Origin of the sequence: Priestia filamentosa, assembly GCF_900177535.1 — a bacterium.
GTDB lineage: Bacteria > Bacillota > Bacilli > Bacillales > Bacillaceae_H > Bacillus_I > Bacillus_I filamentosa.
The window spans coordinates 115,344-230,450 of sequence record NZ_FXAJ01000003.1; the positions used below are offsets into that span (position 1 = coordinate 115,344).

121 protein-coding genes and 3 riboswitches (2 of these 124 running past the window's edge) are annotated in these 115,107 nt (G+C 37.2%); of the genes, 88 read left to right on the plus strand and 33 right to left on the minus strand.

Annotated features, from left to right (window positions below; all coding sequences use genetic code 11):
- Positions 1-3,079, minus strand: the 5' portion of a protein-coding gene (gene metH, locus B9N79_RS14100) for a methionine synthase (RefSeq protein ID WP_046216759.1). 365 nt of this gene lie to the left of the window's left edge; the window shows 3,079 of its 3,444 coding nt (coding positions 1-3,079); it begins with the start codon at positions 3,077-3,079; its stop codon lies off the left edge, out of view.
- Positions 3,080-4,918, minus strand: coding sequence for a bifunctional homocysteine S-methyltransferase/methylenetetrahydrofolate reductase (locus tag B9N79_RS14105; RefSeq protein WP_019392945.1), 1,839 nt, complete (start codon positions 4,916-4,918; stop codon positions 3,080-3,082).
- A 78-nt stretch (positions 4,919-4,996) separates the two neighbouring features.
- Positions 4,997-5,103: riboswitch (SAM riboswitch) on the minus strand.
- A gap of 309 nt (positions 5,104-5,412) precedes the next feature.
- Positions 5,413-5,563, plus strand: a riboswitch (FMN riboswitch).
- A 180-nt stretch (positions 5,564-5,743) separates the two neighbouring features.
- On the opposite strand from B9N79_RS14105, the gene ribD reads away from it, so the two are divergent.
- The 9 genes from ribD to ptsP all read left to right on the plus strand — a co-directional run bounded on the left by ribD (position 5,744) and on the right by ptsP (position 15,379).
- Positions 5,744-6,826, plus strand: a complete 1,083-nt coding sequence (gene ribD / locus B9N79_RS14110) for a bifunctional diaminohydroxyphosphoribosylaminopyrimidine deaminase/5-amino-6-(5-phosphoribosylamino)uracil reductase RibD (protein ID WP_046216760.1) — start codon at positions 5,744-5,746, stop codon at positions 6,824-6,826.
- Position 6,827: 1 nt separating this feature from the next.
- A complete protein-coding gene (gene ribE / locus B9N79_RS14115) occupies positions 6,828-7,472 on the plus strand; it encodes a riboflavin synthase (protein WP_026009602.1) in 645 nt (214 codons plus the stop codon).
- A gap of 15 nt (positions 7,473-7,487) precedes the next feature.
- Positions 7,488-8,681, plus strand: coding sequence for a bifunctional 3,4-dihydroxy-2-butanone-4-phosphate synthase/GTP cyclohydrolase II (locus tag B9N79_RS14120; RefSeq protein ID WP_019392948.1), 1,194 nt, complete (start codon positions 7,488-7,490; stop codon positions 8,679-8,681).
- A 20-nt stretch (positions 8,682-8,701) separates the two neighbouring features.
- Positions 8,702-9,169, plus strand: coding sequence for a 6,7-dimethyl-8-ribityllumazine synthase (gene ribH / locus B9N79_RS14125; RefSeq protein WP_019392949.1), 468 nt, complete (start codon positions 8,702-8,704; stop codon positions 9,167-9,169).
- Between the two features lie 107 nt (positions 9,170-9,276).
- Positions 9,277-10,107 (plus strand): hypothetical protein, encoded by an 831-nt coding sequence (locus tag B9N79_RS14130; protein ID WP_040058283.1) that lies wholly within the window; start codon positions 9,277-9,279, stop codon positions 10,105-10,107.
- A gap of 130 nt (positions 10,108-10,237) precedes the next feature.
- Entirely contained in the window at positions 10,238-11,080 is an 843-nt protein-coding gene (gene glcT / locus B9N79_RS14135) for a glucose PTS transporter transcription antiterminator GlcT (RefSeq protein ID WP_019392951.1), read from the plus strand.
- Positions 11,081-11,303: 223 nt separating this feature from the next.
- Entirely contained in the window at positions 11,304-13,364 is a 2,061-nt protein-coding gene (gene ptsG / locus B9N79_RS14140; protein ID WP_040058282.1) for a glucose-specific PTS transporter subunit IIBC, read from the plus strand.
- Positions 13,365-13,388: 24 nt separating this feature from the next.
- Positions 13,389-13,655 (plus strand): phosphocarrier protein HPr, encoded by a 267-nt coding sequence (locus B9N79_RS14145; RefSeq protein WP_019392953.1) that lies wholly within the window; start codon positions 13,389-13,391, stop codon positions 13,653-13,655.
- The gene (ptsP, locus tag B9N79_RS14150; protein ID WP_019392954.1) at positions 13,655-15,379 is read left to right on the plus strand and encodes a phosphoenolpyruvate--protein phosphotransferase; all 1,725 of its coding nucleotides are present in this window, start codon (positions 13,655-13,657) and stop codon (positions 15,377-15,379) included. The genes B9N79_RS14145 and ptsP overlap by 1 nt, the downstream gene beginning before the upstream one ends.
- A 32-nt stretch (positions 15,380-15,411) precedes the next feature.
- Here the strand turns inward: ptsP and B9N79_RS14155 are convergent, their stop codons facing one another.
- From B9N79_RS14155 to B9N79_RS14165, 3 genes are all read right to left on the minus strand, one after another.
- Positions 15,412-16,098 (minus strand): LrgB family protein, encoded by a 687-nt coding sequence (locus tag B9N79_RS14155; protein ID WP_040058281.1) that lies wholly within the window; start codon positions 16,096-16,098, stop codon positions 15,412-15,414.
- Positions 16,095-16,460 (minus strand): CidA/LrgA family protein, encoded by a 366-nt coding sequence (locus tag B9N79_RS14160; protein ID WP_019392956.1) that lies wholly within the window; start codon positions 16,458-16,460, stop codon positions 16,095-16,097. The genes B9N79_RS14155 and B9N79_RS14160 overlap by 4 nt, the downstream gene beginning before the upstream one ends.
- Before the next feature lie 240 nt (positions 16,461-16,700).
- Positions 16,701-17,591 (minus strand): LysR family transcriptional regulator, encoded by an 891-nt coding sequence (locus tag B9N79_RS14165; protein WP_019392957.1) that lies wholly within the window; start codon positions 17,589-17,591, stop codon positions 16,701-16,703.
- Positions 17,592-17,884: 293 nt separating this feature from the next.
- Between B9N79_RS14165 and B9N79_RS14170 the strand changes: the two genes are divergently transcribed.
- Complete coding sequence (locus tag B9N79_RS14170) at positions 17,885-18,655, plus strand: hypothetical protein (RefSeq protein ID WP_019392958.1); 771 nt, start codon at positions 17,885-17,887, stop codon at positions 18,653-18,655.
- On the opposite strand, the gene B9N79_RS14175 is transcribed toward B9N79_RS14170, so the two are convergent.
- Positions 18,652-19,347: a GNAT family N-acetyltransferase gene (locus B9N79_RS14175; protein ID WP_019392959.1), complete on the minus strand. Its 696-nt coding sequence runs from the start codon at positions 19,345-19,347 to the stop codon at positions 18,652-18,654. The genes B9N79_RS14170 and B9N79_RS14175 overlap by 4 nt on opposite strands.
- 108 nt (positions 19,348-19,455) lie before the next feature.
- On the opposite strand from B9N79_RS14175, the gene B9N79_RS14180 reads away from it, so the two are divergent.
- Positions 19,456-20,241: an SDR family oxidoreductase gene (locus tag B9N79_RS14180; RefSeq protein ID WP_019392960.1), complete on the plus strand. Its 786-nt coding sequence runs from the start codon at positions 19,456-19,458 to the stop codon at positions 20,239-20,241.
- Positions 20,242-20,273: 32 nt separating this feature from the next.
- On the opposite strand, the gene B9N79_RS14185 is transcribed toward B9N79_RS14180, so the two are convergent.
- Positions 20,274-20,885 carry a nitroreductase family protein gene (locus B9N79_RS14185; protein WP_046216761.1) on the minus strand — a complete coding sequence of 204 codons (612 nt, stop codon included), beginning with the start codon at positions 20,883-20,885 and terminating at the stop codon, positions 20,274-20,276.
- A 121-nt stretch (positions 20,886-21,006) separates the two neighbouring features.
- Here B9N79_RS14185 and B9N79_RS14190 point away from each other — a divergent pair, with 121 nt between their 5' ends.
- Entirely contained in the window at positions 21,007-21,873 is an 867-nt protein-coding gene (locus B9N79_RS14190) for an NAD(P)-dependent oxidoreductase (protein WP_040058278.1), read from the plus strand.
- Between the two features lie 56 nt (positions 21,874-21,929).
- On the plus strand, positions 21,930-22,112 hold the full coding sequence (locus tag B9N79_RS14195; RefSeq protein ID WP_019392963.1) for a hypothetical protein: 183 nt from the start codon (positions 21,930-21,932) through the stop codon (positions 22,110-22,112).
- 35 nt (positions 22,113-22,147) lie between these two features.
- Here the strand turns inward: B9N79_RS14195 and B9N79_RS14200 are convergent, their stop codons facing one another.
- Positions 22,148-23,296 (minus strand): aminotransferase A, encoded by a 1,149-nt coding sequence (locus B9N79_RS14200; protein ID WP_085118648.1) that lies wholly within the window; start codon positions 23,294-23,296, stop codon positions 22,148-22,150.
- Between the two features lie 139 nt (positions 23,297-23,435).
- Here B9N79_RS14200 and corA point away from each other — a divergent pair, with 139 nt between their 5' ends.
- A complete protein-coding gene (corA, locus tag B9N79_RS14205) occupies positions 23,436-24,383 on the plus strand; it encodes a magnesium/cobalt transporter CorA (RefSeq protein WP_019392965.1) in 948 nt (315 codons plus the stop codon).
- 38 nt (positions 24,384-24,421) lie between these two features.
- On the opposite strand, the gene B9N79_RS14210 is transcribed toward corA, so the two are convergent.
- Together B9N79_RS14210 and B9N79_RS14215 are read right to left on the minus strand one after the other, a co-directional pair.
- The gene (locus B9N79_RS14210; RefSeq protein ID WP_019392966.1) at positions 24,422-24,616 is read right to left on the minus strand and encodes a hypothetical protein; all 195 of its coding nucleotides are present in this window, start codon (positions 24,614-24,616) and stop codon (positions 24,422-24,424) included.
- Between the two features lie 614 nt (positions 24,617-25,230).
- Positions 25,231-25,683, minus strand: coding sequence for a YkyB family protein (locus B9N79_RS14215; protein WP_019392968.1), 453 nt, complete (start codon positions 25,681-25,683; stop codon positions 25,231-25,233).
- A gap of 142 nt (positions 25,684-25,825) precedes the next feature.
- Between B9N79_RS14215 and B9N79_RS14220 the strand changes: the two genes are divergently transcribed.
- From B9N79_RS14220 to B9N79_RS14235, 4 genes are all read left to right on the plus strand, one after another.
- Positions 25,826-26,686 (plus strand): GRP family sugar transporter, encoded by an 861-nt coding sequence (locus B9N79_RS14220; RefSeq protein WP_019392969.1) that lies wholly within the window; start codon positions 25,826-25,828, stop codon positions 26,684-26,686.
- A gap of 15 nt (positions 26,687-26,701) precedes the next feature.
- Complete coding sequence (locus B9N79_RS14225) at positions 26,702-27,487, plus strand: glucose-1-dehydrogenase (protein ID WP_040058276.1); 786 nt, start codon at positions 26,702-26,704, stop codon at positions 27,485-27,487.
- Between the two features lie 116 nt (positions 27,488-27,603).
- Complete coding sequence (locus B9N79_RS14230; RefSeq protein ID WP_040058275.1) at positions 27,604-29,166, plus strand: Ppx/GppA family phosphatase; 1,563 nt, start codon at positions 27,604-27,606, stop codon at positions 29,164-29,166.
- Positions 29,167-29,448: 282 nt separating this feature from the next.
- Positions 29,449-31,578 carry an RNA degradosome polyphosphate kinase gene (locus tag B9N79_RS14235; protein ID WP_085118651.1) on the plus strand — a complete coding sequence of 710 codons (2,130 nt, stop codon included), beginning with the start codon at positions 29,449-29,451 and terminating at the stop codon, positions 31,576-31,578.
- A gap of 58 nt (positions 31,579-31,636) precedes the next feature.
- Here B9N79_RS14235 and B9N79_RS14240 read toward each other — a convergent pair whose 3' ends face one another.
- Both B9N79_RS14240 and B9N79_RS14245 read right to left on the minus strand, forming a co-directional pair.
- Positions 31,637-31,864 carry a hypothetical protein gene (locus tag B9N79_RS14240; protein WP_019392973.1) on the minus strand — a complete coding sequence of 76 codons (228 nt, stop codon included), beginning with the start codon at positions 31,862-31,864 and terminating at the stop codon, positions 31,637-31,639.
- A gap of 71 nt (positions 31,865-31,935) precedes the next feature.
- Complete coding sequence (locus tag B9N79_RS14245; protein ID WP_040058273.1) at positions 31,936-32,799, minus strand: metallophosphoesterase; 864 nt, start codon at positions 32,797-32,799, stop codon at positions 31,936-31,938.
- Between the two features lie 187 nt (positions 32,800-32,986).
- Here B9N79_RS14245 and B9N79_RS14250 point away from each other — a divergent pair, with 187 nt between their 5' ends.
- A complete protein-coding gene (locus tag B9N79_RS14250; protein WP_026009604.1) occupies positions 32,987-34,204 on the plus strand; it encodes an EAL domain-containing protein in 1,218 nt (405 codons plus the stop codon).
- Between the two features lie 76 nt (positions 34,205-34,280).
- On the opposite strand, the gene B9N79_RS14255 is transcribed toward B9N79_RS14250, so the two are convergent.
- Positions 34,281-34,511, minus strand: coding sequence for a glutaredoxin domain-containing protein (locus tag B9N79_RS14255; RefSeq protein WP_019392976.1), 231 nt, complete (start codon positions 34,509-34,511; stop codon positions 34,281-34,283).
- A gap of 145 nt (positions 34,512-34,656) precedes the next feature.
- Here B9N79_RS14255 and B9N79_RS14260 point away from each other — a divergent pair, with 145 nt between their 5' ends.
- The 8 genes from B9N79_RS14260 (at position 34,657) to B9N79_RS14295 (ending at position 40,194) form a co-directional block, all read left to right on the plus strand.
- On the plus strand, positions 34,657-34,899 hold the full coding sequence (locus B9N79_RS14260; protein ID WP_019392977.1) for a DUF1797 family protein: 243 nt from the start codon (positions 34,657-34,659) through the stop codon (positions 34,897-34,899).
- Between the two features lie 221 nt (positions 34,900-35,120).
- The gene (abbA, locus tag B9N79_RS14265; protein ID WP_019392978.1) at positions 35,121-35,309 is read left to right on the plus strand and encodes an antirepressor AbbA; all 189 of its coding nucleotides are present in this window, start codon (positions 35,121-35,123) and stop codon (positions 35,307-35,309) included.
- 137 nt (positions 35,310-35,446) lie between these two features.
- Entirely contained in the window at positions 35,447-36,319 is an 873-nt protein-coding gene (locus tag B9N79_RS14270; RefSeq protein ID WP_040058272.1) for a transcriptional regulator CcpC, read from the plus strand.
- 127 nt (positions 36,320-36,446) lie between these two features.
- Complete coding sequence (locus tag B9N79_RS14275) at positions 36,447-36,920, plus strand: flavodoxin (protein WP_040058271.1); 474 nt, start codon at positions 36,447-36,449, stop codon at positions 36,918-36,920.
- Complete coding sequence (locus tag B9N79_RS14280; RefSeq protein WP_019392981.1) at positions 36,910-37,803, plus strand: WD40/YVTN/BNR-like repeat-containing protein; 894 nt, start codon at positions 36,910-36,912, stop codon at positions 37,801-37,803. Before B9N79_RS14275 ends, B9N79_RS14280 begins: the two co-directional genes overlap by 11 nt.
- Positions 37,804-37,926: 123 nt before the next feature.
- Complete coding sequence (gene dapD, locus B9N79_RS14285) at positions 37,927-38,646, plus strand: 2,3,4,5-tetrahydropyridine-2,6-dicarboxylate N-acetyltransferase (RefSeq protein WP_019392982.1); 720 nt, start codon at positions 37,927-37,929, stop codon at positions 38,644-38,646.
- Between the two features lie 110 nt (positions 38,647-38,756).
- Positions 38,757-39,884, plus strand: a complete 1,128-nt coding sequence (locus tag B9N79_RS14290; protein WP_040058270.1) for an N-acetyldiaminopimelate deacetylase — start codon at positions 38,757-38,759, stop codon at positions 39,882-39,884.
- Between the two features lie 61 nt (positions 39,885-39,945).
- Positions 39,946-40,194, plus strand: a complete 249-nt coding sequence (locus B9N79_RS14295; protein ID WP_019392984.1) for a YkuS family protein — start codon at positions 39,946-39,948, stop codon at positions 40,192-40,194.
- A 43-nt stretch (positions 40,195-40,237) separates the two neighbouring features.
- Here the strand turns inward: B9N79_RS14295 and B9N79_RS14300 are convergent, their stop codons facing one another.
- A complete protein-coding gene (locus tag B9N79_RS14300; protein WP_019392985.1) occupies positions 40,238-41,095 on the minus strand; it encodes a mechanosensitive ion channel family protein in 858 nt (285 codons plus the stop codon).
- A 377-nt stretch (positions 41,096-41,472) separates the two neighbouring features.
- Here B9N79_RS14300 and B9N79_RS14305 point away from each other — a divergent pair, with 377 nt between their 5' ends.
- The 3 genes from B9N79_RS14305 to B9N79_RS14315 all read left to right on the plus strand — a co-directional run bounded on the left by B9N79_RS14305 (position 41,473) and on the right by B9N79_RS14315 (position 43,367).
- A complete protein-coding gene (locus B9N79_RS14305) occupies positions 41,473-42,015 on the plus strand; it encodes a peroxiredoxin (RefSeq protein ID WP_019392986.1) in 543 nt (180 codons plus the stop codon).
- A gap of 96 nt (positions 42,016-42,111) precedes the next feature.
- Positions 42,112-42,567, plus strand: coding sequence for a TlpA family protein disulfide reductase (locus B9N79_RS14310; RefSeq protein ID WP_019392987.1), 456 nt, complete (start codon positions 42,112-42,114; stop codon positions 42,565-42,567).
- Between the two features lie 134 nt (positions 42,568-42,701).
- Positions 42,702-43,367 (plus strand): potassium channel family protein, encoded by a 666-nt coding sequence (locus B9N79_RS14315; RefSeq protein ID WP_019392988.1) that lies wholly within the window; start codon positions 42,702-42,704, stop codon positions 43,365-43,367.
- Between the two features lie 33 nt (positions 43,368-43,400).
- On the opposite strand, the gene rnjA is transcribed toward B9N79_RS14315, so the two are convergent.
- Together rnjA and B9N79_RS14325 are read right to left on the minus strand one after the other, a co-directional pair.
- A complete protein-coding gene (gene rnjA / locus B9N79_RS14320; protein ID WP_019392989.1) occupies positions 43,401-45,068 on the minus strand; it encodes a ribonuclease J1 in 1,668 nt (555 codons plus the stop codon).
- Positions 45,069-45,073: 5 nt separating this feature from the next.
- Entirely contained in the window at positions 45,074-45,283 is a 210-nt protein-coding gene (locus B9N79_RS14325) for a DNA-dependent RNA polymerase subunit epsilon (RefSeq protein WP_019392990.1), read from the minus strand.
- A gap of 748 nt (positions 45,284-46,031) precedes the next feature.
- Here B9N79_RS14325 and B9N79_RS14330 point away from each other — a divergent pair.
- Entirely contained in the window at positions 46,032-46,805 is a 774-nt protein-coding gene (locus B9N79_RS14330) for a Cof-type HAD-IIB family hydrolase (protein WP_085118653.1), read from the plus strand.
- Between the two features lie 33 nt (positions 46,806-46,838).
- Here B9N79_RS14330 and def read toward each other — a convergent pair whose 3' ends face one another.
- The gene (gene def, locus B9N79_RS14335) at positions 46,839-47,390 is read right to left on the minus strand and encodes a peptide deformylase (RefSeq protein ID WP_019392992.1); all 552 of its coding nucleotides are present in this window, start codon (positions 47,388-47,390) and stop codon (positions 46,839-46,841) included.
- A gap of 135 nt (positions 47,391-47,525) precedes the next feature.
- A complete protein-coding gene (locus B9N79_RS14340; protein WP_019392993.1) occupies positions 47,526-47,666 on the minus strand; it encodes a YjcZ family sporulation protein in 141 nt (46 codons plus the stop codon).
- Between the two features lie 723 nt (positions 47,667-48,389).
- On the opposite strand from B9N79_RS14340, the gene pdhA reads away from it, so the two are divergent.
- The 5 genes from pdhA (at position 48,390) to B9N79_RS14370 (ending at position 53,929) form a co-directional block, all read left to right on the plus strand.
- A complete protein-coding gene (gene pdhA / locus B9N79_RS14345; protein ID WP_040058268.1) occupies positions 48,390-49,505 on the plus strand; it encodes a pyruvate dehydrogenase (acetyl-transferring) E1 component subunit alpha in 1,116 nt (371 codons plus the stop codon).
- Positions 49,506-49,508: 3 nt separating this feature from the next.
- Positions 49,509-50,486 (plus strand): alpha-ketoacid dehydrogenase subunit beta, encoded by a 978-nt coding sequence (locus B9N79_RS14350; RefSeq protein ID WP_019392995.1) that lies wholly within the window; start codon positions 49,509-49,511, stop codon positions 50,484-50,486.
- Positions 50,487-50,613: 127 nt separating this feature from the next.
- Positions 50,614-51,897 (plus strand): dihydrolipoamide acetyltransferase family protein, encoded by a 1,284-nt coding sequence (locus tag B9N79_RS14355; protein ID WP_019392996.1) that lies wholly within the window; start codon positions 50,614-50,616, stop codon positions 51,895-51,897.
- A gap of 4 nt (positions 51,898-51,901) precedes the next feature.
- A complete protein-coding gene (gene lpdA, locus B9N79_RS14360; RefSeq protein WP_019392997.1) occupies positions 51,902-53,311 on the plus strand; it encodes a dihydrolipoyl dehydrogenase in 1,410 nt (469 codons plus the stop codon).
- 507 nt (positions 53,312-53,818) lie between these two features.
- Complete coding sequence (locus tag B9N79_RS14370; protein WP_019392999.1) at positions 53,819-53,929, plus strand: GapA-binding peptide SR1P; 111 nt, start codon at positions 53,819-53,821, stop codon at positions 53,927-53,929.
- Between the two features lie 47 nt (positions 53,930-53,976).
- On the opposite strand, the gene B9N79_RS14375 is transcribed toward B9N79_RS14370, so the two are convergent.
- Positions 53,977-55,452, minus strand: coding sequence for an aminotransferase class I/II-fold pyridoxal phosphate-dependent enzyme (locus B9N79_RS14375; protein ID WP_019393000.1), 1,476 nt, complete (start codon positions 55,450-55,452; stop codon positions 53,977-53,979).
- Between the two features lie 204 nt (positions 55,453-55,656).
- On the opposite strand from B9N79_RS14375, the gene B9N79_RS14380 reads away from it, so the two are divergent.
- Entirely contained in the window at positions 55,657-55,929 is a 273-nt protein-coding gene (locus B9N79_RS14380) for a UPF0223 family protein (protein ID WP_019393001.1), read from the plus strand.
- 28 nt (positions 55,930-55,957) lie between these two features.
- Here B9N79_RS14380 and B9N79_RS14385 read toward each other — a convergent pair whose 3' ends face one another.
- Entirely contained in the window at positions 55,958-56,587 is a 630-nt protein-coding gene (locus tag B9N79_RS14385; RefSeq protein ID WP_040058266.1) for a YktB family protein, read from the minus strand.
- Between the two features lie 232 nt (positions 56,588-56,819).
- Here B9N79_RS14385 and B9N79_RS14390 point away from each other — a divergent pair, with 232 nt between their 5' ends.
- The 3 genes from B9N79_RS14390 (at position 56,820) to B9N79_RS14400 (ending at position 58,455) form a co-directional block, all read left to right on the plus strand.
- Positions 56,820-57,017 carry a hypothetical protein gene (locus B9N79_RS14390; protein WP_019393003.1) on the plus strand — a complete coding sequence of 66 codons (198 nt, stop codon included), beginning with the start codon at positions 56,820-56,822 and terminating at the stop codon, positions 57,015-57,017.
- A 176-nt stretch (positions 57,018-57,193) separates the two neighbouring features.
- The gene (locus B9N79_RS14395) at positions 57,194-57,994 is read left to right on the plus strand and encodes an inositol monophosphatase family protein (protein ID WP_019393004.1); all 801 of its coding nucleotides are present in this window, start codon (positions 57,194-57,196) and stop codon (positions 57,992-57,994) included.
- Positions 57,995-57,996: 2 nt separating this feature from the next.
- On the plus strand, positions 57,997-58,455 hold the full coding sequence (locus B9N79_RS14400) for a GNAT family N-acetyltransferase (RefSeq protein WP_040058265.1): 459 nt from the start codon (positions 57,997-57,999) through the stop codon (positions 58,453-58,455).
- 32 nt (positions 58,456-58,487) lie between these two features.
- Here B9N79_RS14400 and B9N79_RS14405 read toward each other — a convergent pair whose 3' ends face one another.
- Entirely contained in the window at positions 58,488-58,676 is a 189-nt protein-coding gene (locus B9N79_RS14405; protein ID WP_372450232.1) for a YlaF family protein, read from the minus strand.
- Between the two features lie 168 nt (positions 58,677-58,844).
- Here B9N79_RS14405 and typA point away from each other — a divergent pair, with 168 nt between their 5' ends.
- The 3 genes from typA to B9N79_RS14420 all read left to right on the plus strand — a co-directional run bounded on the left by typA (position 58,845) and on the right by B9N79_RS14420 (position 61,305).
- Positions 58,845-60,680, plus strand: a complete 1,836-nt coding sequence (typA, locus tag B9N79_RS14410; protein WP_040058264.1) for a translational GTPase TypA — start codon at positions 58,845-58,847, stop codon at positions 60,678-60,680.
- A 48-nt stretch (positions 60,681-60,728) separates the two neighbouring features.
- Positions 60,729-61,037, plus strand: coding sequence for a YlaH-like family protein (locus B9N79_RS14415; protein WP_026009607.1), 309 nt, complete (start codon positions 60,729-60,731; stop codon positions 61,035-61,037).
- Positions 61,038-61,104: 67 nt separating this feature from the next.
- Positions 61,105-61,305, plus strand: coding sequence for a YlaI family protein (locus B9N79_RS14420; RefSeq protein WP_019393009.1), 201 nt, complete (start codon positions 61,105-61,107; stop codon positions 61,303-61,305).
- Positions 61,306-61,571: 266 nt separating this feature from the next.
- On the opposite strand, the gene B9N79_RS14425 is transcribed toward B9N79_RS14420, so the two are convergent.
- Entirely contained in the window at positions 61,572-62,171 is a 600-nt protein-coding gene (locus B9N79_RS14425) for a YhcN/YlaJ family sporulation lipoprotein (protein WP_019393010.1), read from the minus strand.
- A 238-nt stretch (positions 62,172-62,409) separates the two neighbouring features.
- On the opposite strand from B9N79_RS14425, the gene B9N79_RS14430 reads away from it, so the two are divergent.
- A complete protein-coding gene (locus B9N79_RS14430) occupies positions 62,410-63,738 on the plus strand; it encodes a PhoH family protein (protein ID WP_019393011.1) in 1,329 nt (442 codons plus the stop codon).
- Positions 63,739-63,777: 39 nt separating this feature from the next.
- Here B9N79_RS14430 and B9N79_RS14435 read toward each other — a convergent pair whose 3' ends face one another.
- On the minus strand, positions 63,778-64,251 hold the full coding sequence (locus tag B9N79_RS14435) for a hypothetical protein (RefSeq protein ID WP_040058263.1): 474 nt from the start codon (positions 64,249-64,251) through the stop codon (positions 63,778-63,780).
- 270 nt (positions 64,252-64,521) lie between these two features.
- Here B9N79_RS14435 and B9N79_RS14440 point away from each other — a divergent pair, with 270 nt between their 5' ends.
- From B9N79_RS14440 to pyc, 3 genes are all read left to right on the plus strand, one after another.
- Entirely contained in the window at positions 64,522-64,803 is a 282-nt protein-coding gene (locus tag B9N79_RS14440) for an Fpa/YlaN family protein (protein WP_019393013.1), read from the plus strand.
- Positions 64,804-65,118: 315 nt separating this feature from the next.
- Complete coding sequence (locus B9N79_RS14445) at positions 65,119-66,309, plus strand: FtsW/RodA/SpoVE family cell cycle protein (protein ID WP_040058262.1); 1,191 nt, start codon at positions 65,119-65,121, stop codon at positions 66,307-66,309.
- Between the two features lie 183 nt (positions 66,310-66,492).
- A complete protein-coding gene (pyc, locus tag B9N79_RS14450; RefSeq protein WP_085118655.1) occupies positions 66,493-69,942 on the plus strand; it encodes a pyruvate carboxylase in 3,450 nt (1,149 codons plus the stop codon).
- 34 nt (positions 69,943-69,976) lie between these two features.
- Here the strand turns inward: pyc and B9N79_RS14455 are convergent, their stop codons facing one another.
- Entirely contained in the window at positions 69,977-70,882 is a 906-nt protein-coding gene (locus B9N79_RS14455; protein ID WP_040058260.1) for a COX15/CtaA family protein, read from the minus strand.
- 516 nt (positions 70,883-71,398) lie between these two features.
- Between B9N79_RS14455 and cyoE the strand changes: the two genes are divergently transcribed.
- From cyoE to B9N79_RS14490, 7 genes are all read left to right on the plus strand, one after another.
- Positions 71,399-72,319, plus strand: a complete 921-nt coding sequence (gene cyoE, locus B9N79_RS14460) for a heme o synthase (RefSeq protein WP_046216764.1) — start codon at positions 71,399-71,401, stop codon at positions 72,317-72,319.
- A gap of 126 nt (positions 72,320-72,445) precedes the next feature.
- Positions 72,446-73,501 carry a cytochrome c oxidase subunit II gene (coxB, locus tag B9N79_RS14465; protein WP_046216765.1) on the plus strand — a complete coding sequence of 352 codons (1,056 nt, stop codon included), beginning with the start codon at positions 72,446-72,448 and terminating at the stop codon, positions 73,499-73,501.
- 32 nt (positions 73,502-73,533) lie between these two features.
- Positions 73,534-75,396, plus strand: a complete 1,863-nt coding sequence (ctaD, locus tag B9N79_RS14470; protein ID WP_085118658.1) for a cytochrome c oxidase subunit I — start codon at positions 73,534-73,536, stop codon at positions 75,394-75,396.
- Positions 75,397-76,020, plus strand: coding sequence for a cytochrome (ubi)quinol oxidase subunit III (locus B9N79_RS14475; RefSeq protein ID WP_019393020.1), 624 nt, complete (start codon positions 75,397-75,399; stop codon positions 76,018-76,020).
- Positions 76,021-76,023: 3 nt separating this feature from the next.
- Positions 76,024-76,350 carry a cytochrome c oxidase subunit IVB gene (ctaF, locus tag B9N79_RS14480; RefSeq protein ID WP_019393021.1) on the plus strand — a complete coding sequence of 109 codons (327 nt, stop codon included), beginning with the start codon at positions 76,024-76,026 and terminating at the stop codon, positions 76,348-76,350.
- Between the two features lie 67 nt (positions 76,351-76,417).
- On the plus strand, positions 76,418-77,332 hold the full coding sequence (gene ctaG, locus B9N79_RS14485; protein ID WP_040058257.1) for a cytochrome c oxidase assembly factor CtaG: 915 nt from the start codon (positions 76,418-76,420) through the stop codon (positions 77,330-77,332).
- 64 nt (positions 77,333-77,396) lie between these two features.
- On the plus strand, positions 77,397-78,551 hold the full coding sequence (locus B9N79_RS14490) for a GNAT family N-acetyltransferase (protein ID WP_046216767.1): 1,155 nt from the start codon (positions 77,397-77,399) through the stop codon (positions 78,549-78,551).
- Positions 78,552-78,571: 20 nt separating this feature from the next.
- On the opposite strand, the gene B9N79_RS14495 is transcribed toward B9N79_RS14490, so the two are convergent.
- Positions 78,572-78,952 (minus strand): YugN family protein, encoded by a 381-nt coding sequence (locus B9N79_RS14495; protein WP_040058255.1) that lies wholly within the window; start codon positions 78,950-78,952, stop codon positions 78,572-78,574.
- 220 nt (positions 78,953-79,172) lie between these two features.
- On the opposite strand from B9N79_RS14495, the gene B9N79_RS14500 reads away from it, so the two are divergent.
- From B9N79_RS14500 to B9N79_RS14515, 4 genes are all read left to right on the plus strand, one after another.
- Positions 79,173-79,595 (plus strand): CBS domain-containing protein, encoded by a 423-nt coding sequence (locus B9N79_RS14500; RefSeq protein WP_019393025.1) that lies wholly within the window; start codon positions 79,173-79,175, stop codon positions 79,593-79,595.
- A gap of 216 nt (positions 79,596-79,811) precedes the next feature.
- Positions 79,812-80,840: a CAP domain-containing protein gene (locus B9N79_RS14505; RefSeq protein WP_094041275.1), complete on the plus strand. Its 1,029-nt coding sequence runs from the start codon at positions 79,812-79,814 to the stop codon at positions 80,838-80,840.
- 56 nt (positions 80,841-80,896) lie between these two features.
- Complete coding sequence (locus tag B9N79_RS14510; RefSeq protein WP_019393027.1) at positions 80,897-81,661, plus strand: sporulation protein YpjB; 765 nt, start codon at positions 80,897-80,899, stop codon at positions 81,659-81,661.
- Positions 81,662-81,741: 80 nt separating this feature from the next.
- The gene (locus tag B9N79_RS14515; RefSeq protein WP_019393028.1) at positions 81,742-82,422 is read left to right on the plus strand and encodes a zinc metallopeptidase; all 681 of its coding nucleotides are present in this window, start codon (positions 81,742-81,744) and stop codon (positions 82,420-82,422) included.
- A 28-nt stretch (positions 82,423-82,450) separates the two neighbouring features.
- Here B9N79_RS14515 and B9N79_RS14520 read toward each other — a convergent pair whose 3' ends face one another.
- Positions 82,451-83,323 carry a YitT family protein gene (locus B9N79_RS14520; RefSeq protein WP_019393029.1) on the minus strand — a complete coding sequence of 291 codons (873 nt, stop codon included), beginning with the start codon at positions 83,321-83,323 and terminating at the stop codon, positions 82,451-82,453.
- A 174-nt stretch (positions 83,324-83,497) separates the two neighbouring features.
- On the opposite strand from B9N79_RS14520, the gene B9N79_RS14525 reads away from it, so the two are divergent.
- The 16 genes from B9N79_RS14525 (at position 83,498) to B9N79_RS14600 (ending at position 98,929) form a co-directional block, all read left to right on the plus strand.
- Positions 83,498-83,833 (plus strand): nucleotide pyrophosphohydrolase, encoded by a 336-nt coding sequence (locus B9N79_RS14525; protein ID WP_019393030.1) that lies wholly within the window; start codon positions 83,498-83,500, stop codon positions 83,831-83,833.
- Between the two features lies 1 nt (position 83,834).
- Positions 83,835-84,635: a 4-hydroxy-tetrahydrodipicolinate reductase gene (gene dapB / locus B9N79_RS14530; RefSeq protein WP_040058254.1), complete on the plus strand. Its 801-nt coding sequence runs from the start codon at positions 83,835-83,837 to the stop codon at positions 84,633-84,635.
- A gap of 15 nt (positions 84,636-84,650) precedes the next feature.
- Positions 84,651-85,067 carry a methylglyoxal synthase gene (gene mgsA, locus B9N79_RS14535; protein ID WP_019393032.1) on the plus strand — a complete coding sequence of 139 codons (417 nt, stop codon included), beginning with the start codon at positions 84,651-84,653 and terminating at the stop codon, positions 85,065-85,067.
- Positions 85,067-86,200 (plus strand): N-acetyl-alpha-D-glucosaminyl L-malate synthase BshA, encoded by a 1,134-nt coding sequence (gene bshA / locus B9N79_RS14540; RefSeq protein ID WP_019393033.1) that lies wholly within the window; start codon positions 85,067-85,069, stop codon positions 86,198-86,200. Before mgsA ends, bshA begins: the two co-directional genes overlap by 1 nt.
- A 5-nt stretch (positions 86,201-86,205) precedes the next feature.
- The gene (locus B9N79_RS14545) at positions 86,206-87,390 is read left to right on the plus strand and encodes a CCA tRNA nucleotidyltransferase (protein WP_040058253.1); all 1,185 of its coding nucleotides are present in this window, start codon (positions 86,206-86,208) and stop codon (positions 87,388-87,390) included.
- Positions 87,360-88,349, plus strand: a complete 990-nt coding sequence (locus B9N79_RS14550; RefSeq protein WP_019393035.1) for a bifunctional biotin--[acetyl-CoA-carboxylase] synthetase/biotin operon repressor — start codon at positions 87,360-87,362, stop codon at positions 88,347-88,349. Before B9N79_RS14545 ends, B9N79_RS14550 begins: the two co-directional genes overlap by 31 nt.
- Before the next feature lie 184 nt (positions 88,350-88,533).
- Positions 88,534-89,367, plus strand: a complete 834-nt coding sequence (gene panB / locus B9N79_RS14555) for a 3-methyl-2-oxobutanoate hydroxymethyltransferase (RefSeq protein WP_040058252.1) — start codon at positions 88,534-88,536, stop codon at positions 89,365-89,367.
- Positions 89,368-89,387: 20 nt separating this feature from the next.
- Positions 89,388-90,239 (plus strand): pantoate--beta-alanine ligase, encoded by an 852-nt coding sequence (gene panC, locus B9N79_RS14560; RefSeq protein ID WP_026009609.1) that lies wholly within the window; start codon positions 89,388-89,390, stop codon positions 90,237-90,239.
- Positions 90,240-90,591: 352 nt separating this feature from the next.
- The gene (gene dinG / locus B9N79_RS14565) at positions 90,592-93,372 is read left to right on the plus strand and encodes an ATP-dependent DNA helicase DinG (protein ID WP_040058251.1); all 2,781 of its coding nucleotides are present in this window, start codon (positions 90,592-90,594) and stop codon (positions 93,370-93,372) included.
- Positions 93,373-93,559: 187 nt separating this feature from the next.
- The gene (locus B9N79_RS14570) at positions 93,560-93,730 is read left to right on the plus strand and encodes a YpmA family protein (RefSeq protein ID WP_019393039.1); all 171 of its coding nucleotides are present in this window, start codon (positions 93,560-93,562) and stop codon (positions 93,728-93,730) included.
- A gap of 10 nt (positions 93,731-93,740) precedes the next feature.
- On the plus strand, positions 93,741-94,232 hold the full coding sequence (locus B9N79_RS14575; RefSeq protein WP_040058250.1) for a cell wall elongation regulator TseB-like domain-containing protein: 492 nt from the start codon (positions 93,741-93,743) through the stop codon (positions 94,230-94,232).
- A 33-nt stretch (positions 94,233-94,265) separates the two neighbouring features.
- On the plus strand, positions 94,266-95,450 hold the full coding sequence (locus B9N79_RS14580) for a pyridoxal phosphate-dependent aminotransferase (protein WP_046216770.1): 1,185 nt from the start codon (positions 94,266-94,268) through the stop codon (positions 95,448-95,450).
- 153 nt (positions 95,451-95,603) lie between these two features.
- Entirely contained in the window at positions 95,604-96,896 is a 1,293-nt protein-coding gene (gene asnS, locus B9N79_RS14585; RefSeq protein ID WP_040058505.1) for an asparagine--tRNA ligase, read from the plus strand.
- Between the two features lie 135 nt (positions 96,897-97,031).
- Positions 97,032-97,736 (plus strand): DnaD domain-containing protein, encoded by a 705-nt coding sequence (locus B9N79_RS14590; protein ID WP_019393043.1) that lies wholly within the window; start codon positions 97,032-97,034, stop codon positions 97,734-97,736.
- 66 nt (positions 97,737-97,802) lie between these two features.
- The gene (nth, locus tag B9N79_RS14595) at positions 97,803-98,456 is read left to right on the plus strand and encodes an endonuclease III (protein ID WP_019393044.1); all 654 of its coding nucleotides are present in this window, start codon (positions 97,803-97,805) and stop codon (positions 98,454-98,456) included.
- Complete coding sequence (locus B9N79_RS14600; protein ID WP_048896718.1) at positions 98,453-98,929, plus strand: YpoC family protein; 477 nt, start codon at positions 98,453-98,455, stop codon at positions 98,927-98,929. Before nth ends, B9N79_RS14600 begins: the two co-directional genes overlap by 4 nt.
- Positions 98,930-98,957: 28 nt before the next feature.
- Here the strand turns inward: B9N79_RS14600 and B9N79_RS14605 are convergent, their stop codons facing one another.
- Together B9N79_RS14605 and recU are read right to left on the minus strand one after the other, a co-directional pair.
- Positions 98,958-101,750, minus strand: a complete 2,793-nt coding sequence (locus B9N79_RS14605; protein ID WP_040058248.1) for a transglycosylase domain-containing protein — start codon at positions 101,748-101,750, stop codon at positions 98,958-98,960.
- A 116-nt stretch (positions 101,751-101,866) separates the two neighbouring features.
- Complete coding sequence (recU, locus tag B9N79_RS14610; protein ID WP_019393047.1) at positions 101,867-102,463, minus strand: Holliday junction resolvase RecU; 597 nt, start codon at positions 102,461-102,463, stop codon at positions 101,867-101,869.
- Positions 102,464-102,588: 125 nt separating this feature from the next.
- Here recU and B9N79_RS14615 point away from each other — a divergent pair, with 125 nt between their 5' ends.
- The gene (locus B9N79_RS14615; protein WP_046216771.1) at positions 102,589-103,551 is read left to right on the plus strand and encodes a DUF2515 family protein; all 963 of its coding nucleotides are present in this window, start codon (positions 102,589-102,591) and stop codon (positions 103,549-103,551) included.
- A gap of 41 nt (positions 103,552-103,592) precedes the next feature.
- On the opposite strand, the gene B9N79_RS26160 is transcribed toward B9N79_RS14615, so the two are convergent.
- A complete protein-coding gene (locus B9N79_RS26160) occupies positions 103,593-103,751 on the minus strand; it encodes a hypothetical protein (RefSeq protein ID WP_019393049.1) in 159 nt (52 codons plus the stop codon).
- A gap of 182 nt (positions 103,752-103,933) precedes the next feature.
- Between B9N79_RS26160 and B9N79_RS14620 the strand changes: the two genes are divergently transcribed.
- Together B9N79_RS14620 and B9N79_RS14625 are read left to right on the plus strand one after the other, a co-directional pair.
- Positions 103,934-104,179 carry a hypothetical protein gene (locus tag B9N79_RS14620; RefSeq protein WP_040058246.1) on the plus strand — a complete coding sequence of 82 codons (246 nt, stop codon included), beginning with the start codon at positions 103,934-103,936 and terminating at the stop codon, positions 104,177-104,179.
- A 50-nt stretch (positions 104,180-104,229) separates the two neighbouring features.
- On the plus strand, positions 104,230-104,589 hold the full coding sequence (locus tag B9N79_RS14625; RefSeq protein WP_019393051.1) for a DUF1798 family protein: 360 nt from the start codon (positions 104,230-104,232) through the stop codon (positions 104,587-104,589).
- Positions 104,590-104,656: 67 nt separating this feature from the next.
- Here the strand turns inward: B9N79_RS14625 and yppF are convergent, their stop codons facing one another.
- Positions 104,657-104,839, minus strand: a complete 183-nt coding sequence (gene yppF / locus B9N79_RS14630; RefSeq protein WP_019393052.1) for a YppF family protein — start codon at positions 104,837-104,839, stop codon at positions 104,657-104,659.
- Between the two features lie 172 nt (positions 104,840-105,011).
- Between yppF and B9N79_RS26600 the strand changes: the two genes are divergently transcribed.
- The 5 genes from B9N79_RS26600 to B9N79_RS14655 all read left to right on the plus strand — a co-directional run bounded on the left by B9N79_RS26600 (position 105,012) and on the right by B9N79_RS14655 (position 109,557).
- Complete coding sequence (locus B9N79_RS26600) at positions 105,012-105,383, plus strand: YppG family protein (RefSeq protein ID WP_019393053.1); 372 nt, start codon at positions 105,012-105,014, stop codon at positions 105,381-105,383.
- 154 nt (positions 105,384-105,537) lie between these two features.
- Positions 105,538-105,831 (plus strand): DUF3817 domain-containing protein, encoded by a 294-nt coding sequence (locus B9N79_RS14640; protein WP_019393054.1) that lies wholly within the window; start codon positions 105,538-105,540, stop codon positions 105,829-105,831.
- Between the two features lie 118 nt (positions 105,832-105,949).
- Positions 105,950-106,585 carry an RIO1 family regulatory kinase/ATPase domain-containing protein gene (locus B9N79_RS14645; RefSeq protein ID WP_019393055.1) on the plus strand — a complete coding sequence of 212 codons (636 nt, stop codon included), beginning with the start codon at positions 105,950-105,952 and terminating at the stop codon, positions 106,583-106,585.
- Positions 106,586-107,081: 496 nt separating this feature from the next.
- Positions 107,082-107,191, plus strand: a riboswitch (SAM riboswitch).
- Between the two features lie 70 nt (positions 107,192-107,261).
- Positions 107,262-108,437 (plus strand): trans-sulfuration enzyme family protein, encoded by a 1,176-nt coding sequence (locus B9N79_RS14650; RefSeq protein WP_040058502.1) that lies wholly within the window; start codon positions 107,262-107,264, stop codon positions 108,435-108,437.
- Complete coding sequence (locus B9N79_RS14655; protein ID WP_040058245.1) at positions 108,391-109,557, plus strand: trans-sulfuration enzyme family protein; 1,167 nt, start codon at positions 108,391-108,393, stop codon at positions 109,555-109,557. The genes B9N79_RS14650 and B9N79_RS14655 overlap by 47 nt, the downstream gene beginning before the upstream one ends.
- A 33-nt stretch (positions 109,558-109,590) precedes the next feature.
- On the opposite strand, the gene B9N79_RS14660 is transcribed toward B9N79_RS14655, so the two are convergent.
- Together B9N79_RS14660 and B9N79_RS14665 are read right to left on the minus strand one after the other, a co-directional pair.
- Positions 109,591-109,851 (minus strand): hypothetical protein, encoded by a 261-nt coding sequence (locus B9N79_RS14660; RefSeq protein ID WP_040058244.1) that lies wholly within the window; start codon positions 109,849-109,851, stop codon positions 109,591-109,593.
- An 80-nt stretch (positions 109,852-109,931) separates the two neighbouring features.
- Positions 109,932-111,539 carry an APC family permease gene (locus B9N79_RS14665; protein WP_040058243.1) on the minus strand — a complete coding sequence of 536 codons (1,608 nt, stop codon included), beginning with the start codon at positions 111,537-111,539 and terminating at the stop codon, positions 109,932-109,934.
- Between the two features lie 578 nt (positions 111,540-112,117).
- On the opposite strand from B9N79_RS14665, the gene B9N79_RS14670 reads away from it, so the two are divergent.
- Positions 112,118-112,354, plus strand: a complete 237-nt coding sequence (locus B9N79_RS14670; protein WP_019393062.1) for a hypothetical protein — start codon at positions 112,118-112,120, stop codon at positions 112,352-112,354.
- A gap of 45 nt (positions 112,355-112,399) precedes the next feature.
- On the opposite strand, the gene B9N79_RS14675 is transcribed toward B9N79_RS14670, so the two are convergent.
- The gene (locus tag B9N79_RS14675) at positions 112,400-112,480 is read right to left on the minus strand and encodes a YjcZ family sporulation protein (RefSeq protein ID WP_074842781.1); all 81 of its coding nucleotides are present in this window, start codon (positions 112,478-112,480) and stop codon (positions 112,400-112,402) included.
- 198 nt (positions 112,481-112,678) lie between these two features.
- On the opposite strand from B9N79_RS14675, the gene B9N79_RS14680 reads away from it, so the two are divergent.
- The 5 genes from B9N79_RS14680 to B9N79_RS14700 form a co-directional block, all read left to right on the plus strand.
- Entirely contained in the window at positions 112,679-113,257 is a 579-nt protein-coding gene (locus tag B9N79_RS14680) for a molybdenum cofactor guanylyltransferase (RefSeq protein WP_040058242.1), read from the plus strand.
- 79 nt (positions 113,258-113,336) lie between these two features.
- Positions 113,337-113,852, plus strand: coding sequence for a molybdopterin-guanine dinucleotide biosynthesis protein B (mobB, locus tag B9N79_RS14685; protein WP_046216773.1), 516 nt, complete (start codon positions 113,337-113,339; stop codon positions 113,850-113,852).
- Positions 113,833-114,309: a molybdenum cofactor biosynthesis protein MoaE gene (locus B9N79_RS14690; RefSeq protein ID WP_040058241.1), complete on the plus strand. Its 477-nt coding sequence runs from the start codon at positions 113,833-113,835 to the stop codon at positions 114,307-114,309. The genes mobB and B9N79_RS14690 overlap by 20 nt, the downstream gene beginning before the upstream one ends.
- Positions 114,302-114,532, plus strand: coding sequence for a molybdopterin converting factor subunit 1 (gene moaD / locus B9N79_RS14695; protein ID WP_040058240.1), 231 nt, complete (start codon positions 114,302-114,304; stop codon positions 114,530-114,532). Before B9N79_RS14690 ends, moaD begins: the two co-directional genes overlap by 8 nt.
- A gap of 5 nt (positions 114,533-114,537) precedes the next feature.
- A protein-coding gene (locus tag B9N79_RS14700; protein ID WP_046216774.1) for an ABC transporter permease crosses the window boundary here: on the plus strand, positions 114,538-115,107 show its start. The gene runs 651 nt beyond the window's last position; 570 of the gene's 1,221 nt are visible here — the first part of the coding sequence; it begins with the start codon at positions 114,538-114,540; its stop codon lies beyond the right edge, outside the window.

Sequence of the window (115,107 nt, forward strand, 5' to 3'; positions counted from 1 at the left end):
CTCTTACACCTTTCCCCGCCGTTACAGCAAACATACATACATAATCCATAATGCCAGATTCTTTTGGTTTTAAGTAATCTGCTAAACAAAGGAACGGTTCTTTTTGCTGACGAGGAAACGTAAAACGCTCAATCTCTGTTTTTTCATCAGAATCATAAATAACAACATCATCTCCATCAGATTGAGCAGGAAAGAATTGATATGTGGCAGATGGTTTAATAAGGTTTTCTTGTTTAGAAAGAGTCATTAAATCATCGATCATTTCTTTCATTCCAACTACTTTTTCATCTTTTTCAGCAAGAAGACGAGAAATTTTCCCCTTTACTCCAAGGTGATGACCAAGGAGCATTTGCAAGTTAATATAAGGCTCGACCATTGCAAGGCTATAGTTTTTGATAACATGCTTTTTTAAATCATTTGGTATATAAACAGGAGCATCTGTTGAGATATTTGAGCGTTTTGGAACAACGATTTCTGTCTTAACAGCTGTAGCAGGTTTTTCTAAAAGGGCAACAGCACTCTCTTTTTGTCTACGCTCTTCAATCATTTCACCCATTTTTTCTTCATCGCGCAGTGAATTTGCAAGAGACAATCCTTCCATTGCATCTTTTGCATATAACACAAGCCCGTTATATTCCGCAGAAATCTTTTGATCCGTAAATCGACGAGAAAGGGCAGCTCCTCCAACTAAAATCGGAACCGAAATTTTAGCTTGGGTCAAGTCTTGAGCTGTGATCACCATTTGTTGAGCCGATTTCACAAGAAGTCCTGATAATCCAACGATATCTGGCTTTTCATCGTTGATTGCCTTAATTAAATCTTGCGGAGTGACTTTAATACCGAGGTCTACTACGCGAAAACCATTATTGCTTAAAATAATATCCACTAAATTTTTTCCAATATCGTGCACATCACCTTTTACAGTAGCTAAGATGACTTTTCCTTTTCCTGTATCATCTTCTTTCTTTTCCATATATGGCTCAAGATGAGCAACAGAAGCTTTCATAACTTCTGCACTTTGCAGAACTTCTGCTACAATAAGCTGATTTAAATTGAAAAGACGTCCAACTTCGCTCATGCCGTCCATAAGTGGTCCGTTAATAATATCGAGCGGATCATCAAACTTTTGTAAAGCTTGATCAAGATCTGGAATTAGTCCTTCTTTTGTTCCTTCAATAACGTAACTTGCAAGGCGCTCTTCAAGTGTTAATGTACTAGCATCAACTTTTTTCTCTTTTTTCTTGCCGCGATAAAATTCAGTAAACGTTTGAAGGGTTTCATCATTGGTTTTGAAAAGAAGATTATCTGCTAGCTTGATCTCTTCTTCTGGAATAGAGGCGAAGCGCTCTAGTTTTTCTGTATTTACAATTGCATAGTCAAGTCCTGCCTGTGTGCAGTGATAGAGAAAGACAGCATTTAGAATTTCACGTCCAACAGGAGGCAAACCAAACGAAACGTTACTAACACCAAGCATTGTAAGACAGCGTGGAAAATGCTGCTTAATGAGACGAATTCCTTCTACTGTTGCTTCTGCTGATCCAATATATTGTTCATCCCCTGTTCCAACAGGGAAGACGAGTGGATCAAAAATAATATCATCAGGTTTAATGCCATACTTTGTTGTGAGTAACTCGTAAGATCGCTTAGCAATTTCAAGCTTGCGCTGTGCTGTTACGCCCATTCCAACTTCATCAATTGTCCCGACAACAATTGCTCCTCCATATTTATGAAGAAGGGGAGTGATTGCTTCAAAGCGTTCTTCCCCATCCTCTAAATTGATGGAGTTAATAATTGCTTTACCTTGAGAATACTTTAGCGCACGTTCAATGACTGCTTCATCTGTTGAGTCAATCACAAGAGGGACTTTTACTTTCTTCACAACTTCCTGAATAAAAGTCTCCATGTCTTCCATTTCATCACGGTCAGGATCTGCCAAGCAAATGTCAATGACATGAGCGCCATTTTTAACTTGAGCACGAGCAACTTCAGAAGCTTCTTCAAATTTTCCTTCAGCAATAAGGCGTTTGAATTTGCGAGAGCCAATTACGTTTGTTCGTTCCCCAACAAAAAGAGGTCTCATCGTGTCTTCGTACACAAAAGATTCAATTCCTGACACAGCATGAGCGTGATCTTTTTCAGGGAGAGAACGAGGAGGAATCTGTTCAACAGTTTCCCGAAGAGCTTTAATATGAGCAGGAGTTGTTCCACAGCATCCTCCAACAAGGTTTAACCAACCTTTTTCAGCAAAACCGCCAATTTTTTTAGCTAAAAGTTCAGGAGATTCATGATATTGTCCTTCTTCATCAGGAAGTCCTGCATTTGGATAACAGCTTACTGCGGTTGTAGCAAGCCCTGATAGAGAGCGAATATGATCTGTCATAAACTCAGGACCTGTTGCACAGTTTAATCCAACAGAAATAGGTTTCATATGCTCAAGAGAAAGGTAGAAAGATTCAATATCCTGCCCAGCAAGCGTTGTGCCCATTGGTTCAATCGTACCTGATACCATAAGCGGCACTTCTTTATTAAAATGTTCAAAAGCTTTCTGAATGCCGAGGAACCCTGCTTTTACATTCAGCATATCTTGACATGTTTCAAGTAAAAGTAGGTCAACGCCACCTGTTAGAAGGCCTTTCGCTTGTTCAAAATAATCTTCAACAAGAGCATCAAACGTTGTTCCACCTGTTACAGAAAGAGTTTTTGTTGTAGGCCCCATTGCACCTGCCACATAGCGGGGCCAGTCAGGGGATGAATATTTATCACAAGCAGCGCGTGCAAGTTTTGCTGAAGCAACATTAAGCTCAAAAGCAAGCGAGCCAAGATCATATTCATCTAGAACAAGGGCTGTTCCCCCAAACGTATTTGTTTCAATAATATCTGCTCCAGCTTCTAAATATTGCTCATGAATAGATTGAATGAGTTCTGGTTTTGTTTTAGATAAATACTCATTACAACCTTCATATTCTTCGCCACCAAAATCATCTGCTGTTAAGTTGGCATTTTGAATCATTGTTCCCATCGCGCCATCAACAATTAGAATGCGTTTCTGTAATTGTTCTGTGATGTTTGTGAAAGCCATTTAAATCTTCCTTTCTATTGAAACAAGTTCTTTTGCTTTAATATAGTTAGCGAGCTCAACTGTCATCTCATAGCGCATAAACGGAGTGATTAAATACAAGCCGTTGAAAAGCTCATATGCTCTATCAATGAGCTCTTTTGCAAGTAGAATTCCTTCTTTAGCACTTTGTTCTTTATCGTGTTCAATTTTCTCCATACGGGTTAGAATATTTTCTGACAGTTTAATGCCAGGAACTTCATGATGTAAGAAACGAGCATTTTTAGCACCTGTAAGCGGCATAATACCGATATAGATAGGAGCTTTTAAACTTTTAGTTGCTTCATAGACATCTTCAAGCTGCTCAATTGAATAAATAGGCTGAGAGATAAAGTAATCTGCTCCACAATCAACTTTTTTCTCAAGGCGTTGCACGGCTCTGTCAAGGTGGCGGACATTAGGGTTGAAAGCTCCTGCAATTGAAAAGTTTGTTTTTTGGCCAAGAGGTTTACCTGAAAATGAAACTCCCTCATTGAACTGTTTAATAAGGCGAATCAAATCAAAAGAAGAGAGATCATATACAGATGTAGCACCAGGGAAATCTCCAATCTTTGATGGATCGCCTGTTAGAGCAAGAACCTGATTGAATCCTAGCGTATGCATGCCCATTAAGTGTGACTGAAGACCAATCAAGTTATGATCTCGACACGTTAAATGAATAAGTGGGCGCGTTTTTAGCTGATCTTTTAAAAGTGAAGCCATCGCTAGGTTACTAATACGTGGACTTGCTAGAGAGTTATCCGCAAGTGTTAATGCATCAATCCCAGCTGCTTGAAGAGCATGAGCTCCCTTTAGAAATTTATCAACTCCAAGCTTTTTAGGTGGATCAAGTTCAACAATAATAGAGTGCTTTTCTTGTACAATTTCATGAAGATGGGGTTGTGCCTGAATCTCTTGACTAAGAACCTCAATTGGTGGAGCTTCCTTTACGGTTTTTTCTGTAATCGGTACAGCATTTTTGAGCGCTTTTGCCATTGCTTCAATATGGGAAGGTGTTGTTCCGCAGCATCCGCCAAGTAATCGAACTCCTTGGTCTTTAAACGCAAGAGCTGTTTTGTAGAAATAGTCTGGATCTGTTTCATAAATAAGGCGACCATCAACATATTGAGGTAAACTAGCATTTGGATATGCTGATAGAAAACTTTTATCTAAAAGAGGAACTTCCTCTAAAATTTCAAGCATATGATAAGGACCTTGACGACAGTTTGTACCTACAACATCTGCTCCGAGTTCTTCTAATATTTTTAAAGCTTTCACAATAGGGGTGCCGTCTTGAAGAACTCCTTTTTCATGGAGAGAGACGTTTGTCACGATAGGTTTATCTGTCTCATGACGTGCGATTTCTAAAACGGTTTTCAGCTCTTCCAAGTCATAAAATGTTTCAAAAAGAAGTCCGTCAACATCCTCAGACAAAAGCCAAAAAAGCTGTTCTCTAAAGCTTCTTTTAATTTCTTCAAGAGAAATAATACTTTTTTGGAACGATCGAATTCCGCCAATTGTACCTAGAACGTATCCAGAATCTCCAACTGCTTTTTTTGCGAGACGAACTCCTTCAATGTTGATGTCCTTTACTTTTTCTTCCGCTCCATATCTTTTAAGCTTCGGGAAATTTGCTCCATATGTATTTGTTTGAATAACAGAAGCACCTGCTTTTTGATATGCTTTGTGAATGTTAAAAATATCTTCTGGCTTTGTAATGTTTAATTCTTCAAAACAGTTATCAATTCCGTGAGCATGAAGCAGTGTGCCCATTGCCCCATCCCCAATTAGAATTTTCGACTGCAAATCCTCAAGTAAACCCATCTTCATCTCCCCCTTTTAGTGAATATCACTTTCCTAATAAAAAAAGCCTTCTTTATGAAAAGAAGACTTATAGTTGTCTTCTTATCTTCTAAGCAAATATGCTTACTGGATTTAGCACCTTGTTACAAACGTAACTGGTTGCTGAAGTTTCATAGGGCCAGTCCCTCCACTTCTCGTGATAAGAAATATTTATATACATATTAATTTGGATAATTTTTAAATATACTAATAATAACTTTTACTTTTCCTTGGAAAGTGTATCTGATTTTTGAAATTATACAATAATTTCTGAACATTTTAAACCCTTTTTTTAAAATTCTCTTTTTTAAGGGCAAATATACTCTAAAAAAGCTGAAGGGATAAATTTGGATATTGAACTTTATTTTAGGAAGAATGTTCGGATTTAAAAGGGAAAGAATCAGAAAGTACAAGAAAAGAAGCAAAAAGTTATGACTTTTGTGAGAACCTCTGCTATAATAAAGTCAAATTTCATAGTTATCCTTCGGGGTCAGGTGAAAATCCTAACCGGCGGTGGTGAATAATGATTGTATTCTAAGCCCGCGACCCGCATGTCTTTACTGAGATGCGGTTGATCAAGTTTGAATCTTGAGCCGACAGTTAAAGTCTGGATGGGAGAAGGATCAGGTGCGACACTATCAGTTTGTGTTTTTTTAAACGTGCATAACGTTTTTTAAGCATACACATGATAGTCTGTTTTCGCTTATTTTCATTTTGTCAATATACTGATTCAGCATCTCTACCCCTTTAGGACGCATTCCTAAAGGGGTTTTTACGTATAAAGGGGTTCGTAATGGAGGGGGAAAAGTGAACGATCAAGCATATATGAAACTTGCTATACAAATGGCAAGTGCGACAATAGGACAAACTAAACCGAATCCAGCAGTTGGAGCTGTTGTTGTAAAAGATGGAGCAATCGTTGGAATGGGTGCACATTTAAAAGCAGGTGAACCACATGCTGAAGTTCATGCTTTAAATATGGCAGGAGACAAAGCTTATGGTGCGACAATTTATGTCACTCTTGAACCTTGTAGCCATTATGGGAAAACACCTCCATGTGCAGAGCTTATTATCCAAAAAGGCATTAAGCGCGCTGTTGTTGCATCTCTTGATTCAAATCCGCTTGTAGGTGGAAGAGGGATGGAAATGATGAAAAAGGCAGGCATCGAAGTGAAAGTCGGCGTTCTTGAAAAAGAGGCCAAAGCACTTAATCCTTTTTTTCTTCATTTTATGAGAGAAAAGCGTCCCTTTGTGACATTAAAGGCTGCCATGAGTTTGGATGGTAAAATTGCAACAAAAACTGGAGAAAGCAAGTGGATCACAGGTGAACAAGCAAGACTTGATGGTCATCGTCTTCGGCATTCTCATGATGGAATTCTAGTTGGAGCAAATACAGTGATAGCTGATAATCCATTGTTGACAACAAGAATTATGGGCCATGCGCGTCACCCAATTCGTATTGTGCTAGACACCACCCTTAAAATTTCACCTGAGGCTAAGATTTTTCAAGATGATTCTGCTGAAACGTGGATTATTACAGGAAATGTTGGAGAAGAGAAGAAAGCTCCTTTTGTTAAAGAGCATGTTTCTATTTTTTCACTCCAGCAGCCTCAAAATATAGAGCATATTTTAGAACTTTTAGCAGCAAAAGGAGTTCAGTCCCTGTTAGTTGAAGGAGGAGCAACTGTTCATGGAGCTTTTTTACAGAGCAGACTTTTTGATGAAGTAGTTTCCTACGTTGCCCCTATTTTAATAGGTGGGAAAGATGCTCCAAGTGCATTTGGTGGAGCTGGTTTTTCTACAATGGCTGAAACGCAGCATCTTGAGATTATAGAAACAAGTGTATTAGGTGAAGACCTTAAAATTGTCTCTAGAAAGAAAGGGAAATAATATGTTCACAGGGATTATAGAAGAAATAGGAGAAATTGAACGAGTTGAAAAAAAGACAGATGCCATTATTTTTTCAATTCGAGCAAAAGAAATTTTAAAAGATGTAAATCTTGGTGATAGCATTTCAGTAAATGGAGTTTGTTTAACTGTCACAAGCTTTACAAAAGATCGATTTACTGTCGATGTTATGCCAGAAACGATTAAAGCAACAAACTTAAAGGACTTCAAGCAAGGAGTGAAAGTAAATTTAGAAAGAGCAATGGCAGCGAACGGGCGATTTGGAGGACATTTTGTTTCAGGCCATATTGATGGTACAGGAGAAATTATTGAAGTAACGCCAAAAGGCAATGCAATTTATTACCGTATTCATCTTTCAGAGAATTTAACTCGTTCCCTGTTATTAAAAGGCTCTGTTGCTCTCGATGGAACAAGCTTAACTATTTTTGGGCTTGAGCGGGATGAACTAGTTGTTTCACTTATTCCGCATACAACGGATTATACGATTTTAGGAGCTAAAAAACGAGGGGACACCGTTAATATTGAGTGCGATATGATTGGAAAATATCTTCATAAGTTTGTTCATAAAGAAGAAGCAAAACCAGAGGATAAGCTAAGCTATGAGTTTCTGAAAAATCATGGATTTTAAAAAAGAGGTGTCAAAATGTTTAACAAAATTGAAGAGGCATTAGAAGATTTAAAAAAAGGAAAAGTCGTTATTGTATGTGATGACGAGGACCGGGAAAATGAAGGAGACTTTATTGTTCTAGGAGAGCATGCTACACCTGAAAATGTTAATCTAATGGCTGTGCATGGGCGTGGACTTATTTGTACGCCGCTGTCAGAAAAGCGTGCTGAGGAGCTTGAGCTTTCACCAATGGTTTCTCAAAATACAGATTCCCATGGAACAGCATTTACAGTCAGCATTGATCATAAATCAACAACAACAGGTATTAGTGCTTTTGAACGCTCTGAAACAATTCAAGCTCTCTTAGATAAAGAGGCTAAGCCAGCTGATTTTCGTCGACCTGGTCATGTTTTCCCTTTAATTGCTAAAGAGGGAGGCGTTCTTCGCAGAGCAGGTCATACTGAAGCTGCTGTTGATTTGGCAAAGCTTTGCGGATCTCAAGAAGTAGCTGTAATCTGTGAAGTAATGAAGGAAGACGGCACCATGGCGCGTGTCCCTGACTTAATAGAGCTTGCAAAAAAACTGGATGTAAAGCTTATTACAATCAAGGAACTGATTGCATACCGTCGTAAGCATGATAAACTTGTGAAACGAGAAGTGCAAATTGAACTTCCAACGTCATTTGGTCACTTTAAGGTATTTGGATATTCTAATTCTGTGGACGATCGTGAACATATCGCTCTTGTAAAAGGAGATATAAATAAAGGAGATGTCCCGCTTGTCCGTGTTCACTCTGAATGTTTGACAGGAGATGTGTTTGGTTCACATCGCTGCGATTGTGGACCACAGCTTCATGCAGCTCTTTCTCAAATTGAGAAATCAGGAAAAGGTGTTCTTCTTTATATGCGTCAAGAAGGACGTGGCATTGGACTCTTAAATAAACTAAAAGCGTACAAGCTTCAAGAAGAGGGATATGACACAGTTGAAGCAAATGAAAAACTAGGTTTCGGAGCGGACTTGCGTGAATATGGATTAGGAGCTCAAATTCTTCGTGATTTAGGAATTGAAAAGATGCAACTTTTAACAAATAACCCAAGAAAAATTGCTGGGTTAAAAGGATATGGTTTAGACGTTGTCGAGCGTGTCCCGCTTGAAATGCCTGTCTTAAAAGACAATGAACACTATCTTCATACAAAAGTTGAGAAATTAGGACATTTACTACACTTTTAAAAGGAAAGAGGAGAAAAGAAATGGCAAAAACATTTGAAGGACATTTAGTAGGAACAGGATTAAAAGTAGGAATCGTTGTAGGGCGTTTTAATGAATTTATTACAGGCAAACTTCTAGGTGGAGCAGAAGATGGATTGAAACGTCATGGAGTGGACCCTGATGATATTGATATCGCTTGGGTACCAGGCGCATTTGAAATCCCGCTTGTAGCAAAAAAACTAGCAGCATCTAAGAAATATGATGCGGTTATTACTCTTGGTACTGTAATCCGTGGATCAACACCACACTTTGATTATGTATGCAATGAAGTAGCTAAAGGTGTATCTGCTCAAAGTCTTGAAACAGGCGTTCCAGTTATATTTGGAGTTTTAACAACGGAAACAATCGAACAAGCAGTTGAGCGTGCAGGAACAAAAGCAGGAAACAAGGGATGGGACGCAGCCATTTCGGCTATTGAAATGGCAAATCTTCTAAAAGGTATTGAATAATTCATTACTTCTCCAAAGAGAGCGCTAAAGATCTTCTTTAGCGCTCTTTTTCGTATATCTTTTAGACGTTGATACATGCTAAAAAGTGTCGGAAAGGAGGGGGGAGTTTGTCGCAGTCACTGCCTTTTTTTATTCTTCTTGTTTTTAGTTTACTTTTGACTGTCTTTATATTATGGAGAAAATGGAACAAGAGGCTTTTGCTCTTATTCTTATTTATTGGCGGTTTAGCGCACTTATTAGATTTTTTTATTATGTTTATTTTAAATAGCTACGTATACAAGCCTCATTTTGTTCAGAACAACTATTATGATAATATGCTGGGCTCTCTTGTCTCCCAAACGTTTGTTTATCCAACAGCAGCTTTAATTGTTGTAGCTTACAATTGGTCTATTTTTAGGGTTTTTCTTTTGTCTTTTTTATTTATGGGAATTGAAACGCTCTTTTTATCACTCGGCATATATGAACATTTTTGGTGGAAGACATTTTATACAGGCATTTTTATGTTTATCGGTTTTCTTATTGCGAAGAAATGGTATGAGTTGATGAACAGAGGAGACGATTCGAAATGGAGAAATGTTCTCACTCTTTACTTTGCGGCTTTTGTGATCAGTGGGATAGGCCTTTCGTTAATCACGGTTTTCACATCTTTAAATACGCTAAGTACAGGCTTTTTCAGTGTGGGAGAAAGGGAGCAAAGTATCCTAGCCACCATTTATATAGGCATCGTAATTTTCCTTTATAGCATGTCTGTTGTATATGGCAAAAACTCACTATATACGTATGGTTTGCTTTGTATTATCTGTGCTGTAAGTTACAGTTTGGTTATACTCAATATTTTAGAAATAACTGCTGTATATAAACTGCTTTCTATATGCTTGTATAATGTAATTGTTTTAATTATTATTAAATCAATCCATAATCGTCTTCTCTTCTTATAAAATGAATATTGGGCCTAGAAGAAAGAGAATACAGCGTTTCCATTGATTTCATAAAACGATATGTTGACGTTGTGAAAATGGTTTCGTAATATGGAAAGATGACAGAGAAGCTATAAGGAGTGGGGAATGAGTGAAAAGCACCTTTTTAGTGAAAAAGGTACTAAACAATAATGTATTAATTGCCACCCATGATGAATATAAAGAGACCGTCATGATTGGCAAGGGTATAGGTTTTGGGAAAAAAGGCGGAGAGGAAATTACAGAAACTTCAGCTGAAAAGTTATTTATTTTACACAATGAACGGGAACAAGAACAATATAAAATGTTGCTCACTCAAGTCGATGAGAAAATTGTAGTCATTATGAATGATATTATTTCTTATATTCAACAACATGTGAAAACGCCTTTAAATGAGCATATTCATATTAGCCTAACAGACCATATTTCTTTTGCTATTAAGCGTGTGAAGCAAGGGATGGATATTAATAATCCTTTTTTGCTTGAAACAAAGGTACTTTATCCTACCGAATACGAGCTTGCAAGGCACGTTTTGGAGATGATTAAGGAACAAACGGGTATTTCCCTTCCAGAAGGAGAAATAGGGTTTGTTGCGCTTCATATTCACACAGCAATTACAGCGCGTGACTTGTCTGAGATTAACCGACATTCAGAACTTATTCAAACAATTATTAGCATGATTGAGCAAGGTTTTTCTATAACATTAGATAAAGAATCTTTAAATTATATGCGTCTTATCCGCCATCTTCACTTCGCAATTGAACGTGCAAATAAAGGGGAAGAAGTAGAAGAACCAAAAAAATTATCAGAGCTATTGAAAAAAGAGTATCCCTTGTGCTACAATCTTTCTTGGAAAGTAGTAAAAGTGATGCAACAAGCGCTTTCACGCCCTGTTGATGAGGCAGAGGCAGTTTACTTAACAATGCATTTACAGCGTTTAATGACAAAAATATAAATAACAGCATTCATTTCAATACGTGTTACTGATACGATCAGGCATGAGTGGAGAGATGAAACGACTCTAATTAAGGGACAAGTATACCCTTTTAGGAGACCGTTTCCGACCACTCATGCCTTTTTATATTTTCTAAGAAAGCGTTTTAACAAAAGATGGTTTATGCATGGATTGAAAACGTTGTTGCACACTATAAAAGGACAGAAAAAAAGGGGGCTACTTCATGTTTAAGAAGCTTTTTGGGGTTCTGCAAAAAATCGGGAAAGCTTTGATGCTTCCTGTAGCGATTTTACCTGCTGCAGGTCTTCTGCTCGCATTTGGTACAGCATTCCAAAATGAGCAAACATTAAAGTATATTCCGGCACTTGGAGCTGATTGGTTTCAGCTAGTAGCGACAGTAATGGCACAAGCAGGTGACATTGTTTTTGCTAACTTGCCATTATTGTTTGCTGTGGGAGTTGCGGTTGGTTTAGCAGGAGGAGATGGTGTTGCAGGTTTAGCTGCGATTATCGGATATTTAATCCTGAATGTTACAATGGGAACTATTTTAACTGGGACAGGACAATTAGATCCTGCAATGTTTAATGTTGGGTCAACTATAGAGAAAGACCCGGCATTTGCAAACGTCTTAGGAATTCCTACGATGCAAACAGGGGTATTTGGTGGTATCATCGTTGGGGTATTAGCTGCTTCAATGTATAATCGTTTTTACCAAATTTCGCTTCCGCAATATTTAGGCTTCTTTGCAGGAAAACGATTTGTACCAATTGCTACAGCTGTTTCATCTTTAATCTTAGGATTAATTATGATGGTAGTATGGCCACCAATTCAAAGTGGTTTAAACACATTTTCACAAACGATGTTGAATGCAAATCCAATGCTTTCAGCTTTTATTTTCGGGGTAATTGAACGTTCATTAATTCCGTTTGGTCTTCATCATATTTTCTATTCGCCGTTTTGGTATGAATTTGGAGAATATATTGATAAAGCAGGGAATTTAGTCCGTGGAGATCAGCGAATCTTTATGGCACAGTTAAAGGATAATGTTGATCAATTTACAGCAGGAACATACATGGTTGGTAAGTACGTATTCATGATGTTTGGTTTACCAGCAGCAGCGCTTGCTATCTATCATGAAGCACGTCCAGAACGTAAAAAATTCGTAGCTGGTATTATGGGTTCTGCAGCTTTAACGTCATTTTTAACAGGAATTACAGAACCGCTTGAGTTCTCATTCTTATTCGTTGCACCAATCCTTTTCGCGATACATGCTGTGTTTGCAGGTCTTTCATTTATGCTTATGGCATGGCTTGATGTTAAGATTGGAATGACGTTCTCTGGAGGATTTATTGATTTTATCTTATTTGGAGTCTTGCCTAATAAAACTGCTTGGTGGTATGTTATTATCGTCGGTCTTATTTTAGCTGTTATCTACTACTTCGGTTTCCGCTTTGCCATTCGCAAATTCAACTTGGCAACGCCTGGACGTGAGAAGGAAGATGTAGGATCTGAAATTGCGACACCAGCAGAAGAACTTCCTTACAATGTTTTACAAGCAATGGGAGGACGCGAGAATATTGCTCATCTTGATGCTTGTATCACTCGTTTACGCGTTTCGGTTAACGATATTGGGAATGTTGATAAAGAACGCTTGAAAAAACTTGGCGCTTCTGGTGTACTAGAAGTTGGTAACAATATTCAAGCTATCTTTGGACCGAAGTCTGATACATTGAAAGGACAGATGCAAGACATTATGTCTGGAAAAACACCTGTTCCTTCTAAGGAAAGCGATGAGAAGCCAGCTAGTGAACCAACTATAGCTGATTCAGCAGAAGAGATTGTTTCTCCAATTACTGGAGAAGTTGTCCCGCTTTCAGAAGTACCTGATCAAGTTTTCTCGCAGAAATTAATGGGCGATGGATTCGCCATTATTCCCGAAAAAGGGACAATAGTTGCACCAGTAGACGGAAAAGTTGTAAACTTATTTCCGACGAAACATGCGTTAGGAATTGAATCAGTAGGTGGAAGAGAAGTCCTTATTCATGTAGGAATCGACACAGTGAACCTTAAGGGTGAAGGATTTGAAGCTCTTGTTTCACAAGGTGACGACGTCAAAAAAGGTGATCCGCTTCTAAAAGTTGACTTGGAGTTTGTAAAAGAAAATGCGCCAAGCATTATTACACCCATCATTTTTACAAATTTACAAGAAGGCGAAAAAGTAATGATCAACAAAGAAGGTCATGTAGATAGCGGTGAACAGAACATTATTACCATTACTAAGTAACAGGAAAAAAGGAGAATGATTAAAATGGCAGAAAAAACATTTACAGTAACAAGTGATTCAGGAATTCATGCACGTCCAGCAACAACTCTAGTTCAAACAGCAAGCAAATTCGAGGCAGACATTAACTTAGAGTACAACGGGAAAAGCGTAAATCTTAAGTCAATCATGGGCGTTATGTCTCTTGGAATTGGACAAGGAGCAGAAATCAAAATCGTAACAAACGGTTCTGATGAAGCTGAAGCTCTTTCTGCTTTAGAAGAAACAATGAAAAAAGAAGGTTTAGCTGAATAATGGCTAAAGAAATTACAGGCATTGCCGCGTCAAGCGGCATTGCCATTGCCAAAGCTTTTCGTCTCGAAGAACCAGAGTTGAATGTTGAACAGAAGAAGATTTCAAATGTAGAAGAAGAAACGGCGCGTTTTGAGAAAGCGCTACAAATTTCTAAAGAAGAACTCGAAGGAATTAAAGAGCATGCTAGAAAAGAGCTTGGAGAAGATAAAGCAGATATCTTTGCAGCCCATCTTTTAGTTCTTAGTGATCCAGAACTTATTAATCCAATTAAAGATAAAGTAAAAAATGAAAGCGTTAATGCTGAGTTTGCGCTTACGGAAACGGCTAATATGTTCGTTAGTATGTTTGAGTCTATGGACAACGAATATATGAAAGAACGTGCAGCAGACATTCGTGACGTAACAAAGCGTGTGCTTGCTCATCTTTTAGGAGTAACAATTACAAATCCTAGTATGATTTCAGAAGAAGTTATCATCATCGGAGAAGATTTAACACCTTCAGATACAGCACAGCTAAACCGTCAATATGTACTAGGGTTTACAACAGATATTGGTGGCCGTACTTCTCACTCAGCTATCATGGCTCGTTCAATGGAGATTCCAGCTGTTGTTGGAGCTAAAACAGTAACAGCAGATATTGAAAATGATGTTGTTGTAATCGTAGATGGCTTAGATGGGAAAGTAATTGTAGATCCATCACAAGAAGTAATTGCTGAATACGAAGCAAAGAAAGCTGATTTCGAAAAGAAAAAAGCAGAATGGGCAAAGCTTGTAAATGAGCCAACTGTTTCAAAAGATGGTCATCACGTTGAGCTTGCAGCAAATATTGGAACACCTGAGGATGTAACAGGCGTTCTTGAAAACGGTGGAGAAGCTGTTGGGCTTTACCGTACAGAGTTCCTGTATATGGGACGTGACCAGCTTCCAACAGAGGAAGAACAATTTGATGCGTACAAGAAAGTTCTTGAGCGCATGAAAGGTAAATCTGTCGTTGTTCGTACGCTTGATATCGGCGGAGATAAAGAACTTCCATACTTGAGCTTACCAAAAGAAATGAATCCATTCTTAGGATTCAGAGCTATCCGTCTTTGTTTAGAAGAGCAAGATATTTTCCGCACTCAACTTCGTGCACTGCTTCGCGCAAGCATTTACGGAAACTTAAAAATTATGTTCCCGATGATTGCAACAGTAGATGAATTCCGTCAAGCTAAAGCTATTCTTCTTGAAGAGAAAGAAGCGCTTCAAGCTAAAGGAGTAGAAGTTGCTGAAGGTATTGAAATTGGAATGATGGTTGAAATTCCATCTTCAGCTGTTATGGCAGATGTATTTGCTAAAGAAGTTGATTTCTTCTCAGTTGGTACAAATGACTTAATTCAGTATACACTAGCAGCTGACCGTATGAATGAGCGCGTGTCATATCTTTACCAGCCATACAACCCAGCAATTCTTCGTCTTGTGCACATGGTAATCCTAGCGGCACATAAAGAAGGCAAATGGGTAGGAATGTGCGGGGAAATGGCAGGAGATGAAATTGCAATTCCAATCCTTTTAGGATTAGGTCTTGATGAGTTCTCAATGAGCGCCACTTCTATCTTAAAAGCACGTTCACAAATCTCAAAACTTTCTAAACAAGAATTAGAAGGTCATATGGAAACAATTCTACAAATGAGTACAACTGAAGAAGTTATCTCATATGTAACAGAAAACTTCCATATTGAGAAATAAAAAAGAACCGATCGATTTGATCGGTTCTTTTTTTATAAAACGAAAGGAAGAAGTGCAGTTGAAATAAGGAGGGTTAGAAGGGCTGTCATAATCATAGCAAGACTAGAAAACGTTCCTTCAAGAGTTCCAAACTCAAATGCACGAGCTGTTCCTGTTCCATGTGCTGATACGCCAAGTAAAAGGCCTCTCGCTACAGAAGAACGGAGTGTTAACAGCTTAATAAGTTTAGGTCCTGCATAGGCACCAACAATACCTGTAATAATGACAAAAAGGATAGTTAAGCTTGGGTCTCCCCCAAGGGTTTGTGAAACATTAACAGCAATCGGAATTGTGATTGAACGGGGGACAAGACTATTTGTTAATAAGTGATCAAAGTGGAACAAAAAGGCTAACAAAAGGGAAGAGAACATTGCAATCATCGTTCCGCTTGCAACACTTAAAATAATTTCGACGCCGTGTTTTTTTAGTAAATGAAGGTTTTTATAAATGGGTACAGCGAAAGCAACGGTTGCTGGACCAAGTAAATAGCTAATAGAATCTGCACCTTCTTTATATGAAGTATACGGAATATCACCGATAACTAGCGTTCCGATTAAAATAACTGGAGCTAGAACAATCGGTGAAAAAATAATTGTCTTAAAGCGCTTGTAGAGAAGCTTGGAAAGCATATAAGCAGCAAGCGTTCCAACAATTGCTGAAGCAATGATTAATCCACTCATATTGAGCGCTCCTTTCTTTTTGAAATATATTCCGCTACAACTCCTGTGATAAACATCACAATCAATGTGCTAATAGAAACCACAATAATAATTTTTAGGCCATAAGTTTTCATCATCTCTCCATAGTCAACAAGTCCAACAACAGCGGGAACGAAAAAAAGCAATAATTCTGCAAGCAAGAAGCTCCCCCCAAGTTCTACCCAGCTTAATTTAACAACTTTGAGCTGCAATAAAATAAAAAGTAGAACTAAACCAACAATACTACCTGGTACTGGGAGGTGGAAGAAATCAGATATAAATGTTCCAATCATATAGATGCCTGTTAATAAACCAATCTGTAAAATCATAATTATCCATTTCATCTTTAAGCACCTCCAGATTTCAAAAATTACATAAGTTACAAAAAGCTTCCAAAATAAATAAGAGAGCCGCCTATGAGGAAGACGACTCCAATTGGGAGAAGAGAAAACTTTTCATGTTTTACGTAACAGGGTTAACGCAAATTGCCGTATTATTTACGGAGTGTGAGGAATGTTACAACTTAAGTTTAGCCCGATTTTGCTTATCCGTAAAATATATAAATGTTATAGTTTGTATTCGTTTTAGTTATGACCCGTTTGAAATGCCTCAACAGTATGCTTAATAAATGTCTTAGTAGCAAAAGAAATATAACGATTTTTTCTCGTAATCACAGCAAGTTGCCAAGGAATATAATTTTTTAGTTCTTTAATTTTTAGAGAGGGTTGATAAAGTTTTCGGCAAATGGAAGTTGGAAAAAGAGCGACTCCTAAATTTGCAGCAACCATTTCAGCAATAAAATCCCATTGTGAACTTTTATATGCTACATTAGGTGCAAAGCCGTGTTTGATACATTCTTTATAAATAATGTCGTGCATAGCAAAGTCTTCATGAAAGATAATAAATGAATCATCTTTTAAATCAAGCAAGCTGAGCGATTCCTGATCTGAAAGTGGATGATCTTCATGTATAACGACTTTCATAGGCTCTCCAGCTAGTTTTGTAAGGTCAAAGATGTTTTCTTCAATTGGAAGCACTATAACTCCAACGTCAACTTCCCCAACTTCAACCATTTTCGTTACTTTAGCTCCCCCAAATTCAATCATTTCAATTACGATATCGGGATAAGAATCTCGGAATGACTTAATAATAGTTGGAAAGAAGAGTGTTCCAACAATAGGAGGAATCCCTATTTTTATTTTTCCTTTTTTTAAATTCATAAGATCATAAAGAGAATTAGATAAATCATATAATGAATGTAAAATTGTGGTTGCTTCTTTGTATACAATCATCCCCGCATCTGTAAGCTGAATTTGTTTGCCAGAGCGGTCGATTAACGTTACCCCAAGTTCATCTTCAAGTGCTTTAACCATTTTACTTAAAGATGGCTGAGACACGTGGAGTTTGTGAGCAGCCTTTGTAAAACTTTGTTGCTTAGCAACTGTTGTGAAATAATGCAAATGTCTAAAATCCATTTTTACTCCTTCCTTTACAATGTCTTCTGTAGACTGTATTTATTGTATAAACATGAGACTTTGTATGTAGGCTTATATTGTGATTAGTGCGTTAACTTATAGGTTAAGAATTTTAATTTATCATTTCTTTATTAAGAAAGAAACGATATAATAATTTACAGTATAATGAATCGTTTATCGATGTCGTTTATATAAAATAAACTAAAGTAGTAACGGTGTATCATAATAAGGAAAGTTCAATAACCACTTTTCCTCTTCAGTAATTAATATATGTAAAAGGCAGGTATCTACTATTGGCGCATCCAGATGATATAAAAGAGCTTGTTTATATCAACGGAAACGTAAACGATAAGTGTTTCTTAACGCACGGCATTGAATTTAGGGAATTCCTTGCATCCCTCCCAACAGAGCTGTCAAATCTTCTTCTGTTGAAACATAATTACGAAGATAGCGATTTCCATATGGGAACGTTTATGAATTATGTTGAAAAGGAACAGATTACAGAGCTTGTTAAAGAACCCATTAGAACATACAGTGAATTTTGCTGGATTGATATTGATGATACAAGCTTGCTTGATTCCCTAGAACCAGAAGAAAAGGCAGCATTGCTCTACTTAGGACATTATAAGAAACCATTATCGTCTCCGTTTTTCCGTAAGCTTAATAATGAATATGTTTATTTAACAGAAGAGGACGGCTGGTTAAATAAAGTTTACTGTAAGCAGGTAGCCCATATTCAGCATATGATTAGTCATATTGTACCACTAAAGACGTCAATGCTAATAAAAAAACGCCTTCCGCTTTTTCGTAAACATTTAGATTATCCACCGCTGCCGCCCGTTTTGGCACATACGATTCTAACCTTAACACATGACGGCCTGTTAATCGACTTTAAAAGTATGACAAGGTCGCGCAAGGATTTGCAAATTCCGCTTTATACTGTAGGTTCTTTTTTCAGTATAGATGAACTTCTGCAAGATTTATCTTTTTATAAGCAAGAAAGCAGTTATAAAGCGAAGCTTATTTATTCTCGAAAAGATGATATGTGGGATTTGATCTACTAAGATGACGCTTCAGATGGAGCGTCTTTTTTGTATAGTGGGTTTTTCCATTCCATCAAAAGAGCGTAATGACAAGAGTGTTCGTCTTCTAAGTAGTTAGGAACAACGGTGAGGGGAGTACGTCCACTTTTTAATAAAAAGGTTACAACGGGATCAATTATTTCTCCTTTTATGATTTTCTCAATGTATTTTTCAGGGGAATAAAGATGTTTATATTTCGAATAGTGTGGCATGCGAGCTCCACCAAGCAACCTTTTTAAATTATAATGTACAGCAACTTCATAAAGTGAATGAACGAGCCATTTGCCAAGCTGTAGCTTCCTAAAAGAAGGAGCAACACATATGTCTACAACATAAAGAGTATCACCATGCTCATTGTGATTACGGATATAGCCTTGATCGGTTACTTTATCCCACGTGTGTTCTTCTTGATGTTCATCATAGTTGATAATAAGTGAGGTGATGGAGCCGACAATTTCCCCATCAACTTCGACACATAAACATCCTGTTTTAAAATGCTTAATATGTTCTGTAAGCTGTTGTTCAGACCAAAGAAGATCAGGTGGGAAAGGTGGAGGAAAGGCACATTTTTGGACAGCTATTAAAACATTAATATCATCCTCATTATAGCTGCGAATTTTTGCTTCTACAAACTTATTATTATGAAACATAAGCAACTGTTTTTTATATTCCATTCTCTCATTCTCCTTCTAAAAAGATTGAATAATAAAAATATTTTGCTCATTTCTTTCTTCTATGGTAATTTGAAGTAGACAATGTGTAAAGAGAAAGGAAGTTGAAAAGTGGATTTACAACTTAAGGGGAAAAATGCAGTTGTTCTTGCAGGAAGCCAAGGTCTTGGAGAAGCTATTGTTGAAGGATTTGTGAAAGAGGGAACAAATGTTATTATTGCAAGTCGCTCAGAAGACAAGCTAGCTCAAATATGTAAGGAGCTAACAAAAAAAGGGGAGTCACGTGTTCTATATCAGAAAACGGATATTACGAAACCTGAAGATATTGAAGTCCTTTTAGAACGAGTAAAGGCGGAGTTTGGTTCACTAGATATTTTAATTAATAACAGCGGAGGACCGAAAGCTGGTACACTTAATGAATTAACTGATGAAGATTTTTACAATGCCTTTGAACTCAACCTTCTTAGTTATGTGAGGTCAATTAGAGCTTTCTTTCCGCTTCTAAAAGAAAAAGGAGGAAAAATCATTAACATCGCTTCTTCTTCTATTAAGGAACCAATTGAGGGGCTTCTTCTATCAAATGTTTTCCGCACGGGTGTTGTAGGATTGACAAAAACAATTGCAGGTGAATTTGCTCCGTATAACATTTTAGTAAACACGGTAGCACCAGGTAGAATTGCAACAGCTCGAGTTGAGCATCTTGATGAAGTAAGAGCTGAAAAACAGGGAAAAAGTATCGAACAAGTAGGACAGGAAGCCAAGGCTGGCATCCCGCTTGGCCGTTATGGAGAACCTAGAGAATTTGCAAATGTTGTTTTGTTTTTAAGCTCTGATGCAAATACATATATGACGGGAAGCTCATTTTTAGTCGATGGTGGGGCAGTGAAGTCCATTTAAAAACAGTTGGACTAATGTCCAACTGTTTTTCATTATAACCACGTTGTTAAACGGTCAAGGTCAAAGCGTTCGCTTTGGTGAGCTTCTTTTGCTGCTTTTCCAATTGAAATGAGCATAACAGGTAGATATCTATCGCTCACTTTAAATTCTTCCACGAAGTTTTTTGCATTGAAGCCGCCCATTGCACATGTATCATATCCTTTTGCTTTTGAGGCATGCATAAGAGTCATAGCGGCTAAAGAAGCATTTGTAAATGCTGCATCACGAGCGAAAATATCGTTTTTATAAGCACGGTTAATTTGACCTGCTAAAATGTCTTTTACTTCCGCTGTCATTGCTTCTCTATCTACAAGTGGATTATATACATCATCTACATTTTTGTTTGCTTCTAAATCACCTAAAACAGCAACAACGGCTGAAGCTTCTGTGACTTGGTTTTGATTATAAGCAATTGGTAAAAGGCGCTGTTTTGCTTCATCACTTGTAAATACCATGAAATGCCAATGCTGAAGATTCCATGCAGATGGAGATTTTGCTGTTGCAGTTAAAATGTCCTTTAGTTCTTGTTCTGATATTTTATGTGAAGCATCATAATTTCTAACTGATGTACGAGCTTCAACAACTTCAAAAAAGTTTTGTTCCATTGAGAAACCTCCAAATTATAATATTAACTAAGTTAAAGAGTGTAAAGGGGAGCAAGCAAAAAGTCAAACAGTTTGTTTTTAGTATGTGTTCGATAAAGAAAAAATACTTGAGGTGAGGAAAATGAGTCAATTATATAAGGTTGGATTTATTGGAACAGGAGTAATGGGAAAAAGCATGGCTTCCCATCTTCAGCATCAAGGTCATGAACTTTTTGTGTATACAAGAACGAAGGAAAAGGCGCAGTCATTAATTGATGAAGGAGCCGTATGGTGCTCTATAAGAGAAATAGCAGAAACGTGCGATGTTGTAATGACAATGGTTGGCTATCCAAGTGATGTAAAAGAAGTATATTTTAGTGAGCAAGGCTTATTAAACAATGCTAAAGCGGGCACTTACCTCATTGATTTTACAACTTCAACACCTTCTTTAGCACAAGAAATTTATAGAAGCGCAAGAGAAAAAGGGATTTATACGCTTGATGCTCCTGTGTCAGGAGGAGACATCGGTGCTCGAAATGCTACGTTAACAATTATGGTTGGTGGAGATGAGAAAGTTTTTGATACGTGTTCTCCAATGCTGAAAGCGCTAGGAGAAAATGTTCTTTTACAAGGACAAGCAGGTGCAGGACAGCATACTAAAATGTGCAATCAAATTGCTATCGCTTCTAATATGCTCGGTATCTGTGAGGCAGTTGCATACGCTAAAAAAGCAGGATTAGAGCAGGAAAATGTATTAAAATCGATTTCAGCAGGAGCAGCTGGAAGTTGGTCATTAAGTAACTTAGCTCCTCGAATTATAAATGGTGACTTTGAGCCAGGTTTTTTTGTGAAACATTTTATTAAAGATTTGAAAATTGCGCTTGATGAAGCGGAAAAGATGAATTTTAAAATGCCTGGAGTTGAAATGGCGAAAGAAATGTATGAAAAGTTAGCACAACAAGGGTTTGAAAATAAAGGTACTCAAGTGCTTTACAAATGGTATGAATAAACAAGGATAAAGAGCTCAGCTTTCCTCCACAATAAATGGTGAAGGAGTTGAGGACAATGGCAAAACGCACAAAGAAACATGATGCAGATCAAAAAAATAAAAAAGGTTTTGACTCATCAAAAACGGATACTGAGTTTAGCCGTGAAATGGGAAGTGCCAAAGCAAATCGTAAACATAAAGAAGATATGAAAAAGCAAAACGCTTCAAAAAATGCAGGATTATATAAAGGTGGATTATAAAAGGAAATCCTCCCCTACTAGGGGAGGATTTCTTTTTATTTTAAGTAACGTTCCATTCGATCTATTCCTTCTTTTAACTGTTCCATTGAACAAGCATAAGAAAGGCGTACATATCCTTGTCCATAATCTGAAAAGGCCGTACCTGGTGTGAGCGCAACACCAGCTTCTTTGACAAGATTTAAAGCGAACTCGTGTGAATCGTGATGAAAAGGCTTAATAGATGGAAAAATATAAAACGCTCCACTTGGTTTTGTAACGGTAAAGCCCATTTTAACAAGTCTTTCATAGGCGTATTCCATCCGTTTTTTGTATTCCCTCTTCATTGGCAGTGCATCATCTTTTCCCTCTGTTAAGGCAGCAAGTGCACCCTTTTGAGATACAGAAGAAGCGCATGAAACGCTATATTGTAGCACTTTAATCATATGTTTTGTAATCTGAGCAGGAGCAAATAAAAAGCCAATGCGCCATCCTGTCATTGAATGTGATTTCGAAACTCCATTTATGACAATCGTTTTTTCTCTCATTGAAGGAATAGAAGCGATTGAAACGTGATTACCGTAAAAAGTAAGTTCGCTATAAATTTCATCTGAAATTACAAAGATATCGTGCTTTTCTAAAAGAGTTGCAATGTCTTGTAATTCTTCAAGTGAAAGAGTCACACCTGTAGGGTTTGATGGATAAGGTAAAATAATGGCTTTTGTGTTTGGTGTAATATGCTTTTTAAGCAGCTCTGCAGTGAGCTTAAAGTCTGTTTCTGTTGTATCAATATGAACGGGCTGAGCACCACAGAGGGAGATAACAGGTTCATATCCTGGATAAACCGGAGCAGGCAAAATGACTTCATCTCCAGCACTTAAAATGGTACGGAAAGCAATATCAATAGCTTGACTTGCTCCAACTGTTACAAGTACTTCATCTTCTGCTCTGTAGTGCAGATTGTAGCGTGAATGAACAAAGCTCGCAGCCGCTTCTCGAAGTTCTATAAATCCTGCATTATGTGTATAGGATGTTACATTATCATCAATGGCTTTTTTAGCTGCTTCTTTAACATGTAACGGTGTCGGGAAATCAGGTTGCCCAATTGTAAATGAGATAACGTCCTCATAGTGAGCAACCATGTTGAAAAACTGGCGGATGCCTGAAATTTTTATGTTTTGTACACTAGTATTAATAAGATGCTCCACTTCGATGTCCTCCATTTTTATAGAAATAATGTTATACATAGAGTACCATATAAAAACGGTAGAAAGAGAAAAGAGTTTTAAAAAAGTCTGTGATGGGTATGTAAACTAGAATACATAAAAAAGAAAGACGTGACATTTTATGATAAGAGTATATGGAATAACGAAAGAGGGGGAGCTTAAAGAAAATTTACCACTTCGCGATACAGGAAGAGCGAGTATTGCTTGGTACTGGGTTGACTTTGATCAACCAACAGATGAGGAAATCAAGCTTCTTTCCAAAAAGTTTCGGTTCCATCCTTTATCAATTGAGGACTGCGTAGAGCATGTACAGCGTCCAAAAATGGATTCCTATGACAAGTATACATTCCTCACAGTTCATTATCTTCAGCAAACAAGTTTACAGGCAGAGGAAATCAACTTTTTTCTTGGGAAAAATTATGTTGTTACATTCCATAAGAAAAGCGTACGAGCTATAAATAATACGTGGGCAAAATTAAGAAAAAATGAAAGGCTACAAAGAGGAGCAACAGAAATTGTACATGATATTATTGACCAAATTGTCGATGATTACTTTCCGCCTCTTTATCGTATCGAAGACCGTCTCAATGAAATTGAGGGAAGTGATGATGAAGAGAGCCGTAGCTCTATCCTTGATGAAGTATTTGAGCTAAGAAGACAGCTAACAAAAATTCGTCGAACTATTTTTCCTATGCGTGAGTTAATATATAAGATTGTTAGCACTCAGCATATAAAGGATGTAGAAGAACAGCATCTTTATTTCCAAGATATTGCAGATCACCTTCTCAAATTAACGGAGCTTGTTGAAGTGAACCGAGATTTTACCTCCGATATACGAGATAACTATATTTCTATGAATTCAGACCGAATGAACAGTATTATGATGACGTTGACCGTCATTACAACTATCTTCATGCCTCTTAGCTTTCTTGCAGGACTGTATGGAATGAACTTTGTTTTTATGCCTGAACTCAAAGGGAAATACAATTATTTCATTTTACTGGGGTTAATGGCTGTTATTGCTATTGTATTAACAATCTGGTTCCGTCGTAAAGGATGGTTTCGCTAGAAGAAAGAGCTGTAGTCCATGGACTACAGCTCTTTTTATTAATCTGTATGAATTTCTCCTTCACGGAAAAAGGCATTTGAAATATACCCCAAATCAACTTTTCCGTCATCTAATTGAACAAGACAATGCTCTTGTTTTGTTTGACGACGAATGTCCTCCAACAAAGCTTCTTCTATATCTTCAATAACTCTCATCTCGTTTTGTTTATTGAAAACAACGATTGAGCCTTTCATTGAAATCAACACCTTACTTTCGTCATAAGCTTTAGTTAGTATAAGAAATTTTTGCTTGTTCGTCTACCGTTTGAACTATATCCAAAGTTTTCTGTGAATTAAGAGGTTTTTTCATTTTCTATTCATAAAGCTTTTAAAGCACCGATACGCGAGATAGTGAGAAGAAGGAAAAGAGGAGAAATGATGACACATAACTGGTTGAAATTTAAAATAGAAAATTTGCATATGGCAGTTCCTTTATGGTCCATTTGTAAAATTAAAGATGGGAAAGAGCTATAGAAGAACGAGAAAAAGAGCTAAAATTATATAGTGGAAAAGAGTTGCTTGGAATGGGGAAAAACGAGAAGAGGCAAACACTGTTTTATTTACTCAACAAGAGCATCATTCTCTTGTCTTTACAGTAGATGAAGTAGTTGGTTTATTGGAGATAAGAGCGGAAGATATTATGGAGATACCGTCATTTGGAAAAAGAGAAGATACATTAACAAAAGTATAGGCATAGTAGAAGATAGGATTGTGCAGTTTCTTGATCTTCAGCGTCTCACCAACCGTTCAGCCAATTTAATAATAGATAAAAACAAATGAAAGCTTGTTCAAACAAGCTTTCATTTGTTTTATTTCCCGAGCGGTTTGAATACGGGCTTTTGATATTTTTTCTTGTAAGGAGAGCGCTCGTCCTGTTTCTTTTCTTCTTCATATCCTGTATAGGCTACAAGAATTTTTTTGGCATGAGATAGCGACATTTTAGTAGGTGGATTTCGATACTGTTGATCTAGTAAACCTAGATGTGGCAGGGTAGCAAAGTCTTCTTTCTGAGGAGGAAGATGAAAGTAATAGTCAGCAACCGAAACAAGTAAATCTGAACGCTGTTGACTATTTTTAGGGTTGGGAGAAAAATGAAGGCCTTCTTTTTTGGCTTTCTTTTCAGAGATTAGCTTTTTCAAGCCAAGTTTTTTTAGCATGTAAAGATATTTAGGATCTGTAGCTGTTTTCGCATGGCGATTTACAGTAAAGAGAGCCTGTGCAAGCTGCAATGTTGAAAATGTCTTTTGTTCATGAGCAGACATATTTTCACTCCTTGTCCTTTAAACATTTTCCTCTATTATAGCCGTTCTTATTAATTTTGCAACATTGTACATAAAAGGTTAGCACACTTCACATAATAATTTCAGCTTGAATTTTAAAACCTTAAGAAAAGAAGGTGAACTTATGTTAGATATTCTTGTTGCTCTTATACCTGCTATTACGTGGGGAAGCCTTGTTTTCCTAAGTGAAAAGTTAGGAGGAGGACCTTATAGTCAGGTTCTCGGGACAACAATAGGCGCCCTTTTATTTTCTATTGTCGTATATTTTTTCACTACTCCAGAATTTACAACGCTTATTTTTACTATTGGCTTTATTTCAGGAGTTTTTTGGTCAATTGGACAAATGAATCAGTTCCGTTCCATTGAATATCTCGGTGTATCTAAAACAGTTCCACTTTCAACTGGAATGCAGCTTGTTGGAACATCATTGTTTGGTGTGCTTGTTTTTGGGGAATGGGATACAGGGAAAAAGTTAACAATAGGAATCATTGCCCTCGTTGCGATTATCATTGGAGCCATTTGTAACTCTTATGATAAGTCAGCAAATGGCGGCGAAGGAAACGGGAAGTCTAATTTCACAAAAGGACTGCTTATTCTCCTTCTTTCAACAGTGGGATATGTCGCATATGTTGTTATTATCCGGTGGTTTGAAATTGACGGGTGGACAGCTATTCTACCTCAGTCAATAGGAATGGTTGTAGGAGCTTTCATTATGTCTCTTAAACATAAACCATATAATAAATACACATGGCGAAATATTTTCACAGGAGTATGGTGGAGTACAGGAAACCTTGCATTACTATTATCCATTCCGCTTGTTGGTGTAGCAACAAGCTTCTCTTTATCGCAAACAGGAATTATTATTTCTACATTAGGAGGAATATTCTTCCTTGGTGAGAAGAAAACTAAAACACAAATGGTATTTGTTATTATTGGCTCCATTTTAATTATCGTTGGCGGAGTTATGCTAGGATTTACGAAATAGAAGGAGGACATCATGATGTACAATGACTTAAAAGGAAAAGTAGCTGTTGTAACAGGAAGTACTTCAGGTCTTGGACGAGCTATTGCTGTTCGTTTTGGACAAGAAGGAATGAAGGTTGTCGTAAACGGACCAAATGACGAAAAGGCTTTAGCAGAAGTGGTGGAGGAAGTGAAAAAAGCGGGTGGAGAAGCAACAGGTGTTGTAGCGGATATTTCTAAAGAAGAAGATGTGAAAAAGCTGATAGACACGGCAATATCTGAATTCGGATCACTCGACGTTATGATGAACAATGCTGGGGTGCAAAAAGAAATTCCATCACATGAGATGTCGCTTGAAGATTGGAATAAAGTTATTTCAGTAAACTTAACTGGAACATTTATGTGCGCTCGTAATGCCATTGATTATATGGTTAAAAATGACAAAAAAGGTACAGTTATTAACATGTCAAGCGTTCATGATACAATTCCTTGGCCTCATTTTGTTCACTATGCATCAAGCAAAGGCGGAATTCGTATGATGACGGAAACGCTGGCACTTGAATATGCACCAAAAGGAATTCGTGTAAATGCTATTGGTCCAGGAGCTATTAATACACCAATCAATGCTGAAAAGTTCTCAGATCCAGAAGAGAAAAAAGGCGTAGTTGAGCTTATTCCAATGGGATATGTAGCAGAATCAGAAGAAGTAGCCTCAATTGCTGCTTTTCTTGCTTCAGAAGAAGCAAAATATGTAACAGGGGTAACTTTACACGTAGATGGAGGCATGACACTTTATCCGGGTTTCCAAGCTGGTAAAGGATAATATAGTTGTCTCCTCTGAAAACTTCAGCTAAAATGAACATAAATAAAAAAGAAACTTCCAGATTTGGAAGTTTCTTTTCAATTGAACGATTTAGTGAGGGAAGATAAAGAATACAAATGGTAAAGGGTGTAGAAGAAACGTTGAAAACAAAATATGGAATGATTGATATTGGATCAAACACAATGAGATTAGTCATTTATGAGCATAATCAAGGCTTAAGATTTAAAGAAATTGAAAATATAAAAATAGTAGCTCGGTTACGAAATTATCTCAATAAAGAAAACGTGTTAACAGAAGAGGGTATTTCTGTTTTGTTGAATACACTGCAGAGCTTTGAATCGATTACAAAACATCATGATTTAAACCATGTAAAATGTGTAGCAACAGCAACTGTTCGCCAAGCAAAGAATGTTGAAGAAATAAAAAAGAGAGTTGCGCTTGAAACGGACTTTCATATGAATGTAATTACGGAATTTGAGGAAGCATACTATGGTTTTTTAGCTGTTATTAATTCAACTGAAATTACAGAAGGTATTACAATTGATATTGGAGGGGGAAGTACTGAAGTTACGTATTTCCAAAATCGAAAGCTCGTTGAGTTTCATAGTTTTCCGTTTGGAGCTCTTTCCTTAAAGTTAAATTTTGTTCAAGGAGATGTTCCAACTGTTGCTGAGTACGAAGAAATGAAAAATTATCTTCATAGTCAGCTTGAAGAAATTCCATGGCTCCGTTCTCGAAGACTTCCCATAATAGCTATTGGAGGAAGTGCAAGAAATGCTGCACAGCTTCATCAAAGCTTTACAAATTATCCACTAGGAGGACTTCATCAATATGAAATGAAGCCTGAGGATATTACATATGTTAGCCAAAAACTTTGTCCACTTTCCTATGAACAGTTACAAGGAATGGACGGACTTTCAAAAGATCGAGCAGATACGATCCTTCCAGCAATTGAGGTATTTAGACAAATTTGTGAATATTCAGATGCGCCTTTATTTATGTTGAGTAGAAAAGGGCTGCGTGAAGGGGTATTTTTTGATGAAATTATGAGACCTCTTAATATTGAATCTTTTCCGCATGTTGCCCGTGAAAGTTTTCAAGCCCTTATTTATGATTTTGAAATTGATACAGAGCACGCTAAGCAGGTGCTTACGATTGCAATGAGCATGTTAGACTCTTTAAAAGAAGTACTTCAACTATCATGGGAGGAAGAAGATTGGCTGCTGCTTAAGCGTGGCGCTTACTTATTTCACTTTGGTCAATATATTGATTCTGAATCAAGCAGTCAGCATACATTTAACATTATAGCTAATAGAACGATTGAGGGGGTACGTCACCGAGATCGGTTGAAACTTGCTTTTGTTTCATCGTATAAAGGCAAGGGTGTTTTTAGACAATATATGGAGCCTTATGGACGATGGTTTACAAAAGATGAGCAAAGGAAACTGCGCTTTTTAGGAGCTCTTCTTAAATTCTCTTATAGCTTAAATGCAACAAAACGAAATATTGTTGAAGAGATAAAGGTAAAACAAGACAACGGCAATACAGTTGAGCTTTATATAAGCTGCAGGGATGAATATCGAGCGGAAGAATATCAAGCAGAAAAACAAAAAAAACATTTAGAAAAAGTAATTAAAAGAAATTTAAAGCTTGAATTTGTAAACAAAATAGAAGTTTAAACATATTAAAAAAGTCTCCTTGGATAAAGAGGCTTTTTTTGTAATTGTAAAAGGAGATTGCAGGCCTAAAGACCTTATTGAGATTTATTATTATATGCGCTAAAAGAAATACGTTCATTTAACATTATGTGACAAAAAAGGAATTATTCTTTAAAATTTAAAGAATGTTAACAGAAAATTTACATTAGCTTAACAATTGAGTGGTAATTTGAAATAAGATGATAATTCTTTCTACGCTCCTTATATAAAGAGATAGAGAAATAGTAAGGGTGGTAAAAAACTGTGGAACTATTAAGTGCAAATAACAAGGTAGAAGGATTAGGGAATCCTGAATATTACAACAACCGTGAGTTAAGTTGGCTCGCTTTTAACGAACGGGTATTAGAAGAAGCGATGGATACATATAATCCTCTTCTAGAATCTTTGAAATTTCTTGCTATCTTTAGCTCTAACCTTGATGAGTTTTTTATGGTTCGAGTAGCAGGATTGAAAGACCAAGTGAAAGCAGGTTTCAACAAACCAGAAAATAAAGCAGGGCTCACGCCTAAAAAGCAGCTTTCAAAAATTGCTGAAAAGAATCATTCACTAGTAAGTATCCAGTCTGAAACATACAATTCGCTCATTCCATTACTAGAAGAAGAAGGAATAAGCTTTATTTCAATGGGTCAAGCAACAAAAGAGCAGAGAGCTTTTTTAGAAAATCATTTTGATGAGCAAATCTTTCCTGTTTTAACTCCTATGGCTGTTGATGCTTATAGACCTTTTCCAATGCTTCTAAATAAAACGCTAAACCTAGCTATTGTATTAGAGCAAGGAGAATCAGAGGATGAAGAAATGGTTCTTCCAACAGGAAAACTTGCATTAGTTCAAGTTCCGAGTGTGCTAGATCGTTTTATTGAACTTCCTACACAATCTGAACATAAGCGATTATTTATTTTTTTAGAAGACGTTATATCTTTTTATATTCACAAGCTTTTTACAGGTTTTACAGTTAAGAGTGTTACACAATTCCGAATTACTCGTAATGCCGATATGACCATTCATGAAGAGGGAGCAAGAGATCTTCTACGGGAAATCGAAAAAGAGCTGCGGAAACGAAAGTGGGGAGCTGCTGTTCGATTGGAAGTAAAAGGAGAACAGTATGATCACCATGTTTTAAATTACTTAAAAAAAGAACTTGAAGTCCACAATAAAGATGTTTATAGCATTAATGCACCGCTTGATTTAACATTTTTATTCTCATTTTATAAAACTGTATCAATGACGCATGATCATTTAATTTATGAAGCGCTCATTCCTCAACCTCCTCGTGATTTGTATTATAATGAAAATATTTTTGAAAAAGCATTAGAACGTGATATTTTACTTCATCATCCATACGAATCATTTGAACCTGTAGTCGATTTTGTGAACGATGCAGCAGATGATGACGATGTATTAGCAATTAAGCAAACATTGTATCGTGTCAGCGGCGGCTCGCCAATTATTAATGCTTTAAAAAGAGCAGCTGAAAAAGGCAAACAGGTTACAGTACTTGTAGAGCTCAAAGCTCGATTTGATGAAGAAAATAATGTGCAATGGGCAAAGGAACTCGAAAAGGCAGGCTGTCATGTAATTTACGGTATGACATACCTTAAAACACATAGTAAAATTACGCTTGTTGTACGTAAAAAAAATCATCGCATTGAACGGTTTGTCCACCTTGGTACGGGCAATTATAATGATGCTACAGCTAAAATATATACAGATGCAGGTCTTATTACATCGAACCATCGCATTGGGATTGATGCGACTAACTTTTTTAACTATCTAAGCGGGTATACCGAAAAACCAAATTATAATCACCTTTCTGTCGCTCCATATGATATTCGTAAAGATTTTATTCATTTAATTGAAGAAGAAATTCGTTATCACCATCAGTTCAAAAATGGGCATATTGTTGCTAAAATGAACTCTCTAACAGATAAAGTACTTATTATGAAGTTTTATGAAGCTTCAAATGCAGGTGTAAAAGTAGATTTAATTGTACGAGGGACTTGTTGCCTTCGACCTGGTATTAAAGGCGTAAGCGAAAACATCACAGTGAGAAGTATTGTGGGGCGTTTCTTGGAGCATACACGCATTTATTATTTTCACCATAACGGAGAGAAAAAGTTTTTCTTATCTTCTGCGGATTTAATGACGAGAAATATGGAAAAACGTGTTGAAATTATGTTTCCAATTTTTAGCGGGCATTTGAAGCAGCGTATCACCCAATGGATGCAAATTATGATGAGCGATAATGTAAAAGCGCGTGAACAATCTCCAGATGGAACGTACCATTATGTAAAAAGAGCTGAAGGTGAACCAATTATAGATAGCCAGCAAACCTTATTTCAGCTTGCCTATAGGGTAGGAGAAGATGAGGAATAGCTAAAAAAGCCGCCAAACGGGAGTTTGGGGGCTTTTTATCTTAAAACAACAAGTTTAGTTAACGATAGTAAGGATAGCCTCCATAATATGGAGCAGGTGGCCCATAGAAAGGTCCTGGCCCATAGAAAGGTCCTGGTCCATAAAAAGGTGGTCGATATGCTCCGCCAATTGCGCCAATAGTCAATCCACCTAACAATCCTCCAGCAAGCCCGCCTAGAAACGGAGCACCGAAGAAAAAGCGTTCATCTGGCTGATTACGGTAGTAGTGTGGTGGATAATATTGCATAGTGAAATTCCTCCTCATAAACTCTAGTCCTTAGCAGTGTATGACAAGATGAACAATAATGAGCCTGTTCTTTATGGACGTATATGATTCAGTGTAAAGATAGTGAGTTCTGGTGGAGCAAGTAGACGAAAAGGAAGACGAGTTGTTCCCAAACCTCGATTTACATAAAGTTTCATTGCTGCATGTTGAACTGTATAAAGCCCTTCTACATAATTAGTGCCATATGGAGGAGTAACAATAGGCCCTATAAAAGGCAGTTGTATCTGTCCACCATGTGTGTGACCCGATAATTGAAGGTTAATTGGGTAGCGTGCTACTTCTGGAGCGATATCTGGTTCATGAACAAGGACAATAGAGAAAAAGTCTTGAGAAGCATTCTGGAGCGTTTGAGCAAGATTTGGCTTACCGAGCATCACATCGTCAAGTCCGTAGATTACGAGTGCTTTTTCGTCACTCCCTTCAATTCGTACAGAACTGTTTTTTAAAAGCTGAAAATGGCTTTTCTTCATAATTTCTTCGTATAAATTAGTTCCAAATCCTCCGTGATCATGATTTCCATAAACAGCGAACTTCCCAAGAGGGGCTCTAATTTGTTTTAGAATAGGGGGAATTTCTCCAGCCTCTTTGTATTGCTGCGGAGCATCTATTAAATCACCTGTAAAAAAGACAAGATCAGGAGAGAGAGAATTTATTTGTTTAACAAGTCTACGAAGCTTTTTTAGTGTATATGTTGAACTAAGGTGAATGTCGCTAAATTGAACGATTCTTTTTCCACTAAGTTCCTTAGGGATTGTTGTTGAGCTTAGGGTCTTAAAAACCGTGTGCACGTAAAAAGGTTCAATATAGCGAATGTACATATACCCAAAACCACTTATTAAAAATGGTATAAGAGCACCGCTTCCTTTTAAAAAGGTTCTTCTCGTTATCTTTTTCATTTTACTAACACACCTTGTTTTTTATTTATTTAGATGTAGGATATTTACATAAGGATAGAGAAGATAATTGTTTATTTTTATTTTTCAATTTTTTCTTAAAAAATGAAAAATGGTGAGATAATATACTAGCGCAAATATAAAACTCATATTATACTATTTGTTAACATTAAAACTAAAGGAGGTGTTCATAATGGATCCACTTGACATCCTAACAAACATGGACAAAGTTTTCCCTTATTACCAAGCTATATTTAGTGCGGATGAACACCGAGTTGTTGGTTATGAAGCATTAGCTCGCTTTGATAACAATGGTGAGGTTGTAAGCTTAGGGTCTTTTTTTTATGACCAAACAATTCCAGAAGAATATCGAAATGAAGTACAAAAATCAATTATTGTGCAAGCTCTGGAAGATGCTGTAGAAAGTGAAGAGCCTTATCTGTTGTTTTTTAATCAAAACCCGAACTTGCTAATGCTTGATCACGGAGAAGAGCTTCTTTCAATTTTAAGAACGTATGAAGAAAAAGGACTCTCTCTTTCTCGTATTGTGATGGAAATTACGGAACATAATTTCGAAGGAGAGATTGATCATCTTCAGCATTTACTTTTATACTATCGTACATATGGTATCAAACTTGCTGTAGACAATATTGGAAAAGAAGGAAGTAACTTAGACCGTATTGGTTTGCTTCAGCCAGATATTTTAAAAGTTGATTTACATATGCTTCTAAAAACATCTGTTCCACAGTCGTACCGCGATGTTTTATATTCTCTTTCAATGCTTGCTCATAAGATAGGAGCAACCCTTCTTTATGAAGATATTGAATCTTCTTTCCAGCTCCAATATGCATGGCGAAATGGAGGAAGGTATTTTCAAGGGTTTTACTTACATAAACCAGAAAGAAAACGAGTTGAGCAAGGGATTTTAAAAGAAAAGTTAAAAAACCAATTTGAAATGTTTATTAATCATGAAAAAAAGAAGTTACGTTTTCTTCATGAATTAACAAATAAAATTCATCGAAAAGTCGAAGATGTGTTATCTAAGCATAAACATTACGAAACATATGACGAGCTTTTAGCTTTTATGTGTGAGGAGCTTGATAAAATGTGCTTTCGGATGTATGTTTGCGATGAAAATGGTTTTCAGCTTTCAGGGAACAGATTAAAAAGAGAAGGAGAATGGATTTTTCAGCCTGAATACCTTCATAAAAACTGGAGCTGGCGTCCTTATTTTTTAGAAAATGTAATGAAAATGAGCTTGAATCAGCGCGGAATTCTTTCAGACTTGTACAGCGATATTGAAGTAGGTGAAACCGTTCGTACGTTTTCGTTCCCGCTCGGTCAAGCACAGTATTTGTTTATAGACTTGTCTTATGATTACTTATATGAAAAAGATGCGCTCTTATAAATGTCCCCCCTTTCCTTTTTAGGTAAGGGGATTTTATATTTTATAGTCTTCTGTTTCATAATAAGGGTAATACTGTTTATAATAGAAGCTGTTCAAGTTTTTCAATATTAAAGCCAGTCACAACCTCATCTTCTACAACAACGGTTGGAGTAGAAAAAGAGCCTAACGTATTTACCATGTGTTTTCGCGCTTTTGCATCACGCTTTATATCAAATTCTATAAATGAAATGTTGTGATGTGTTAAAAACTGTTTTACAATGTGACATGGTGGGCAATCTTGTTGAGTGTATAATTCTACTTTTTTCATTTTTGTTCCTCCTTAAGGTGATTTTTAATGTGGTACATGTTATCATAGCTTAGCACCGTTATAGGTGGAATGAAAAGAAGAATGACTGTTCGTATTCTGCCAAACGATAATGAATAACAATAAATAAACATAAGGGAGTTTAAAAATGTCACAATTAAAAGCGATTATTAGCCGTTTAGAAAGCTTAAAAAACCAAACAGAAACGCTTGAAAAGCCACAGCGCTTTTTTGAAATAAACGGAGAGCGCATCTGTAGCGTTACATATGAAGCAAAAGGGGACCTTTTTGAATTAAAAGTATTCAACAAAGGTGAAAAGCCTAAAACGTATGAGTTCGATAATATTGATATTATCACAATTGAAATCTTTGATTTACTTCAACTTGTATAAGAAATATTTTAAAAAAGCTTTTTGTGAAAAAAAGGTTATATGTTATCTTTTTTCATAAAGTTTAAAAAGAGCGAAAACATTTGTTTTGGCTCTTTTTTGTATGCGTCGAAAAATGTAGAAAGAGCTCAGGAAAAGAGGAATGAAATGCCAAGATGTTATATTGACAGAGCGATATAGACCTTTTAGACTTTTATATATAGGATAAGAGAGGGGGGAGACGAATGAAGGCGACAGCTTCGCTTGCAAAGGAAGAAGAGCAGCTTTTACTTCATATATTATTTGAACAAGGATATGCGCTAGAGGTTGTAAGCAGTCATCTTGTAGATATTGAACATGGATTAAAAACAGTAGAAACAAAGCAATATCAAGAAATTGCTTCTTTATATAGTCGTTTACGAGAATTATCATAGCAATACATATAATACAGAATGATAGAGTGAAGAAAGGCAAGCGAATAAGGCGTATTCGCTTGTCTTTTTGCTTTTATATGTTCAAAAATTAGTTGAAAGACTATAATAAATAAAAACAAAAGAAATTGAGGGGAATTATGCAGCTTGTTGAATGTAAAATGCTCGTTGTGTTAGCACAAGAGCTTAATATGCGCAGAGCATCTCAGCGGCTTTTCGTTTCACAGCCGGCGCTCTCACAGCGTTTACAAACAATTGAAAAGGCTTGGGAAGCTCAAATTTTTATACGCTCACAAAAAGGACTTGCCCTTACACCAGCAGGAGAAAAAATTATTGAGTTTGCAACTGAGATGGTCGAGAAAGAAGAAAAAGTAAAAGAAGAGCTCGGCTCTTTGCAAACAGAAGTCCATGGAACATTAAAGCTTGCTGTTGCATCCATTATCGGTCAGCACTGGCTTCCAAATGTACTAAAAGAATTTGTAAGAAAATATCCACACGTGACAATCTCGCTTGTAACAGGCTGGAGTAGTGAAATGTTGCAATATGTGTATGATGACAGCGTGCATCTTGGCATCATCAGAGGGAACCCTGATTGGAAGGGAGTTAAAGAGTACCTTCTTACAGATCAGCTTTATCTTGTTGATACAGAAATTCAAGAATTCCAAGATGTTTTAAAAACAGAAAAACCTTTTATCCAATTTAAAAGCGACTCAACGTACTATCAAGAAATTCAGGACTGGTGGCATACTCAATTTCAAACGAGTCCAAAGAGAACAATTGTGGTAGACCAGATTGAAACGTGTAAACAAATGGCCTTACATGGAATTGGGTATGCGATATTACCTTCTGTATCTCTAAAGGAAGAAGATGACTCTGTTTATAAGCTTCCACTGTTAGACGAAAAAGGAAAGCCTATTGCAAGAGATACGTGGCTTCTTGGCTATGACTCTTCCTTTCAGTTAAAGCAAGTACAAGCTTTTTTAGAAGTAATATCAGAATATAGAGATGTATAAGCTTGCCTAAATAACAGGCAAGCTTTTTTTATAGAAGGAAAGAATAAAGAAATAATGTTGACAATGATAATCATTTTCAATAATATGAACATATGATAATCATTATCAATTACAAGAGGTGATGGAAATGAGCCGTACGCTTATTACATTTGTAAGTATGTCGGGAAATACAGAAGATATCGCAACGTTATTAAAAGAAACATTGGAAAGTGAAGGACAAAATGTTTCTTACGCATTTATGGATGAGATATCTATTGAAGATATAGAAAACTATGACAATATTTTAATTGGTTCTTATACATGGGGAGATGGAGATTTACCATATGAGGCAGAAGATTTTTACGATGAGCTTGAGAAGGGTACGCTACAAGGTCAGAAAATTGGCTGCTTTGGCTCTGGTGATCGAGACTATCCTCAGTATTGTGAAGCTGTAAATTTATTTGCAGATCGAGCTTTAGAAGCAGGTGGCGACGTCTTCTCTGAAAAGCTGAAAATCGAGCTTTATCCAGAAACAGATGAGCAGATTTTGGAATGCCAAACATTTGCTAGAAACTTTTTGAAATGGGTAGAGAAAGGAAAAGTGGATTCCCATGTTTCATAAAGGAGCTACCTCTGTTGTATACGATGGAGAAGGGAGTTATTACTTAGCTGTAAAAGGAGAAGGAATTTATCGTTTTTATAACGGTCAATTTAAGAAAGTGCTAACAATTGGAAATCGCATTTTAAGTTTAAAAAAAGTCGGTGGCAATCTCTTTGGAGTTGGCGACGATGGCACAATGATTAAAGGAACGGATAGTGGAGAAAGGTGGAACCTTGCGCACTTACCAACAAAAGCAAGAGTATGGTCTATTACAGGTAGCGACGAGAACATCGTCGCTACTCATGGTCAGCATACGATCTACCTTTCAGAGAATGCGGGTGCTTCTTGGCGAACAATTAAGCCTTTTGAGAATCTGAAGAACAAGCCAACGATTCGTTCACTCTGTATTACAAGTCATTTTCTGTTTATTGGAACCCAGATTCATAGCCTGTACGGTGGGATATGGATGTATAGTTTAAAAACAGGAAGTCTCACACATATTAACAAGGAGGAAAAAGCGATGATTTCATCTCTTCTTACTTTAAATGATAGCTATTTAGTAGTTGCAAAAGGATCAAGTAAAGGAAGAAGGGGGAAAATTGAATATACGCCAATCCTTACAATGGAGAGATGGGTTTTTAAAGAATGTAAGAGCCCTGGAACAGAGTCTTGCTATTTAGATTTATCAGAACATAATGGTGAAATTTATGCATCATCTACTCAAAATAGACAAGGATTCTCTAATATTTATTCTGTTGATGTTTATAACAGTGCTCTTCATCAGTGTGAAACTGTTAAAGGACACGGATTCCGTGTGGCAAATGGTGAACAAGATTTCATGGTAGCAGGGTTGTATGAAAGCAAATATGTTGGATGCAAAAAAGATATGTTTGTTCTTCATTAAGCAAAGGGAAAGAATGTTCACCTTAACACATTCTAGGTTTAAGAGAAGTGAATAAAGCTTGTCAACTTAGGTCGGATTTGTTACATTAAACAAATACATAAGCATTTTAAGGAGGAACTAAGGATGAAAATGATGGATGCAAATGAAATTATTTCATTTATTCAAAACAGCACAAAATCAACACCTGTGAAAGTTTATGTGAAAGGTGAGCTAGAGTCAATTGACTTTGGCGCTTCAAAGGCTTTCATTACAGGCAATACAGGCGTTGTATTTGGTGAGTGGAAAGATATTAAAACAGTTCTTGAAAGCAATGAAGGAAAAATCGAAGACTACGTATTAGAAAACGATCGCCGCAACTCTGCTATTCCTTTATTAGATCTTAAAGGTGTGAAAGCACGTATTGAGCCAGGTGCAATTATTCGTGACCAAGTTGAAATCGGGGATAATGCCGTTATTATGATGGGTGCTTCTATTAACATCGGTTGTGTAATCGGCGAAGGTACAATGATTGACATGAACGTTGTAATGGGTGGCCGTGCTACGACAGGTAAGAACTGTCACATTGGAGCTGGTGCTGTTTTAGCTGGCGTTATTGAGCCTCCTTCAGCAAAACCGGTTATTGTTGAAGACGACGTTGTAATCGGAGCAAATGCAGTTGTTCTTGAAGGCGTAACAGTTGGTGAAGGTTCTGTTGTGGCAGCAGGAGCTGTTGTTGTTGAAGATGTTCCTCCATTTTCTGTTGTAGCTGGAACTCCAGCACGCGTAATTAAGAAAATTGATGAAAAAACAAAATCAAAAACTGAAATCAAACAAGAGCTTCGTCAACTTAACGAGGAAAACTAAATAAGAGTTAGAAGAAGCTCATTTTAAGAAGGAAAGCGTGGTATGCTTATTTGCCACGCTTTCCTTTCTGTTTATTTTCGTCGCCATTTTATATTAAAGGATGTTGAGACATGAATCAGTTTATAAAAATTCGTCGTGATCTACATAAAATCCCTGAGCTTGGCTTTCAAGAATTTAAAACGCAGCGCTACTTACTGACGTATTTGCAAACTCTTCCAGGTGGAAGGGTCGAAATCAAACCTTGGAAAACAGGGCTTTTCGTACGTGTTAAAGGAACAAATCCGGCAAAAACGATTGGATACAGAGCAGATATTGATGGTTTACCAATTACAGAAGAAACCAATCTACCATTTTCTTCAGAACATGAAGGAAATATGCATGCATGCGGACATGATTTTCATATGAGCATTGGGTTGGGTCTTCTTACATATGTTGTTGAAAATCCAATTGAGGATAATATGGTATTTATTTTTCAACCAGCAGAGGAAGGACCAGGTGGAGCAGAGCCAATGCTAAAGAGCGAAGAAATGCTAGAATGGAAACCAGATATTATTCTTGCTCTTCATATTGCTCCTGAATATCCTGTTGGAACGGTTGCAACGAAACCAGGCCTTTTGTTTGCTAACACGTCAGAGCTTTTTATTGATTTAAAGGGGCGCGGTGGACATGCTGCATATCCACATCTTACAAATGATATGGTTGTTGCTTCTTGTTCTTTAGTAACACAGTTACAGAGCATTGTCGCGCGTAATGTAGATCCACTAGATAGTGCAGTTATTACTGTTGGTAAAATTACAGGTGGCACAGTTCAAAACGTAATTGCAGAAAATGCGCGTATTGAAGGAACAATTCGTACTCTTTCACCAGAAGCAATGCAAAAGGTAAAACACCGAATTGAAGCCATTGTAAAAGGTATAGAAACTGGTTATGAGTGCAAAGCAACAATCGATTACGGAGCGATGTATCATCAAGTATATAATGATGAAAACCTTGCAAAAGAATTTATGGATTTCATTCAAACAGATGAAGAAATGTCCCTTGTTCACTGCAAGGAAGCAATGACAGGAGAAGATTTTGGTTATATGTTAAAAGAAATTCCTGGAGTTATGTTTTGGCTTGGTGTTGATTCAGAAAATGGCCTTCATCATTCAAAGCTTCTGCCAAATGAGGAGGCAATTGAGAAAGCCATTTCTCTTCTATCCCGCTACGTAACTTATAAAGGAAAGAGAAAAAACTAAAATATTGGAATAACTTTCCCCTCTTAAGGAAATAGTACGTGTATGTAGGAGGTGGAAAGTGATGGCAAGAATTGGTGTTGAAAATGGCTTAACAGATGTGGCAGAAGCCCTAAGACAGCAAGGACATGAAGTTGTAGAGCTTCATAATGAAAACGATGCAAACGGCTGTGACTGCTGTGTTGTCACAGGAAGTGAATCAAACGTGATGGGAATTATGGATACAACAACAAAAAACCCAATCCTTACGGCAGCAGGATATACAGCTGATGAGCTTTGTCAGCAAGTAAGCCAACATATTAATCAACAATAATCATCAAACAAAAAAGACGTCTTCAAGACGTCTTTTTTGTTCATTAAGAAGAAGATGTTTCTGTTCCTTCTTGGTGTTTGTGAATATAAACTTGGTGTGGAAAAGGAATTTCAATATTATGTTCGTCAAACGCTTCTTTAATTTCTTTACGAAGCTGACGTTCAACACCCCATTGTTCCATATTTTCTGTTTTAGCAATAACGCGTAGCACTACATCAGAGGCACCTAACCCTTGAACTCCTATAACATTAGGGCCTTCAACAACAAGAGGGTTAGAAGCGGCTACACGGTCACATACAGCTTGCATAATTTCCATTGCATGATCAATGTTATCATCATAAGAAATGCCGATATCAACCAGCGCACGCATATTTCCTCGAGAATGATTACTAACGCTTGTAATTTCACGGTTTGGCACATAATTTAACGTACCGTCAAAGCTTCTAATTTGTGTTGTACGAAGTCCAACAGATTCAACAATTCCATCAAAGCTTCCAACTGTTACATAATCATTCACATCAATTTGTTTTTCTAACAGTAAAAAGAAACCAGTTACAACGTCACTGACAAGTCCCTGGGCTCCAAATCCAATGGCAAGTCCAACAACACCTGCTCCAGCGATTAAGCTTGCAATTGGTAAACCAAAAATACCAAATAGGGTGGCAACAAGCATAAATATTAAAACATAGGAAAAAATATTTTCGGCTAGCTTATGTAAAGTTAAGGACCGGCCTTCTGAAATATTTCTGCGCTTTGCAACTTCTTGAAAAGCTTTGTTCATAACGCGACTGCCAATAGCTCTTACGATATAAAAGGCAATAAATAGTCCAATAACCTTAAGGGCAATGAGTCCTGCATCAACTAAAAGTCCTTCCCAATCAAACTGATTTACATCAAACAATAAAATCATCCTTTCTCGTCCAAACAGTAGGGGACACAGCATTTGCTTCTTAACCTTTTCCCTCATTTGTCCATGATAAACTACTAAGTAGAATTGTCAACGAAAGTTTCATGCATAATAAGTATGAAAAGAATCAATCATATTATTGGAAAGTTAGGGTAGGGTTGTATTAAAATAAAGAGAGAAAAGCTAAGCTTGTTTCATATGGACAAGCTCATTAAAATCGTCAGTTATTTAAATTTATTTTAAAATAGTATTAACTATTAACTGTTGACTGGCGACCCTGTCTACTCTATAATTGAACTTGTTGAAAAGAGATATAAATGAGAATAACTTCTATGTATTCTCATTTAACTATATTGTTGGAGGGATTATTAATGGCAGAACGCATGGTAGGTAAACAAGCACCACGTTTCGAAATGGAAGCAGTACTAGCTAACAAAGAATTTGGTAAAGTAAGTCTTGAAGAAAACATGAAAAATGACAAATGGACAGTATTGTTTTTCTATCCAATGGACTTTACTTTCGTTTGTCCAACAGAAATTACGGCTTTATCTGATCGCTACGATGAGTTTGAAGACCTTGATGCGGAAGTGATAGGGGTTTCTACAGATACAATCCATACACACTTAGCGTGGATTAACACAGATCGCAAAGATAACGGTCTTGGAGATCTTAACTATCCATTAGCTGCTGATACAAACCACCAAGTTTCTCGTGACTATGGTGTGTTAATTGAAGAAGAAGGTGTAGCACTTCGCGGTCTATTCATCATCAACCCTGAAGGTGAATTACAATATGCGGTTGTTAACCACAACAACATTGGTCGTGACGTTGATGAAACACTTCGTGTTCTTCAAGCCCTTCAAACTGGTGGTCTTTGCCCAGCAAACTGGAAACCAGGTCAAGAAACTCTTTAATTTATACATGATGACATGGAGGTCTAACAGAGCGTTAGACCTCTTTCTAAACTTAATTTGCAAGTGAACTGCTTGTTAATAGGGAGGAAATGGACGATGAAATTACGTGCTCCAATGCCTGAACTCGAAGGTGCGACAACTTGGTTAAATGGACAAGTTTCAAAAGAAGATTTAGTTGGTGAAAAACCAACACTTATTCACTTTTGGTCTATCAGCTGCCATCTGTGCAAAGAAGCAATGCCAAAAGTAAACGAGTTTCGCGATGAATATAAAGATCAGCTTAACGTTGTTGCTGTACATATGCCTCGTTCTGAAGATGATCTTAACATTGAACAAATCGAAAAAGTAGCCAAAGAACATGAAATTACACAGCCTATTTTTGTAGACAGCGAGCATAAGCTAACAGATTCATTTGAAAATCAATATGTTCCAGCATACTATGTTTTCGATAAAACAGGTCAGCTTCGTCATTTTCAAGCAGGTGGAAGCGGCATGAAGATGCTTGAAAAACGCGTGAATCGCGTGCTTGGCGAAATAGAAAAAAGTGAATAATAAAAAAAGTGTCCATGTTGGACGCTTTTTTTTTGAAGATTCCTTCTTTGCTTTCTAATCTATTTTCCCTTATAGTAAATAAGCATAGGCTAAATTTATATAAGATACATCGGTACATAATGGAGGGTGTCAAAATGAAAAAAGAATTTGCCGTTATTGGACTTGGGCGCTTTGGAGGAAGCATTTGTAAAACATTAAGTGACCAAGGAATGGAAGTTCTAGCAATTGACATTGATGAAGACAAAGTAAACGAATATGCCAACATTGCTGCACATGCTGTTATTGGAGATTCTCTAGATGAGAATGTCTTGAAAAGTTTAGGAATTCGTAATTTTGGAAATGTCATTGTGGCAATTGGAGATAACATTCAAGCAAGTATTTTAACAACACTCATTTTAAAGGAGCTTGGTGTAGAGCATATTACGGTAAAAGCACAAAACGAATACCATGAAAAAGTGCTTTCTAAAATTGGAGCAGACCGAATTGTGCATCCTGAGCGAGACATGGGAAGAAGAATTGCCAATAGCCTTATGTCAAACACTGTTCTTGATTACTTAGAGCTATCAGAAGAACATAGTATTGTAGAACTTGTAGCAGGCCAGAAGATAGATGGACACTCTTTAATTGATTTAGACATCCGTGCTAAGTACGGTATTAACATTGTCGCTATCAAGCGTAACCATGACATCATTGTATCTCCTCAAGCATCTGAAACAATTCGTCAAGGAGACATTTTAATTGTTATTGGAGCTGATGTGGATATTAATCGTTTTGAAAACCGTCTTGTTAGTGATTCATAAAAAAAGACCCTGGATATCCAGGGTCTTTTTTTATTACACTTCCATAATAATTGGTAAAATCATTGGACGACGTTTTGTTTTCTCATATAAGAAAGGAGAAAGAGTGTCCGTAATTTCATTTTTAATTTCAGACCATTGTGTTGTACGGCGCTCCATTACTTTGCTAAGGTGTTTTGTAATAAGTGATTGAGCATCGTTAATGAGATCCCCAGATTCACGCATATATACAAATCCTCTTGAAATAATATCAGGGCCTGCCGCAATTTTGAATTCTTTCATATTAATGCTTACAACGACAATAACAAGGCCTTCCTCAGATAGGATGCGGCGATCACGTAAAACAATATTTCCAATGTCGCCAACACCATTTCCGTCAATATATACAGAGCCAGATGGTACTTTTCCTGCAACAGATGCTTCGTTTTCACTTAGCGCAAGTACTTCACCATTGTCCATGATAAAGCAGTTCTCAGCTTCTACACCGCAGTCTTGAGCAAGTTTGTTGTGCATGCGTTGCATTCTAAACTCCCCGTGAATTGGCATAAAGAACTTTGGTTTAATTAAGCGAAGCATAAGTTTCTGTTCTTCTTGTCCACCGTGTCCAGATGTATGAATATCGCTGAATGGACCGTGAATAACGTCAGCACCTGCTCTGAAAAGCTTGTCGATAATACGGCTTACGCTAATCGCATTTCCTGGGATTGGTGAAGAAGAGAAAACAACAGTGTCTCCAGGGATAATTTGAATTTGACGGTGAGTACCGCTAGCAATTCTAGAAAGAGCTGCCATTGGTTCTCCTTGGCTTCCTGTACAAAGAATTGTTACTTTGTTCGCAGGTAAGCGATTAATTTGATTTGGTTCAATAAATGTATCTTTAGGGCAGCTAATATAGCCTAAATCTTGACCAATTTGAATTGCTGCTTCCATGCTTCGGCCGAATACTGCAATTTTTCGGTTGTGTAGTACAGCAGCTTCCGTTACTTGCTGAAGACGATGAATATTTGAGGCAAATGTAGCAAATATAATACGTCCATCAACTTTGCGGAAGATATCGTGAATGCTCTCTCCTACTCGACGTTCAGACATTGTGAAGTTAGGAACCTCACTATTCGTACTGTCAGAAAGTAAGCAAAGAACTCCGTCTTTTCCGATTTCAGCCATCTTAGTTAAGTTTGCTGGTTCACCTACAGGAGTAAAATCAAATTTAAAATCGCCTGTATGAACAATTTGACCGTTCGGTGTTTTAATAACAATTCCATAAGAATCTGGAATACTGTGTGTTGTGCGGAAGAACGTTACAGACGTTTTGCGGAACTTAATAACGTCATCTTCATGAATCTCATGAAGTTTCGCACGGCGAAGTAAACCATGTTCTTCAAGTTTATTGCGAATAAGACCTAGAGCAAGTTTTCCGCCGTAGATTGGAACATTAAGCTCTCTTAATAAGTATGGAATTCCTCCAATATGGTCTTCATGACCATGAGTGATGAAAACTCCACGAATTTTATCTGCGTTTTTAATTAAGTAGGTATAGTCAGGAATAACATAATCAATTCCTAATAGTTCATCTTCTGGAAATTTAATTCCAGCGTCAACAACGATAATTTCGTCTTGGAATTGAATGCAATAGGTGTTTTTCCCGATTTCACCTAGTCCGCCTAAAGCGAACACTGCTGTTTGATTGTTTTTTACAAATTTCATTTCTATCATAACTCCAATACTTTAAAATCTTCGTTCTGTTGTTCATAGTCTAGATGTGCACCTTCAATACGTTGGATAAATTCGATGTTTATATTATGATCTTTGAGCTTATAGCGTACGTCGCGCTCAGAATCACCTTCTACATAAACAGTTTGTGTTTTCTCACGTACAGGTACTTCATAACGATCTTGCTGGTGATACACTTTGAAAATCATTGTTTCATCTCTCCTTAATTCCGTAATTCAAATCATTTTTTTATTATAATATTATAAAATCCGCTAATATCTAATGTTTTTTCTAACTGAAAATACATTATAGCAGAATGGGAAGCATCTTTATTAGGTATAGCTATAGTATCTATCAAAGAACTTTATAATTATGTATACCCCTATCGCAGGGAACTCAAAAGGCTATTATAGCTCATTTTCTGTTATGAAAAGCTTGATATATCGCTAGGGCGTTCTAGAAAAAGCGATACTCAAAGCTTCTGTGAATGTATTGATCCGTACTGAAGGGAACGTATACCCTTACTTACATAAAGTTTCTCTGTGTCTATATTTTAGTTGTCTTTTGACGTGAAGTCAATCTATCGTGTAAAGCGTTTTAATAATTATAGTAAAAATGCGACTTCTTCGAAGAAGTCGCAGCTGTAAAATAAAAAAATTAGGCAATGGTTTTCTGACGCCACATATCGTTCCATTGGCGTACAAGGCGTTTTTTCAGCCGCTTCAGCAAGATGATTCAACTCCTTATGACAAAAATGTTTATTTCTATTATATGCAAGGTTGTCCTGTTTCTCGCATGGTTGATTTTGGGAATTTATTATTTTAGCAACATTGGAGAATTCAATCGTATTTTGTTTAAGAAAGGGCGTTTTGTTATACTGAAAGAGACATATCTAATGTGAGAAGCTAGAAGAAACATAAGGTAAATCATATACTAAGGGAGCAAGGTGATGAATGAATGAGCAAGAAAATTATCTTCTTTGATATTGACGGAACTTTACTTGATCATGAGAAAAATCTGCCACAGACAACTAAAAGCGCTGTGCAAAGTCTGAAAGATAAAGGATACATAGTTGCTATTGCAACAGGAAGAGCGCCATTTATGTTTAAAGAATTAAGAGAAGAGTTAGAGATTGATTCTTATATAAGCTTCAATGGTCAATACATTGTATTAAATGGTGAAGTTTTCTATAAGAACCCTCTTCAACGTGAAGCGCTAGGTCAACTGACAGACAAAGCTCTTAGCTTAGAACATCCTGTCGTATATATGGATCATGACGATATGAAAGCAAATACTCCTCATCACCAATATATTGAGGATAGTATAAGCACATTAAAATTCTCCCATCCACAGCATGACCCAGACTATTTTTTAACACGTGAGATTTACCAAGCTCTTTTATTTTGTGAAGCTGGAGAAGAAAAACAGTATAAAGAAGAGTTTGATGCTTTTAAATTTGTACGCTGGCATCCTGTTTCAACAGATATTTTACCAAGCGGAGCTTCAAAAGCGAAAGGAATTGAGCGAGTAATTGAAGCTCTTAAAATTTCCAAAGAAGATGTTTACGCATTTGGTGATGGATTAAATGATATTGAAATGCTTGGATACGTAGAGCACGGAGTAGCAATGGGAAATGCGGAGCCAGAGACAAAAGAAGCAGCGCGATATGAAACAAAAGATGTAAGTGAGGATGGAATTTTACACGGCCTGAAGATGCTTGACCTTCTTTAATGAGAAACAGCGCTGAAACGCAGCGCTGTTTTTTTATTCAATAGGCGTTGATCCATCAGGGGCAGTGAATGGCTCTTCCTTATTAATATGGTCATAAAACATGACACCATTTAAATGGTCGATTTCGTGCTGAAACACGACGGCAGGAAGACCTTTAAGTCGGAGCTTCACCGTTTCTCCATTAATATTTGTTCCTGTTATCGTCACACGCTTGTAGCGAGGAACATATCCAGGAATCTCTTCATCAACAGAAAGGCAGCCTTCTCCACCTGAAAGATAGGTCTGCTCAATAGAATGGCTTACAATCTTTGGATTAAACAATGCGTAGCTGTAAAGCTTATCTTTTTCATCTGTCACATGAACAGCGATCATTCGCTTTGGAACGTTAATTTGTGGCGCTGCTAGTCCAATACCAGGACGAAGCCCGTATTTTTCAGCAGTGTCAGGGTTTTGACTATTAATAACGTACTGCAACAGACTTTGTAACGTTTGCTTATCTTCTTCTGAAGCTGGAAGCTGAACTTCTTCAGCAACTTGTCTTAACGTTGGATGTCCGTCTCGAACGATATCATTCATTGTAATCATCTTTCCACACTCCTTTACTCAAGACACTATTATAACATTGACAATTTAATTATGTAACAACTTCCTTTTAAAGCATACATTCAAAGTCGATAAAAATGGAGAATGCCGTTTTAGACATCCTCCTTTGTAATTTAATTAACAGAATATAGAAGCCCCAACAATAATTAATAGAATGAATAGAACAACAATTAAAACAAACCCATCATTTGTTCCACATTCTCCACCATAACTATATCCTTCATAACCACAGCAGTCATGTCCCCCATAACCGTACATCTCGTTTCCTCCTTTTAAATCCCTTTACCGACTTTAAAAAATGGTGTTTAAAACCGGATTACTATACATTATGACAAATGCTCTATGTGGTGTAGGTTGCTGCCTATGGAGAGAAAATAAGCTTGCATTTTTAAAAAAAATATAAGTATTAAAAAATTTTAAAAAGAAAAGACATCTTAAAAAATAGAGAATTTCCTTTTATATAACACGAAGGAAAAAAAGGAAAAAACAACTACGTGAACAATACACAAGAGTACATTTTGTCGCTATAACCTGAATTTTGCCGAGATTACGTTCCGCTGTGTAATGAGCATTGTCTGTTGAATAGACTATTATAATAGTACAGCAAACAATGTTGTATTAGTACAGAAGGGGATGTTTTTTGAAAGAGGAAGTTGGAAATAAAAAGGGTAGAAAATGTTGATGTAAATAGATTGACGAATTCTTTATAGTTGTTGTAAACTAGTCCTCGGAAAGAAAAAATTGTATTACTATTTCTTCGGCAGGAATTAATACAGTTAAACGTTACAACAAAATGTTTGTTTTCATTCTGACGCTGTTTTTGTCAAAAAAATAGGGGAAGAATACATAAAGAATGAGAAGCTAGAAAACAAAATGAGTTCAGCTTGCCTTTTTTGGTTATTCTAAGACAGGAACTATTTTAATACTAGTTTTTTACACTAAATTTGCAAACGTTTAAAACGAAAGGAAGAGGTGACGAGAATGGCTGCCAAAACTAAGAAATCAGTTTTAAATTTTGATAAGCAGCGTGAGGCAATTTCAAAGCAATTTGAAACGCTTCAAATTCTAAATGAGAAGGGCGAAGTTGTGAATGAAGCAGCAATGCCTAATTTAACAGATGAACAATTAGTGGAATTAATGCGTCGTATGGTTTATACACGTATTTTAGATCAACGTTCAATTTCTTTAAACCGTCAAGGACGTTTAGGTTTCTACGCTCCAACTGCTGGACAAGAAGCTTCTCAACTTGCATCTGAATTTGCATTAGAAAAACAAGACTGGATTTTACCTGGATATCGTGATGTTCCACAATTAATCTGGCACGGTCTTCCATTATATCAAGCGTTTTTATTCTCTCGCGGTCACTTTAAAGGTAACCAAATGCCTGAGGATCTTAATGCGCTTTCTCCACAAATCATTATCGGTGCTCAATATATCCAAACAGCAGGTGTTGCTCTTGGACTTAAAAAGCGCGGTAAAGAAGCAGTTGCAATCACTTACACTGGTGATGGCGGAGCTTCACAAGGGGATTTCTACGAAGGTATTAACTTTGCAGGTGCATTCAAAGCTCCAGCAATCTTCGTTGTTCAAAATAACCGTTTCGCAATTTCAACTCCTGTTGAAAAGCAATCTGCAGCAAGCACTGTAGCTCAAAAAGCAGTTGCAGCAGGTATTCCAGGAATTCAAGTAGACGGAATGGATGCTTTAGCAGTATATGCAGCTGTTCGCGAAGCTCGTGAGCGCGCTGTTCGTGGCGAAGGTCCAACATTAATTGAAACACTTTGCTACCGTTATGGTCCACATACAATGGCTGGTGACGATCCAACTCGCTACCGTACAGCTGAGCTTGATACTGAGTGGGAGCAAAAAGATCCACTAGTTCGTTTCCGTGCGTTCCTAGAAGCTAAAGGCTTATGGAATGAAGAAAAAGAAAACGAAGTAATTGATCAAGCTAAAGAAGACATTAAAGAAGCAATCAAAAAAGCTGATGCTGAACCAAAACAAAAAGTAACAGACTTAATGTCTATCATGTATGATAAAATGCCTTACAATTTAGAAGAACAATATGAAATTTATCAAGAGAAGGAGTCGAAGTAAGACATGGCGCAAATGACAATGATTCAAGCAATCACTGATGCATTACGCACAGAGATGAAAAACGATGAAAACGTCTTAGTATTCGGTGAAGACGTTGGTGTAAACGGTGGGGTTTTCCGTGCGACTGAAGGTCTTCAAAAAGAATTCGGCGAAGATCGTGTATTTGATACACCGCTTGCTGAATCTGGTATCGGCGGTCTTGCGCTTGGCCTTGGTCTAGAAGGATTCCGTCCAGTTCCAGAAATTCAATTCTTCGGTTTCGTATTTGAAGTAATGGATTCAATTTCTGGTCAAATGGCTCGTATGCGCTACCGTTCTGGTGGTCGTTGGACTTCTCCAGTTACAATCCGTTCTCCATTCGGTGGTGGAGTACATACGCCTGAACTTCACGCTGATAACTTAGAAGGATTAGTTGCTCAACAACCTGGTCTTAAAGTTGTTATTCCAGCAACTCCATATGATGCAAAAGGACTTTTAATTGCAGCGATCCGCGATAACGATCCTGTTATTTTCCTTGAGCACATGAAATTGTATCGTTCTTTCCGTGCGGAAGTACCTGAAGAAGAATATACAATTGAAATCGGAAAAGCTGATGTTAAACGTGAAGGAACAGACCTTTCTATCATTACTTACGGTGCAATGGTTCACTCTTCATTAAAAGCAGCTGAAGAACTTGAAAAAGAAGGCTACTCTGTAGAGGTTGTTGACCTTCGTACAGTAAGCCCATTAGATATCGACACAATTATTGCTTCTGTTGAGAAAACAGGTCGTGCACTTGTTGTTCAAGAAGCTCAAAAACAAGCAGGTATCGGTGCTAACGTTGTTGCTGAAATCAACGACCGCGCTATTCTTAGCCTTGAAGCGCCTGTACTACGTGTTGCAGCTCCTGATACTGTATTCCCATTCTCAGAAGCTGAAGGTGTTTGGTTACCAAACAACAACGACATCGTAGAAAAAGCAAAAGAAGTTCTTGAATTTTAATTGCTAATAAAGTAAACAAAGCACAAAATGGCTTTCCTTGACTGCTTCGCGCAGCCAAGGTAGCTGTTGTGCTTATCTATGTACTTTAAATCATAAAACATAATTTCTTACAGGAAGGTGAATGCTCGTGTCATTTGAATTTAAACTTCCAGATATCGGTGAAGGTATCCATGAAGGTGAAATCGTTAAGTGGTTCGTAAAGCCAGGAGACAAAATTAGTGAGGATGATGTACTTGCAGAAGTACAAAACGACAAAGCTGTTGTTGAAATCCCATCTCCAGTAGACGGAACAGTTGAAGAGTTAAAAGTTAGTGAAGGTGAAGTTGCGACAGTTGGTCAAGTTATCGTAACATTTGACGCACCTGGCTACGAAGACTTACAATTTAAAGGTAGCGATAGTGAAAGCTCTTCCAAAGAAGAACCAAAAGAAGAGAAAAAAGAAGAAGTACAAGATGCACCAGCAGCTAGTACTGAAGCAGTAGATACTGATCGCAACGTTATCGCAATGCCATCTGTACGTAAATATGCTCGTGAAAAAGGCATTGATATCCGTCAAGTAGCTGGTAGCGGTAAAAATGGTCGTATTCTAAAAGAAGATATTGATAGCTTTGTATCTGGTGGAGCACAACCTGCTGCACAAACAGAAGAAAAAGCTCCTGAAGCAGCTTCTGCAGCACCAAGTGCACCAGTAGCAGCTCCAGAAGGCGACTTCCCAGAAACTCGCGAGAAAATGAGCGGCATGCGTCGTGCAATCGCAAAAGCAATGGTGAACTCTAAGCATACGGCTCCACACGTTACACTTATGGACGAAGTAGATGTAACAAAACTTGTGGCTCACCGTAAGAAGTTCAAAGCAGTTGCAGCTGAGCAAGGAACAAAATTAACGTTCTTACCTTATGTTGTTAAAGCTTTAACATCTGCTCTTAAGAAGTTCCCAGCACTTAACACATCTATTGATGATGCAACAGATGAAGTAGTTCAAAAACATTACTACAACATCGGAATCGCAGCTGACACTGAAAAAGGTCTTGTTGTTCCAGTTGTAAAACACGCTGACCGCAAATCTGTTTTCTCTATCTCAGATGAGATCAACAGCCTAGCAGCTAAAGCGCGTGAAGGTAAACTTTCTGGTGCAGAAATGAAAGGTGCTTCTTGCACAATCACAAACATCGGTTCAGCTGGTGGACAATGGTTCACTCCAGTTATCAACCATCCTGAGGTAGCTATTTTAGGTATTGGTCGTATTGCTGAGAAACCAGTTGTAGTGGACGGTGAGATTGTTATCGCTCCAGTATTAGCTCTTTCTCTAAGCTTTGACCACCGTATGATTGATGGTGCTACAGCACAAAATGCATTAAACAACATCAAGCGTTTACTTAACGATCCAGAACTATTATTAATGGAGGCGTAATATCATGGTAGTAGGAGATTTCCCGATTGAAACAGATACTATTGTAGTTGGAGCAGGTCCTGGTGGATACGTTGCAGCAATCCGTGCAGCACAATTAGGACAAAAAGTAACAATTATCGAAAAAGCTAATCTTGGTGGAGTATGCTTAAACGTTGGTTGTATTCCTTCAAAAGCTCTTATCACAGCAGGTCACCGTATCGAGCATGCGAAGCATTCTGAAGATATGGGAATCACAGTTGACAACGTAAAAGTTGATTTCACAAAAGTTCAAGAGTGGAAAGCTGGCGTTGTTAACAAACTAACTGGCGGTGTTGAAGGTCTTCTTAAAGGAAATAAAGTGGATATCGTAAAAGGTGAAGCTTATTTCGTAGATCAAAACACACTTCGTGTTATGGACGAAAACTCTGCGCAAACATATACATTCAAAAATGTAATCATTGCAACAGGTTCTCGCCCAGTTGAAATTCCAGGATTCAAATTCTCTGAGCGCGTAATCAACTCAACAGGAGCTCTTGCTCTTAAAGAAATTCCTAAAAAGCTTGTTGTAATCGGTGGAGGTTACATCGGTACTGAGCTTGGAACTGCTTACGCTAACTTCGGAACAGAAGTAACAATTGTTGAAGCTGCTGATGATATTTTAGCTGGTTTCGAAAAACAAATGACTTCAATCGTTAAACGTGAACTTAAGAAAAAAGGAAACGTTACAGTTCATACAAAAGCTATGGCTAAAGGCGTTGAAGAAACTAAAGACGGCGTAAAAGTAACGTTTGAAGTAGGCGGAAAAGAAGAAACTGTTGAAGCAGACTATGTTCTTGTAACAGTTGGTCGTCGTCCAAATACTGACGAGCTAGGTCTTGAGCAACTTGGTATTGAAATGACTGATCGCGGTCTTATCAAAATTGACAAACAATGTCGTACAAACGTAAACAACGTGTACGCAATTGGTGATATTGTTGAAGGACCACCATTAGCACACAAAGCTTCTTATGAAGCAAAAATTGCTGCTGAAGCAATTAGCGGTGAGCCTTCTGAGATTGATTATCTTGGAATTCCTGCTGTATGTTTCACAGATCCAGAACTTGCATCTGTTGGTTATACAGAAGCGCAAGCAAAAGAAGACGGCATTGAAATTAAAGCAGCGAAATTCCCATTCGCAGCAAATGGACGTGCTCTTTCTCTTAACAGCACAGACGGTTTCTTAAAACTAATCACTCGTAAAGAAGACGGTGTAATTATCGGTGCTCAAATCGCAGGTAGTGGAGCTTCTGATATTATTTCAGAACTTAGCCTTGCAATTGAGTCTGGTATGACAGCTGAAGATGTTGCTTTAACAATTCACGCTCATCCAACTCTTGGAGAGATTACAATGGAAGCAGCTGAAGTTGCTCTTGGTACTCCAATTCATATGCTATAAGATAGATGAAGAAAAATCCCTTAGTCGAATGACTAAGGGATTTTTTTGTATACAATAAGAAAGCTTGCATATATATAGGACAAGGGTTTTGTTGGTGAGAGAGGAGGAGAAGGTTAAGGTGCTGTATCATATTTATATCTTACAATTTTTTATATGGTGTACATTTACATTTGTTGAGCATCTTTCTCATCGAGACCATCTTGGAGCCAAAGCAATACTCTTCATCGTTTTCGTATATTTAGGATACCTCATTGCTGAAATGTATTTAAAACATAAAAAAAGCGCTTTCTTTCTCACTGCAGTCTCTATGATCACTTTTTTTAGTATGCAAACTTTACTGTTTTCTTTTTTCTAGGCTGATGTTCTGAACAGAAAAGGGTTTATAAAACTTATTAATGTGTTATACAAATAAGCGTTGACATTTTAAATGTGACATAATATTATAGAAAACAAGAAGATAAAACGTTTTCAAAAATAACCTCAAAAGGCAAAAAGGAGCGCTATAAGATGGGAACAATTATTTGTCAAACATGCAGTGACACAATTGAGTATTTTGATGATGAGAAAGTATCAACGCTTTACGGAACGTGCCAATATTGTGAGGAAAAAGATAAATAGAATAATAGAATCATAAAATAAAAAAGCTCTGCATTTGCAGAGCTTTTTTATTTTATTGCTTTATGTTCTTTAATGACTCGAAGTGTCTTTAATGTGTGATCCTCAGGACCTTGAACAGGAAGACCTTCTTCAAGATTTTTCTTAATATATTGGAGGTTTTCTTCCATAATAATTTCTCCAGGAATAAAAATAGGAATCCCTGGTGGGTAAATCATGATAAATTCAGCTGTAATACGTCCTGAAGACTCTTCAAAAGGAACAACCTCTGTTTCTGCATAAAAAGCATCTCGAGGTGTTAGAGAGAGCACAGGGATGTCTGGTAAGAGCACCGAGATATCCTCAGAGCTTTGGACGTTGTCCTTACACTCGTTAACAAGTTCTGTTAGTGCTTCTATAAGCGTGTTAATATTCTCTATTGTATCTCCTGGTGTAATAATACAAAGCAAGTTATAAAGATCAGAAAGTTCTACTTCAATATTGAAGCGTTCACGCAACCATTTTTCTGCATCATAGCCTGAAATCCCAAGCTCTTTAATTGAAATAATAAGCTTGGTCGGATCCATATCATACGTTGCTTTCGTGCCAAGGATTTCACGTCCAATACAACGAATATATCCAATTTCATTAATTCTCTTACGTGCTGTCTCAGCAAGGTCAATAGCATACTCTGCAAGCTCTTTTCCTTCTGTTGCAAGTCTTTTACGAGCAACATCTAATGAAGCAAGCAAAATGTAAGATGTTGATGTTGTTGTTAACATGCTTAAGATGGACTGAACACGCTTTGGTGAAACAAGTCCTTCTTTCATATTAAGAATAGAGCTTCCTGTCAAAGATCCGCCTAATTTGTGCACACTTGTAGCAGCCATATCTGCTCCTGCTTGCATAGCTGATAGGGGAAGATCATCATGAAAATGAATGTGCACTCCATGAGCTTCATCAACAAGAACAGGAATTGAGAATGAATGAGCAAGCTCAACAATTCGCTTTAGATCTGCTGCAATTCCAAAATAAGTTGGATTAATAACAAGAACAGCTTTTGCATCTGGATGTTGATAAAGTGCTTTTTCTACTGCGTCTGTTGTAATGCCGTGTGAAATTCCTAAATCAGGATCAATTTCAGGATGAATAAAAACAGGTGTAGCTCCTGAAAATATGATAGCACTCATAACAGATTTATGAACGTTACGTGGAACTAAAATTTTGTCTCCAGGTCCACAAACAGACATCACCATCGCTATAATGGCTCCGCTTGTACCTTGTACAGAGAAAAATGTATGATCAGCTCCAAAAGCGCGAGCAGCAAGTTTTTGAGCTTCTTGAATCATTCCGCCTGGCTGATGGAGATCATCAAGCGGTGCAATATTAATCAAATCTATAGAAAGGGCATTTTCCCCAATAAACGAGCGAAATTCTTCATCCATTCCACGACCTTTTTTATGACCTGGAATATGAAATTGAATCGGGTCTTTTTTAGCATGCTCAATAAGACCTGTAAAAAGGGGTGTTTCAAACTGTGAAGACAATATACTAATCCCACCTTAATTATCAAACTTAAAAAACAAATGAATTATAGCACTTATAGAATGGTTTGCAAAGCTCTTTTTCATAGCTTTTCCGTTTTGAAAGGAAAAATAAAAAGAAGTTCTAAAAAAAGAAAAGAAGTTGCGTTTATTCTATATTGTGAGGCACAATGTTAAAAGAGAAGTAAATGATAGGAGATGAAAGATATGGAATATCAATATCCAATTTCAATTGATTGGAGTACAGATGAAATTGTTGATGTTGTTCGCTTTTTTGAAGCAATTGAAAAAGCGTATGAAAAAGGAATTTCGCGTGAACAGCTTATGAGCACATATAGACGTTTTAAAGAAATTGTCCCAAGCAAATCAGAGGAAAAACAAATTTGCAATGAATTTGAAGAACAAAGTCATTACTCACCGTATCGAACGGTCAAAAAAGCAAAAGATGCACCAGAAGAAACTTTTATTCGGATGAGATAAAAAAGAAGAGCAACTTGCTCTTCTTTTTTTAGATTGTAGCTCCTAATTTATATAGAGGAAGCAGCGTTGTAAAGGCATCTTTAAACGTTTGGTCCCATTCATCTTTTGACATCTCTAGCGCCTCTTTTTGCGGAATACGTAAACCACAAAGGATTTCTGCTTTTTTTACACTTTCTAAGCGGTCAAAGAGAGCTGTTAAATCTTCTCTTGATAAACCCTCCATTGAGATAGTATCAGGCTTCGTATGGTCTTTTGACCAAACAAAATAAGCTGGGATCCTATTTTCGATTTCCTCAATATGTGTTTTTAAAACTTTTCCATACTCTGTTTTTATATCTGCTTCATAAATAACAGCAAACCAAATAAAGACGTGAGACTCAAAAAGTCCAATTTGGAAATGTGGATGTCTTTTATAGCCGCGCTTATTTGCTGCAAAAGCAACCCACGTATCTTTTGGCGGATTGACAGAGCGTCTGGCGTGTTTTGCAACATGTGCAAACATTTCTTCCTGACATAGAGAAGATAGAAATGGCGCATATATTTCGCCTAAGCTTTCTAGCTTTGGACGTACTTGTTTTTTTAATTCGCCCATACGCTCATCAAGACCATCCACTGTAAAAACATTAAAGTCTTCTTTTGTAAATCTCTCAAATTCCATGGTGTACCTCCAGATGAATGTTTTTTTTAGAATAGGTAAGGGTAACTAATAAGTAATCATATCACAAGTTAGATGGAACAATAGAAGTTAAAACCTTTAAAGCCTATTTTTAAAACTTTCTTACAAATGTAGTTACAAGACATAAATGTTCTACATACGATATAAAAATAATATATTCTGAATATTAAAACTTTTCGTCAAGCTTGTTATGTTAAGAGAGGGGGCTTCAACAATGAAGCAAGTAGTAAATATTCACAAAAAAACCGAATATACAAACCGTTTAGCAGTGTTGAGGATGGAACTTGATTATGAGCTTGCCACTTTGTACGAAGCAATGATTGAAGAAAATGAGGAACAAAAACTAAAAAGTAAACAAAAATTAGAAGAACTTCGTCAAGAGCTATTGAAGTACAGCGAAAAAAAACAATAATATGAGCATTATAAAAAAATAAAACTTGTTTAGACTATACAGGTCTGTATAGTCTCTTGTTATGAAGGTTTTAGAATAACAACTATAAAAAAGGATGAAACTTGATTTGTGGCGCTGATTTTCATAAGCTACTTTTATAACTTAATTTTAGTTTGACTTTTAAGGGGGTTTGAAAAATGGAAGATTTTTGGAAAGATATTTATACATATGCTACATCATGGGTAAAAGAAGCGGGGGAAATGATTAAAGATTCGTTTAGTAAAGAGCTTCTTATTGAAACAAAGTCAAATCCAAATGATCTTGTTACAAACATGGACAAAGATGTTGAAACGTTTTTATATGAAAAAATTCAAGAAACGTTTCCAACGCACCGTATTGTAGGAGAAGAGGGACATGGAACAGATGTTACTTCAGCAGAAGGGATCTTATGGGTTATTGATCCTATTGACGGTACAATGAATTTCGTCCATCAGCAGCGTAATTTTGCTATTTCCATTGGCATATTTGACCAGGGCGTAGGGAAAATAGGATTGATTTATGATGTTATGCATGATGAGCTTTATCATACAATTCGTGGAAACGGAGCATATATGAATGATATCAAGCTTCCAATGCTTACTGAATCACCTGTAAAAGAAGCTATCCTTTCCCTAAACGCTACATGGGTAACAGATAATCATCGCATTGATCCAGCGGTTCTTTCTCCTCTTGTAAAAGATGTTAGAGGAACGAGATCATATGGTTCTGCTGCTCTAGAGCTTGCTTACATTGCCGCTGGACGTCTTGATGGGTATATAACGATGAGACTTGCTCCATGGGATTTTGCCGGTGGTCTTGTATTGATTGAGGAAGTAGGAGGAGTAGTTACTAATGTTTATGGAGAGGAACTTAATATTTTAGAAAAAAATAGTGTTTTTGCTGGTGAAAAAGCATTTCATAAAGAAGTACTTCAAACGTACATTAATAAAAAGAGGTAACTATGGAAAAACTGTCGTTTCGTTCATATACAGATGAAGACTTCCCGTTTTTTCAACAGTTAGTTTTGGCAAGCGAAGAATGGGAGAGCGAAGAATGCTCTGCAGAGAATCTTCCTGTTTACTTAAAAAAATATGAAATGCTTCAAGGCCATTGGACGATATATGAACAAGCAGGAGAAAAGGTAGGACTCTCTTATAGTCTACCTTGGGCGCCATCCAATGAAAAACCTTGGCTTGGCACACTACTTGTCAAAGAATCACGAAGAGGACAAGGAATCGGAAAGGAAATTATTGCAAGAACTGCCGAGCATTTTCGGGGAAATCATAAAGCTTTTTTTTGTGCTTGTCCTGTTGAAAAAACAAGCTGGCTACAATTTCTGGCTTCGTGTGGCTTTGAGCAATTTAAAGTAGAAAAAAATGAGGAAGAAAAAGAATACGTTATTTTAGTTTATCCTCTTTAAAAAAAAGCTATAAAAAGGACAAAACGTCCTTTTTATAGCTTTCCAGCTTCACGAAGTTTCTTTTTTGTCGTAAAACCAAGTCCAATAATAACAATAAGTGCAACAATACAACCAATTACTCCAACAATGCTACCTTCTCCGAGAAAAACCCCAATTAACATAATTGATAGCGTTCCCAAGATCGCATATAAAAGTAAACCCCATTTAATTGACTTCAACATAAACCCTCCCAAATGACCTTCATATTGTGAATAATATCTTAAGTGTACCGAAAAACCGAAAGCATTTCTAGTTTCTTTATGTTATAATATCCTAGGCATTAGCTTGATATGTGTGAAATTTGGATAAGCTAGTGAAGTATTTACACAAAAGTATGGGAGTTGAAGGGCTTGAACATTCGTCAAGACTTACGAAATATTGCAATTATTGCCCACGTAGACCATGGGAAAACAACACTTGTAGATCAGCTGTTACATCAATCTGGAACGTTTCGTGCTAACGAGCAAGTTCACGAACGTGCAATGGATTCAAATGATCTAGAACGTGAGCGAGGAATTACAATCCTAGCAAAAAATACGGGCATTCATTATAAAGATAAACGTATTAATATTTTAGATACACCAGGACATGCTGACTTCGGTGGAGAAGTAGAACGTATCATGAAAATGGTAGATGGCGTTCTTTTGGTTGTCGATGCTTATGAAGGGTGTATGCCTCAAACGCGTTTTGTTCTTAAAAAAGCGCTAGAGCAAAATTTAACACCAATTGTTGTTGTAAACAAAATTGACCGTGACTTTGCTCGTCCAGCAGAAGTTGTGGACGAAGTAATCGATCTTTTAATCGAGCTTGATGCAACTGAAGAACAGCTTGAATTTCCTGTTGTTTATGCATCAGCAATTAACGGAACAGCAAGCCGCAATCCGGAAAAGCAGGATGAGAATATGGAAAGCTTATTCGATGCTATCATTGAGCACATTCCAGCACCTGTTGATAACAGTGAAGAGCCGCTACAGTTCCAAATTGCTATGCTTGACTACAACGACTATGTAGGCCGTATTGGAGTTGGACGCGTTTTCCGCGGAACAATGAAAGTTGGTCAACAAGTTGCACTTATGAAAGTTGACGGTTCTGTTAAACAGTTCCGTGTAACAAAAATGTTTGGTTTTATCGGCTTAAAACGCGTTGAGATTGAAGAAGCAAAAGCAGGAGATTTAATCGCTGTATCTGGAATGGAAGACATCAACGTTGGAGAAACTGTTTGTCCTGTAGATCATCAGGAAGCACTTCCTGTTCTTCGTATTGATGAGCCAACTCTACAAATGACGTTCCTTGTGAACAACAGTCCTTTTGCGGGTAGAGAAGGTAAATTCGTAACAGCGCGTAAAATTGAAGAGCGCTTGATGTCAGAACTTGAAACAGACGTAAGTTTACGTGTTGACCCTACTGATTCTCCTGATGCTTGGGTTATTTCAGGACGCGGAGAGCTTCACCTTTCAATTTTAATTGAAAACATGCGTCGTCAAGGTTACGAACTTCAAGTATCAAAACCAGAAGTTATCATCAAAGATATTGATGGTGTTCGTTCTGAGCCTGTTGAGCGCGTACAAATCGACGTACCAGAAGAGTACACAGGTTCAATTATGGAATCAATGGGAGCTCGTAAAGGTGAAATGTTAGATATGACAAACAACGGCAATGGCCAAGTTCGTCTAATCTTCATGGTACCTTCTCGTGGTCTTATCGGTTACACAACGGAGTTTCTATCATTAACTCGCGGATACGGCATCATTAACCATAGCTTTGATAGCTATCAACCAATGCAAGCTGGTCAAGTTGGTGGACGTCGCCAAGGTGTGTTAGTATCAATGGAAACAGGTAAGGCTTCTTCATACGGAATTATGCAAGTTGAAGAACGTGGCGTAATTTTTGTTGAGCCAAACACAGAAGTTTATGAAGGTATGATTGTTGGAGAACATTCTCGTGAAAATGATCTTGTTGTTAATATTTCAAAAACGAAGCATGCAACAAACGTTCGTTCTGCAACAAAAGACCAAACAGTAACAATGAAAAAACCTCGTATTATGTCTCTTGAAGAATCATTAGAATATCTAAACGAAGACGAATATTGTGAAATTACACCAGAATCTATTCGTCTACGTAAGAAGGTTCTAGATAAAAACGAGCGCGAAAAAGCAGCTAAAAAGAAAAAGCTTGCAAATAAATAAAGATAAGTGTGGCCTTAAAAGTTAATATTTAAAGGAGCGTGATTGATGATGGGTGTAAGTGAACGCCTTCAGTTTTTTGCGAAGCTTTTTAAAGTGGACGAAAACCCCGAAGCGGGCATGTGGTTATTGTACTTTACCATTCTTTTGCTAGCCGTTGTTGTATACAATTTAGGTTTTGCGCGAAAGCTGCCTATCATCAAGAACGTGATCATTTATGCATTACTAGCTTTTGGCTGCACAATTCTTACATTTTTCGGTGCCTTTTTACCTGTAGCAGAAGGCTTGCTCATTGCGGCTATTGTGCTTGGAGTTTACAAAGTGCGTTTGCATCAAGCAAAGAAAAACGAACAAATGTAGAAAAGCGGGATAGCGTTGTTGGACGTTATCCTGTTTTTATAAGCAAAAAGGTTGTTGAGGTGGAGAAATGAGAGTTCAATGCGTAATTTGTGATGTAATTGAAACAATTGATAACGAATTACCGTTAGCCAAAAAAGTTAGAAATCGTCCTATTCATACATATATGTGTCAAACGTGTCATGACCGTATTACAAAGCGTACAGAAGAGCGAAAAGCAACGGGGAACTTTAAGCTTTATGAATCGAAAAAGGACGAAGATGAATGGTAAGAGTTTCAGATGTAAATGTAGTGTAAAAAAAGGGTGAATAAGTAAGGGAATTTTCTGAATTCTATTTTCATTTCTTCTAAAACACGTTATGATAAACATAATCTTTACTGATTATTGTAAAGAGATTGTAAGGCAACTATCAATCCTGTCAATGGAAGAGGTGGTAGAAATGTCAAACAGAAACGTAGCATGTACATTTACGATGAAATTTATAAAAGTAGATAAAAACGCTTAGTCTTTGCATGGAAAAAGACTAAGCGTTTTTATTATTCTTTATCTTGAAGTTCATTATTAGATTGATCGTTCTGTTCTTTTTGTAGTTCTTGCTGATTTTGTTCATTCAAGCGATCATTATTTGTATTTGTTTCATTCGGGTGTTTTTGTCTTATTTCATTAGACATTTCAGGTACAAAACGATCTACAATTGCTGCGAGTTCGTCGAGAACGCCTGTTACAGGACGTCCGTTTCTAATTTCTTGTGCCATCCCTTGTAAACGAGAGAACGTATCAGGATCAGCAATAACAACAGCATTCGCACCGTTTGGGTCATGTTTAAGGCTTTCAGCAACGGCATACTTGATAGAACTTACTTCTGAACGATCAAGGTCACTTCCAACATCGATGCCAACAATAGCGTATCTTCCAACAACAACGGCTGTTGCACGTTCAACTTTCGGGACGTCTGTTGCAAGGTTTATCAGTCGTTGGGAGATAGCGTTATTTGATTGTTGTTCTTCAGGTTGGGGAGTTGTATTTTTTACTCGTACTAAATTATCATTGTTTCTTTCATCGTTTGCTGCACTGTTATTTTGACAGCCTGTTAGAAATACTACAAGTAGTACAAGCCACATAAAGTATTTTTGCATACAGCAATCTCTCCTTTTATAGTGCGTAATATGGCGATGAGACCTTTTTAAAACTTCTTTGAACATATAGCTAGCACAGGAACAATGGCTTTTCTAAATTATTGTCTGTTCATTCTTCTATCTTTATGCATGGCTACATATAGTAAAAGAAGTAGAGGATTATTGTCATATTACATAGAAAGGTGAGAGTATCGGGTGCTTATTCTTCAAAGAAGACAAATGGAGGGGGCAAAAACCTTTGAAAAAGATTTATGTGTTAGATACGAACGTACTATTACAAGATCCACACTCTATTTTCTCTTTTAAAGATAATGAAGTCGTTATTCCAGCTGTTGTACTGGAAGAAGTCGATTCTAAAAAGAGATATATGGATGAAGTAGGGAGAAATGCCAGACAAGTATCTAAACTTATCGATGGTTTTCGTCAGCATGGCCGACTTCATGAGAAAATTCCGTTAGAAAATGGGGGTTCACTGCGGATTGAGCTTAATCATCGGTCATTTCATCAACTTCAAGAAGTATTTGTAGAGAAAACAAACGACAATCGCATTCTTGCAGTCGCAAAAAATCTCTCTCTTGAGGAAGAAACAAAAGAAGAAGGAAGACAGGTTATCCTTGTTAGTAAAGATACGCTTGTACGTGTCAAAGCAGATGCGATTGGTCTTTTAGCAGAGGACTTTTTAAGCGACCGAGTTGTCGAAGTAAACCACCTTTACTCGGGTTTTCTTGATCTTTACATTCCAAAAGACGAGCTTAATCGTTTTTACGAAAAAGGTGAGCTTAGTTTATCACAGTGGGCAAATCATCCGTTCTATCCACATCAATTTGTTGTGATGAAAGATGCATTTGGAGGCTCTGGTTCTGCTGTTGGGATTGTTGATTCAACAGGAGAGAAAGTGAAAAAGTTATTGTTTGATTATGAGCATATTTGGGGAGTGAAACCGAGAAACGTTCAGCAGACAATGGCGCTTGAACTTTTGCTCCGAGATGATATACCACTTATTACCCTTATCGGCAAAGCAGGAACAGGTAAAACGCTTTTAGCATTGGCATCAGGCCTTATGCAAACAGAAGATTTGGGGTATTATAAGAAATTGCTTGTTGCGAGACCAATTGTTCCAGTAGGGAAAGATTTAGGGTTTCTACCAGGAGAAAAACAAGAAAAGCTCAGACCATGGATGCAGCCTATTTATGATAACTTGGAATATCTATTCAATACGAAAAAACCTGGAGAGCTTGACGCTATTTTAGCAGGAATGGGTTCTATCGAAGTAGAAGCTTTAACATATATAAGAGGAAGAAGTATTCCAGATCAGTTCATCATTATTGATGAAGCCCAAAATTTATCTAAACACGAAGTGAAAACGATTTTAACCCGCGTTGGAGAAGGAAGTAAAATTGTTCTTATGGGAGATCCTGCCCAAATTGATCATCCATATTTAGATGAATACAACAATGGGTTAACATACGTACTAGAAAGGTTTAAAGAACAAAAAGTAGCCGGTCACGTACAGCTTGTGAAAGGAGAGCGTTCTGAACTCGCGCAGCTAGCTGCTGATCTGTTGTAAAATAAGACCGTTTCCTCTAGCTGAGGAAACGGAGCTTAATTAACGAACTTGAAATTCTGTAACGTGTGTTGCTTTTGTGGTGCCATCGTTTTTTAGAAGATGCACAGGGCCATCATCTTTAAGCGGTTTGCCATCTTTTGAAAAGGCTAACAAATAGGTATAGGCTTCTTCAAGAGGTACAATGACTTCACCCTTTTGAGTTATAACGGCAAGCTCACAAGCATCACTGAGCGGCTCGGCATTTTTTAAAAAATGAGAAAGGTGAATAGCAAATGATCCTGTTAAAATACGTTCACGTTCGTATTTACGTTCAGATTTCAAAGTAGGAGGAGAAACGTTTCCTTCACTAATTTCACGAGACCACTGTCTTGCTGTTAATTCTTTTGAATCGCTTTCATCATTTTGTCTTTTAAGCGTTTGTCTTTCAACTTTGCGGTCATCAAAAATCCAGACGCTTGGATCTAATGTAATTGGATAAGATACTTTTCCTTTTAAGATGATAATATCATTCACTATGAAAAACTCCCTTTGTTTACAATAATTAATCTCCGCTCTTTTAGTATAAAGAACAAGAACAAAGCTGTCATCTTGAAATTATGAATGTTCTTAATAAATCAACAATCTTCGTTAGCAGCCTATTTTATGAATGTAAAAAGTCTTTTATTTTTTAAAATTGTTCATCGTAATTTGGAATGAACCACTTGTTTTTTCTTGCAATTTAGTTCGTTTAACTGTATGATTTATAGATAGAATAGGAAATCGCTCGGGAACGGAGGGATTAATTTGACGCCTGAGGTTGCAGTAGATCATCGTGAAAGAGCATACGCACTGCTAAAGGCGGATGCGGAGAAGATTTTGAAGCTTATTCAAGTTCAAATGGATAACTTAACAATGCCGCAATGTCCTCTTTATGAAGAGGTTTTAGATACACAAATGTTCGGCTTATCACGTGAAATTGACTTTGCGGTAAGACTTCATCTTATCGAGGAAGATAAGGGGAAGCAACTATTAGATCGCCTAGAACGTGAACTATCAGCCCTACATGAAGCCTTTACAAAAAAATAAGAAATATAAAAACTCAAACTTAGGCTCAGTCGGTTTGAGTTTTTATCATTTTACGTTATAAGAGGGCAATAATCCCTAGTTTCGTTCTCTCTCATTCAAAAGTAGGAGATTTCTTATTTCATACATAAAGGAATTTGTGCCTAAAAGGAAGAAAAGATAAAAATAAGAACTTTTTGTCTATAGTGCTCAACTTTCAAAAAGGACAGGTTTTAGACTTACTTAGAAAGGGATATACCCTACACACATGCTGCACCTTACTTATAACACAGACAACTTTTTCATCTCAACGATGTTGAAGGGACGAGGGAAGAGACTATGTTTAAAAAGATGTTTCGAAACTATGACTATTCAATTATTATTGCGCTTGTTCTTCTGTGCTCAATTGGCCTTGTAATGGTTTACAGTGCAAGCGTGATTACGGCTGTTTCAAGATATGATTTTGCACCAGATCACTTCTATCAAAGGCAGAAACTCTCGTTGATTATTGGAGCGCTCGTGTTTTTTGTGACGATGATTGTTCCATATCAGCTTTATGCTCGCTTTATTAAAGGAATATTAGCGCTCGTCGTTGTTGGACTCTTTCTCGTGAGTTTATTTGGACATGTTTCGAACAATGCCGCAAGTTGGCTACGTTTTGGGGGCTTGAGTATTCAGCCTTCTGAATTTGTAAAACTCGCCATTGTTCTCTATTTGGCAATGGTGCTTGAAAAACGTCAGCCATATCTTAATGATTTTAAAAGAGCATTTACAGGACCGGTTTTAATCGTTATATTCTTAACTGGATTAATTGCTGTTCAACCAGATTTTGGAACAGCCATGATTGTATTAGGGATTGCTGCCGCTGTTCTTCTTTGTTCAGGTATTAATAAGTACACATTTAGAAAGTTTTTGGCTCTAGGGGTTGGGTGTATTCTTGTTATCCTGCCAATAGCTTGGATGACAGGGTATATCTCACCAACAAGAATTGCCCGTGTTACAACAATGTTAGATCCATTCAAAGATGCATCAGGAGAAGGATTTCAGCTTGTTAATGCATATATAGCGATGGGCTCTGGAGGATTTTTTGGAGCTGGTCTTGGTCAAAGTGTGCAAAAGTACGGCTATCTCCCAGAATCACATACAGATGCCATTATTGCGATTATTGCAGAGGAATTAGGATTTGTTGGTGTAGCTACAGTCTTATTTCTCCTTGCATTTATTATTATTAAAACATTGCTGCTTGCTAAAAAATGTCAAGATGTATATGGAAGTTTAATTTGTATTGGAATTGCCACAACAATTGGAATTCAAGCCTTTTTCAATTTAGGTGGAATTACAGGTGTTATTCCCCTTACAGGTGTTCCACTTCCTTTTGTAAGCTACGGAGGAACCTCAATTTTACTTTTACTAGCCTCAATGGGAATTGTTGTTAATATATCTATGTTTACAAATTATCGAAGTAAGAAAGCAGAAGGAGAAGAATCCCCTTTGAGAGCTGTAGATTCAAAGGAAGAGAGCTCTTTTTGAAAAAAAACAGTGAATAATATGTCGAAAAACCACGAAATGTAAGCGTACATCTTCGTGGTTTTTTGACATGTTATTCAGAAAATTTACACATAACCCTTGTGAGCATTAAAAAGTTCAAGTAATATATCTTCATATAGCAAATTTTTTGATGTAAAGTTTTTGATGTAAAGGGGAGAGGGTAAAATGAGCACAGTAACAAAAAATATTGGGAAAGTTTTAGTTGCAAACAGAGGAGAAATTGCAATTCGAATTTTTCGTGCTTGTACAGAGCTGAACATTCGAACGGTTGCAATTTATTCGAAAGAGGATACAGGATCCTTCCACAGATATAAAGCAGATGAAGCATATTTGGTTGGTGAGGGGAAAAAACCAATTGATGCATATCTTGATATCGAAAATATTATTGAAATTGCTAAAGAACATAACGTCGATGCCATTCACCCAGGGTATGGTTTCTTATCAGAAAATATCCAATTTGCAAGGCGCTGTGAAGAAGAAGGATTAACTTTTATTGGACCAAAAAGTAAACATTTAGATATGTTTGGAGATAAAGTAAAAGCTCGTCACCAAGCAGTAAGCGCTGGGATTCCTGTTATCCCAGGTACAGATGGTCCTGTTTCGTCACTAAGTGAAGTTGAAGAATTCGGTGAAAAATATGACTACCCATTGATGATTAAAGCATCTCTAGGCGGCGGTGGCCGTGGAATGAGAATTGTCCGCAGTCATTCTGGACTAAAGGAAGCTTATGAGCGAGCAAAATCTGAAGCAAAAGCAGCATTTGGAAACGATGAAGTATATGTTGAGAAATGTATTGAAAATCCAAAGCATATTGAAGTACAAATTCTTGGAGATCATGATGGAAATATCGTTCACTTATATGAGCGTGATTGCTCTATTCAGCGTCGCCATCAGAAAGTAGTGGAAGTTGCGCCAAGTTTATCGCTTGGTGAAGATCTTCGCCAAAGAATTTGTGACGCAGCAGTTAAGCTGGCAAAAAACATCCAGTACATAAACGCTGGAACTGTTGAGTTTCTCGTAGCTGGAGACGAATTCTACTTCATTGAAGTAAATCCACGTGTACAAGTAGAGCATACAATTACAGAGATGATTACAGGGGTCGATATTGTACAATCTCAAATTCTAATTGCTGATGGCTATTCTTTACATGAAAATGCGATTGGAATACCATTACAAGAAGATATTAAAACAAACGGTTATGCAATTCAATCTCGTGTAACAACAGAAGATCCACAAAACAATTTTATGCCTGATACAGGTAAAATTATGGCCTATCGTTCAAGCGGTGGTTTTGGAGTTCGTTTAGATACAGGAAACAGTTTTCAAGGAGCCGTTATCACACCGTACTATGATTCGCTTCTTGTAAAAGTAACAACATGGGCTTTAACTTTTGAACAAGCTGCAGCTAAAATGGTGCGAAATTTAAAAGAATTCCGAATCCGTGGAATTAAAACAAACATTGCCTTTTTAGAAAATGTTGTAAAGCATGAAAAGTTTTTAAAAGGAGATTATGATACGTCGTTTATTGATGCTTCTCCAGAGCTTTTTGTCTTTCCTAAGCGAAAAGACCGTGGAACGAAAATGCTCTCTTATATCGGAAATGTCACAATTAACGGCTTTCCTGGAATTGGAACGAATAAAAAACCGGTTTTTGAGAAGCCACGTGTTCCAAAGATTTCAAGCAGTGAGCCATTTGTAGACGGAACTAAACAAATTTTAGATAAAGAAGGCGCAGAAGGTCTTGTAGATTGGGTAAAACAACGAAAAGAAGTTCTTCTTACAGATACAACGTTCAGAGACGGTCATCAATCATTGCTAGCAACGCGCGTGCGTACACATGATTTGAAAAAAATTGCAGAACCAACGTCGCGTTTACTTCCTGAACTATTTTCAATGGAAATGTGGGGAGGCGCTACATTTGATGTTGCTTACCGCTTCCTTAAGGAAGATCCATGGAATCGCTTAATTGAACTTCGTAAGCAAGCGCCAAACGTACTATTTCAAATGCTTCTACGCGCATCAAATGCGGTTGGTTACAAAAACTACCCTGACAATGTTATTAAAGAGTTCGTGGAAAAGTCAGCACAAGCAGGTATTGATGTTTTCCGTATTTTTGATAGCTTGAACTGGGTTGATGGTATGCGTCTTGCAATCGACTCTGTTCGTGATACAGGTAAGATTGCAGAAGCGGCAATATGCTACACAGGAGACATTTCAGACCCAACTCGCCGTAAATATAACCTAAACTACTACACAGACTTAGCAAAAGAGCTACAGGAATCAGGAGCCCATATTCTAGGCATTAAAGATATGGCAGGGTTATTGAAGCCTCAATCAGCATATGAACTTGTATCAGCTTTAAAAGATAAAATTGATATTCCAATTCACTTACACACGCATGATACAAGCGGAAATGGAATCTTCACATATGCGAAAGCTATTGAAGCAGGAGTCGATATTGTCGATGTAGCAGTAAGTTCAATGTCTGGTTTAACTTCACAGCCTAGTGCAAGCACGCTTTACTATGCGCTTGAAGGAACGGACAGAAAGCCTGGAGTAGCTGTTGAGAACCTTGAGAAGCTTGGACACTATTGGGAAGATGTTCGTAAGTATTACAGCGCATTTGAAAGTGGAATGAATGCTCCGCATACAGAAGTGTACGTTCATGAAATGCCTGGTGGACAATATAGCAATCTGCAGCAGCAAGCAAAAGGCGTTGGGCTTGGTGAGCGCTGGGATGAAGTGAAAGCTATGTATGCGCGCGTAAACGAGATGTTTGGAGATATCGTGAAAGTAACGCCTTCTTCAAAAATTGTAGGGGATATGGCACTTTATATGGTGCAAAATAACTTAACAGAAGATGATGTATATGACAGAGGAGAAACGCTTGATTTTCCTGATTCTGTTGTTGAGTTTTTTGAAGGTTATCTTGGTCAGCCTCATGGTGGTTTCCCAAAAGAGCTTCAGCGCATCATTCTTAAAGGGCGTGAGCCAATCACAGTTCGTCCTGGTGAGCTGTTAAAACCAGCTGATTTTAAAGAGATTCGCGATACCTTATTCCATAAGCTTAACAGACCTGTAACAAGCTTTGATGTTATCGCATCTGCTCTATATCCAAAAGTATTTCTAGATTATCAAAAAACGCTTGAACAGTTTGGGGATATGTCTGTATTAGATACGCCAACATTCCTTTATGGCATGCGTTTAGGCGAAGAAATTGAAGTAGAAATTGAGCGTGGTAAAACACTTATTGTTAAGCTTGTATCAATTGGAGAGCCTGCAGCAGACGGAACGAGAGTCGTTTATTTTGAGCTTAACGGTCAGTCTCGTGAAGTTGTGATAAAAGATGAGAGTATTAAATCAACTGTTGCTGTTAAGGTTAAAGCAGATAGACAAAATCAGAATCATATTGGTGCTTCAATGCCAGGTACAGTTGTGAAAGTCCTTGTTGAAAAAGGAGAGAAAGTCTCAAAAGGTGATCATTTAATGATTACAGAGTCAATGAAGATGGAAACAACAGTACAAGCTCCGTTTGATGGTGTCATTACAGAGATTTATGCTAAAAACGGTGAAGGAATTAGCACGGGTGACTTATTAGCGGAAATTCAAAAATAAAAAAAAGCGACGAGTTCTCTCGTCGCTTTTTTTATTATATACGTTTTTTCTTTTTATCTCGACTTGCTACCATTACTAAATAACTTAGAACACCGAATAGACAGCTAATAAATAATGAATGTGAAAGGGAGAAGAAAAGACTTAGTTTTGTGTAGACAACAAGCACTCCTGACAATGCCTGCAGGCAAACAAGCACAAGAGATGCTAACCATCCATAATAAATGTTCTTTTGATCTTTATAATGTTTCGCAGCATGAATGAAAGCGATCAAAATAAGAACAAAAATAAGACCAGCAGCCATTCTGTGAGCCATTTGAACCCATTCATTAAATTGTGTTGGCATATTCGTCCCATAGCAGAATGGTACATCAGGGCAAGCAAGACTTGACTCTGTATGACGAACGAACGCTCCTGAATATACAACAATAAAACTATAGGCTAGTGTTCCATAAATAAATCCTCTCATTGGTTTGCGGATAGATACGTTATCAGCATCAAGTTTTTTATCCACTTCAAAGATTAATAGAGTAAGAAGAAGAACAGAAGCAAATGAAACAAGAGAAACACCAAAGTGTAAAGCCATAATGATATCTGATTGTCCCCAAACTACTGCTCCTGCTCCAAGAAGCGCTTGTAGAACAAGGAACACAAGAGACATGATTGATAAGAACTTCGTTTCACGAATATGTCCAATTGCAATCCATGACCAAATACATAAAGCTAGGACGATAAAACCGCCGACTCCTGTTACTACACGGTGAGCAAGCTCAATGATAAGCTCAGGAGTAATATTACTTGGAATAAGCTCTCCGTGGCAAAGTGGCCAAGAACGTCCACAGCCCATGCCAGATCCGGTCTTTGTTACGAGTGCCCCACCTAATAAAATAAACAACATCGCAAGTGTTGTAATAACAGATAATACTTTTAAACCGCGTTGCAAATTATTCACCATCCTCATTGTCAATAGCATCTTTTGTTAAGTATGTTGTTGTGAAATGTTATAAAGGCGCTTCTTTATCCTATCATAAATTCTTTTATGAAAAAGACAAGAAAAAAGGAAGAGGTGCAGGAAAAAAAACGTTTACCACAGAAATGTAAACTTATAGAAAATAGCTAACTTTTAGCATGAAAGCGCTACAATTTGTGGTATGCTAAGAGAAAAGTATTAAAAACTCTCCAAGATTACGCTCGAGATTAGTCCTTTCACATATTCCATATCCATTTTAGAGGTTTTTATAGAAAACAATCAACAAGAGAATAAGGGATTTGTTTGTTTGACATAAAAAGTCCATATTTTTTTCATATTTCTTTCACAATTATCGACAAAACCGCACTAATCAACTTCCAATGTTAAAAATACTAAATTAGGCTCATATGTTTATAACCTTATAAAGAGCAAGATACACCTCTGTATAGCCTGAAGTAGCTTTATGAGAGTCAAAAGGGGGGAGAGGAAATGGATTATTCCACAGAATCCGTATCATTGCCACCGCAGAATCCAGAAATTAAAACAACAGTTTGGCAAGAGTTTTTAACTGTTATTAAAATTGGCATCGTAAATTCAAGTATGCTCACTACATTTACAGGTTTTTGGCTTTCCCTCAAGTTTAATGAAAAACCTTTTACTGAGCATCTAGACCTTGCTTTCTTCACCCTAGTAGGTTCAGCGTTTATTATTGCGGGATCTTGTAGCTTAAATAATTATATTGATCGAGATATTGATCCTCTTATGAAAAGTAAACAAAAAAGACCAACTGTTACAGGTCGATTTCAACCTTTAACAGTATTACTTATTGGGCTTGGATTGACAGCAACAGGACTTTTTATGCTGTTAGCTGCTCAAGTTATAGCCGCTCTTGTTGGAGTAGTCGGCATTTTTACATACATTTTTTTCTACACCATGTGGTCGAAACGTCGCTATACAACAAATACCATTATTGGTAGTATTTCAGGGGCTGTTCCTCCGTTAATAGGGTGGGGAGCTGTTGATCCTACATTAAGTCTTGAAGCCTGGATTCTCTTTTTAATTTTATTCATTTGGCAGCCTCCCCATTTTTTTGCACTTGCCATTTTGCGAGCTGAAGAGTATAGAGCTGCTAAAGTTCCAATGTTACCTGTTGTTTATGGTAATAGACTAACAAAGCGACAAATGATTGTATGGATAACTTGTTTAATTCCGCTACCCTTTTATCTTTATGAGTTAGGCATAACATTCGTTGTTATTGCATCTATTTTAACAATAGGTTGGCTCTTAATAGGGGTAAGTTTATATTGGAAATTAAAAACTGAAAAATGGGCTAGAATCATGTTTGTTTATTCTGTTAACTATGTCACGTTTCTTTTTATAAGTATGATTTTAGCTAGCTTCTTTACTTAATTTGTTTCTTCTTTACTTTTTATATAGAAGAATAGGAAGCGTTTTTGTAAAGGTTTAAGATTTTTTTAAAGAAAACGCTTTTATCTCGAAAGTTGATTTGAAAATAAAAGAATAGGGGGATAGAACATGGGAAAATGGCGCCTATTATCTTTGCTCAGTTTTGTTATCCTGTTTCTTTCTGGCTGTGGTGAGCCCTTTATATCAACGCTTACTCCAGCTGGTGAAGTAGCAGACGCACAGTATGAACTTATGCTTTTAAGCACTGCCATTATGGTTCTAGTTGTTGTAGTTGTGACAGTTATTTTCATCTACGTTATTATTCGTTTTCGACGAAAAGGAAGAGAAAGCTATCTTCCAAGACAGGTAGAAGGAAATCATAAGCTAGAAATTTTGTGGACCGTTATTCCAATTTTACTGCTTGTTATTCTTGCTGTACCAACTGTTTCATACACGTTCAAATTAGCAGACACAAGGGAAATGAAGAGCTCGAAAAATCCAGAAGATGCGGTAGTTGTAAACGTAAGAGCTAATTTATATTGGTGGGAATTTGAGTATAAGAATCAGAAGATTATTACTTCTCAAGACCTTGTTGTGCCAACAGACGAAAAAGTTTATTTTAATTTGCAAGCTTCAGATGTAAAGCACTCTTTTTGGATTCCAGCTGTAGGAGGCAAGCTTGATACAAATACAGATGGAACAAACAAGTTTTATTTAGAGTTCGACAGTAAGAGATCTAAAGAAGCAGGAAACGTATTTTATGGGAAATGTGCTGAACTTTGTGGACCTTCACATGCATTAATGGATTTTAAAGTAAAAGCGGTTGATAGAGAAAGTTTTGATCAATGGGCTAAAGATCTAGCGAATACAAAACCTGAAGTAACAACAGCAGAAGCGAGCGCTGGAGAAGAAGTATTTAAGCAAAACTGTCTAAGCTGTCACGCCGTTGATGCAGGAGATAAACGCCCTGCTGAAGCAAGAACAGCTCCAAATCTGGCGGGCTTTGCAGATCGAGAAAAGATTGCTGGTGTTTTAGATCACAATGAAGAAAATCTGAAAAAATGGATTGAAAATCCAGAATCAGTTAAGCCAGGAAATAAAATGACAGGAACATATAAAGAATTAACTCCAGAACAAGTTGATGAATTAACACAATACTTACAAACATTGAAGCTTAAAGAATAGCACAATTCTAAAGTAAAGGAGGATGTTCACGCGTGAGTACATTAGCGAATACAAAACCTAAGTCTGTTTTATGGGATTACTTAACAACGGTTGACCATAAAAAAATTGCCATTCTTTATTTAATTGCAGGCGGTTTTTTCTTTATTGTTGGTGGCATTGAAGCAATGCTTATTCGTATTCAGCTTGCTATTCCTGAGAATACGTTTGTTGGAGCTGATACGTACAATGAGCTGATGACAATGCATGGCACCACAATGATCTTTCTAGCTGCCATGCCACTTATATTTGCCCTTATGAATGCTGTTGTTCCTTTGCAAATTGGAGCGAGAGATGTTGCTTTTCCATTTTTAAATGCGCTTGGATTTTGGTTGTTTTTAATGGGTGGAATCTTTCTTAATCTTGGCTGGTTTTTAGGTGGAGCTCCTGATGCAGGATGGACGTCTTATGCATCTTTATCCTTACACTCCCCTGGCCATGGTATTGATTTTTATACGCTTGGTTTACAGATTTCTGGGGCAGGAACGCTCATTGGCGGGATTAACTTCTTAGTTACAATCATTAATATGCGTGCTCCTGGCATGACATATATGAGGATGCCTCTTTTTACATGGACCGTTTTTGTTGCTTCGGCCCTCATTTTATTTGCTTTTCCACCGCTTACTGTCGGCATTTTTCTTATGATTTTTGATCGCCTTTTTGGTGCTAATTTCTTTGATCCGACCCTTGGTGGAAATACAATTATTTGGGAGCACCTTTTCTGGATATTTGGTCACCCTGAAGTGTATATTCTTATACTTCCTGCATTTGGTGTTTTTTCAGAAGTGTTTGCAACGTTTTCAAGAAAACGTCTTTTTGGATATACCTCAATGGTATTTGCCATTGTGCTTATTGGATTTTTAGGATTTATGGTATGGGTTCACCATATGTTCACAACAGGACTTGGTCCAATTGCAAACGCAATCTTTGCTGTTGCAACAATGGCGATTGCTGTGCCAACCGGAATTAAAATCTTCAACTGGCTTTTGACGATGTGGGGCGGAAGTATTTCATTTACAACGCCAATGCTTTACGCTGTTTCATTTATTCCTTCGTTCGTTTTAGGAGGCGTAACAGGAATCATGCTTGCAGCTGCTCCTGCTGACTACCAATATCACGATACATACTTCGTTGTTGCTCACTTCCATTACGTGATTGTTGGTGGTGTTGTGCTTGGTCTTCTAGCTGGTGTTACCTACTGGTGGCCGAAAATGTTTGGGAAAATACTTGACGAGAAACTTGGAAAAATTACATTCTGGTTATTTTCAATTGGTTTTCACCTTACGTTCTTTATTCAGCATTTTGTTGGATTAATGGGAATGCCACGCCGAGTATGGACATTTTTAGATGGTCAAGGGTGGAATACAGCAAACTTAATCAGCTCAATTGGTGCTGTGTTTATGGCTGTTGCTGTGCTTGTTTTAGTGATTAATATCATTAAAACGAGCATAAGCAAACAACAAGTAGATGGCGATGCATGGGGAGACGGCCGAACGCTTGAATGGGCTATTCCATCTCCACCGCCTGAATATAATTTTAAGCAAACACCTCTTGTTCGTGGTCTTGATCCATTGTGGATTGAGAAAATGGAAGGAAGAAAGGAAATCCTTCCAGCTGAGCCAGTCGGAGATATTCATATGCCAAATGGCTCTATCTTACCGCTTTTAATGTCCCTTGGATTGTTTATTGCGGCAATTGGATTTCTTTATCGTAATGACTATGCTTGGGGAGATCCGATTGGAGCAGGAGGGTTATTTATTACATTCGCTTCTATGTTTTTAAGATCTTGGATTGATGATCATGGCTATCACATTCATAAAGAAGAGCTTCTAGATGAAGATGAAAAGGAGGTTAAATAATTGAGCGCAGAGGAAAAGTTAACAAGAGAAAATTTCCCTGAATCTCCTGAAAAAGCAACGCTAGAAGGTAAGAACAAGTTTTTAGGATTTTGGCTCTTTCTTGGCGGAGAGACCGTTTTGTTTGCTTCTTTATTTGCGACATACTTGGCTCTAAAGGATTCCAATGCTGGAGGAGCAACATCTCAAGATTTATTTGAGCTTCCAATTGTATTTATTGCCACAATGTTGTTATTAACAAGCAGTTTAACAAGCGTATACGCGATTTATCATATGAAAAACTTCCAATATCGTAAAATGCAGGTTTGGTTTATTATTACAATTTTACTTGGAGCGGGATTTTTGGCACTTGAAATTTATGAATTCAATCACTATGTACATGAGTTTGAGTTTACATTTAAAAGCAGCGCATTTGGATCTGCTTTTTATACGCTTGTTGGCTTTCATGGAGGGCACGTTGCGGTTGGGTTAAGCTGGTTTATTACCCTTTTAATTCGCAATGGAAGAAGAGGGTTAAGCTTATACAATGCGCCTAAATTCTATGTCGCAAGTCTTTATTGGCATTTTATCGATGTTGTCTGGGTCTTTATTTTCACAGTCGTATATTTAATGGGAATGGTGGGATAAAACATGACGACAGAAGAAAAAAATGTAAGAGGGGATTGGGAATATCGCCTTAAGAAAAACAGGGATGAGATGAAAATGCAAGTTGTCTCTTTTTCCCTTATGCTTTTTTTAACATTAGTAGCTTTTTTTGCGGTCTCCTATGATAAATACTCCGCTTGGTTTATCGTACCGTTTATTTTATTGCTTGGTGTTGTGCAAGTGGTCTTTCAACTTTACTATTTTATGCATATGAGTCATAGAGGTCATGGAACAGCAGCATTCTTTTTGTACTCAGGTGTTTTGGTTGCTTTCTTAACAGTACTGACATTTTTAACGATTGTTTGGATTTGAAACTACAAAAGGGATCAGCAGTATGCTGATCCTTTTCTAACATTTATGCAGAGAAAGGAGAAAGAACATGGCTAATCTTGATATATTTGGTTTTCGCGCGCTTTTTAGTCCTTATTTCTTTCTGTTTCTTGTTTTTATTACTCTTCTTTATTTTCTCATAGTCAATAAGGGCTACAGTCAATTTGAGAAAGGGAAAAAAACTTCATGGCAGACGAAAATGTTTTTTGTACTAGCAATTGTTACGCTATATATTATTAAAGGAAGTCCAGTTGACCTTCTAAGTCATCTTATTTTTAGTGCTCATATGACGCAAATGGCTCTTTTATATTTAGTTGTGCCTCCTCTTTTTATTCTTGGTATTCCATCATGGGGATTTGAAGCGGTGCTATTTAATAAACGGGTTAAACCGCTCTTTTCATTTGCTACAAAACCGCTTATTTCTCTGATATTATTCAATGGTGCTTTTTCGTTTTATCATCTTCCTCTTATCTTTGATTTTGTAAAAACAAATGCTTTTATACATGGCAGTGTAACAAGTTTTCTTTTTGTATCTTCTTTTTGCATGTGGTGGCCTCTTATGAATAAAGTAAATGAAAATGACATGTCAGGGATTAAGAAAATAGGTTATATTTTTGCTAATGGGGTTTTACTGACGCCTGCATGCGCGCTTATTATTTTTGCAGATACTCCGCTTTACGAGACATATACCTCTCCTGATGCATGGTTACAGGCAATGTCGCTTTGTGTGCCAGTGGATATGTTAGGTTCATTAAATATATCAGGTCCAGAAATGTTTAATACGCTTCCGCCATTAGAAGATCAACAGCTTGGTGGAGTTTTGATGAAAATTATTCAAGAAATTGTATACGGTTCTATTTTAGCGTACGTCTTTTTTGGATGGGCACGAAGAGAGCGAGCAAAAGATGCGATCTCACCGCTTCCCGACGATTTTTCCCCCTCTGAGCATATTGTGAATAAATAGAAACATTTGAAAGTCATTCTACCTCGCTTTACAATATAAAGGAAAAGCAAAGGGGGAAGAAAAGGTGAATGTAGAAAAACTAATAGATGAGAGAGATTTTAAAAAATCAATTGAGCTATCTGATTATGCTTTTCAGCGGGGATTTACAGAGGAAGAGAAAAAACTTCGTCTTCAAAGAATGCAGGAAAACTTAGTGCTCGGCATCAAAAAAGAAGAAGAACTTGCAGCAAATCTCCAAATCCTTTCATCAGAAGTATGCATAAATGGGGAATATTATTCGATGGGAGGCATTGCAAGCGTTGGGTCTTATCCAGAACATCGACGTGGAGGACTTGTTACAAAGCTTTTGGAAGCTTCATTTGTAGAGATGAGGAAAATGGGCCAAGTTATTTCTTATCTTCATCCATTTAAAGTAAGTTTCTATCGCAAATATGGATACGAAGTTTTTGTAGACGAAAAACAGTATACAATTGAAAACGTTGATCTTAAACGCTTCCAAGAAGGAGAAGGATGTATTGTACGACTTTCTTTTGAAGAAAGTTTGCCAGCACTTCAGTTTTTATATGCAAAAATGCAAAATCACTATAGCGGAACATTAAACAGAACAGAGAAGTGGTGGAGAGAGAGGATTTATAAAGAAGGAGATTACTACATAGTATGCAAAAATAAGGATGATCAAGATGAAGGGTATCTCCGCTATGAAATCAACAACCGTACTATGATTGTACATGAGTATGTAAGCATAACCGTAGAAGCTAAAAAGTCTATATGGAATTTTATTTGTCAACATGATTCAATGGTTGATAAAGTCACAATTAAAGCAGCGAAGAATGATATCCTTGCTCACCTTTTGGATAATCCTCGTATTGAACAAAAAATATGGCCGTATTTTATGGCCCGAATTATAGATGTGGAAAAGTTTCTATCTCTTTACAAGCTCAGCATGAAAAGGGACCTTCTTTTGAACGTTCAGGATAGTTCGGCTCCATGGAATGAGGGAACTTATGCTATTTCTCACGGGAAAGTGAAGAAACTGAAAGATGGAGAGCAAGGAGGATTAAAGCTTTCTGTTGGGCCTTTAACTGCGATTCTGCTAGGGTATATAACACCAATAGACCTTTATTATGGAGGACAGATTCACGGTGATATTTCAGATGTGGAAGCGCTACAAGAAGCAGTAAAAAACGTGAAACCAACTTATTTTCCGGACTTCTTCTAAAATAAAAAAGACGAAAGAGTTTAAACTCTTTCGTCTTTTTTACTTTGTTGTAAACTTCCAAGTTCGCCTTCAATATCAAGAAGCAGTGATTCACATTGTTCGACAAGATGAGCAGGAAATGTTTCGCCTTCACCGTATTCCACTCCGTGTGGATAATAATGTTTACCAAGAAGAGGATTTAAAAGTTGTAAAGTTGCTTTATGTGCCCCTACATCGCCTTCAATCACAAAAGCTTGGACGCGCAAGTAGTACGTATCAGATTGAATCTCAAATTTTCGATCGTATGTAACACGTTCATAATCCCAGCCCTCTGCTCGAATAAGACCGTGCTTTTCCATGATGTAATCAAGGCGATCAAGTGGAGCGGTTAGACCATCGAAATCAACTTGTTCAAAACGCAAAAGACTTCACTCCTTTTTATCAAACATATTCTTTTCTTAATCATAGTATGTATGGAAAAAACTTTCAATGAAAACGTTCTCTTTATAGATATTTTTTTCAAAAAAACAACGTACATAAGGTGAAAGATTTAACTCATACTAACTACGGGAAGAGGTTCCTAATCGTTTTAGAAAGCTTGGAATTTTCCTGAAAAAACAACGAGAAGCGAGGAGAAAACGAATGGAAACTGTACGCGATATTATGAGTCATCATACGGACTGCTGTACAACTCAAGATAACATCTATGAAGTAGCTGTAAAGATGAAAGAACTAAATGTTGGAGCTATCCCTATTCTTGACGGAAATAATCTTGTAGGGCTAATTACAGACCGTGACTTAGCAATTCGGGCGATAGCTGAAAAAAGACCAAATTCTTCTCAAGTTACAGATGTTATGAGTCCTAATTTAGTAACAGTAACACCAAACGATTCATTAGAAAAAGCAGTTTCTTTGATGGCAGAGCATCAAGTTCGTCGTCTACCTGTTGTAGATAGCAACAAGCTTGCAGGAATTGTTTCATTAGGAGACATAGCATTAAATCAGTACTCAAACGAAAAAGCAGGTTTAGCGCTTGTAGAAATTTCGAAAGAACTAAACTTTTAAAAAACCGAACCAGTGAGCGACAGAAAATATCTGTCGCTCTTATTTTGTAACACGTTTTTAAAAAGCTAAGAAGGTTATAATAAGAAATATTCACTGTTTTAAAAGGGAGAATAAAAGCACAAAACATAAAAAGAATGTATGATACATAATAAGAGTGAAATAATAGGCTGTTGAACATACATGATATATTAGTGTAGATAGAGAGAAGGTGGAAAGTTGAGAAAGATATTTTTTGTAATTGCGGTTATCGCTATTTTTTATGCGATAAGCAGTATACCTTTTAAATCCAACGATGAGGGAAAAAATCAGCAGAAGGAAGAAGCAACATTTAGTGACCAAAAAGAAGAAGCACCAATAAGTAAAGAGTCTATTTTATCTTTAATTGGTAAAAATAAAGATGATGTTTCAGAACGCTTTGGCAAACCAGACCGAATCGATGAATCACAATATGGTTATAAATGGTGGATCTATCGTTCTTCTCCTTCTTCATATATGCAAATTGGTGTAGAAAAAGATAAAGTTGTTATGGTATATACAATTGGCGATAATGTCAATGTAGACCCTTATTCCATTAATGAAACGAGACAGGAAGTGATGAAACATACACCTGTTTCTCCACAAGTTCAATTTAACTATAAGGGAAATATGTATCAATTTGAAATGTCTGAAGCAGATATGCAGATGAAACCCCTTATTCAATACGAAGACGTATTTGTCCAGCTTTATTTTGATCAATATACAAATAAAATATCAAGTATAAGAGCAATGGATGCTAAGACCCTGATTGAACAGCGTCCTTATGAGCTTACATATCGAGGGGAACTTATAAGTGCAGAAAAACCTTCTAAAGAGATTCAAGAGGAGATTCAGCATGGGAATGAACAACAAATTTTTGATATTACAAATGTGATTCGGGTTAGGCATGGCCTAAATGAGCTAGGATGGAGTGAAGGAGCTGCTAAAGTAGCATATGGACACAGTACAGATATGAAAGAAAATGATTACTTTGATCACGTTTCTCCAACGGCTGGAAAGTTAGCTGATCGTCTAGAAAAAGGAGGAGTATCCTATGATACAGCAGGAGAAAATATCGCTGCCGAGTATCAGGATGGCATCGCAGCTGTTGAAGGTTGGCTTAATAGCGAAGGTCACAGGAAAGCTATGTTAAATCCAGATTTTGATAAGCTTGGAGTCGGTGTTAATGAACAATATTATACACAAAATTTCATTGCTGAAAGAAATTAGACATGGTCTAAACTCGTCCTTTCTTACATAAAGTTTAGTAGTGAGGAGGGACGAACATGAAGCGATGGATAACGTTATTCTGCATGATTCTTTTGTTGCAAAAAGGAGTGACTGTGCAAGCAGAAAGCAGTTGGAGTACGTTGAATGAACTTGCCGATCAGGCTTTGTCCTTAGCGCAGCAGGAGCATTATAAGGAAGCCATCACATTTATGGACCGTTTTAATGACGAGCTGACTCCAATAAATAGAGAAAGTTTGCATATTTCAACAGAGCAGTTTCGAATTTTACAATATAGTCACAGTCTTGCGTTACAAGCGTTAGAACAAGGAAACAACGAAGAGGAACCAAGTTCAAAAGTGATGCAGTTCCGGCTTTTGGTCGATGCGCTTCAAACGAATCATCAACCACTTTGGACAGAAATGGAAGAAGAGATGTTAAGTACTTTTGGGAAGTTAAAGGAAAATGCTGAAACTGGCGATCAGGTTGCATTTCAAGAAGATTTAGCCGTGTTTCTGCAGCAATATGATCTTATTCTTCCAAGTGCACAAGTTGATCGCAATCAGCAAGATATTGAGAAAATGAATGATCACGTTGCTTTCTTGAATAATCAAAGCCTTGAGGCAATGAGTGATGGAGAGAAAGAAGCTTATTTCAAACAAATTGAAAAAGATCTTCAAACGCTTTTTGAAAAAGCTCCTTTTCAATCTGATGTTTCTCCATTTTGGGTAATGATGACAATAGGAAGTATTGTTGTGACGACTCTTCTTTACGTTGGCTGGCGCAAATATATTGGAAGCCAGACGATTCATAGTTCTTATTAGAGGAAGGCAAATCTTTTGACATGAAGCGCCCCCTTTAATAGAATGAGGATAAGTAAATCTAACTATGTGGAGGCGTATAAATGGGAATGCTCATTTATTTTATAATCATCATCTTAGTTCCAATTTTAGCGAGTTGGAAAGTAAGAAGTGCTTACAAGAAATACTCTAAAGTTCATAGTTCTTCAAATATGACAGGAGCAGACGTTGCTCGTCGTATTTTGAACGACAATGGAATTTATGATGTCACAGTTGAACCAGTTGGCGGGACTCTTTCAGACCACTATGATCCACGTGCAAAGGTTATTCGCTTATCAGAGGATAATTACTATGGAACATCAGTAGCAGGAGCGGCTGTTGCAGCCCATGAAGTAGGGCATGCGATTCAAGACCATGAAAGCTATGCGTTTTTAAGACTTCGTCATTCACTTGTTCCAGTTGCTAATATCGGTTCGAATTTTTCTTGGATTTTGATTTTTATCGGAATTATAGCAGGAATGTCAAATCTTCTATTATTGGGAATTGTATTTATGCTAGCCGCTGTAGTATTCCAAATTGTTACACTCCCTGTTGAGTTTGATGCGTCAAATCGAGCAATGTCACAGCTTGTTTCTTCAGGGGTAATTCGAAATGATGAGGAACGCCGCACGCGTAAAGTATTAAATGCAGCAGCCTTAACATATGTAGCAGCAGCAGCTGTAGCAGTGCTTGAGCTTGTCCGACTTGTTTTAATTTATACAGGAATGTCAAATAGTGAAGAATAAGAAAGAGCCGTCCAGCTGGACGGCTCTTTTAACGTTGTAATGGCATCTTATTTTCATCAAGTGTAAAACCTTCTCCAAGCACGTCATGAACGGTCGTGAAAGCAACGAAGGCATGTGGATCAATAGATGTCACAGCTTGCTTTAACCTAAATACTTCGTTTTTCCCAACAACACAATAGAGGACGTTCATATCTTGTTTAGAAAATGAACCTTGGCCTTTTAAAATTGTGACTCCTCTGTCCATCTCCTTCAAAATACGTTGGGCAATTTTATCATTTTCCTTTGAAATAATGGTGGCACCTCTTGCTGTGTAAGCACCTTCTTGCATCACGTCAATAACGCGTGCAGCAACAAACACAGCAACAAGCGTGTACATTGCTTCTCTAAAATCTAAATATGTAATAAGTGAAAGAGCAATCACACCAAAATCAAACATAAACATCGTTCGCCCCATATTCCATCCTACATATTTATTTACAAGACGAGCGATAATATCGACACCGCCTGTTGTGCCTCCAAATCTAAAAATAATTCCGAGCCCAACTCCAATGAAAACACCTGCAAATAGAGCAACAAGGGTCATATCGTTTTCGAGATGAAAATTGATAGGAAAACGTTGGAATATCCAGAGAAATAGCGAAAGCCCTACTGTTCCAAGAATTGTATAGATAAAGGCTACGCGTCCAAGCAATTTCCATCCAATGAAGAAGAGTGGAATATTTAAGACAAGGTTAGAATAAGAAGGATCAATCTTAAAAAGGAAAAATAATAGCAGGGTAATACCTGTAAATCCTCCTTCAGCTAAATTGTTTTGCATGTTGAAATTAACAAGCCCAAAGCCAAAGATAGCGGTTCCAAGCAAAATAAATACAATGTTAGTTATGCGCACTCCTTTAAGCATAAAGTCCCTCCTGTTTAACGTAGTATTCAACACCTATCCTACCATAGAAAAGAGAGTTGATAGTGACAATTGCTATTTTTAAAGCTAGAATAATTGTCAAGAACGTTCTCATTCGCTAACATATGAACAGAGGAAGCGTTTTTACAACTCTCTTAGTATGAACGAGGTGAAAAAATGGAAAACAAATCAATGAAAAGAATGCAGCAAGAGGTAGACGAATATATTGGTCAATTTAAAGAAGGCTATTTTAGTCCTCTTGCGATGATGGCTCGTCTGACAGAAGAGCTTGGTGAACTTGCTAGAGAAGTCAATCATTATTATGGAGAAAAACCGAAAAAAGATACAGAAAAAGAAAAAGCAATGGAAGAAGAAATCGGAGACGTTCTTTTTGTGCTCATTTGTTTAGCCAACTCGTTGAACATTAGCTTAGAAGAATCGCATAATCTTGTGATGAATAAATTTAATACGCGTGATGCGAATCGTTGGACGAAAATTGAGGAGGATAAGTAAGATGAATAAAGTTAAAGTTGTAGTAGCAGGACCACGAGGACGTATGGGGATAGAAGCCCTTCACTTAATGAAAAACACGGAAAATTTTGAGCTTGTAGGAGCTATTGATCGTGTTAATGAAGGAAAGAAAATTAGTGATGTAGAAGGATTACCGGCAATTGATGCTCCTATTTATACAGATATTCATACATGCTTAACAGAAACAAAGCCAGATGTTTTAGTTGATTTGACAACACCTGAAATTGGACGATTACATACGAAAACTGCACTTAGCTATGGAGTACGCGCTGTTGTAGGTACAACTGGTTTTTCTGAAGAAGATTTAACAGAGCTTAAAGAAATGGCGGAAGAAAAAGGGATAGGCTGTATTATTGCTCCTAACTTTGCAATTGGTGCGATCTTAATGATGAAGTTTTCACAAATGGCAGCTCGTTATTTTTCAGACGTAGAAATTATCGAGCTTCACCATGACCGCAAACTTGATGCTCCGTCTGGAACAGGGATTAAAACAGCAGAGCTTATTTCTAAAGTACGGGAACCAAAGAAGCAAGGGCATCCTGAAGAAAAAGAAATTATAGAAGGAGCACGTGGAGCAGAATTTGATGGAATACATCTTCATAGCGTTCGTCTACCAGGCCTTATTGCACATCAAGAAGTGTTATTCGGACGCGATGGAGAGTCATTAAAGATTCGTCATGACTCTTATAATAGAGCGTCCTTCATGTCAGGTGTTGAGCTTTGTGTGAACACGGTAATGAATATTGATTCACTTGTTTATGGACTTGAAAATATTATCGAATAGAAGGCGGGAGAAGAGATGAAAATTGCGCTAATTGCTCATGATAAGAAAAAAAATGATATGGTCCAATTTGTGACAGCATATCAAGAAGTTTTAAAAGATCACGAACTTTTTGCAACAGGGACAACAGGTTTTAGAATTCAAGAAGCAACAGGCCTTGATGTTCATCGCTTTCAATCTGGTCCTCTGGGGGGAGACCAAGAAATTGGGGCAATGGTTGCCAACAACAAGATGGATATGGTTCTCTTTTTCCGTGATCCTTTAACAGCTCAGCCTCATGAACCAGATGTAACGGCGCTTATTCGTCTTTGTGATGTATACGCGATTCCGCTTGCCACAAACATGGGTACAGCTGAAGTCCTTATTCATGGGCTTCGTCGTGGAGATTTGAAATGGCGCACAATTGTTCATGAAGAGCAGAAAGGAAATCTTTAATGAAATTGAAAATCGGTATTGTTTGCTATCCTTCCGTTGGTGGATCTGGAATTGTAGCAACAGAACTCGGCAAATTACTTGCTGAAAAAGGACATGAGATCCATTTTATTTCTTCAAGCATGCCATTTCGTTTAAATAAAGTGTATTCAAATATCTACTTTCATGAAGTGGAAGTGAATCAGTACTCTGTTTTTAAATACCCGCCATATGATTTAGCTCTTTCGAGTAAGATTGCAGAGGTGGCAAAGCGCGAGAAGTTGGATCTTCTTCACGCTCATTACGCCATTCCTCACGCTGTTTGTGCTTTCTTAGCAAAGCAGATGGTTGGAGAACATTTGAAAGTTGTGACAACCTTGCATGGAACGGATATTACTGTACTCGGTTATGACCTTTCCTTGAAGAGTATTATTAAGTTTGCGATTGAAAATTCCGATGAAGTAACAGCTGTTTCCTCTTCACTTGTTAAACAAACGTATGACCTTATTGCTCCTCAAAAAGAGATTCATACTATTCATAACTTTATTGAACAGAAAGAAGAAACAGGGGAAGATGTTTCACTACTTAAAAAAGAATATGGAATTAAAGAAGGAGAGAAAGTCCTTATTCACGTTTCAAACTTTAGACAAGTGAAGCGGGTAACAGATGTTGTACGTGCTTTTTACCATGTTCAACAAAAGGTTGATGCAAAGCTTTTACTTGTTGGAGATGGCCCAGAGATGACGGCTGTTTGCTATCTTGTTAAAGATCTTGATATTGTAGATAAAGTTCTTTTTCTTGGAAAACAGGAAAATGTGGATGATCTTTATGCTATTAGCGATCTTAAGCTTCTTCTTTCTGAAAAAGAAAGCTTTGGCCTTGTTTTATTAGAAGCAATGGCTAATGGTGTTCCATGCATTGGGACAAATATTGGTGGAATTCCAGAAGTTATTGAGGATGGGAAAACAGGCTATATCTGTGAAGTTGGTAATTACGAAGAAGCTGCTGAAAAAGCTCTATCTCTCTTACAAAATGATAGTTTGTATGAAGAAATGTCGGCTTCTTCTCTTCGTTCTGTATGGAGTAAATTTTCTTCAAAAGATATCGTCGCGCAGTATGAGGAGCTTTATGAAAAAGCGTTAAACAGAGTGAGGTGAACATCATGAGAGACCCTTTTATAAAACCTTTAGCAATCTTACATAAGCTTCAGCAAAACGGTTATTTAGCATACTTTGTTGGAGGGTCTGTTCGCGATTTTATCATTGGCCGCCCTATTGGCGATATTGATATTGCTACTTCAGCAAGACCAGAGGATGTTGTTCGTTTGTTTCCCAAAGTTATTGAAGTTGGCATTGAGCATGGAACAGTTGTGGTGGTCCTTGAAAATGAACCATATGAGGTCACAACATTTCGGACTGAAAGTGATTATAAAGATTTTAGACGTCCTGAGGAAGTTACGTTTATTAGTTCACTTGAAGGAGACTTAGAGCGACGTGACTTTACAATGAATGCTATTGCAATGGATGAGAATGAAACTTTAATTGATCCTTTCGGTGGAAGGAATGCTATCAAAAGGGGTATCATTGAAACGGTGGGAAACGCAGACGAACGTTTTAGTGAGGATGCACTTCGTATGATGAGAGCTGTGCGTTTTATGAGTCAGCTATCATTTACAATTACTCCTGAAGTAAAAGAAGCAATAAGAAGAAATCGCCATCTTTTGCAAAATATCGCAATGGAGCGTATTTCAGTTGAGTTTCAAAAACTCATGCTCGGGAATAAAGCTACAGAAGCTTTTCGAACAATTGTAGACACAGGATTGCTTGACATTTTACCTCTTTATGAAAAGAAGGAGCTTATTGAATATGACTGGACGACCATCAGTGAAGAGACCTCAGCATGGTCGCTCCTTTGTCTGATTCTAGAAGTAGAGGATACCGCTCTATTTTTAAGGAAGTGGAAGCTTTCGAACAAACGAATAAAAGAAACGGAAAAGACGGTCATTTTTTACCGTTCTATAAAAGAATGGACTCCTTTTGCTATTTATCAAAGTGGATTAGAAGTTGCATTAAGAGTAAATCATCTAAAAAGGATTTTACAAGGCGTACAGAGTGAAGAAGAGAAAATTCGATTGATCTATGAATCCCTTCCAATCTATTCTCCTAAAGATATCGAAGCAAATGGAAAAGATCTTGTTTCATGGGGCAATCGTGCTCAAGGTCCGTGGATTGCACAATGCATCCAAGAACTAAGCGAAAACATTGTTTGTGGCAAAATAGAAAATGATCGGAACGTCATTAAGGAGTGGGTAAGCAAGTGGAGTCTGAAATTCGACGAAAGTTGTTAGAAATGTTTACCACTGGAGAAGAAGAGTATGTGTCAGGCCAGAAAATAAGTGATGAACTTGGCTGTTCACGTACGGCAGTTTGGAAACATATCGAGGATTTACGAAAAGATGGATATGAGCTTGAAGCTGTTAGAAGAAAAGGGTACAAGCTTATTAAAAAGCCAGAGCTTGTTACGCCAGACGCTCTACGGCTTGGATTAGATACAAAGAAGCTTGGCCAAAATATTTGTTATAGAGAAACAGTTGATTCAACTCAAAAGGTTGCACATCGTCTTGCACAAGAAGGTTGTGAAGAAGGCACGCTTGTTATTGCAGAAGAACAGGTTGGTGGACGTGGACGGTTAAATAGAGCGTGGCATTCTCCAAAAACAACAGGCATTTGGATGAGTCTTGTTTTGCGTCCACAAATTCCTCCTCATGAAGCCCCACAGCTTACACTGCTTGCAGCTGTGGCTATTGTGCAAGCAATTGAGGACATTACAAATATAAAAGTAGATATAAAATGGCCCAATGATATTTTAATAAACGGAAAGAAGCTCGTTGGTATTCTAACTGAAATGCAGGCGGATGCTGACCAAATTCATTCTGTTATTATTGGAATGGGCATTAATGTAAATCAACAAGGGGCAGATTTTAATGATGAGCTTTCTTCTATTGCCACATCGCTTTCTATTGAAAAAGGTGAAAAAATCTCTCGTGCAACACTTGTACAAGCTATTTTAAAGAGGTTAGAAGAACTTTATTATCAATATTTAAAAGCAGGATTTGCACCGATTAAAATTCTGTGGGAAGCATATGCTATTACAATTGGACGAAACATTATTGCACGCACGTTAAAAGGCTCAATTGAAGGGTTAGCAAAAGGCATTACTCCTGAAGGAACATTAATGCTTGAAGATCTTGAAGGGAAAATGCATTACATTTATTCTGCTGATATTGAGCTTAGTAATAATAAGTAGTGGTAAAAAAGGGATTTTTCTCTTATAATGACGAGTGAAAGAGTAGTATCTATATGAACTACATCTTTCACTCTTTTTTATTGAAAAGAAATACTATTCTGCCTTGATCCGGGCATGGACTAGGACAGAGGAATGACAAACCAGAAGGTTGTTCATTTCTCTCCATTTAAAGGAGGAAGCGAACATGAGAACAAGAGACAGCTTTATGAAAATGAAAAAGGAAAAAGAGCCAATTGTAATGCTAACAGCTTACGATTATCCGTCTGCTCGTTTAGCCGAACAAGCGGGGGTTGAGATGATTCTTGTTGGAGATTCTCTTGGGATGGTTGTACTCGGATATGAGTCAACAATTCCTGTTACGGTAGAAGATATGATACATCATACAAAGGCCGTAAAAAGAGGAGCAGGCCAGACGTTTATTGTGACAGATATGCCGTTTATGTCCTATCATACTTCAAGAGAAGATGCACTAAGAGCAGGAGCAAAAATAATGCGCGAAAGTGGTGCACATGCTTTGAAGCTTGAGGGAGCAGGTGAAACGCTTAGTGTTATTAAAGCTTTAACAGAAGGAGGCATTCCTGTTGTAAGTCATTTAGGGCTTACTCCACAAACAGTAGGCGTACTTGGAGGCTATAAAGTGCAAGGAAAAGATGCTCAGTCAGCATTAAAGCTTATTGAAGATGCGAAATGTGCTGAAGCCTCAGGAGCTATTGCAGTTGTGCTTGAATGTGTACCATATCAGCTTTCAAAACGAATCACAGAGGAACTAGAGATTCCTGTCATTGGAATTGGTGCCGGTTCATATACAGATGGGCAAGTTCTTGTTTATCATGACGTCATTTCTTATGGCGTTGAACGATTGCCTAAGTTTGTGAAAGCGTACGGAAATGCAAATGAATATATTGAAAAAAGCTTACGTGAGTATGTCAGTGATGTAAAAGCAAAAACATTCCCAAGTGAAGAGCATTCTTTTACGATGAAAGAAGAAGCGCTTTTTTCTCTTTACGGAGGGAAATAAGCATGAAGACAGCCGTAGGTATAAAAATTATAAAAACAGTAGAAGAAATGAAGGATTTTGTAAGAGAAGAGCGTAAGAGTTGTCGGACAGTTGGATTTGTGCCAACAATGGGTTTTTTACATGAAGGACACTTGACGCTTATTAAAAAAGCTAAAGAACAAAATGATACTGTGATTTTAAGCATTTTTGTTAATCCGACTCAGTTTGGTCCTAATGAAGATTTTGAAAAATATCCAAGAGATGAACAGCGTGATCTTACTCTTGCAGCAAAAGAAGGAGTTGACGTTGTTTTTCTGCCTTCTGTTGATGAAATGTATCCAACATTTCCGACAACGAAACTTACAGCAATAGATCGTACTAACGTTCTTTGTGGAAAAAGCAGACCAGGACATTTTGATGGAGTTGTAACTGTCCTTTCAAAACTATTTCATATAACAATGCCAGATAAAGCTTATTTTGGTTTGAAAGATGCTCAGCAAGTAGCCGTAACGAAAGGGCTTGTGGAGGATTATTTCTTTCCAATTGAAATTATTGGTGTTGAGACAGTGCGCGAAGAAGACGGTTTAGCTAAAAGTTCAAGAAATGTTTATCTAACAGAAAAAGAAAGAGAACAAGCTCCTCATTTATATGAAAGTTTGCGTCAGGCAATTACGCTTGTTGAACAAGGGGAACGAAATAAACAAAAGATTAGAGAAAGTATTCTCGCTCACATTAATGAGCATACAGATGGAGAAGTTGATTATGTGGACTTTTATCGCTATCCATCATTAGAAGAGATAACCGTTCTTGAAGAGAAAATCATCATTGCCATAGCAGTTAAATTTTCCCAAGCGCGCTTGATTGATAACGTGATTCTAGATATTGAAAAGTGATGTAAAAGGAAACAGGCTTGAAATTACTGAAGTTGGTAATGCTAGTAAATAGAAGTCTAAAAAGAGAGGAAGAAAAAACAGTTCTGTTTTTCTTCCTCTCTTTTTCACAAGAGCAACGGACATCAAACAATTGCTTAAACAGGAGCCAACTGTTAAAATTTTAGAGACAGTAGTCGCCATTGCTTTTCTCTATAACTTAGCCAATCGGCAATAGTTCATATTTAATAATGTTGTTTTAACAGGGATAAACTTTAAAACAACATAGAGAAAAGGGTGTCTAAAAGATGGTGACACTCTTTTTATATTTACATAGAGAAATGTTAGTTATGGAACAATAGAGGTGGACTTTACAATGAGTAATCAGTACGTTGTGCTTGATTTAGAGACAACAGGACATAACCCTAAAAACGGAGATCGCATTATCCAAGTTGCGGCTCTGCTCATGGCGGATGGAGAAGTTCTTGCTCGGTTTTCAACTTTTTTAAACCCAAAAGTTGAAATTCCCACGTTCATTGAGCAGCTTACGCATATTAATAACGAAATGGTGCAACATGCACCAACGTTTGAAGAGATTGCTTCCTCGCTTGTTGAGTTTATTGGGGATGCTTATTTTGTAGCGCACAACGTTCACTTTGATTTTTCTTTCTTGAATCAAGAATTACAAAGAATTGGTTTTAGGCCATTAACAAATAAGCTAATTGATACAGTGGAACTTTCACGTATTTTACTTCCAACAAATGAAGGATACAAGCTTCAGCAGCTTTCAACTCACTTTAATATGGAACATGATAATCCACATCAAGCAGATAGTGATGCAGAAGCAACAGGTGACTTGCTTTTGCTCCTCCTTGATAAAATTAAGGATCTTCCTAAAGAAACGCTAACATGGCTTTCTCGTTTTGCTCCATCCTACAAAAGCGCTATTGGTGAGCTTTTTAATCAGGGGTTGAAAGAAGCTGTGCGTGCACAAGAGCAAGAAGAGCTTGAAATTATTCAAGATTTGCCAATTAAAAAAGCAGTTGTGAAAAACGTCGATAATCATACGGATCTATCATATGAGACTTTTTATAATAAGCGAGAAGAGCTCTTTAAAGGAGTGCTGAAGAAGTATGAATCACGCAGTGCTCAATGGTCGATGATGGAAACCGTATACGAAGCGCTCACAACGAGCCAGCATGCCATAATTGAAGCAGGAACAGGAACAGGTAAGACGTTAGCTTATCTTATTCCAGCTATTTTTGTGGCTAAAGAAAAAAAGCAGCCTGTTGTTGTTTCAACACATACAGTAAATTTACAGCAACAGCTTATCGATCAAAATGCTCCGCTTCTTGAAGAACTTGTTTCATTCCCTGTGTCTGTCACCCTTTTAAAAGGGCGCCATCATTACTTGAATGTTAGAAAGTTTCTTAGCTTTTTACCTAAAAAAGAAAGCAACTATGATATTGTGCTTGCTAAGTCAGCTATTGTCGTGTGGTTGACTATGACAACTACAGGAGATATTGATGAGCTGAACTTGCCTTCTGGCGGAAAGCTTTTTTGGGAACAAATTAATGATGAACAGCCGCTCCCTATCGATTTTCAAGAACCATGGCAGAGGTTCTCATTTTATGAACGAGCTCAAAACAGAGCAAAAGATTCTGACATTATCGTAACAAATCATCGTTTATTGCTTCTGGATGTAATGAGAAAACAAAAATTTCTTCCTCAATATGATAGTGTAATTATTGATGAAGCTCATCATTTAGAAGAAATTGCGAGTGAGCAGCTTGGCACACAGCTTGACTATTTTCAAATTCATCATCTTCTGTTAAAGATCGGCACAAATGACACGGAAGGGTATTTAAAAGATGTTGGTGAGTATATGACAGGAAGAAAGTCATGGTTTATTAAACTTGACGGTAATATTAGACAAGTGCGAGCTGAAATGGATGATTTATTTCGTCTTATTCATCGCTATGTAAGAAGAAGCATGCAGCATGAACAAGCGACCACAAGAGTTCGTAAACGATACGAAGTAGAAAAAGCACCATCCTCGATTAAAGAATCTTGTTTAAGGACACTTTTCTTGTTGGAGGATTTTGAGAGAATTTATCTTATTTTTAAACAAGAAGGAGAAAAACAGCAGTGGGATCCCGTAAGTAAACAGTATGAAAAATGGCATAATTTGATTGCATGTTGTGAAGAGCTTTTACTTATTCGAGATAAACTACATACTCTTCTTCTAACGGAAAAAGAAGGGGAAGTGTGTTGGGTTGAGATTGAAGCAAAAGGAGCGGCAAATGCTGCTTTTTTATACAATCAACCAGCAGATGTAAGTGAAGCGCTTGCTGATTTGTTTTTTACGCATAAAAAGAGCGTTATATTAACATCTGCTACATTAACGATTAAAGAAGCTTTTGATTATACAATTGAAAGACTTGGTTTATATGATTTTCAACCTTTGCAGTTGAAGGTTGAATCTCCTTTTCATTATAAAGAGCAGGCTCGACTTTTTATTCCAGACGATCTTCCTACCGTTAATGAAACAGATCTTGATGATTATTGTCTTTCTCTTGCTCATTCCATCTTGCAAGTTGCTCGGGTGACAAATGGAAAAATGCTTGTTTTATTTACGTCATATGAAATGTTGAAAAAAACGTTTCACTATACAAAAGACTTAGATTTTGAAGAGCGTTTTATGATTTTTGGACAAGGAATTTCAACAAGAAATCGAACAAGACTTGTCAAAGACTTTGTACAGTTTGATCAATCTATTCTCTTTGGAACGAGCAGCTTTTGGGAAGGTGTAGACATTCCAGGAGAAGCTCTCTCATGTCTTGCTATCGTACGTCTTCCTTTCGCACCTCCACACGATCCAGTTGTCGCGGCTAAAATGGATCGAATAAAAAAGCTAGGGCGAAATGCTTTTACAGAGCAAGCTCTTCCAGATGCGATTATTCGATTTAAACAAGGATTTGGTCGTCTCATCCGTACGAAGAGAGATAAAGGAGCAATCGTGATTTTTGATCGACGGATTATAGAATCACCATATGGAAAACAGTTTATTAAATCTATTCCAGAAGTGGATGTTGTATACAAACCATTTGATGAAATGATAGAAGGACTTGTAGAATGGTGGGATCCTTCAGAATAAAAAAAGCAGCTACTTTATCATAGCTGCTTTTCTTCCCTGTGTGTGGCAGGAGTTTTGTTTTGATGTAGTCGTAAAATCTAGGTTGAACTGTTATAATATTGCTTAAAGTCATGATCTTTATGGCTATAATATGTGCGCTAATCGTACAAAATATGCTGGCAATTTTTTTGATAGGAGCGAAATGAATATGGAAACGAAAATTGAAGTATTATCAACAGTAACTGTAGAGAATTCTTCAGACCTTTATAAAGTGGTGGATACGTTGAATCGAACGTTAAAGCGTCAAGATTTAATGTTTGGACTAGCTTTAGATGAAGAAGACAAAGAAAAAGCTGTATTTACAATTTATAGGACTTGAGTGATTTGAAATGAGAAAATGGTTTATTATCGGTGGTAGCATTATTGTTGCTCTTTTTGTATGGCTTTGTGCAGATATTTATCATAGTTCAATTAGCGCAGAAAAAGTGGAAAAAGGCGACATTTCTATTTTAACGAAACAGTATAAATTAAAAAACGTTGAGCCAATTTCGACCTACTATGGAAAGAAAACATATTACATTGCCAGTGGAGAAAACGAAAAAGGTGAAAACGTAATTGCATGGGTTCCTGAAAAAGCAAAAAAAGGTGACGTTATAGTTCGAAAAAAAGAGGGTATTATTTCTAAGGAGAGAGTAGAAAGTATTGTAAAACAAGATCGAAATCCAGAAGAAATTAAATCCATTCGCTTAGCTGTAAGCCCTAATGGAAAAACGCCGCTTTGGGAAGTAACGTATACAGACGATGAGAATCGCCTAACCTATTATTATGTCACGATAGGAAGCGGAGACTTTTACCGTCGCTATAGCTTAACGAGGGGCTAAGGTGCTTATGGTTACTACATAAGGGGGAGCGGTATGTTAGCTAATCGCGTTTCATCTTTAACGCCGTCCGCGACGCTTGCAATTACGGCAAAGGCAAGAGAACTTAGAGAAAAGGGATATGATGTAATCGGCCTTGGAGCTGGGGAACCTGACTTTAATACCCCTCCTAATATTTTAGAGCAAGCTAAAAAAGCGATGGAGCAAGGCTATACTAAATACACGCCATCAGGTGGATTGCTTTCTTTGAAAAAGGCGGTCTCTGCAAAGTTTAAACGAGATCAGAACCTTCATTATGATGCTTCTGAAATTATTATATGTACAGGGGCAAAGTATGCTCTTTATACACTTTTTCAAGCAGTGTTAAATAAGGGAGATGAAGTGCTTATCCCAACTCCGTACTGGGTAAGTTATCCTGAGCAAGTGAAGCTTGCTGGTGGAGAACCTGTCTTTGTTAAAACATACGAAGAAAATGAGTTTAAAATCACTATTTCTTCTCTTCAAGAAGCTATTACAAGCAAAACAAAAGCGATTGTATTAAATTCACCGAGCAATCCAACAGGAATGATTTATACAAGAGAAGAACTTGAAATGATCGGGAAATTCTGTGTGCAACATAATATTCTAATTATTTCAGATGAAATTTATGAAAAGCTTGTATATGATAAATATCGTCATGTTTCAATTGCAGAGCTGTCAGAAGATATAAAGAAACAGACAATTATCATTAATGGAGTATCAAACTCACATGCAATGACAGGCTGGAGAATTGGCTATGCTGCGGGAGATAAAAAGATTATCAAAGCAATGACAAACCTAGCTAGCCATAGTACTTCAAATCCAACTTCAATTGCGCAATATGCAGCTATTGAGGCATACACTGGAGATCAAAGTGCTGTAGAAGAAATGAGAGTGGCGTTTCAAAAGCGTTTAAACATTATTTACGAAGAGTTAACAAAAATTCCAGGAATTACATGTCTGAAACCGCACGGTGCTTTTTATCTGTTTCCAAATGTATCAAAAGCAGCAGATCTTGCAGGATATGCTACAGTTGATAAATGGGTGGAAGGACTTTTAGACGAAGCAAAAGTAGCGCTTGTTCCAGGCTCTGGATTTGGAGCGCCTCATAACGCAAGACTTTCCTATGCAACATCACTTGATGAACTTAGTCGGGCAGTGGAACGGATAAGAAATTTTATGAAGGATCGAATGAACGCTTAGCGATGAAAGAAAGAGCTGTAAAAAAAGGGATACTTTTACGGCTCTTGTACTTGTTGAAAGTGGACGTTATAATAGAAAGCGTGCGCGCATGAAACGGGCGCTTTAAACGTGTTTAAAAAAGGATACATATTGAATGACTTGGAGGCTAAAATGGTGAAGGTAACAATCTCACAAGTAAGTAACTATATTGATCAAGAAGTCACAATTGGAGCGTGGCTTGCAAATAAACGTTCAAGCGGAAAAATCGCTTTCTTACAACTCCGCGACGGGACAGGCTTTATGCAAGGCGTTGTTGTTAAAGCAGAAGTTGGAGAAGATGTTTTTAAAGTAGCAAAGTCAACAACACAGGAATCTTCTCTTTACGTGACAGGAATTGTAAAGAAAGATGAGCGTTCTCCATTTGGGTATGAGCTTTCTGTTACAGGATTAGAAGTAATTCATGAAGCAGTAGACTATCCAATTACACCAAAAGAGCATGGAACAGAGTTTCTAATGGATCATCGTCATCTTTGGATTCGTTCTCGTAAGCAACATGCGGTGCTAAAAATTCGTAATGAAATTATTCGTGCCACATATGAATTTTTTAACAAAAATGATTTCACAAAAATTGATCCACCAATCTTAACAGGAAGTGCTCCTGAAGGAACATCAGAGCTTTTCCATACAAAATATTTTGAAGAAGATGCATACCTTTCTCAAAGTGGTCAGCTTTACATGGAAGCTGCTGCAATGGCATTTGGTAAAGTATTCTCGTTTGGACCAACATTCCGTGCAGAGAAGTCTAAAACACGCCGTCATCTAATTGAGTTTTGGATGATTGAGCCTGAAATGGCATTTTATCAATTTGAGGACAGCTTAAAGGTTCAAGAGCAGTATGTTGAACATATCGCGCAAGCAGTGCTAGCAAACTGCAAGCTTGAACTTAAAACGCTTGACAGAGACGTATCAAAACTTGAAAACATTAAAGCTCCATTCCCGCGCATTACGTATGATGATGCCATTACATTCTTAAAAGAGCAAGGATTTGATGATATTGAATGGGGAGATGATTTCGGGTCACCACATGAAACAGCTATTGCTAACAGCTATGATAAGCCTGTGTTCATTACACACTATCCAACATCACTAAAACCATTCTACATGCAGCCAGATCCAGAGCGTGAGGAAGTTGTTCTTTGTGCAGATTTGATTGCTCCAGAAGGTTATGGCGAAATTATCGGTGGTTCAGAACGTATTCATGATGTTGACTTATTAGATCAGCGCGTAGAAGAACACGGTCTTGAGCCAGAAGCATACAAATGGTACTTAGAGCTTCGTAAATATGGTTCTGTACCTCACTCTGGATTTGGATTAGGTCTTGAACGTACTGTAGCTTGGTTGAGCGGTACAGAACACGTTCGTGAGAGCATTCCATTCCCACGTTTATTAAATCGTTTATATCCTTAATAACAAAGAGAAAAAGGTGTTTAAAAAGCTTAATTGCTTTTTAAACACCTTTCTCTAGCTTTTCTAGCTTAGGTAATAATTGAAGTTCTATTTACTCTTTACAACATGATATACTAATAAAAAGAGGTGTTCGCAATGGATAGAGAGAGGGTAGTAGAGTGGTTAGAAGGGGGAAGCGTTTCTATTCCAAAAGTTTTGCTCAAGCACTATGCGGACATTGGACTTAATGAAATTGAATTTTTAACGCTGCTACACATCCATGAATCTATTGGAAGCGGCAATCCCTTCCCAACCCCAATTGAAATTTCCAACCGCATGAGTATTGACGGAACAGCTTGCTCAGAAGTTTTACGAAGTTTAATGAAGAGAGGCTTCTTGGCAATTGAGCAGCAAGACGTTTCTATGATGATCTGTGAAAAGTACTCTTTACGACCTCTATGGCAAAAGCTTGCTTCCCTTATGTTTGAAACGGTTCATGAAGAAGAAGAACAAGAGAGAGAACGGTCGGAGACAGACCTTTACACAATGTTTGAAAAAGAATTTGGTCGTCCGCTATCACCTTTTGAATGTGAAACGTTATCGATGTGGATTGACCAAGACGACCATGAGCCAGTTATTATTAAGGCCGCTCTTCGTGAAGCTGTTATGAGCGGGAAACTAAACTTTCGTTATATTGATCGTATTCTTTTTGAATGGAAGAAGAACGGTGTAAAAACTATTGAACAGGCTAGAAACCAAAGTCGAAAGTTTAGACAACATCAGCAGCCAAAGCAAGGAGTAAGTTCTAATGAAGGAACGCGCAAAACGACGATTCCCTTTTTTAATTGGTTAGAGCAGTAGAAGAAAACGGGAGGGCTCTCTCGTTTTCTTTTTTTTGATAAAAAACAATAAAGGAGAACAAAAAGCATGTTAACGCTAAAAGAAATTCGCTACTGTTTGGATCAAATGGCTGAGATGTTTCCTGATGCTCACTGTGAGCTCAATCATCGTAATCCATTTGATTTAACGATTGCTGTAGTGCTTTCTGCACAATGTACAGATGCCCTAGTTAATAAAGTAACAACCCACTTGTTTGAGAAATACCATGAGCCACAAGATTATGTGAACGTAACAGAAGAAGAATTACAGCAAGATATTCGTTCTATTGGTCTTTACCGCAATAAGGCTAAAAACATCCGAAAGCTTTGTGAATTATTAATAAAGGAACATAATGGAGAAATTCCAAAAACGAGAGAAGAGCTTGAAAAGCTTCCAGGAGTAGGGCGTAAAACAGCTAATGTTGTTCTATCAGTTGCTTTTGGTGTGCCAGCTCTAGCTGTTGATACACATGTTGAAAGAGTTTCAAAGAGACTTGCTATCTGCCGATGGAAAGACTCTGTTTTAGAAGTGGAAAAAACACTAATGAGAAAAGTACCTGAAGATGAATGGTCTGTTACACATCATCGCTTAATTTTTTTCGGGCGCTATCATTGTAAAGCACAAGCCCCCAAATGCGAGATTTGTCCACTTCTTGAGCTTTGTCGCGAAGGAAAGAAAAGAATGAAGAGTAAGAAAGCATGAAAAGCATAAAAGTGCCACAAAGCTTCATTCATCCGCTTTTTTATCAAGAGGAGGACGTTGTTTCCTCCAAAAGTGATTTGTTTTATTATGACATGATGGCTCTTTTGAATGAAAGAGCAGAACGCCCGTGGAAAAAGGGGAGCGAGGCTCCTTTTAAAGTGTTCCAAAATGAAAAGGAAGAGATAAGAGAACTGTTTCGACAGCGAAAAAAAGAAGACGTTAAAGAACTTATGAAAAGTTCGATTGGTCAATTTATTACGTTTCTTTTCTGGATGAATCATTTACCAGTTCCCGGTTTTCGAAATTTCTCAGAGCATGTAGCTTCTTTAGAAATCAAACCGTTCAATGTTGAAGAACGGTTATCTTTTGTAATGCAAAAGCCATATCAGTATGTATCTTATATGCAGCTTGATGAGCTCTTTACAGAAGCTAATAAACAAGCAAAAGTAAATGCCCTTATAAAAAGAAAATAGCCGATCCTTTTAAAAGGATCGGCTATTTTTATTGAGCAGTTTCAGGCTGAGTTGGAGTTGTTGGTGTTTCAGTTTCAGGCTGAGTTGGTGTTGTTGGTGTTTCAGTTTCAGTTTCAGGCTGAGTTGGTGTTTCCGTATTGCCACCATTGCCACCAGTTCCATCATCAGTTTCTTCACCATTACCATTATTTCCACTAGGTGGAGTCGTTGGCTGAGTTGGCGTTGGCTGCTCGTTATTTTGTTCATCGTTTGTATCGTCATTATTATTGTTGTTATCGTCATCGCTGCCGCTATCATCTTCGGACGGTTGTTCATCTTCAGGACGTGTACCTTGCTGATCATCCTGATTATTATCATCCGTTTCTTCGTCAGTTCCTGCTGAACCCTCTCCAGTTCCTATACGAAGGGATGTTGAAGCACCGTCACTCTCATCTCCTGAACTATTGACCGCTACAACGGTGAAAGTATAGTTACCGTTAGGAGAGGAAGCTTCAAACGTAGCTGAAGTGCCGTTTGTTGTTGTAGATGAACCTGCTTGACCATCTACCGTTGAAGAGACTCTAAAGGAAACACCGTCTGTATCTCCACTATAATTCCAATTCAACACAATTTGATTGGAAGCTTTGTTGTATGAAGCGCTAAGACCTGATGGTTTCTTAACGTCAGTGTCTTCTTTCTTCTCTTCTTTTTCTTCTTTTTCTTTTTCTTCTGCTTTTTTCTCATATGTTTTTGATACTTTAGAAGGCTCTGTACCTTTTACGAAAAGCTCTGTAACCTTTGCACTGTCAGGCGTATATTTGCTCGCTAGGCGACCTGGGTTTGCTGAGCCTTTTTCAACTGTCACTTCAGATACTGAGCTTGGTTTCTTAAAGTCTTCATCTTTTACATCTTCAGAAACGTGAGTCATTACTTTACTGAAGATTTGCTTCGCCATGCCAAGCTCTTGGCTTGTATCCATGTAGTACTTTCCTTTTTCAATGTTCTCATATCCTGTCCACACGGCAATCGTATAGTTCGGACTATAGCCGACAAACCATGCGTCAGGGGAAGCACTTGATGGAATATTGTACTTTTCACGGTCTTCTTTACTAAAGTTTGTTGTTCCTGTTTTTCCTGCCACAGTTGCATTTGGAACAGAAACAGCTTTACCCGTCCCTTTTTTCACAACGTCTTTTAACATATCTGTCACCATATATGCCGTATAATCATGCATAACAGAGTCAGATTCAGGCGATAAATTCATAACGTTTCCGTCAGGGAATTCAACTTTTGTTACCGTATGTGGTGTATTGTACACACCGTTATTACCAAATGCACTATATGCTCCGGCCATTTGTGTTGGAGTTACTCCGCCGCTAAATCCACCGATTGAGTAGGCTTCAGTAATAGGATCTGGCAGATTTAAACCAAGATCTGTTCCAAACTCCCGGGCTTTTTCTGCTCCAACAGCTTGGAATGTTTTGAGCGCTGGAATGTTATATGATTGTTCAAGCGCTTTTCGAATTGATACGGTACCATGATAGTTGCCGCCATAGTTTCCGATATGCGTGCCATCTGAATACTCATACGGTTCGTCTTTTAGCTGATGGTATGTGGACCATTTTAAATTTTCAACAGCAGGTCCATAATCTAAAATTGGTTTAATGGTTGATCCTGGTTGGCGATTGACTCCTGTTGCAAAACTTAAGCCACGCGCAACCCGATTACGTCCCGCACCAACGGCACGTATCGCTCCCGTTTTAGTATCTACAACAGTAAATCCTGCTTGAAACTTGTCATCAGGCCAGTTGACCATGTTGTCTGTTGATAAAAGTTCATCAACGTAATCTTGCGCATCTGTGTCAAGCGTTGTATGAATTTTGAGACCAGCCGAATAGACGTCTACATCTGTTTTTTGTTTTACTTCTTTTACGACTTCATCAATAAATGTCGTATATTCTCCATCAGTCTCTTCCTGTTCGTCAATTGGAATTAAACTTTTTGTAACAGGCACTTGCTTAGCTTTTTCTACTTCTTCTTTTGAAGCAAAGCCGTGTTTCGCCATTAAGTTTAATACTGTGTTTCGACGCTTTTCAGCACGATCAGGATGTGTATAAGGATCATACGCTCCTGGAGCTTGTGGAAGACCAGCAAGAAGGGCAGCTTCCTCAAGCGTAAGCTCGTCTAAGTCTTTTCCAAAGAAGAACTCAGCAGCTTTCTTGACTCCGAACACTTGAGAGCGTGCATAGTCAATTTTATTTAAGTACATAGCTAAGATTTCTTCTTTTGAATATTTACGTTCAAGTTGAAGAGCTAGCCACATTTCCTGTACTTTTCGAGTGACCGTTTTTTCAGGAGTAAGAACAGACATTTTAATAACCTGTTGGGTAATTGTACTTGCTCCTTCAGCTCCAAATCCACTCGTTACGTTCGCAACAGCCGCTCCACCGATTCGGTAAAAGTCAATTCCGCTATGTTTATAAAAGCGTACATCTTCTGTTGCAATAAAAGCATTCTTAACCTTATCTGGAATCTCGTCATATGTAACAAGCTCTCGCTTTTCACCGCCGAGTTCCGTTATTTCTTTGCCGTTCTTGTCTAGAATAACTGAGGAAACAGGATCAGTTAATTTTGCATCGTCAAGCTCTGGAGCGGTGCTTGCGATATAAGCAAACGTTCCTACCCCAATTACGAAACAAATAACGCCAAGTAGAAGAATAATAGCTAGTACGCGTTTAAAAAGGCTCTTTTTTCCTTTATCGCCTTTTTGTTTTCCTCTTCCTCGCTTTGAATTTTCCTTTTGTTTTCTTCGCTGTTCGCGAGAACTATATTGATCAGACATTTTCATTCCTACCTTTCAACGAATTGAAAAGAGAATCAACCACTATAATCATACCTATTGATAAAAGAAAGTCAACAATTAACTTAACATAAAAGGGGAATATTAAGAAGCTAAATTTAAAAATAAAGCTCGTCAACAACCTTTAAATAGGGGATTCTAGGCTGAAATCCAAGTTCAATTAGGTGTCCATCTTGTTCAATACTTTTTTTCGGAATGGACTTTCTCCCGCCTTTTTTCATGTCGTCCCACCATTTTAGAAGATGATATGCCTCATACAAGTATACTTCTTCCAAAGAAGAGAACATTAAAATAACGAAACAAATGCCATTTTGTTTCACAACGTTGCTCATATGTTCAATTTGGTGATTATGAAAGTTTTGAAGTGGGAAAGACGTTTTGTTTTTTGTTTCTTTGGCTTCAAAATCTAAATATTTTCCTTTATAAACGCCGTTATAGTCCGTTGTTGAAGCTTGTTTAAAGTAAGCTTCTTTAATAACTGCAGCACTTCTTTTCGGATAGTTTACGTTTACAATTTGGATGGGCGTTGGCTTTTTGTGAACAACAGCAATGCTACGGTCTAAATAATAGCTGTTTGTTTCATTTAAATCATCTTCAAGCGTCATCCCACGATTGCTGTAAATATGATTTCCTTTTTGCTTAGTATGGTTTATCTCTGCTTTCTGATACGTGCGACCGTTTGGATATCGAATCATGAATGATTTCCCCCCTTTAAATTTAACACCCCACAAAAAAATATATTATATATCATAACAAAAATCATAAGTCCATAGTTACAAAAATATGAAAAAGGTCGTTTGTTAGAAAGGAGAGAATAGAGATGAACGAGCAGGAGATTGTTGATTATATTATAAAAGAAACGGAAAAAGCAAACGTAGACAACATCTCAAGAACAGAGGCATACTATGCATATTTTAAACGACATAAAGAAATAGAATGGGCTTTCCTTGCAAGTATGGTGTCTCGCAATGCAGGGTGGAATATGTGTGATTTAGAAGGAGCGTATTTTTCTTTTGCTTTGAAGAAAAACCTAAGAAAACGTCTTTTTTTAACATATGAGCGTGCCAATTGGCTCATTTTCAAAGATGCATATCCACAGCTTTTACTTTATGAACTATCAAAAAAAAAGAAAACGTCGCTTTTTTCATTGCTTTCTAAGTTCGATGTTCATTCTTTTATGGAAGAAGAGTGGACTCGTTTTTGGGATGAAGGTAAGAAAAAAAGGCTCGTCCATGCGCTCATTGTGAATGAACAGCATATTATCCAACAACCGGTTATTTCTCATCCTGTTTATCAAAAAAGAGTGTTTTCCCGTCCTTTTTTCAAACTTCAAGAAATGTTGCATTTTAGCTCTGTTCTATTCCCAACAATGCAAGGAGAGCTTTATGGTCTTTCTGTATATAACTTTTTAAAAGTTGAAGAGCGCATTGAACTAGGGATAAAGCTTTCGGAACTTCTTTTTCATAGAGAGCTTTTTTCTTTATTTGATCATTTTGCTTCTTCAACCCCTCATACAGGGTCTCGTTATGATTATGAACAATACTTTAGAAAAACAGGAAAAATAGCTACCCCATATCTTCGTTCTACATTTAGACCTGTTGCTCATCATGAGACGCGGAGAGATAAATGGGTTGAAAGCAGAGAAAAGCTTGAAGGATGGCTGTCAGATACGCCTCTTGCTGAAATCGTAAACATTACAAGATGGTATAAAAAGAAACAAAGGACGCTTCACTTCTATATGTTAGTAGAAGGAAGAATTAAAGAGCTCATAAAAGGAAAATAAAAAAGACATCAACATAATGTTGATGTCTTTTTTTTATGATATTAAGTTGAAGGACGATTTGGTCCATTTTGTTTTTTGCTCATCTCTGTTGAGTTTCCTGCATCCATTTGTTGATCTGCAAGATTTTGAGCAGCGTTATGTTGTTTTTGAAGTGTTTGTTCAGTGCTGTCATTTGTGTTGTTTTCGAAACGTTCTTTCATTGATATCCACCTCCAATCGTTAGTATGGTCGATTATCCGAAAATCATACATTTTAGAAGATGTCGAATAACTGTTAAAAAGAAGATTTATTTAGCGAATCACAACTAGTTTTGTCAGCGAGAAAGGGAGAGAAGAAAAAAGAAAGAATAAATAGAAGAACATAGCGTAGAGGAGGAAGACAAATGAATAAAAAATGGGTTCGTAAAAGCGAGCTTTTAGGTCTTTTGGATCAGGCGATTGTAGGTTTAGATGAAACTGAAAAAGAGCTAGGAAGACGAGTAAGCGAAAAAGCGAAAGAACAGCCCACTGCGTCAGAAGAAATGCTGTCTTCAATCAAAGCCTCTCTTTTAGAAATCGAAAAAGCCGTTGATGAATTAAAATATGTAAAAAAGTCTGAATATCACATTGCTATTGCAGAACCAATTTAAAGTTACAACTTTTTATTTCCATGTTACAATAACCTCCTAGAGGTGATTTGATGTCCAACGTTTATAAGCTTACTGAAAAGCTTCTATCTTATAATGAAGAAGCTTCTAATAGATTAAAGGTGGTAAAAGCGAAAGAACAATCAGCAGATTTTTATGAGGAAGTAAAGCCATATGCTGAAACGTTTTTTTCATTGCTTGACGAATGGGAAAAAGCCGTAAGGAAATGGATTCTAGAGACGAAACCAAAATATGTTCATTTTACTCAAGTTGATGCAGCAACTGAGAATTTACACAACGTTATTTTGCAATCGTTCCATAAAGATACAAGAGCTAAACAATTTAGTAAAATGTATATATCAAATAAGTATTTTCTAGAATCTATTTTAGCAGAAAAAGAAAAAGGAGCTTGATAAAAGCTCCTTTTTGTAGGGAATATAAAAAAAGAGAGCGCTTACTTTATTAAGCGCTCTCTTAATATTAAGGAAAAGTTAAACTAGTTGCTCCATCTTGTTCAAGTGCATACATCACTTTCTTGTACTCGCTAAGACTCAATTCCCCTTTTAAATATTTGCGTCTAGCAAAATCTAGTAGCTGATCGTGATTTTCTGGCTCACATTGTTTTACATCAACAAAACGGTTACGAAGTGTTTCAACTGTCATTTTAAACTCCCCCTTACCCCTTTTTTATAGTGTACCACAAGAATAGGAAAGTTCCTTTTGTTCGAAAAATTTAGAATTCCGACAAAAAGTGACAAAAAATGATAAATTACGTATTCACGTCTGCCTAGGCTGTTTACATAGTATAAGAATGAAAAGAGAGGGGGAAGAACGGATGAGAAGAGTTCATCAATACAGATATGCACCTATTCAAAATTACGGAAATCCCTATTTGTATCAAAGTCATCCATATGTAAACAACACTCAATTTGTAGATGTTCCTTATACTCCTAACATGTACAATCAACATATAACAACGGGTGGATACATGCCACAGCAAAATATGTATGAACAAGGTCAGCCTCACTACTATCCTAAGCAGTGGATGCAAACAAAAAGCCAGCCACCGCAAATTTTAGCACAATTTAAGAACAGCGATGGTACGTATAATATGGATAAAATGATGAATACAGCAGGTCAAATGATGAACGCTGTTAACCAGCTATCAACGGTTTTTAAAGGTGTTACGTCGATTTTTAAAGTATAGGAAAAAGCCGGGAACTCCCGGCTTCTTAATGTCATGAAACTGTCACAGGAACAAGGTGATAAAAGATTTGTAACTTTGGTATACTAAAAACGTAAGCACATAAAAAATGAATTTGGACATACATAAATAAAAACAATACGAAGGAGACGATAATATGATGAACTCTCCACTCGGTGGAATGAGGTTTGTAGGACTTATTGAAGGGCTTTCTCTCTTAGCTCTTTTAGGAATTGCAATGCCGCTTAAGTATATGGCAAACATCCCTGAAGTTGTAACAGTTGTTGGTTCTATTCATGGGGGATTGTTTGTTTTATATATTTTAATGGTTGGTTATGTCACGATGAAAGTACGTTGGTCATATAAATGGATTGTAAGTGCTTTGTTAGCATCTGTTATTCCATTTGGTAATTTTATTTTAGATACAAAGCTACGCAAATTCTCAGCTTAAAAAAGTCATCTCAAAAGAGCTTTTACCAAAGGTAAGAGCTCTTTTTTTTAAAAGCATATTATTATGGAAAGTGTGAAATTTGTAGTATGTTTGAAAAAAGAGTGAAGGGGGAAAAAATGTGAGGGAAGCTTCAGAACTCGTAGAGGAAGTTAAGTTCCAAAAAAAAGGCTCTTCATACTCTCTTATTCACCTACCAAGAGAATTAAAAGTAATAGGAACAGGGAGAAGTGCGTGGGCTTTTAAAGTGAAAAATGAAAATAAAGTGATTAAACTATTTTTTCCTTCTTTTGATCACTTAGCGCAAAAAGAGGGAGAAGTGTATGAAAAATTATCACATTCTCTCACTTTTCCTGAAATATATGAAGTTGGGCCAAACTATATTGTAATGGAATATATTAAAGGCAAAACGTTTTATCAGTGTTTAACAACAGGTGTGAGAATTCCTACAAAAGCAATTGAAGAGGTAGAAAAAGGACTTGCCTTTGCACGCTCGAAAGGATTAAACCCTTCAGATATTCATTTACACAATCTTATTCTAACGAAGGATAAAGAAGTTCGTATCATTGATGTTGTACGCTATACTCAGAAGAAAACATGCTATCAGTGGCGCGATTTAGCAAGAGCATATCGCTATTTTTATCAAAAATCTTATTTCCCAAAAAAGTTTCCAAAATGGTTTTTAGAAGCAATTGCTTATTTATATAAATACTGCAAACGTCTTAGTCAGTATCGAAATAATAAGGAGCTGAAATAATTATGGGAAGATTGAGTAAAATTATCAGATTACTGAAGAATCCTAAAGTCCAAAGAGCTATTAAAAAAGGTGTTCCAATTGTAAAAAAAGAGCTTCAAAAGCGTAAAAAGAGATAGAAAGGAACAAACTCACAAGATTAGATGTTCCTACGTTTGTCTATAATGATAAAAATAGGATAGAGGAGGAATAAGGCAATGGACTTTCCTTTATATGAGGCAACAAAAAGCGTAGCAGAATACAATGAACTAGTGAGTGAAAGCTTAAGAAGATGGGACTGTACTGTATACTCCATCACTGCTTTTTTATATGAGTAAAAGAAACAGCAGAGACATTCGTTTCTGCTGTTTTTTTAATATATCCTTAAAATAACATATAGTAGAAAACCCTTTTGAATAGTGTGTATATTTAACCTTTTTAGAAAACTTCGTTGACAAACACTCATATTTTTACTAAAGTAAGATTAATTACTTAACAAAATCAATGAATTATAAATTTACTCTTATCAAGAGTGGCGGAGGGACTGGCCCGATGAAGCCCGGCAACCATCAAGTAATATACTTGAACGGTGCCAATTCCTGTAGAACAAATTGTTCTTACAGATGAGAGATTTCGGATTAGCCGCTCTTTCATTTGTAAAGAGTGGCTTTTTTATATTGAGGAAGAAAGGGAGAATATTATGCGTATTGAAACAGAGTTAGTAAGGTCAGGAATGAAAAGAGATGCTGCAACAGGTTCACTTACAACGCCAATTTATCAGGCATCTACATTTGAACACCCTCGTTTAGGAGAAAGTACAGGTTACGATTATTCTAGAACAGCCAATCCTACTAGAACATCGCTTGAAGAAGCAATTGCGGTTCTTGAAAAAGGAGAAATAGGAGTTGCTTTTTCATCAGGTATGGCTGCTATCTCAGCCATTTTCCTTCTCCTTGAAAAAGGCGATCATCTTATTATCTCGAAAGACTTATATGGTGGAACATATCGTATTCTTGAAGATATTGTGAAGAAAAGTGACGTAGAGGTTACATATGTTAACACTGAAAATACAGAAGAGATAAAAAGAAATGTAAAAGAAAATACAAGAGCTCTATTTATTGAAACACCAACAAATCCACTTATGCACGTTACAGATTTGCATGAAGCAATTGCTATCGCAAAAGAACATGATCTTCTAACAATTGTTGATAACACATTTATGTCTCCATATCTACAGCAGCCACTTGTACTTGGTGCAGATCTTGTTGTGCATAGTGCAAGTAAGTATATCGGCGGGCACAATGATGTTATTGGTGGACTTGTTGTTAGTCGATGTTGTGAGCTTGGTGAAAAAATTCGCTTTTTTCAAAATGCTATTGGTGCTATTCTTGGACCGCAGGAATGTTTTCTCCTTCTTCGTGGCTTAAAAACATTGGCACTAAGAATGGATCGTCACGAGGAAAATGCTTTGAAAATTGCTCAGTGGCTTGAAGAACAAGATTTAATTGATAAAGTATTTTATCCAGGGTTAGAGAGTCATCCAGGCTATAACGTAATGAAGAAGCAAGCAAAAGGCTTTGGAGGAATGCTTTCCTTCTCTGTAAAAGAAGAAGCACTAGTGCCGTTCTTATTAGAACATCTTCAAGTAGTTACGTTTGCTGAGAGCCTAGGAGGCGTTGAAACATTAATTACGTTCCCTGCACGCCAAACACATGCCGATATCCCAGAGGATGTTCGAAATGAAATTGGAGTAACGAATTGCTTGCTTCGTTTATCAGTTGGTATTGAGCATGGAGAAGATTTAATTCAAGACTTTAAGGAGAGATTTGATGAGTACAAAAGATCAGAAGTTCAGCACAAAGCTTATACACGCTAAAACTCATGTTGAAGAGCCATTTGGTTCTGTCAATGTGCCTATTTATCAAGTAACTACGTTTAATCAGCAAAAAAATAACCGCTACGATTATTCTCGATCAGGTAACCCTACACGAGAAGCTCTAGAACATACTGTTGCATCTTTAGAAAACGGAACGTATGGATTTGCTTTTTCATCAGGTATGGCTGCTATTTCTTCCGTTTTATGCTTGTTAAAAAGTGGAGACGAAATTATCGTTTCACACGATGTATATGGGGGAACATTCAGAGCGGTTACACAGCTTTTCACTAATTTTAATATTAAAGCTGTGTTTGCTAATACAACAGATATTAAAGAAGTAGAACAACATATTACAGAAAAAACAAAAGCGATTTTATTTGAGACTCCATCAAATCCGTTTTTACACGTAACAGATATTAAAGAAATTGTGCGCGTTGCAAAAGATCATGATTTATTTACAATTATGGATAATACGTTTATGACGCCATACTTACAAAAACCGCTTGATAAAGGCGTAGATATTGTCGTTCATAGCGCAACGAAATATCTTGGAGGTCACAGTGATGTTGTAGCTGGAGTTGCCATTACAAATAGCGAAGAGTTTGCTGGGAAAATTGGATTTGTACAAAACGCTTTTGGAGCAATTTTAAGTCCTAATGATAGTTGGCTTCTATTAAGAGGGATTAAGACACTAAAAGTACGTCTAGATCAGCAACAAAAGTCAGCTTTAGAGCTTGCGCAGTGGTTAAGTGATAACTCGCAAGTAGATGAGGTGTATTATCCAGGACTTCCATCTCATCCACAGCACAACTTAGCAAGTGAGCAAGCAAGTGGCTACGGGGCTATCATTTCCTTTAAATTAAAAGATAAAGAAGTAGCAAAAGAGACGCTTAATCATGTTGTTCTCTCTTCCGTTGGAGTAAGCCTTGGAGCAGTAGAGAGCATTTTAACGCATCCTGCTACAATGACTCATGCAAGTATGCCTCTAGAAGATAAAGAAGAACGAGGCATTACAGAGCATCTTCTTCGTATTTCAGTTGGCCTTGAAGATGTTGAGGATTTAAAAGAAGATTTAAAACAAGCATTTGAGAAAGCGGAAAAGGCTTTTTCGTATAAATAAAAAATAAACGTCAAGGAATGAATTCCTTGACGTTTATTTTATCGCATCATAAATTTGTTCATACAAAGCTTTTAATGCTTGCTTTGTCTCATTTTCTAAAGAGGACTGTTCAATTCGAGTAAGGGCAGTTGTAAGCTGAACTTCTTTTGCTTTACGAATACGAGGGTGTGACCATGCTGAACTTAAATCTTCTTTTATAAGCTCTTTAAGTTTTTCTTCCGCTTCTTTATAGGAAGAAAGCTGGCGGTTGTTCCAAAGAGATAAATAAGCTTTTAATAAGCCTTCATAGTTCATTTTAATAGCTCCTTTGTGAAAAATAAAAGCTGCCAGAAGGCAGCTTTTATTTTAACTTTATCCAGTTTGTAAAACAAGCGTTATTTAGCAGGTTCTGCTTTAACTTCAGCTTCCGCTTTCTCTTCAGGTGTAGGCTCATCATTATCAATAATTGCTTTTGGCAATCCGCTATATTTAGCCCAGTAGTAAATAGCTAATGCTACTATAGCGACAAGAATTAAGTCTACAGGATTTTTTAATGTCTCTGTTCCTCCACCAAATGAACCAAGGTAAGAAATAACAAGCATGATAACGTAATAAGCAATTAACCACCAAGCAGATTTTAATTGTTGTGCTAAGCTTACTTCTTTTGTTGGCACATATTTAGAGAAGATAAGGTATAGAACAAACATAACAAGCTGAGAACCTAATAACCAAGAGTTTGTTTTCCATCCTGACCAATATACGATAAAGCTTGCAAAGATAAATGAAAGGGGTGCGATAACGCTCATCCCTTTAAGTTTAAACGGTTTTTTTAGGTCTTTTGCATTTACTCTAAACGCAGCAGATGAAATGGGAGCTACTACATATGAAAGAATAAGGGCAACCGAACAAACGTTAACAAGCGCGTCCCATGATGGGAATGGTAATGTCCAGAATACAGATAGTCCGAATGAAAGCCATAGAGAAGGACGAGGAATTCCTGTTCCTTTGTCTACCTTTGAGAACGTTTTGAAAAGAGTTCCAGTACGTGACCATGCATAAACGAGACGAGATGCTGTATTCATAAAGATGTTTCCACTCGCTCCTGGAGAAACAACAGCGTCTAACACAACAATGACAGCTAACCAACCTAAACCTAATGCAATGGCAATATCTTTAAACGGAAGTGAAAATTTATCAGCAATTTGTGCCCAGTCGTTACCGATCATATCTGTTGGAATACTTCCGAGGAAAAGAACTTGCATTGCTGTATAAATAAGAGCTGAAAGAATAATACAAACAACTAACGCAATCGGAATGTTACGCTGTGGGTTTTTCACCTCACTTGCAATTGAAACAATTGGATGTAAGCCAAGGTAAGCAAACATTACGCCACCTGTTGCAATTGCTGTTTGAACTCCTTGTCCACCAAATGGGGCAAACCCAGCTACTGAGAAGTTAGCTGATTTAAAATGGAAAGCAAGAATAACGATAATTGTTACAGGAACTAAATATTTAAAAACTGAAATAATAGCGTTTGCTTTTGTAAATGCTTTAACACTCCAGTAGTTCAGTAAGAAAAATAGAGCGAGTAAAGCAAACTGCAACAGCCATCCAATAACAGTTGGTGACTCTGAATTAGCTTTTGTTAACCCTGGGAACCAGAACGCTAAATATTGACGAACTGCCGTTACTTCAATCGAAACTAGGCTTGTATAGGCGATAATCGTTACAAAAGAAATGAGATACCCAACTAACGGACCGTGTGAATATACTGGGTACCGAAGAATTCCACCTGTACGAGGTAATGCTGCCCCGAGCTCAGCATAAACGAGACCAATTAAAAGAATAATGGCCCCCCCGATTAACCAAGAAAAACTTCCTACTGGACCTGCTTTTGAAGCAACACTACTTACAGCAAAAAGCCAAGCTGAACCGAAGATTGCTCCTAATCCAATAAGAATAAGATCAAATAATGATATGGACTTTTTAAAATTTCCAGACATCAACTTCCTCCTTAAAACATTACAAAACTTACGACTAATGTGGTTTATAAGAACATAAAATCTTTTTACTTATTTTCTCGCAATGATGGGCTCATTACGCCTGAAATAAAATGGAAAGTTTTCGGTTCCTCCTCTCTCGAGATATTGAGAAGAGTACGGTAGTTCAATATCTCCACAACTCTGTAATTTTTTTCACATTTTTCTTCTTACGTCATATTGACACAAAAACAAAAATATGAATAAATCGCTTATGGTTTCTAAACCTAACAAAATATTACCCATTGTTCAAGGTTCTAAACCTATTGTTGTGAAAACTGAAACTTTGTTGTACCGCTTGCTGTATATGATGTAAGCGCTATCTTTAATTAATTAAAATAAAACTATTCTGACATTTATCTTTCTTGATGTTTTGTTTTGCTATAAAGAGAAATGTACATAGGTTTTTATCTAGAAAACGAAAGAAATATTCTAGGACAACCAATGCTGTTCATAAGTATGAAGATAAGCAGAATATAAAGGAGGAGACTATTATTTCACAACGTGAGGAGAACCAACGAGATGGGCAAAAAAGAGGATTTGTGAAAAATACGTCAAATGAGGTAAATGAGCTTTTTCATAAAACAGTTGACACAGCAAACAATATTGTTAAAGGCGTATCTGGAAAAGGTGGATTAGTTGGAAAGGTAACAGATACATCTTCGAACATTTTAAAAGGAACATCAAGCAAGGCAAACGAGATGATTGGGAAATCTGCAGATACAACTGGGAAAATGGTTAAGAAGACTAAAAATAAATTTTTTGGCCCTAAAAAATAAAAAAGAGCCTCTGAGCTTACAAGCGCTCAGAGGCTCTTTTTCTTCTTAGTAAGTGTAAGAAGTACCGATGATGATAAGCAAGATGAACAAAACGACAACTAATGCAAAGCCGGAATTAAAGCCCATTTTATTGCCCTCCTTTGTTTCTAAAGTAAATCTAACTTCCCTCTTTCTTTCTGTACTTTTAGCTTATGCAAAATAACATAAAACGTATAGGTTAATGAATTAGACAAGTTGCCCGTTTTTACGAAGTAACCTTAAACGCGTGCATTGAGGTACTGAAAAAACTGTGACATAATCAACTAAAAAAGGAAGGGGAATTCTATGGACATAGCAGGGGTGTTACTAGTAGGAGGAGAGTCTAGACGTTTTGGAAGACAAAAAGCTTTTGCTCATTGGAAAGACAAAGAATTTTATCAATGGTCATTTGAAGCACTTAATGAAGAAACACAAAAAACAGTAATTATTAGTCATCCATCCCTTGCAGAAAAATTAAAAATGAGGTATGACGGAGTGTATCTAGATGATGTAAAATATCGTGGAAAAGGACCTCTGGCAGGCTTGTATACGGCAATGAAAAAAATAAAAGCAAACTGGTACGCTATTCTCCCTTGTGATACACCAAATATAACAGGTGGTGTGCTTGCTGAATTAAAAGAACTCAGAGACGAACGTGTTGATGCAATTGTGCCTGTGATAGAAGGAAAGAAGCAGCCGTTAATCGCTCTTTATCATAAAAGAACGCTTCCTTTTATTATAGAGAATCTTGAAGAAGGGAACTTGAGAATGAGCAGTCTTCTAGACTCGATTTCTGTTCTTTTTGCTAATAACCTTAAAAGTCCTTCTTCTGCTTTTCTGAATATTAATGATCAAGATACTTACCAAAAGCGTCGTTCTTTTTAAAGGGAAGGGAATACCACATTATTCAGATCATTTTCATGGTAAACTAGAAGAAGGATTATACATAAGAGGAAGTGATTTTATGGCCCATATTTTGCAGGTTGTAGGCTATAAAAATAGTGGCAAAACAACACTGGTAGAAAAAATCGTTTCTTATTTGAAAAAGAAGCACGTGCGTGTTGCCACTATTAAACATCATGGTCACGGAGGAGAACCCTATAATGTAGAAGGAAAGGATAGTGTAAGACATCGCCTTGCTGGTGCTGATGTCTCGGGAGTAGAAGGGGGCGGTCTTTTTTCACTTTCCATCAAAAAAGAAAAATGGATGCTTGATGAGCTTATCGAACTTTATCGTTTTTTTTCTATTGAAATGATTATTGTAGAAGGGTATAAAGAAGAGGCATATCCTAAAATCTGTTTAGTGAAAAGTGAAGAAGATGTACATATGCTTAAGAATCTATCGAACGTGTTACTTGTTTTAACATGGGGGCCAATTCCCGAGGGACCTTATCCTGTATATTCTATTCATAGCAATGAGTTTACTGAATGGTTAGGTAATTATTTTAAGGAAGTGATGAATGATGAATCAACTATTTGAAATTGTGCGCGAACCGATTGAGCCAAACAAAGTAATGGAGAAAGTGATGAGGCGTGAAGCAGGAGCCGTTACAACTTTTATTGGTACAGTAAGAGAATTTACAAAAGGGAAGCGTACGCTGAAGCTAGAATATGATGCATATGACAAAATGGCGGTTAAAATGCTTGAGAAAATTGGCAAAGAAATAGAAGAAAAGTGGGGAGATGTAAAAGTAGCGATTACGCACAGAATTGGAATGCTAGATATTTTAGATATTGCCGTTGTTATCGCTGTTTCAACTCCTCATCGACGTGATGCATACGAGGCGAACGAGTATGCAATTGAACGAATTAAACAAATTGTCCCAATCTGGAAAAAAGAGTTTTGGGAAGATGGGGAACAGTGGATTGGAGATCAGCTTGAAACAATTCCATATCCAGATGGAAAGCCTCAGAAGGAAGGAGAACAAAATGATTAAAATTTTACTTTTTGCACGCTTGCAAGAACAAGTAGGAAAGTCAGAGCTTCGTGTGCAATATAGTGGTCAAACGGTTGGAGAACTTAAAGAAATGCTTCAAAAGAAATATAATTTTCTATTGGATAATGTAATGGTAGCTGTTAACGAAGAGTACGCTTTTGATGAGGAAAAATTATCTGAAAACGACGTTGTTGCTTTTATACCACCAGTTAGCGGCGGGTGAATGAGATGAAGCGGACAGGCACGTTTTTTTTACTTTCTTTTAAAATACTTTTAAAAAACTGGCGCATGACAATTTTGCTTTTGCTCATTCCGCTAGCTCTTATGGCAACTCTTGGCGTTACATTTAGTGCGCTATTTCACAAGGAAGAGCAAGTTAAGTCATTTTCGGTTAGCATTGTTGATGAAGACAATACGTTTGAAACGCAATTTATTCTTCAGCAGTTTACAGAAAATGAAGAATTACATAAATTAATTACGCCAATTGAAACAGATATAAATGAAGCAAATAGACTTTTAAAGAGAAATACAATAGCGGCCATTATTATTGTGCCCGAAGGATTTAGTGAAGGATTAAAAAATGGAGAAAATATTCCAGTTGAAGTAATAGGAAACAGTAGAAGACCTCTTCAATCTGAGCTTGTTGCCTATCTTATGAAGAGCGCGGCTGACTTTGTTTCAGCATCACAAAGTGGAATAAATACTGTATATAAATTTTCAGAAGATGCTGGTTTTTCGGAAAGTGAGCTTGAAAAAGAATTTAGATCTTCTCTGCTTTCATTTTCTTTTCACGTTTTA

What these genes read in the sequence shown, in the direction of transcription:
- B9N79_RS14105 (WP_019392945.1), bottom strand. Translation starts at nt 4,918, where the DNA reads ATGGGTTTACTTGAGGATTTGCAGTCGAAAATTCTAATTGGGGATGGG.
- ribE (WP_026009602.1), top strand. Translation starts at nt 6,828, where the DNA reads ATGTTCACAGGGATTATAGAAGAAATAGGAGAAATTGAACGAGTTGAA.
- B9N79_RS14120 (WP_019392948.1), top strand. Translation starts at nt 7,488, where the DNA reads ATGTTTAACAAAATTGAAGAGGCATTAGAAGATTTAAAAAAAGGAAAA.
- ribH (WP_019392949.1), top strand. Translation starts at nt 8,702, where the DNA reads ATGGCAAAAACATTTGAAGGACATTTAGTAGGAACAGGATTAAAAGTA.
- ptsG (WP_040058282.1), top strand. Translation starts at nt 11,304, where the DNA reads ATGTTTAAGAAGCTTTTTGGGGTTCTGCAAAAAATCGGGAAAGCTTTG.
- B9N79_RS14145 (WP_019392953.1), top strand. Translation starts at nt 13,389, where the DNA reads ATGGCAGAAAAAACATTTACAGTAACAAGTGATTCAGGAATTCATGCA.
- ptsP (WP_019392954.1), top strand. Translation starts at nt 13,655, where the DNA reads ATGGCTAAAGAAATTACAGGCATTGCCGCGTCAAGCGGCATTGCCATT.
- B9N79_RS14155 (WP_040058281.1), bottom strand. Translation starts at nt 16,098, where the DNA reads ATGAGTGGATTAATCATTGCTTCAGCAATTGTTGGAACGCTTGCTGCT.
- B9N79_RS14160 (WP_019392956.1), bottom strand. Translation starts at nt 16,460, where the DNA reads ATGAAATGGATAATTATGATTTTACAGATTGGTTTATTAACAGGCATC.
- B9N79_RS14165 (WP_019392957.1), bottom strand. Translation starts at nt 17,591, where the DNA reads ATGGATTTTAGACATTTGCATTATTTCACAACAGTTGCTAAGCAACAA.
- B9N79_RS14175 (WP_019392959.1), bottom strand. Translation starts at nt 19,347, where the DNA reads ATGGAATATAAAAAACAGTTGCTTATGTTTCATAATAATAAGTTTGTA.
- B9N79_RS14185 (WP_046216761.1), bottom strand. Translation starts at nt 20,885, where the DNA reads ATGGAACAAAACTTTTTTGAAGTTGTTGAAGCTCGTACATCAGTTAGA.
- B9N79_RS14190 (WP_040058278.1), top strand. Translation starts at nt 21,007, where the DNA reads ATGAGTCAATTATATAAGGTTGGATTTATTGGAACAGGAGTAATGGGA.
- B9N79_RS14195 (WP_019392963.1), top strand. Translation starts at nt 21,930, where the DNA reads ATGGCAAAACGCACAAAGAAACATGATGCAGATCAAAAAAATAAAAAA.
- corA (WP_019392965.1), top strand. Translation starts at nt 23,436, where the DNA reads ATGATAAGAGTATATGGAATAACGAAAGAGGGGGAGCTTAAAGAAAAT.
- B9N79_RS14210 (WP_019392966.1), bottom strand. Translation starts at nt 24,616, where the DNA reads ATGAAAGGCTCAATCGTTGTTTTCAATAAACAAAACGAGATGAGAGTT.
- B9N79_RS14215 (WP_019392968.1), bottom strand. Translation starts at nt 25,683, where the DNA reads ATGTCTGCTCATGAACAAAAGACATTTTCAACATTGCAGCTTGCACAG.
- B9N79_RS14220 (WP_019392969.1), top strand. Translation starts at nt 25,826, where the DNA reads ATGTTAGATATTCTTGTTGCTCTTATACCTGCTATTACGTGGGGAAGC.
- B9N79_RS14225 (WP_040058276.1), top strand. Translation starts at nt 26,702, where the DNA reads ATGTACAATGACTTAAAAGGAAAAGTAGCTGTTGTAACAGGAAGTACT.
- B9N79_RS14230 (WP_040058275.1), top strand. Translation starts at nt 27,604, where the DNA reads ATGGTAAAGGGTGTAGAAGAAACGTTGAAAACAAAATATGGAATGATT.
- B9N79_RS14240 (WP_019392973.1), bottom strand. Translation starts at nt 31,864, where the DNA reads ATGCAATATTATCCACCACACTACTACCGTAATCAGCCAGATGAACGC.
- B9N79_RS14245 (WP_040058273.1), bottom strand. Translation starts at nt 32,799, where the DNA reads ATGAAAAAGATAACGAGAAGAACCTTTTTAAAAGGAAGCGGTGCTCTT.
- B9N79_RS14255 (WP_019392976.1), bottom strand. Translation starts at nt 34,511, where the DNA reads ATGAAAAAAGTAGAATTATACACTCAACAAGATTGCCCACCATGTCAC.
- B9N79_RS14260 (WP_019392977.1), top strand. Translation starts at nt 34,657, where the DNA reads ATGTCACAATTAAAAGCGATTATTAGCCGTTTAGAAAGCTTAAAAAAC.
- abbA (WP_019392978.1), top strand. Translation starts at nt 35,121, where the DNA reads ATGAAGGCGACAGCTTCGCTTGCAAAGGAAGAAGAGCAGCTTTTACTT.
- B9N79_RS14270 (WP_040058272.1), top strand. Translation starts at nt 35,447, where the DNA reads ATGCAGCTTGTTGAATGTAAAATGCTCGTTGTGTTAGCACAAGAGCTT.
- B9N79_RS14275 (WP_040058271.1), top strand. Translation starts at nt 36,447, where the DNA reads ATGAGCCGTACGCTTATTACATTTGTAAGTATGTCGGGAAATACAGAA.
- B9N79_RS14280 (WP_019392981.1), top strand. Translation starts at nt 36,910, where the DNA reads ATGTTTCATAAAGGAGCTACCTCTGTTGTATACGATGGAGAAGGGAGT.
- dapD (WP_019392982.1), top strand. Translation starts at nt 37,927, where the DNA reads ATGAAAATGATGGATGCAAATGAAATTATTTCATTTATTCAAAACAGC.
- B9N79_RS14290 (WP_040058270.1), top strand. Translation starts at nt 38,757, where the DNA reads ATGAATCAGTTTATAAAAATTCGTCGTGATCTACATAAAATCCCTGAG.
- B9N79_RS14295 (WP_019392984.1), top strand. Translation starts at nt 39,946, where the DNA reads ATGGCAAGAATTGGTGTTGAAAATGGCTTAACAGATGTGGCAGAAGCC.
- B9N79_RS14305 (WP_019392986.1), top strand. Translation starts at nt 41,473, where the DNA reads ATGGCAGAACGCATGGTAGGTAAACAAGCACCACGTTTCGAAATGGAA.
- B9N79_RS14310 (WP_019392987.1), top strand. Translation starts at nt 42,112, where the DNA reads ATGAAATTACGTGCTCCAATGCCTGAACTCGAAGGTGCGACAACTTGG.
- B9N79_RS14315 (WP_019392988.1), top strand. Translation starts at nt 42,702, where the DNA reads ATGAAAAAAGAATTTGCCGTTATTGGACTTGGGCGCTTTGGAGGAAGC.
- rnjA (WP_019392989.1), bottom strand. Translation starts at nt 45,068, where the DNA reads ATGAAATTTGTAAAAAACAATCAAACAGCAGTGTTCGCTTTAGGCGGA.
- B9N79_RS14325 (WP_019392990.1), bottom strand. Translation starts at nt 45,283, where the DNA reads ATGATTTTCAAAGTGTATCACCAGCAAGATCGTTATGAAGTACCTGTA.
- B9N79_RS14330 (WP_085118653.1), top strand. Translation starts at nt 46,032, where the DNA reads ATGAGCAAGAAAATTATCTTCTTTGATATTGACGGAACTTTACTTGAT.
- def (WP_019392992.1), bottom strand. Translation starts at nt 47,390, where the DNA reads ATGATTACAATGAATGATATCGTTCGAGACGGACATCCAACGTTAAGA.
- B9N79_RS14340 (WP_019392993.1), bottom strand. Translation starts at nt 47,666, where the DNA reads ATGTACGGTTATGGGGGACATGACTGCTGTGGTTATGAAGGATATAGT.
- pdhA (WP_040058268.1), top strand. Translation starts at nt 48,390, where the DNA reads ATGGCTGCCAAAACTAAGAAATCAGTTTTAAATTTTGATAAGCAGCGT.
- B9N79_RS14350 (WP_019392995.1), top strand. Translation starts at nt 49,509, where the DNA reads ATGGCGCAAATGACAATGATTCAAGCAATCACTGATGCATTACGCACA.
- lpdA (WP_019392997.1), top strand. Translation starts at nt 51,902, where the DNA reads ATGGTAGTAGGAGATTTCCCGATTGAAACAGATACTATTGTAGTTGGA.
- B9N79_RS14370 (WP_019392999.1), top strand. Translation starts at nt 53,819, where the DNA reads ATGGGAACAATTATTTGTCAAACATGCAGTGACACAATTGAGTATTTT.
- B9N79_RS14380 (WP_019393001.1), top strand. Translation starts at nt 55,657, where the DNA reads ATGGAATATCAATATCCAATTTCAATTGATTGGAGTACAGATGAAATT.
- B9N79_RS14385 (WP_040058266.1), bottom strand. Translation starts at nt 56,587, where the DNA reads ATGGAATTTGAGAGATTTACAAAAGAAGACTTTAATGTTTTTACAGTG.
- B9N79_RS14390 (WP_019393003.1), top strand. Translation starts at nt 56,820, where the DNA reads ATGAAGCAAGTAGTAAATATTCACAAAAAAACCGAATATACAAACCGT.
- B9N79_RS14395 (WP_019393004.1), top strand. Translation starts at nt 57,194, where the DNA reads ATGGAAGATTTTTGGAAAGATATTTATACATATGCTACATCATGGGTA.
- B9N79_RS14400 (WP_040058265.1), top strand. Translation starts at nt 57,997, where the DNA reads ATGGAAAAACTGTCGTTTCGTTCATATACAGATGAAGACTTCCCGTTT.
- B9N79_RS14405 (WP_372450232.1), bottom strand. Translation starts at nt 58,676, where the DNA reads ATGTTGAAGTCAATTAAATGGGGTTTACTTTTATATGCGATCTTGGGA.
- B9N79_RS14415 (WP_026009607.1), top strand. Translation starts at nt 60,729, where the DNA reads ATGGGTGTAAGTGAACGCCTTCAGTTTTTTGCGAAGCTTTTTAAAGTG.
- B9N79_RS14420 (WP_019393009.1), top strand. Translation starts at nt 61,105, where the DNA reads ATGAGAGTTCAATGCGTAATTTGTGATGTAATTGAAACAATTGATAAC.
- B9N79_RS14425 (WP_019393010.1), bottom strand. Translation starts at nt 62,171, where the DNA reads ATGCAAAAATACTTTATGTGGCTTGTACTACTTGTAGTATTTCTAACA.
- B9N79_RS14445 (WP_040058262.1), top strand. Translation starts at nt 65,119, where the DNA reads ATGTTTAAAAAGATGTTTCGAAACTATGACTATTCAATTATTATTGCG.
- pyc (WP_085118655.1), top strand. Translation starts at nt 66,493, where the DNA reads ATGAGCACAGTAACAAAAAATATTGGGAAAGTTTTAGTTGCAAACAGA.
- cyoE (WP_046216764.1), top strand. Translation starts at nt 71,399, where the DNA reads ATGGATTATTCCACAGAATCCGTATCATTGCCACCGCAGAATCCAGAA.
- coxB (WP_046216765.1), top strand. Translation starts at nt 72,446, where the DNA reads ATGGGAAAATGGCGCCTATTATCTTTGCTCAGTTTTGTTATCCTGTTT.
- ctaF (WP_019393021.1), top strand. Translation starts at nt 76,024, where the DNA reads ATGACGACAGAAGAAAAAAATGTAAGAGGGGATTGGGAATATCGCCTT.
- ctaG (WP_040058257.1), top strand. Translation starts at nt 76,418, where the DNA reads ATGGCTAATCTTGATATATTTGGTTTTCGCGCGCTTTTTAGTCCTTAT.
- B9N79_RS14500 (WP_019393025.1), top strand. Translation starts at nt 79,173, where the DNA reads ATGGAAACTGTACGCGATATTATGAGTCATCATACGGACTGCTGTACA.
- B9N79_RS14510 (WP_019393027.1), top strand. Translation starts at nt 80,897, where the DNA reads ATGAAGCGATGGATAACGTTATTCTGCATGATTCTTTTGTTGCAAAAA.
- B9N79_RS14515 (WP_019393028.1), top strand. Translation starts at nt 81,742, where the DNA reads ATGGGAATGCTCATTTATTTTATAATCATCATCTTAGTTCCAATTTTA.
- B9N79_RS14520 (WP_019393029.1), bottom strand. Translation starts at nt 83,323, where the DNA reads ATGCTTAAAGGAGTGCGCATAACTAACATTGTATTTATTTTGCTTGGA.
- B9N79_RS14525 (WP_019393030.1), top strand. Translation starts at nt 83,498, where the DNA reads ATGGAAAACAAATCAATGAAAAGAATGCAGCAAGAGGTAGACGAATAT.
- dapB (WP_040058254.1), top strand. Translation starts at nt 83,835, where the DNA reads ATGAATAAAGTTAAAGTTGTAGTAGCAGGACCACGAGGACGTATGGGG.
- mgsA (WP_019393032.1), top strand. Translation starts at nt 84,651, where the DNA reads ATGAAAATTGCGCTAATTGCTCATGATAAGAAAAAAAATGATATGGTC.
- bshA (WP_019393033.1), top strand. Translation starts at nt 85,067, where the DNA reads ATGAAATTGAAAATCGGTATTGTTTGCTATCCTTCCGTTGGTGGATCT.
- B9N79_RS14545 (WP_040058253.1), top strand. Translation starts at nt 86,206, where the DNA reads ATGAGAGACCCTTTTATAAAACCTTTAGCAATCTTACATAAGCTTCAG.
- panB (WP_040058252.1), top strand. Translation starts at nt 88,534, where the DNA reads ATGAGAACAAGAGACAGCTTTATGAAAATGAAAAAGGAAAAAGAGCCA.
- dinG (WP_040058251.1), top strand. Translation starts at nt 90,592, where the DNA reads ATGAGTAATCAGTACGTTGTGCTTGATTTAGAGACAACAGGACATAAC.
- B9N79_RS14570 (WP_019393039.1), top strand. Translation starts at nt 93,560, where the DNA reads ATGGAAACGAAAATTGAAGTATTATCAACAGTAACTGTAGAGAATTCT.
- B9N79_RS14575 (WP_040058250.1), top strand. Translation starts at nt 93,741, where the DNA reads ATGAGAAAATGGTTTATTATCGGTGGTAGCATTATTGTTGCTCTTTTT.
- B9N79_RS14580 (WP_046216770.1), top strand. Translation starts at nt 94,266, where the DNA reads ATGTTAGCTAATCGCGTTTCATCTTTAACGCCGTCCGCGACGCTTGCA.
- B9N79_RS14590 (WP_019393043.1), top strand. Translation starts at nt 97,032, where the DNA reads ATGGATAGAGAGAGGGTAGTAGAGTGGTTAGAAGGGGGAAGCGTTTCT.
- nth (WP_019393044.1), top strand. Translation starts at nt 97,803, where the DNA reads ATGTTAACGCTAAAAGAAATTCGCTACTGTTTGGATCAAATGGCTGAG.
- B9N79_RS14600 (WP_048896718.1), top strand. Translation starts at nt 98,453, where the DNA reads ATGAAAAGCATAAAAGTGCCACAAAGCTTCATTCATCCGCTTTTTTAT.
- B9N79_RS14605 (WP_040058248.1), bottom strand. Translation starts at nt 101,750, where the DNA reads ATGTCTGATCAATATAGTTCTCGCGAACAGCGAAGAAAACAAAAGGAA.
- recU (WP_019393047.1), bottom strand. Translation starts at nt 102,463, where the DNA reads ATGATTCGATATCCAAACGGTCGCACGTATCAGAAAGCAGAGATAAAC.
- B9N79_RS14615 (WP_046216771.1), top strand. Translation starts at nt 102,589, where the DNA reads ATGAACGAGCAGGAGATTGTTGATTATATTATAAAAGAAACGGAAAAA.
- B9N79_RS26160 (WP_019393049.1), bottom strand. Translation starts at nt 103,751, where the DNA reads ATGAAAGAACGTTTCGAAAACAACACAAATGACAGCACTGAACAAACA.
- B9N79_RS14620 (WP_040058246.1), top strand. Translation starts at nt 103,934, where the DNA reads ATGAATAAAAAATGGGTTCGTAAAAGCGAGCTTTTAGGTCTTTTGGAT.
- B9N79_RS14625 (WP_019393051.1), top strand. Translation starts at nt 104,230, where the DNA reads ATGTCCAACGTTTATAAGCTTACTGAAAAGCTTCTATCTTATAATGAA.
- yppF (WP_019393052.1), bottom strand. Translation starts at nt 104,839, where the DNA reads ATGACAGTTGAAACACTTCGTAACCGTTTTGTTGATGTAAAACAATGT.
- B9N79_RS26600 (WP_019393053.1), top strand. Translation starts at nt 105,012, where the DNA reads ATGAGAAGAGTTCATCAATACAGATATGCACCTATTCAAAATTACGGA.
- B9N79_RS14640 (WP_019393054.1), top strand. Translation starts at nt 105,538, where the DNA reads ATGATGAACTCTCCACTCGGTGGAATGAGGTTTGTAGGACTTATTGAA.
- B9N79_RS14650 (WP_040058502.1), top strand. Translation starts at nt 107,262, where the DNA reads ATGCGTATTGAAACAGAGTTAGTAAGGTCAGGAATGAAAAGAGATGCT.
- B9N79_RS14655 (WP_040058245.1), top strand. Translation starts at nt 108,391, where the DNA reads ATGAGTACAAAAGATCAGAAGTTCAGCACAAAGCTTATACACGCTAAA.
- B9N79_RS14660 (WP_040058244.1), bottom strand. Translation starts at nt 109,851, where the DNA reads ATGAACTATGAAGGCTTATTAAAAGCTTATTTATCTCTTTGGAACAAC.
- B9N79_RS14665 (WP_040058243.1), bottom strand. Translation starts at nt 111,539, where the DNA reads ATGTCTGGAAATTTTAAAAAGTCCATATCATTATTTGATCTTATTCTT.
- B9N79_RS14675 (WP_074842781.1), bottom strand. Translation starts at nt 112,480, where the DNA reads ATGGGCTTTAATTCCGGCTTTGCATTAGTTGTCGTTTTGTTCATCTTG.
- B9N79_RS14680 (WP_040058242.1), top strand. Translation starts at nt 112,679, where the DNA reads ATGGACATAGCAGGGGTGTTACTAGTAGGAGGAGAGTCTAGACGTTTT.
- mobB (WP_046216773.1), top strand. Translation starts at nt 113,337, where the DNA reads ATGGCCCATATTTTGCAGGTTGTAGGCTATAAAAATAGTGGCAAAACA.
- B9N79_RS14690 (WP_040058241.1), top strand. Translation starts at nt 113,833, where the DNA reads ATGATGAATCAACTATTTGAAATTGTGCGCGAACCGATTGAGCCAAAC.
- moaD (WP_040058240.1), top strand. Translation starts at nt 114,302, where the DNA reads ATGATTAAAATTTTACTTTTTGCACGCTTGCAAGAACAAGTAGGAAAG.